Origin of the sequence: Oceanobacillus profundus (genome assembly GCF_003515705.1) — a bacterium.
Classification (GTDB): Bacteria; Bacillota; Bacilli; order Bacillales; family Amphibacillaceae; genus Oceanobacillus; species Oceanobacillus profundus.
In genome coordinates this window covers 1-115,343 of record NZ_QWEH01000003.1, presented here as the reverse complement: position 1 = coordinate 115,343, position 115,343 = coordinate 1, and the positions used below count along the sequence as shown (strand labels likewise).

At 37.2% G+C, this 115,343-nt stretch carries 125 protein-coding genes (1 of these 125 running past the window's edge); 117 read left to right on the top strand and 8 right to left on the bottom strand.

The genetic code is table 11. The features are described from left to right. The 61 genes from rpsB to glnA form a co-directional block, all read left to right on the top strand. A protein-coding gene (gene rpsB, locus D1B32_RS06125) for a 30S ribosomal protein S2 (RefSeq protein WP_095308679.1) crosses the window boundary here: on the top strand, nucleotides 1-67 show its 3' portion. Its footprint begins 710 nt before the window's first position; the window shows 67 of its 777 coding nt (coding positions 711-777); its start codon lies beyond the left edge, outside the window; the stop codon is at nucleotides 65-67. 97 nt (nucleotides 68-164) lie between these two features. Beyond that, nucleotides 165-1,049, top strand: a complete 885-nt coding sequence (gene tsf / locus D1B32_RS06120; protein WP_095308681.1) for a translation elongation factor Ts — start codon at nucleotides 165-167, stop codon at nucleotides 1,047-1,049. 306 nt (nucleotides 1,050-1,355) lie between these two features. Next, the gene (pyrH, locus tag D1B32_RS06115) at nucleotides 1,356-2,078 is read left to right on the top strand and encodes a UMP kinase (protein ID WP_095308683.1); all 723 of its coding nucleotides are present in this window, start codon (nucleotides 1,356-1,358) and stop codon (nucleotides 2,076-2,078) included. Nucleotides 2,079-2,081: 3 nt separating this feature from the next. Then, on the top strand, nucleotides 2,082-2,639 hold the full coding sequence (gene frr, locus D1B32_RS06110; protein WP_095308685.1) for a ribosome recycling factor: 558 nt from the start codon (nucleotides 2,082-2,084) through the stop codon (nucleotides 2,637-2,639). A gap of 245 nt (nucleotides 2,640-2,884) precedes the next feature. Beyond that, the gene (locus D1B32_RS06105; RefSeq protein WP_095308687.1) at nucleotides 2,885-3,643 is read left to right on the top strand and encodes an undecaprenyl pyrophosphate synthase; all 759 of its coding nucleotides are present in this window, start codon (nucleotides 2,885-2,887) and stop codon (nucleotides 3,641-3,643) included. A 15-nt stretch (nucleotides 3,644-3,658) separates the two neighbouring features. After that, nucleotides 3,659-4,450, top strand: coding sequence for a phosphatidate cytidylyltransferase (locus tag D1B32_RS06100; protein ID WP_095308689.1), 792 nt, complete (start codon nucleotides 3,659-3,661; stop codon nucleotides 4,448-4,450). A 288-nt stretch (nucleotides 4,451-4,738) separates the two neighbouring features. Continuing rightward, nucleotides 4,739-6,013, top strand: a complete 1,275-nt coding sequence (rseP, locus tag D1B32_RS06095) for an RIP metalloprotease RseP (protein WP_118888914.1) — start codon at nucleotides 4,739-4,741, stop codon at nucleotides 6,011-6,013. 171 nt (nucleotides 6,014-6,184) lie between these two features. Beyond that, the gene (locus D1B32_RS06090) at nucleotides 6,185-10,474 is read left to right on the top strand and encodes a PolC-type DNA polymerase III (protein WP_095308693.1); all 4,290 of its coding nucleotides are present in this window, start codon (nucleotides 6,185-6,187) and stop codon (nucleotides 10,472-10,474) included. A gap of 254 nt (nucleotides 10,475-10,728) precedes the next feature. Continuing rightward, entirely contained in the window at nucleotides 10,729-11,199 is a 471-nt protein-coding gene (rimP, locus tag D1B32_RS06085) for a ribosome maturation factor RimP (RefSeq protein ID WP_095308696.1), read from the top strand. A 109-nt stretch (nucleotides 11,200-11,308) separates the two neighbouring features. Continuing rightward, the gene (gene nusA, locus D1B32_RS06080; RefSeq protein ID WP_095308698.1) at nucleotides 11,309-12,409 is read left to right on the top strand and encodes a transcription termination factor NusA; all 1,101 of its coding nucleotides are present in this window, start codon (nucleotides 11,309-11,311) and stop codon (nucleotides 12,407-12,409) included. Between the two features lie 13 nt (nucleotides 12,410-12,422). Continuing rightward, nucleotides 12,423-12,704, top strand: a complete 282-nt coding sequence (rnpM, locus tag D1B32_RS06075; RefSeq protein ID WP_095308700.1) for an RNase P modulator RnpM — start codon at nucleotides 12,423-12,425, stop codon at nucleotides 12,702-12,704. Beyond that, nucleotides 12,694-12,993 (top strand): L7Ae/L30e/S12e/Gadd45 family ribosomal protein, encoded by a 300-nt coding sequence (locus D1B32_RS06070; RefSeq protein ID WP_095308702.1) that lies wholly within the window; start codon nucleotides 12,694-12,696, stop codon nucleotides 12,991-12,993. The genes rnpM and D1B32_RS06070 overlap by 11 nt, the downstream gene beginning before the upstream one ends. 20 nt (nucleotides 12,994-13,013) lie before the next feature. Then, the gene (gene infB, locus D1B32_RS06065) at nucleotides 13,014-15,146 is read left to right on the top strand and encodes a translation initiation factor IF-2 (RefSeq protein ID WP_095308704.1); all 2,133 of its coding nucleotides are present in this window, start codon (nucleotides 13,014-13,016) and stop codon (nucleotides 15,144-15,146) included. Next, complete coding sequence (locus D1B32_RS06060; protein ID WP_095308706.1) at nucleotides 15,143-15,421, top strand: DUF503 domain-containing protein; 279 nt, start codon at nucleotides 15,143-15,145, stop codon at nucleotides 15,419-15,421. The genes infB and D1B32_RS06060 overlap by 4 nt, the downstream gene beginning before the upstream one ends. 47 nt (nucleotides 15,422-15,468) lie before the next feature. Beyond that, nucleotides 15,469-15,813: a 30S ribosome-binding factor RbfA gene (gene rbfA / locus D1B32_RS06055; RefSeq protein ID WP_095308708.1), complete on the top strand. Its 345-nt coding sequence runs from the start codon at nucleotides 15,469-15,471 to the stop codon at nucleotides 15,811-15,813. Between the two features lie 87 nt (nucleotides 15,814-15,900). Further along, nucleotides 15,901-16,800, top strand: coding sequence for a tRNA pseudouridine(55) synthase TruB (truB, locus tag D1B32_RS06050; RefSeq protein ID WP_095308710.1), 900 nt, complete (start codon nucleotides 15,901-15,903; stop codon nucleotides 16,798-16,800). Nucleotides 16,801-16,817: 17 nt separating this feature from the next. After that, a complete protein-coding gene (locus D1B32_RS06045; protein ID WP_095308712.1) occupies nucleotides 16,818-17,756 on the top strand; it encodes a bifunctional riboflavin kinase/FAD synthetase in 939 nt (312 codons plus the stop codon). 146 nt (nucleotides 17,757-17,902) lie between these two features. Further along, nucleotides 17,903-18,172, top strand: coding sequence for a 30S ribosomal protein S15 (rpsO, locus tag D1B32_RS06040; RefSeq protein ID WP_067730023.1), 270 nt, complete (start codon nucleotides 17,903-17,905; stop codon nucleotides 18,170-18,172). Nucleotides 18,173-18,485: 313 nt separating this feature from the next. Continuing rightward, nucleotides 18,486-20,597, top strand: coding sequence for a polyribonucleotide nucleotidyltransferase (locus tag D1B32_RS06035; protein ID WP_095308744.1), 2,112 nt, complete (start codon nucleotides 18,486-18,488; stop codon nucleotides 20,595-20,597). Between the two features lie 221 nt (nucleotides 20,598-20,818). Next, the gene (locus D1B32_RS06030) at nucleotides 20,819-21,763 is read left to right on the top strand and encodes a polysaccharide deacetylase family protein (RefSeq protein ID WP_095308714.1); all 945 of its coding nucleotides are present in this window, start codon (nucleotides 20,819-20,821) and stop codon (nucleotides 21,761-21,763) included. Nucleotides 21,764-21,881: 118 nt separating this feature from the next. Continuing rightward, nucleotides 21,882-23,105, top strand: coding sequence for a M16 family metallopeptidase (locus D1B32_RS06025; RefSeq protein ID WP_118888913.1), 1,224 nt, complete (start codon nucleotides 21,882-21,884; stop codon nucleotides 23,103-23,105). A gap of 386 nt (nucleotides 23,106-23,491) precedes the next feature. Next, nucleotides 23,492-23,734 carry a YlmC/YmxH family sporulation protein gene (locus tag D1B32_RS06020; RefSeq protein WP_095308718.1) on the top strand — a complete coding sequence of 81 codons (243 nt, stop codon included), beginning with the start codon at nucleotides 23,492-23,494 and terminating at the stop codon, nucleotides 23,732-23,734. A 327-nt stretch (nucleotides 23,735-24,061) separates the two neighbouring features. Then, nucleotides 24,062-24,901, top strand: a complete 840-nt coding sequence (locus D1B32_RS06015; protein WP_118888912.1) for a 3D domain-containing protein — start codon at nucleotides 24,062-24,064, stop codon at nucleotides 24,899-24,901. Nucleotides 24,902-25,113: 212 nt separating this feature from the next. Then, the gene (gene dpaA, locus D1B32_RS06010) at nucleotides 25,114-25,998 is read left to right on the top strand and encodes a dipicolinic acid synthetase subunit A (protein ID WP_095308722.1); all 885 of its coding nucleotides are present in this window, start codon (nucleotides 25,114-25,116) and stop codon (nucleotides 25,996-25,998) included. Further along, nucleotides 25,995-26,600, top strand: coding sequence for a dipicolinate synthase subunit B (dpaB, locus tag D1B32_RS06005; RefSeq protein ID WP_095308724.1), 606 nt, complete (start codon nucleotides 25,995-25,997; stop codon nucleotides 26,598-26,600). The genes dpaA and dpaB overlap by 4 nt, the downstream gene beginning before the upstream one ends. 51 nt (nucleotides 26,601-26,651) lie before the next feature. Further along, the gene (locus tag D1B32_RS06000; RefSeq protein WP_095308726.1) at nucleotides 26,652-27,698 is read left to right on the top strand and encodes an aspartate-semialdehyde dehydrogenase; all 1,047 of its coding nucleotides are present in this window, start codon (nucleotides 26,652-26,654) and stop codon (nucleotides 27,696-27,698) included. Nucleotides 27,699-27,816: 118 nt separating this feature from the next. Further along, the gene (gene dapG, locus D1B32_RS05995) at nucleotides 27,817-29,049 is read left to right on the top strand and encodes an aspartate kinase (RefSeq protein WP_118888911.1); all 1,233 of its coding nucleotides are present in this window, start codon (nucleotides 27,817-27,819) and stop codon (nucleotides 29,047-29,049) included. Nucleotides 29,050-29,090: 41 nt separating this feature from the next. Beyond that, complete coding sequence (gene dapA, locus D1B32_RS05990) at nucleotides 29,091-29,957, top strand: 4-hydroxy-tetrahydrodipicolinate synthase (protein ID WP_118888910.1); 867 nt, start codon at nucleotides 29,091-29,093, stop codon at nucleotides 29,955-29,957. A gap of 90 nt (nucleotides 29,958-30,047) precedes the next feature. Further along, complete coding sequence (locus tag D1B32_RS05985) at nucleotides 30,048-30,776, top strand: ClpP family protease (RefSeq protein WP_118888909.1); 729 nt, start codon at nucleotides 30,048-30,050, stop codon at nucleotides 30,774-30,776. Further along, nucleotides 30,773-30,979, top strand: a complete 207-nt coding sequence (locus D1B32_RS05980; protein WP_095308734.1) for a YlzJ-like family protein — start codon at nucleotides 30,773-30,775, stop codon at nucleotides 30,977-30,979. Before D1B32_RS05985 ends, D1B32_RS05980 begins: the two co-directional genes overlap by 4 nt. Nucleotides 30,980-31,178: 199 nt before the next feature. Beyond that, entirely contained in the window at nucleotides 31,179-33,455 is a 2,277-nt protein-coding gene (locus D1B32_RS05975; protein ID WP_118888908.1) for a DNA translocase FtsK, read from the top strand. Nucleotides 33,456-33,816: 361 nt separating this feature from the next. Beyond that, nucleotides 33,817-34,542, top strand: a complete 726-nt coding sequence (locus D1B32_RS05970; RefSeq protein WP_095308738.1) for a GntR family transcriptional regulator — start codon at nucleotides 33,817-33,819, stop codon at nucleotides 34,540-34,542. 111 nt (nucleotides 34,543-34,653) lie between these two features. After that, nucleotides 34,654-35,769: a BMP family lipoprotein gene (locus D1B32_RS05965; RefSeq protein ID WP_095308739.1), complete on the top strand. Its 1,116-nt coding sequence runs from the start codon at nucleotides 34,654-34,656 to the stop codon at nucleotides 35,767-35,769. Nucleotides 35,770-36,108: 339 nt separating this feature from the next. Next, on the top strand, nucleotides 36,109-37,647 hold the full coding sequence (locus tag D1B32_RS05960) for an ABC transporter ATP-binding protein (RefSeq protein ID WP_118888907.1): 1,539 nt from the start codon (nucleotides 36,109-36,111) through the stop codon (nucleotides 37,645-37,647). Beyond that, nucleotides 37,634-38,680, top strand: coding sequence for an ABC transporter permease (locus D1B32_RS05955; protein ID WP_095308748.1), 1,047 nt, complete (start codon nucleotides 37,634-37,636; stop codon nucleotides 38,678-38,680). The genes D1B32_RS05960 and D1B32_RS05955 overlap by 14 nt, the downstream gene beginning before the upstream one ends. Further along, nucleotides 38,681-39,634 (top strand): ABC transporter permease, encoded by a 954-nt coding sequence (locus D1B32_RS05950; protein WP_118888906.1) that lies wholly within the window; start codon nucleotides 38,681-38,683, stop codon nucleotides 39,632-39,634. Between the two features lie 135 nt (nucleotides 39,635-39,769). Then, complete coding sequence (gene yfmF, locus D1B32_RS05945; protein WP_095308752.1) at nucleotides 39,770-41,059, top strand: EF-P 5-aminopentanol modification-associated protein YfmF; 1,290 nt, start codon at nucleotides 39,770-39,772, stop codon at nucleotides 41,057-41,059. Further along, a complete protein-coding gene (gene yfmH, locus D1B32_RS05940; RefSeq protein ID WP_118888905.1) occupies nucleotides 41,052-42,335 on the top strand; it encodes an EF-P 5-aminopentanol modification-associated protein YfmH in 1,284 nt (427 codons plus the stop codon). Before yfmF ends, yfmH begins: the two co-directional genes overlap by 8 nt. Nucleotides 42,336-42,350: 15 nt before the next feature. Beyond that, nucleotides 42,351-43,067 (top strand): elongation factor P 5-aminopentanone reductase, encoded by a 717-nt coding sequence (gene ymfI, locus D1B32_RS05935; RefSeq protein ID WP_118888904.1) that lies wholly within the window; start codon nucleotides 42,351-42,353, stop codon nucleotides 43,065-43,067. A gap of 136 nt (nucleotides 43,068-43,203) precedes the next feature. Further along, on the top strand, nucleotides 43,204-43,452 hold the full coding sequence (locus D1B32_RS05930; RefSeq protein WP_095308758.1) for a DUF3243 domain-containing protein: 249 nt from the start codon (nucleotides 43,204-43,206) through the stop codon (nucleotides 43,450-43,452). Nucleotides 43,453-43,734: 282 nt separating this feature from the next. Further along, nucleotides 43,735-44,526, top strand: a complete 792-nt coding sequence (locus D1B32_RS05925; RefSeq protein ID WP_095308760.1) for a DUF3388 domain-containing protein — start codon at nucleotides 43,735-43,737, stop codon at nucleotides 44,524-44,526. Nucleotides 44,527-44,692: 166 nt separating this feature from the next. Next, complete coding sequence (locus tag D1B32_RS05920; protein WP_118888903.1) at nucleotides 44,693-45,607, top strand: helix-turn-helix domain-containing protein; 915 nt, start codon at nucleotides 44,693-44,695, stop codon at nucleotides 45,605-45,607. A 372-nt stretch (nucleotides 45,608-45,979) separates the two neighbouring features. Next, nucleotides 45,980-46,561, top strand: coding sequence for a CDP-diacylglycerol--glycerol-3-phosphate 3-phosphatidyltransferase (gene pgsA, locus D1B32_RS05915; RefSeq protein ID WP_095308764.1), 582 nt, complete (start codon nucleotides 45,980-45,982; stop codon nucleotides 46,559-46,561). Continuing rightward, on the top strand, nucleotides 46,558-47,805 hold the full coding sequence (locus D1B32_RS05910) for a competence/damage-inducible protein A (RefSeq protein WP_095308766.1): 1,248 nt from the start codon (nucleotides 46,558-46,560) through the stop codon (nucleotides 47,803-47,805). Before pgsA ends, D1B32_RS05910 begins: the two co-directional genes overlap by 4 nt. A gap of 173 nt (nucleotides 47,806-47,978) precedes the next feature. Continuing rightward, nucleotides 47,979-49,037, top strand: a complete 1,059-nt coding sequence (recA, locus tag D1B32_RS05905) for a recombinase RecA (RefSeq protein WP_095308768.1) — start codon at nucleotides 47,979-47,981, stop codon at nucleotides 49,035-49,037. Nucleotides 49,038-49,464: 427 nt separating this feature from the next. Next, a complete protein-coding gene (rny, locus tag D1B32_RS05900) occupies nucleotides 49,465-51,027 on the top strand; it encodes a ribonuclease Y (RefSeq protein ID WP_095308769.1) in 1,563 nt (520 codons plus the stop codon). Nucleotides 51,028-51,254: 227 nt separating this feature from the next. Next, nucleotides 51,255-52,052 (top strand): 2',3'-cyclic-nucleotide 2'-phosphodiesterase, encoded by a 798-nt coding sequence (locus tag D1B32_RS05895; protein WP_118888902.1) that lies wholly within the window; start codon nucleotides 51,255-51,257, stop codon nucleotides 52,050-52,052. Between the two features lie 104 nt (nucleotides 52,053-52,156). After that, nucleotides 52,157-52,417, top strand: a complete 261-nt coding sequence (locus tag D1B32_RS05890) for a stage V sporulation protein S (protein WP_011066027.1) — start codon at nucleotides 52,157-52,159, stop codon at nucleotides 52,415-52,417. Between the two features lie 148 nt (nucleotides 52,418-52,565). After that, nucleotides 52,566-54,125, top strand: coding sequence for a tRNA (N6-isopentenyl adenosine(37)-C2)-methylthiotransferase MiaB (gene miaB, locus D1B32_RS05885; protein WP_118888901.1), 1,560 nt, complete (start codon nucleotides 52,566-52,568; stop codon nucleotides 54,123-54,125). Between the two features lies 1 nt (nucleotide 54,126). Further along, nucleotides 54,127-54,555 (top strand): YlbF/YmcA family competence regulator, encoded by a 429-nt coding sequence (locus tag D1B32_RS05880; protein WP_095308774.1) that lies wholly within the window; start codon nucleotides 54,127-54,129, stop codon nucleotides 54,553-54,555. A 264-nt stretch (nucleotides 54,556-54,819) separates the two neighbouring features. Beyond that, nucleotides 54,820-55,386 carry an outer spore coat protein CotE gene (locus tag D1B32_RS05875; RefSeq protein ID WP_095308776.1) on the top strand — a complete coding sequence of 189 codons (567 nt, stop codon included), beginning with the start codon at nucleotides 54,820-54,822 and terminating at the stop codon, nucleotides 55,384-55,386. Between the two features lie 160 nt (nucleotides 55,387-55,546). Further along, on the top strand, nucleotides 55,547-58,126 hold the full coding sequence (mutS, locus tag D1B32_RS05870) for a DNA mismatch repair protein MutS (protein ID WP_095308778.1): 2,580 nt from the start codon (nucleotides 55,547-55,549) through the stop codon (nucleotides 58,124-58,126). A 160-nt stretch (nucleotides 58,127-58,286) separates the two neighbouring features. Continuing rightward, nucleotides 58,287-60,152 (top strand): DNA mismatch repair endonuclease MutL, encoded by a 1,866-nt coding sequence (gene mutL / locus D1B32_RS05865; RefSeq protein WP_095308779.1) that lies wholly within the window; start codon nucleotides 58,287-58,289, stop codon nucleotides 60,150-60,152. A gap of 555 nt (nucleotides 60,153-60,707) precedes the next feature. Further along, nucleotides 60,708-61,157, top strand: coding sequence for a Dps family protein (locus D1B32_RS05860; RefSeq protein ID WP_095308781.1), 450 nt, complete (start codon nucleotides 60,708-60,710; stop codon nucleotides 61,155-61,157). Between the two features lie 22 nt (nucleotides 61,158-61,179). Then, nucleotides 61,180-62,112 carry a tRNA (adenosine(37)-N6)-dimethylallyltransferase MiaA gene (gene miaA, locus D1B32_RS05855; RefSeq protein WP_118888900.1) on the top strand — a complete coding sequence of 311 codons (933 nt, stop codon included), beginning with the start codon at nucleotides 61,180-61,182 and terminating at the stop codon, nucleotides 62,110-62,112. A gap of 40 nt (nucleotides 62,113-62,152) precedes the next feature. Further along, nucleotides 62,153-62,377: an RNA chaperone Hfq gene (gene hfq, locus D1B32_RS05850; protein WP_095308785.1), complete on the top strand. Its 225-nt coding sequence runs from the start codon at nucleotides 62,153-62,155 to the stop codon at nucleotides 62,375-62,377. Between the two features lie 292 nt (nucleotides 62,378-62,669). Next, nucleotides 62,670-63,587 (top strand): stage V sporulation protein K, encoded by a 918-nt coding sequence (spoVK, locus tag D1B32_RS05845; protein WP_379601280.1) that lies wholly within the window; start codon nucleotides 62,670-62,672, stop codon nucleotides 63,585-63,587. Between the two features lie 55 nt (nucleotides 63,588-63,642). Then, on the top strand, nucleotides 63,643-64,875 hold the full coding sequence (gene hflX, locus D1B32_RS05840; protein ID WP_118888898.1) for a GTPase HflX: 1,233 nt from the start codon (nucleotides 63,643-63,645) through the stop codon (nucleotides 64,873-64,875). A gap of 69 nt (nucleotides 64,876-64,944) precedes the next feature. Then, a complete protein-coding gene (locus D1B32_RS05835) occupies nucleotides 64,945-66,201 on the top strand; it encodes a methionine gamma-lyase family protein (protein ID WP_118889012.1) in 1,257 nt (418 codons plus the stop codon). 130 nt (nucleotides 66,202-66,331) lie between these two features. Further along, nucleotides 66,332-66,694: a MerR family transcriptional regulator gene (locus D1B32_RS05830; RefSeq protein ID WP_118889011.1), complete on the top strand. Its 363-nt coding sequence runs from the start codon at nucleotides 66,332-66,334 to the stop codon at nucleotides 66,692-66,694. A gap of 214 nt (nucleotides 66,695-66,908) precedes the next feature. After that, nucleotides 66,909-68,246, top strand: a complete 1,338-nt coding sequence (glnA, locus tag D1B32_RS05825) for a type I glutamate--ammonia ligase (RefSeq protein ID WP_118888897.1) — start codon at nucleotides 66,909-66,911, stop codon at nucleotides 68,244-68,246. Nucleotides 68,247-68,435: 189 nt separating this feature from the next. Here the strand turns inward: glnA and D1B32_RS05820 are convergent, their stop codons facing one another. The 6 genes from D1B32_RS05820 to D1B32_RS05795 form a co-directional block, all read right to left on the bottom strand. Then, the gene (locus tag D1B32_RS05820; protein WP_118889010.1) at nucleotides 68,436-69,581 is read right to left on the bottom strand and encodes a site-specific integrase; all 1,146 of its coding nucleotides are present in this window, start codon (nucleotides 69,579-69,581) and stop codon (nucleotides 68,436-68,438) included. A 178-nt stretch (nucleotides 69,582-69,759) separates the two neighbouring features. Next, entirely contained in the window at nucleotides 69,760-69,960 is a 201-nt protein-coding gene (locus D1B32_RS05815) for a hypothetical protein (RefSeq protein ID WP_168927285.1), read from the bottom strand. A gap of 88 nt (nucleotides 69,961-70,048) precedes the next feature. Next, nucleotides 70,049-70,759 carry an excalibur calcium-binding domain-containing protein gene (locus D1B32_RS05810; protein WP_118888895.1) on the bottom strand — a complete coding sequence of 237 codons (711 nt, stop codon included), beginning with the start codon at nucleotides 70,757-70,759 and terminating at the stop codon, nucleotides 70,049-70,051. Between the two features lie 64 nt (nucleotides 70,760-70,823). Continuing rightward, a complete protein-coding gene (locus D1B32_RS05805) occupies nucleotides 70,824-71,528 on the bottom strand; it encodes a hypothetical protein (RefSeq protein WP_118888894.1) in 705 nt (234 codons plus the stop codon). A gap of 72 nt (nucleotides 71,529-71,600) precedes the next feature. Beyond that, nucleotides 71,601-72,032, bottom strand: coding sequence for an ImmA/IrrE family metallo-endopeptidase (locus D1B32_RS05800; protein WP_118888893.1), 432 nt, complete (start codon nucleotides 72,030-72,032; stop codon nucleotides 71,601-71,603). Between the two features lie 17 nt (nucleotides 72,033-72,049). Then, a complete protein-coding gene (locus D1B32_RS05795) occupies nucleotides 72,050-72,475 on the bottom strand; it encodes a helix-turn-helix domain-containing protein (protein WP_118888892.1) in 426 nt (141 codons plus the stop codon). Nucleotides 72,476-72,651: 176 nt separating this feature from the next. Between D1B32_RS05795 and D1B32_RS05790 the strand changes: the two genes are divergently transcribed. The 48 genes from D1B32_RS05790 to D1B32_RS23665 all read left to right on the top strand — a co-directional run bounded on the left by D1B32_RS05790 (nucleotide 72,652) and on the right by D1B32_RS23665 (nucleotide 106,500). After that, nucleotides 72,652-72,897, top strand: coding sequence for a helix-turn-helix domain-containing protein (locus tag D1B32_RS05790; protein WP_118888891.1), 246 nt, complete (start codon nucleotides 72,652-72,654; stop codon nucleotides 72,895-72,897). A gap of 160 nt (nucleotides 72,898-73,057) precedes the next feature. Further along, nucleotides 73,058-73,825: a phage antirepressor gene (locus D1B32_RS05785; RefSeq protein ID WP_118888890.1), complete on the top strand. Its 768-nt coding sequence runs from the start codon at nucleotides 73,058-73,060 to the stop codon at nucleotides 73,823-73,825. Continuing rightward, nucleotides 73,825-74,127, top strand: a complete 303-nt coding sequence (locus tag D1B32_RS05780; protein WP_118888889.1) for a group-specific protein — start codon at nucleotides 73,825-73,827, stop codon at nucleotides 74,125-74,127. The genes D1B32_RS05785 and D1B32_RS05780 overlap by 1 nt, the downstream gene beginning before the upstream one ends. A gap of 120 nt (nucleotides 74,128-74,247) precedes the next feature. Next, on the top strand, nucleotides 74,248-74,526 hold the full coding sequence (locus D1B32_RS05775) for a helix-turn-helix domain-containing protein (protein ID WP_118888888.1): 279 nt from the start codon (nucleotides 74,248-74,250) through the stop codon (nucleotides 74,524-74,526). Continuing rightward, on the top strand, nucleotides 74,514-74,759 hold the full coding sequence (locus D1B32_RS05770) for a hypothetical protein (RefSeq protein WP_118888887.1): 246 nt from the start codon (nucleotides 74,514-74,516) through the stop codon (nucleotides 74,757-74,759). The genes D1B32_RS05775 and D1B32_RS05770 overlap by 13 nt, the downstream gene beginning before the upstream one ends. Then, nucleotides 74,756-74,887: a hypothetical protein gene (locus D1B32_RS24425; RefSeq protein ID WP_262366387.1), complete on the top strand. Its 132-nt coding sequence runs from the start codon at nucleotides 74,756-74,758 to the stop codon at nucleotides 74,885-74,887. Before D1B32_RS05770 ends, D1B32_RS24425 begins: the two co-directional genes overlap by 4 nt. 10 nt (nucleotides 74,888-74,897) lie before the next feature. Beyond that, the gene (locus D1B32_RS05765; protein WP_118888886.1) at nucleotides 74,898-75,149 is read left to right on the top strand and encodes a hypothetical protein; all 252 of its coding nucleotides are present in this window, start codon (nucleotides 74,898-74,900) and stop codon (nucleotides 75,147-75,149) included. A gap of 258 nt (nucleotides 75,150-75,407) precedes the next feature. Next, entirely contained in the window at nucleotides 75,408-75,599 is a 192-nt protein-coding gene (locus D1B32_RS05760; protein WP_118888885.1) for a hypothetical protein, read from the top strand. Continuing rightward, nucleotides 75,577-77,541: a hypothetical protein gene (locus tag D1B32_RS05755; RefSeq protein WP_118888884.1), complete on the top strand. Its 1,965-nt coding sequence runs from the start codon at nucleotides 75,577-75,579 to the stop codon at nucleotides 77,539-77,541. Before D1B32_RS05760 ends, D1B32_RS05755 begins: the two co-directional genes overlap by 23 nt. Then, the gene (locus D1B32_RS05750; protein ID WP_118888883.1) at nucleotides 77,541-77,822 is read left to right on the top strand and encodes an XkdD/Y8K6 family phage-associated protein; all 282 of its coding nucleotides are present in this window, start codon (nucleotides 77,541-77,543) and stop codon (nucleotides 77,820-77,822) included. Before D1B32_RS05755 ends, D1B32_RS05750 begins: the two co-directional genes overlap by 1 nt. Continuing rightward, complete coding sequence (locus tag D1B32_RS05745; protein ID WP_118888882.1) at nucleotides 77,819-78,712, top strand: recombinase RecT; 894 nt, start codon at nucleotides 77,819-77,821, stop codon at nucleotides 78,710-78,712. The genes D1B32_RS05750 and D1B32_RS05745 overlap by 4 nt, the downstream gene beginning before the upstream one ends. Then, on the top strand, nucleotides 78,712-79,413 hold the full coding sequence (locus tag D1B32_RS05740) for an MBL fold metallo-hydrolase (protein ID WP_118888881.1): 702 nt from the start codon (nucleotides 78,712-78,714) through the stop codon (nucleotides 79,411-79,413). Before D1B32_RS05745 ends, D1B32_RS05740 begins: the two co-directional genes overlap by 1 nt. 34 nt (nucleotides 79,414-79,447) lie before the next feature. Next, entirely contained in the window at nucleotides 79,448-80,395 is a 948-nt protein-coding gene (locus tag D1B32_RS05735; RefSeq protein ID WP_118888880.1) for a Lin1244/Lin1753 domain-containing protein, read from the top strand. Nucleotides 80,396-80,408: 13 nt separating this feature from the next. Further along, nucleotides 80,409-80,867: a single-stranded DNA-binding protein gene (gene ssb, locus D1B32_RS05730; protein ID WP_275669468.1), complete on the top strand. Its 459-nt coding sequence runs from the start codon at nucleotides 80,409-80,411 to the stop codon at nucleotides 80,865-80,867. A 34-nt stretch (nucleotides 80,868-80,901) separates the two neighbouring features. Further along, nucleotides 80,902-81,075, top strand: coding sequence for a hypothetical protein (locus D1B32_RS23680; RefSeq protein ID WP_158586214.1), 174 nt, complete (start codon nucleotides 80,902-80,904; stop codon nucleotides 81,073-81,075). Further along, complete coding sequence (locus tag D1B32_RS23675; protein ID WP_158586213.1) at nucleotides 81,075-81,239, top strand: hypothetical protein; 165 nt, start codon at nucleotides 81,075-81,077, stop codon at nucleotides 81,237-81,239. Before D1B32_RS23680 ends, D1B32_RS23675 begins: the two co-directional genes overlap by 1 nt. Beyond that, nucleotides 81,202-81,726 carry a Holliday junction resolvase RecU gene (locus tag D1B32_RS05725; RefSeq protein WP_187393138.1) on the top strand — a complete coding sequence of 175 codons (525 nt, stop codon included), beginning with the start codon at nucleotides 81,202-81,204 and terminating at the stop codon, nucleotides 81,724-81,726. The genes D1B32_RS23675 and D1B32_RS05725 overlap by 38 nt, the downstream gene beginning before the upstream one ends. 21 nt (nucleotides 81,727-81,747) lie before the next feature. Then, nucleotides 81,748-82,170, top strand: a complete 423-nt coding sequence (locus tag D1B32_RS05720; RefSeq protein WP_118888879.1) for a replication terminator protein — start codon at nucleotides 81,748-81,750, stop codon at nucleotides 82,168-82,170. A gap of 18 nt (nucleotides 82,171-82,188) precedes the next feature. After that, entirely contained in the window at nucleotides 82,189-82,896 is a 708-nt protein-coding gene (locus tag D1B32_RS05715; protein ID WP_118888878.1) for a hypothetical protein, read from the top strand. Between the two features lie 200 nt (nucleotides 82,897-83,096). Continuing rightward, nucleotides 83,097-83,468, top strand: a complete 372-nt coding sequence (locus tag D1B32_RS05710) for a hypothetical protein (RefSeq protein ID WP_118888877.1) — start codon at nucleotides 83,097-83,099, stop codon at nucleotides 83,466-83,468. Next, entirely contained in the window at nucleotides 83,434-83,613 is a 180-nt protein-coding gene (locus tag D1B32_RS24225; protein WP_118888876.1) for a DUF6877 family protein, read from the top strand. The genes D1B32_RS05710 and D1B32_RS24225 overlap by 35 nt, the downstream gene beginning before the upstream one ends. 80 nt (nucleotides 83,614-83,693) lie before the next feature. Further along, nucleotides 83,694-83,900, top strand: coding sequence for an XtrA/YqaO family protein (locus tag D1B32_RS05700; protein ID WP_118888875.1), 207 nt, complete (start codon nucleotides 83,694-83,696; stop codon nucleotides 83,898-83,900). Further along, nucleotides 83,897-84,823, top strand: coding sequence for a hypothetical protein (locus D1B32_RS05695; RefSeq protein ID WP_118888874.1), 927 nt, complete (start codon nucleotides 83,897-83,899; stop codon nucleotides 84,821-84,823). The genes D1B32_RS05700 and D1B32_RS05695 overlap by 4 nt, the downstream gene beginning before the upstream one ends. A gap of 97 nt (nucleotides 84,824-84,920) precedes the next feature. After that, a complete protein-coding gene (locus tag D1B32_RS05690; protein WP_118888873.1) occupies nucleotides 84,921-85,676 on the top strand; it encodes a putative phage abortive infection protein in 756 nt (251 codons plus the stop codon). Between the two features lie 97 nt (nucleotides 85,677-85,773). Continuing rightward, nucleotides 85,774-86,229, top strand: coding sequence for a sigma-70 RNA polymerase sigma factor region 4 domain-containing protein (locus tag D1B32_RS05685; RefSeq protein ID WP_118888872.1), 456 nt, complete (start codon nucleotides 85,774-85,776; stop codon nucleotides 86,227-86,229). A 165-nt stretch (nucleotides 86,230-86,394) separates the two neighbouring features. Continuing rightward, nucleotides 86,395-87,195, top strand: a complete 801-nt coding sequence (locus tag D1B32_RS05680; protein WP_118888871.1) for a TVP38/TMEM64 family protein — start codon at nucleotides 86,395-86,397, stop codon at nucleotides 87,193-87,195. A gap of 84 nt (nucleotides 87,196-87,279) precedes the next feature. Continuing rightward, entirely contained in the window at nucleotides 87,280-88,560 is a 1,281-nt protein-coding gene (locus D1B32_RS05675) for a site-specific DNA-methyltransferase (protein ID WP_118888870.1), read from the top strand. A gap of 131 nt (nucleotides 88,561-88,691) precedes the next feature. Beyond that, nucleotides 88,692-88,916, top strand: a complete 225-nt coding sequence (locus D1B32_RS05670) for a hypothetical protein (RefSeq protein ID WP_118888869.1) — start codon at nucleotides 88,692-88,694, stop codon at nucleotides 88,914-88,916. A gap of 45 nt (nucleotides 88,917-88,961) precedes the next feature. After that, complete coding sequence (gene terS, locus D1B32_RS05665) at nucleotides 88,962-89,885, top strand: phage terminase small subunit (protein ID WP_118888868.1); 924 nt, start codon at nucleotides 88,962-88,964, stop codon at nucleotides 89,883-89,885. Continuing rightward, nucleotides 89,845-91,149 (top strand): PBSX family phage terminase large subunit, encoded by a 1,305-nt coding sequence (locus D1B32_RS05660; RefSeq protein ID WP_240033745.1) that lies wholly within the window; start codon nucleotides 89,845-89,847, stop codon nucleotides 91,147-91,149. Before terS ends, D1B32_RS05660 begins: the two co-directional genes overlap by 41 nt. A 19-nt stretch (nucleotides 91,150-91,168) precedes the next feature. Next, the gene (locus D1B32_RS05655; RefSeq protein WP_118888867.1) at nucleotides 91,169-92,770 is read left to right on the top strand and encodes a hypothetical protein; all 1,602 of its coding nucleotides are present in this window, start codon (nucleotides 91,169-91,171) and stop codon (nucleotides 92,768-92,770) included. Next, entirely contained in the window at nucleotides 92,770-93,861 is a 1,092-nt protein-coding gene (locus D1B32_RS05650; protein ID WP_118888866.1) for a phage minor capsid protein, read from the top strand. Before D1B32_RS05655 ends, D1B32_RS05650 begins: the two co-directional genes overlap by 1 nt. A 10-nt stretch (nucleotides 93,862-93,871) precedes the next feature. Further along, nucleotides 93,872-94,024 carry a hypothetical protein gene (locus D1B32_RS23670; protein ID WP_158586212.1) on the top strand — a complete coding sequence of 51 codons (153 nt, stop codon included), beginning with the start codon at nucleotides 93,872-93,874 and terminating at the stop codon, nucleotides 94,022-94,024. Nucleotides 94,025-94,137: 113 nt separating this feature from the next. Further along, nucleotides 94,138-94,896 (top strand): hypothetical protein, encoded by a 759-nt coding sequence (locus D1B32_RS05645; protein WP_118888865.1) that lies wholly within the window; start codon nucleotides 94,138-94,140, stop codon nucleotides 94,894-94,896. Nucleotides 94,897-94,898: 2 nt separating this feature from the next. After that, nucleotides 94,899-95,264, top strand: coding sequence for a hypothetical protein (locus D1B32_RS05640; protein ID WP_118888864.1), 366 nt, complete (start codon nucleotides 94,899-94,901; stop codon nucleotides 95,262-95,264). 16 nt (nucleotides 95,265-95,280) lie between these two features. After that, nucleotides 95,281-96,273, top strand: coding sequence for a major capsid protein (locus D1B32_RS05635; protein ID WP_118888863.1), 993 nt, complete (start codon nucleotides 95,281-95,283; stop codon nucleotides 96,271-96,273). Nucleotides 96,274-96,316: 43 nt separating this feature from the next. Then, nucleotides 96,317-96,586 (top strand): Rho termination factor N-terminal domain-containing protein, encoded by a 270-nt coding sequence (locus D1B32_RS05630; RefSeq protein WP_118888862.1) that lies wholly within the window; start codon nucleotides 96,317-96,319, stop codon nucleotides 96,584-96,586. A gap of 5 nt (nucleotides 96,587-96,591) precedes the next feature. Next, nucleotides 96,592-96,933 (top strand): hypothetical protein, encoded by a 342-nt coding sequence (locus D1B32_RS05625; protein ID WP_240033744.1) that lies wholly within the window; start codon nucleotides 96,592-96,594, stop codon nucleotides 96,931-96,933. Then, entirely contained in the window at nucleotides 96,930-97,271 is a 342-nt protein-coding gene (locus D1B32_RS05620; RefSeq protein ID WP_118888861.1) for a hypothetical protein, read from the top strand. Before D1B32_RS05625 ends, D1B32_RS05620 begins: the two co-directional genes overlap by 4 nt. Then, complete coding sequence (locus D1B32_RS05615) at nucleotides 97,264-97,752, top strand: HK97-gp10 family putative phage morphogenesis protein (protein ID WP_118888860.1); 489 nt, start codon at nucleotides 97,264-97,266, stop codon at nucleotides 97,750-97,752. Before D1B32_RS05620 ends, D1B32_RS05615 begins: the two co-directional genes overlap by 8 nt. After that, on the top strand, nucleotides 97,749-98,156 hold the full coding sequence (locus D1B32_RS05610) for a minor capsid protein (RefSeq protein ID WP_118888859.1): 408 nt from the start codon (nucleotides 97,749-97,751) through the stop codon (nucleotides 98,154-98,156). Before D1B32_RS05615 ends, D1B32_RS05610 begins: the two co-directional genes overlap by 4 nt. Continuing rightward, nucleotides 98,157-98,729, top strand: a complete 573-nt coding sequence (locus D1B32_RS05605) for a hypothetical protein (protein WP_118888858.1) — start codon at nucleotides 98,157-98,159, stop codon at nucleotides 98,727-98,729. It abuts the gene before it with no gap. 68 nt (nucleotides 98,730-98,797) lie between these two features. Next, complete coding sequence (locus D1B32_RS24130; RefSeq protein WP_205126977.1) at nucleotides 98,798-99,163, top strand: hypothetical protein; 366 nt, start codon at nucleotides 98,798-98,800, stop codon at nucleotides 99,161-99,163. Nucleotides 99,164-99,213: 50 nt separating this feature from the next. Further along, on the top strand, nucleotides 99,214-99,702 hold the full coding sequence (locus D1B32_RS05595; protein WP_118888857.1) for a hypothetical protein: 489 nt from the start codon (nucleotides 99,214-99,216) through the stop codon (nucleotides 99,700-99,702). Nucleotides 99,703-99,788: 86 nt separating this feature from the next. Further along, nucleotides 99,789-100,025 carry a hypothetical protein gene (locus D1B32_RS05590; protein ID WP_118888856.1) on the top strand — a complete coding sequence of 79 codons (237 nt, stop codon included), beginning with the start codon at nucleotides 99,789-99,791 and terminating at the stop codon, nucleotides 100,023-100,025. Nucleotides 100,026-100,039: 14 nt separating this feature from the next. After that, nucleotides 100,040-105,649 (top strand): tape measure protein, encoded by a 5,610-nt coding sequence (locus D1B32_RS05585; RefSeq protein ID WP_118888855.1) that lies wholly within the window; start codon nucleotides 100,040-100,042, stop codon nucleotides 105,647-105,649. Next, nucleotides 105,646-106,347 (top strand): distal tail protein Dit, encoded by a 702-nt coding sequence (locus D1B32_RS05580; protein WP_118888854.1) that lies wholly within the window; start codon nucleotides 105,646-105,648, stop codon nucleotides 106,345-106,347. The genes D1B32_RS05585 and D1B32_RS05580 overlap by 4 nt, the downstream gene beginning before the upstream one ends. A 12-nt stretch (nucleotides 106,348-106,359) precedes the next feature. Then, nucleotides 106,360-106,500 carry a hypothetical protein gene (locus tag D1B32_RS23665; protein ID WP_158586210.1) on the top strand — a complete coding sequence of 47 codons (141 nt, stop codon included), beginning with the start codon at nucleotides 106,360-106,362 and terminating at the stop codon, nucleotides 106,498-106,500. Nucleotides 106,501-106,523: 23 nt separating this feature from the next. Here D1B32_RS23665 and D1B32_RS05575 read toward each other — a convergent pair whose 3' ends face one another. Further along, nucleotides 106,524-106,727: a hypothetical protein gene (locus D1B32_RS05575; protein WP_118888853.1), complete on the bottom strand. Its 204-nt coding sequence runs from the start codon at nucleotides 106,725-106,727 to the stop codon at nucleotides 106,524-106,526. A gap of 70 nt (nucleotides 106,728-106,797) precedes the next feature. Here D1B32_RS05575 and D1B32_RS05570 point away from each other — a divergent pair, with 70 nt between their 5' ends. The 8 genes from D1B32_RS05570 to D1B32_RS05535 all read left to right on the top strand — a co-directional run bounded on the left by D1B32_RS05570 (nucleotide 106,798) and on the right by D1B32_RS05535 (nucleotide 114,717). Continuing rightward, the gene (locus tag D1B32_RS05570; RefSeq protein WP_118888852.1) at nucleotides 106,798-111,315 is read left to right on the top strand and encodes a phage tail spike protein; all 4,518 of its coding nucleotides are present in this window, start codon (nucleotides 106,798-106,800) and stop codon (nucleotides 111,313-111,315) included. Further along, complete coding sequence (locus tag D1B32_RS05565; RefSeq protein WP_118888851.1) at nucleotides 111,312-111,707, top strand: hypothetical protein; 396 nt, start codon at nucleotides 111,312-111,314, stop codon at nucleotides 111,705-111,707. Before D1B32_RS05570 ends, D1B32_RS05565 begins: the two co-directional genes overlap by 4 nt. Continuing rightward, nucleotides 111,707-112,144, top strand: coding sequence for a DUF1617 family protein (locus tag D1B32_RS05560; RefSeq protein WP_118888850.1), 438 nt, complete (start codon nucleotides 111,707-111,709; stop codon nucleotides 112,142-112,144). Before D1B32_RS05565 ends, D1B32_RS05560 begins: the two co-directional genes overlap by 1 nt. Next, nucleotides 112,141-112,386, top strand: a complete 246-nt coding sequence (locus D1B32_RS05555) for a hypothetical protein (protein ID WP_118888849.1) — start codon at nucleotides 112,141-112,143, stop codon at nucleotides 112,384-112,386. The genes D1B32_RS05560 and D1B32_RS05555 overlap by 4 nt, the downstream gene beginning before the upstream one ends. Before the next feature lie 67 nt (nucleotides 112,387-112,453). Beyond that, the gene (locus D1B32_RS05550; RefSeq protein WP_118888848.1) at nucleotides 112,454-113,158 is read left to right on the top strand and encodes a hypothetical protein; all 705 of its coding nucleotides are present in this window, start codon (nucleotides 112,454-112,456) and stop codon (nucleotides 113,156-113,158) included. Nucleotides 113,159-113,217: 59 nt separating this feature from the next. Then, complete coding sequence (locus tag D1B32_RS05545; protein WP_118888847.1) at nucleotides 113,218-113,556, top strand: hypothetical protein; 339 nt, start codon at nucleotides 113,218-113,220, stop codon at nucleotides 113,554-113,556. A 14-nt stretch (nucleotides 113,557-113,570) separates the two neighbouring features. Next, nucleotides 113,571-113,804 carry a phage holin gene (locus D1B32_RS05540; protein WP_118888846.1) on the top strand — a complete coding sequence of 78 codons (234 nt, stop codon included), beginning with the start codon at nucleotides 113,571-113,573 and terminating at the stop codon, nucleotides 113,802-113,804. 61 nt (nucleotides 113,805-113,865) lie between these two features. Further along, nucleotides 113,866-114,717 (top strand): N-acetylmuramoyl-L-alanine amidase family protein, encoded by an 852-nt coding sequence (locus tag D1B32_RS05535; protein ID WP_118888845.1) that lies wholly within the window; start codon nucleotides 113,866-113,868, stop codon nucleotides 114,715-114,717. 30 nt (nucleotides 114,718-114,747) lie between these two features. Here D1B32_RS05535 and D1B32_RS05530 read toward each other — a convergent pair whose 3' ends face one another. Next, on the bottom strand, nucleotides 114,748-115,023 hold the full coding sequence (locus D1B32_RS05530) for a YrhK family protein (RefSeq protein WP_118888844.1): 276 nt from the start codon (nucleotides 115,021-115,023) through the stop codon (nucleotides 114,748-114,750). Between the last annotated feature and the right edge of the window lie 320 nt (nucleotides 115,024-115,343).

Genomic DNA, 115,343 nt, shown 5'->3' with positions numbered 1-115,343 from the left:
AGAAGATGCTACAGAAGAAGTTGTAGAAGAAGCTGCTCAAGCTGCTGCAGATTCAACTCAAGAGTAATCTTAGAAAAGGTGGGGTGATAAGAGGATGGAAACCTTTTATCACCTTTTTTAAAGACTGAAATCAAAAGGGTTAATATTCAAAGGAGGACAATGCAATGGCTATTACTGCTCAAATGGTTAAAGAATTACGTGAAAAAACTGGTGCTGGAATGATGGATTGTAAAAAGGCACTACAAGAAACTGACGGTAACATGGATAAAGCAATTGACTACCTACGTGAAAAAGGTATTGCAAAAGCTGCTAAAAAAGCAGATCGTATTGCTGCTGAGGGACTTACACATATTGAAATTGATAACAATACAGCTGCAATTCTTGAAGTGAACTGTGAAACAGATTTTGTTACAAAAAATGATCAATTTAAAACGCTACTTACTCAATTAGCACAACATATTGTGAAGCAAAAACCTGCAACTGTTGAAGAAGCACTTGGACAAGAGCTAAACGGTGAAGGTGAGTCATTAGAAACGATTATTAACAGAGCCGTTTCAACAATTGGTGAAAAAATCTCTTTACGTCGTTTTGCAGTTGTAGAAAAAACAGATAGTGATGCATTTGGTGCGTACCTTCATATGGGTGGCCGTATTGGTGTTCTATCTTTAATTGAAGGAACAACAGATGAGCAAGTTGGAAAAGATGTTTCCATGCATGTTGCAGCTGTAAACCCTCGTTATGTTTCACGTGATGCAGTTTCTGAAGAAGAAGTAAATCGTGAGCGTGAAGTATTAAAAACACAAGCACTAAATGAAGGAAAACCTGAAAATATCGTTGAAAAGATGGTTGAAGGTCGTTTAGGGAAATTCTTTGAAGAGATCGTCCTTTTAGAACAAAGCTTTGTTAAAGATCCAGACCAAAAAGTGAAAAAATATGTTGCGGATAAAGGTGCAACTGTTAAATCATTCGTTCGCTATGAAGTAGGAGAAGGAATGGAAAAACGCGAAGAAAACTTTGCAGATGAAGTAATGAGCCAAATTAAAAAATAAGACTTAGGGTGCGTGTTCAAAAAGGAGGCTAAAAAGGACCGAGAAGTTCAAGGCGGCGTAGTTTTGAGTACCGGGTTACACAGGATGTGTTGACTTCGACGTTCGATACAGGATGTGTCGGTACTTAGTCAAAGATCTACTGCTCTCGACGTGTCTTTTTTACCGGACTTTTTGACATCCTCTTAAATGATTATGTATACAAGGTTAAAATTGGGAACATGTATGTGTTCCCTATTTTATAACCGTTTTACAAACATTTTTAGACATAATTAGCAAAATAATTATTAATTTTCTATGGAGGTTATTATGACAACAGCACGGTACCGTAGAATTGTGTTAAAATTAAGTGGTGAAGCCTTAAGTGGTGAGCAGGGTTATGGAATTGATCCAAAAACAATCGCGTCCATCGCAGAACAAGTTAAAGAAGTAGCAGAACTAGGTGTTGAGGTTGCTATTGTTGTCGGTGGAGGGAACATTTGGCGTGGTAAAGTAGGAAGCGAAATGGGAATGGATCGTGCTTCAGCTGACTATATGGGAATGTTAGCAACAATAATGAATTCACTCGCATTGCAAGATGGCCTTGAAACGATTGGAATTCAAACAAGAGTGCAAACTTCCATTGAAATGCGCCAAGTTGCGGAACCATACATAAGGAGAAAAGCAATTCGCCATTTAGAGAAAAAGCGTGTTGTCATTTTCGCAGCAGGAACAGGCAATCCTTATTTTTCAACTGATACAACTGCAGCATTAAGAGCTGCTGAAATTGAAGCAGAAGTAATTCTAATGGCTAAAAATAATGTTGACGGTGTGTACACGGATGATCCTAAAACAAATAAGGATGCCAAAAAGTATGAAAGCCTAACATATTTGGAAATGCTTAATGAAGGTCTTGGGGTAATGGACTCCACAGCATCCTCATTATGTATGGATAATGATATCCCATTAATTGTATTCTCTATAACGGAAGAAGGAAATATTAAACGAGTTGTCGAGGGTGAAACCATCGGCACGACAATAAGGGGGAAATAGAATATGTCACAAACAATTCTAAAACAAATGAAAGAAAAGATGGAACAAGCTGTCCAAGCGTTTTCCAAAAATCTAGCATCTGTTCGAGCTGGCAGAGCAAACCCTAGTCTGTTAGACAGTGTTTATGTAGACTATTATGGTGCATCAACTCCATTAAACCAGTTAGCGAATGTCGGAGCTCCGGAAGCAAGACTCTTAACAATCACTCCTTATGACAAAACAGCACTTGCTGATATCGAAAGAGCAATTCAAATTGCCGACCTTGGTTTATCACCATCAAATGATGGAAATATGATTCGTATTAGCATTCCACCACTAACAGAAGAGCGAAGAAAAGACTTAGTTAAAGTTGTTGGGAAATATGCGGAAGAATCACGAGTTCAGATTCGTAACATAAGACGTGATACGAATGATAGCTTGAAAAAAACTGAGAAAAATGGTGAAATCACAGAAGACGATCTACGCGGTCTGCAGGATGATGTTCAAAAATCAACCGATGATCATATTAAACAAATTGATCAGCTTGCAAAAAACAAAGAAAAAGAAATTATGGAAGTTTAACGGTTGTCTGTTAAACGTTTATATCCATTCTTTTCATGGATGTATTATTAAATTTCAGAGTAAGTTGTAAAAGCTCTCTTATTTAAGAGAGCTTTTGTATTCTATCCAAATTATCGGTATAATAAAAAAGTATGATCAAGTTATAATGTAGATTCATCTTGTTGGCACTATGTAATCATTCCTTTTCGTTCGTAATAATTATGTTAAAAGGATTGTATAGATGAACAACATTCGGGGGACAGACTATGTCGATGAAAATTCCTTTTTTTAATAAACAATCAAAAGAAACAGAAATGGCAAACCTAGAAAGCGCTCCGGATCATGTTGCAATTATTATGGATGGAAATGGACGCTGGGCACAAAAACGCGGGCTTCCACGTATAGCAGGGCACAAAGAAGGCGTTAGTACTGTTAATAAAATTGTGAAAGCTGCAGTGAAAGCTAATATTAAAATCCTTACATTATATACGTTTTCCACAGAAAATTGGAAAAGGCCGAAATCGGAAATTGATTTTATTTTGAGACTCCCGAAAGAGTTTCTGCATATTTATTTACCGGGGCTTATTGAAAATAATGTTCGTATTGAAACAATTGGCGATTTTGATGCACTTCCTAAGCATACAAAGGATGCAGTTCAATATGCAAAGGAAAAAACAAAAAATAATGACGGCCTGCTTTTAAACTTTGCTTTGAATTATGGAAGTAGGCTTGAAATTATGCATGCCGTTAAACGTATAATGAGTGATTTAGATTGCTCGAAAATATCGATTGATTCACTGGATGAAAACCTATTTTCAACGTATTTATATACAAATGGTATTTCTGATCCTGACTTGCTTATTCGTACTGGCGGCGAACAAAGACTGAGTAATTTCCTTCTTTGGCAGCTGGCATATACAGAATTCTGGTTTACAGATGATCTTTGGCCAGATTTTAATGAAACAACCTTCTTAAACGCATTGTATGAATATCAGCAGCGAAAAAGACGATATGGAGGTATTTAAGGTGATGAAAGGTTTATGAAGCAACGAACAATAACCGCGTTAATTGCACTAGCCATATTTTTACCCTTCGTCATTTTTGGCGGACTTCCGTTTACAATATTTGTATATGTATTGGCATCTGTAGGGTTAGTGGAATTGATTAGGATGCGCAACATAGGGAGCTATTTTGTACCTTATCTATTAGCTGTATTATTATTATGGCTAATCTTAATACCTAGCTCATCTATCCTACTTACAATAAGTTGGTTTTCTAAATTTGAAATGATTGCATTAATCATTTTATTGTTACTAGCATATACGGTACTAGTTAAAAATCAATTTACATTTGATCAAGTAGGTTTTATTCTTTTAGCCTGCTTTTATGTAGGTCTTGGTTTCTATTATTTACTGGAGACGAGAGATGGAAATCAAGCATTAAGTAATATTCTTTACGCATTTTTCATAATTTGGTCTACTGACACAGGTGCGTATTTATTTGGCAGAGCTTTTGGAAAGCGTAAATTATGGCCAACGATTAGCCCGAATAAAACAATTGAAGGTGCATTAGGTGGGATTGTGCTCGCTTGTACTGTCGCTATCATTTTTCACCTCGTGGAACCATTCCGCCATTCAATGCTAACAGTAGTTGGTGTCACGATTCTTGCTTCCATATTTGGACAAGTTGGTGATCTAGTTGAATCTGCATTGAAACGCAATTATGGAGTTAAAGATTCCGGTAAAATATTACCTGGACACGGTGGTATTTTAGATCGATTTGACAGCATGCTATTTGTTATTCCATTGCTCCATTTTATTCACTTTGTTTAGAATAATTGATAAGGTGACAAGCTTGTTTCACACAAAAACTTGTACAACTTATGAAAAAGAGGTTAAACTTAACTAAAAGTAAGAATATAATTTTATCGGAGTACTAGTTTCATTTCAAATGTGTTCAAAGAAGAGAGGGTGAAAAGAATCGAGGTTGTCTAACATCTCAACGTACTATTGTATGCTGCTATTGGATGTCTAAGCCAGATCTCGATGTTCATTTTCTTCACATTTTTTGAATTTCATTTACTAAAAACAGATTTGCTCCAATAAAGGAAGGTGCTTCTATTGACCACTGTAATTGCATTTATTTTTATGTTTGGATTACTCGTTTTTATCCACGAATGGGGCCATATGATCTTTGCAAAACGAGCAGGTATGCTTGTTCGGGAATTTGCAATTGGATTTGGGCCGAAAATTTTCTCCTTTGTAAGGAATGAAACGTTATACACAATTCGTCTCATTCCGGCGGGTGGCTATGTACGAGTAGCAGGTGAAGATCCTGAAATCATAGAGTTAAAGCCGGGACACCATATCGGGCTTGAATTTAATGATGAAGGTAAGGTAAATAAAATAATCGTCAACAACAAATCCAAACATCCAAATGCCAGAGTGATTGAAGTAGAGCATGTTGATCTTGATCATCGATTGATTATTCAAGGATATGAGATCGGTGATGAAGATGAGAAGCTACACTTTGAAGTTGACCAAAAAGCATTTTTTATTATGGACGAGCGTGAGACACAAATTGCACCATATGATCGTCAATTTGCATCGAAATCTATTGGTCAGCGAGCAATGCAATTGTTTGCAGGACCTATGATGAACTTTATCTTAGCGATTGTTATTTTTATTATCTTAGGAGTTGCACAAGGTACTCCGGTTAATGAAGCAATAATGGGTGAGATACAAGCTGATTCACCAGCTGCAGAAGCAGGATTTCAAGCAGATGATGAAGTGATTCGAATTGGGGAAACTGCAGTTTCTACATGGGAAGAGTTTACTTCAGTCGTAAGAGAAAATCCAGGACAAGAATTAAGCATGGTTGTCCTGCGAGATGGTGCTGAAGAGCAATTAACTGTTGTTCCCAATACAGCTGAAACAGTGGATCAACAAGGAGAACCAATTTCTATTGGTCAAATAGGAGTCCGTCAAGCATTTGAGAAAACAGTTCTTGGAACATTGACATATGGCTTTGAACAAACCTATGAAATAACAAGATTAATCTTAACGAATTTATTGATGCTTGTAACTGGTCAGGTTTCGCTTGATTTACTGTCAGGTCCCGTTGGAATCTATGATGCAACAGATCAAGTTGTACAGACTGGCTTTATGAACCTCTTGTTGTGGACAGCAATGTTAAGTGTTAATCTCGGAATAGTGAACCTAGTTCCTCTGCCTGCCCTTGATGGTGGAAGACTCTTGTTTGTTGGTTTGGAAGCTTTACGCGGAAAACCAATTGCGCCAGAAAAGGAAGGTATCTTCCATTTCGTCGGATTTGCATTATTAATGCTTTTAATGATTGTTGTAACATGGAACGACATTCAACGGTTATTTTTATAAAAGAAAACTTTCGGTTATTGTAGCCAGTTGATGCATGAGAAAATAAATAGGTACGTTACGAAGTGAAAACCCTTGTCTTATTTCTGACAAGGGTTTACATTGTTCCTGTAAGGGTTGTTCAAGATAAGATAAACAACCTATGTAATTGTTTAGCTGGAGGAGGCATAATAAATGGATATATCGAAAAAAGAAAAAATGAGTTTATTATTGAAGCAGCTGCAATTATCCGATGATTACATAGTAGACTATTTTCAAGATAGCTACCTAGATAAATTAGAAGTTTATAAAAATACAAAGACTTGGCATTTTTATATTTGTGTTGCGCGTATCTTACCAATTGATGTATATCAAGTTTTCTCGGTTAAATTGAAGGAGTCGTTCCAGCAGATAGCAAATGTAGAGCTAACAGTGCTGGCAAATGAACAAGCTTGCGATAGTAATACGATTAGTGGTTATTGGAAACACTTTGTTACTTCAATGACGCAAATATCACCTGCTTATAAGGAGCTTGTACAAACTCAGAATCCAGAAGTTAACAATAATAAGATTATGTTAACTGCGAGAAATGATGCGGAAGCAAGTGCGCTCAAACGAAGATTAGAACCAGAGTTTAAAACATTTTGTTCGCGCGTTGGTGCACTTTCCTATAGTCTTGATATCCATGTAAAAGCAGATGCGATGGATATGCAGAAATTTAGAGAACAAAAAGCACTTGAGGATCAGCAGCTTGTTCAAAAGACCGTACAAGAGAAAGTGAAACGGGACAAGCAAAAAGACAGTGAAGATAATGGACCGTTCATGATTGGATATAATATTAAAGACGATGCGATTACGATGGAACAGATTCTGGAAGAGGAGCGTCGTATAACGGTACAAGGTTATATTTTCTCAGCAGAAGTACGCGAATTACGTTCTGGAAGAAGTCTTTTAATTATAAAGGCAACGGACTATACAGATTCATTACAAATAAAAATGTTCTCTAAAAACGATGAGGACGCAGCTAAATTTGCATCTGTTAAGAAAGGGATGTGGGTTAAAGCAAGAGGTAGTATTCAAACAGATATGTATACCAATGAACTTGCAATGATGGCTAATGATATCCATGAGATTAAGGTCGATGAACGGATGGATAATGCACCTGCTGATGCAAAACGAGTTGAACTGCATGCGCATACGACGATGAGTCAAATGGATGCTGTTATTTCTCCAGAAACATTAGTTACACAGGCTGCAAAATGGGGACATCGTGCGGTTGCAATTACAGATCATGCTGGTGTGCAGGGATTCCCTGAAGCACATGCAGCAGGGAAGAAAAATAATATTAAAGTCCTTTATGGTGTTGAAGTGAACCTTGTTGATGATGGTGTGCCGATAGCATATAACGATTCGGACAGAGACTTGGAAAATGATACATTTGTAGTCTTTGATGTTGAAACAACAGGGCTATCAGCTGTTTACGATACCATAATTGAACTTGCAGCAGTGAAAATCCATAAAGGTGAAATTGTTGACCGATTTGAGGCATTTGCAAACCCACACCATCCGTTATCACAAACGACCATCGAATTAACTGGGATAACGGATGATATGGTCAAAGATGCACCAGAAGTCGAAGAGGTTTTAAAGGATTTCCATGCTTGGATGGGAGAAGATATACTCGTTGCCCATAATGCAAGCTTTGATATGGGGTTCTTAAACCAGGGACTGAAACGAATTAATTATGAAAAAGCGGTAAATCCGGTTATGGATACACTGGAGCTTGCTAGATTCCTTCTGCCCGAATTAAAGAATCACCGATTAAATACATTGTGTAAGCATTTGGATATTGAATTAACACAACATCACCGCGCTATCTACGATGCAGAAGCCACTGGTTACCTGCTCTGGAAGCTTGTTCAAAAATTGTTAGAAAAAGATATTCGAAATCACAATCAATTAAATAACCATATGGGAGAGGGTAATGCTTATCAGCGTTCTCGTCCATTTCACGCTACGCTTCTAGCTAAGACACAAGAGGGCCTGAAAAACTTATATAAACTTGTTTCCTATGCACATATTAATTATTTTTATCGAGTACCACGGATACCAAGATCACTTTTACAAAAGTTTCGCGAAGGGCTTATCGTCGGAACAGCATGTGATAAAGGTGAAGTTTTTGAAACAATGATGCAAAAATCTACGGAGGAAGCAGAAGAGGTTGCTGAGTTTTATGATTACATTGAAGTTCAGCCGCCAGCCAATTATGCTCATCTCGTGGAAAAAGATCTTGTGCAAAACGAGTCGCAGATTATTGATATAATTAAAAAGCTTGTTGATTTAGGAAACAGGATGAACAAAAAAGTTGTTGCAACAGGCAATGTGCATTATAGGGACGATCATGATAAATTATACCGGCAAATCTTAATTGCCTCACAGGCTGGTAATCCATTGAACAGACAAACGTTACCAGACACCCCTTTTCGAACAACAAATGATATGTTAGACTGCTTTAAGTTTCTTGGCGAAGAAGTAGCACGTGAAATTGTTGTGACCAATCCAAATGCATTGGCGGATGAGTTAGAGGACTTATCACCTGTGAAAGATGGTTTATTTACACCAACCATTGAGGGTGCAGAACAAGAAATGCGGGACCTCTGCTATACACGAGCGAAGAAAATATATGGGGAGCCTGCACCACAGATTGTAGTCGATCGACTTGAGAAAGAATTGGAAAGTATCATAGGGAATGGGTTCGCGGTTATTTACCTAATCTCCCATAAGCTAGTTAAGAAGTCTTTAGATGATGGCTATCTTGTTGGTTCGAGGGGATCTGTTGGATCGTCCTTTGTTGCAACAATGACAGAAATTACGGAGGTAAATCCACTTCCTGCCCATTATATTTGCGGAGAATGTCATTACAACGAATTTATTACAGATGGTTCTGTTGCAAGTGGATTCGATTTACCAGATAAGAACTGTCCGAAATGTGATACAGCATTGAAAAAAGATGGTCAGGATATACCGTTTGAAACATTCTTAGGATTTAAAGGTGATAAAGTTCCAGATATCGATTTAAACTTCTCCGGTGCATACCAGCCAAGGGCACATAACTATACGAAGGAACTATTCGGAGTCGATAACGTATATCGTGCTGGTACGATTGGTACAATTGCTGAAAAAACGGCCTATGGATATGTAAAAGGTTATGCTTCTGATAAACAGTTAGTTTATAAAAATGCAGAGGTGGACCGTCTTGTACAAGGATGTACTGGTGTAAAACGGACTACTGGACAGCATCCCGGCGGAATTATTGTAGTGCCAGATGACAAAGAAATTTACGATTTTACACCAATTCAATTTCCAGCAGATGATCGTAACAGTGAATGGCGAACAACGCATTTTGATTTCCATTCTATTCATGATAATTTGTTAAAACTAGATATTCTCGGACATGATGATCCAACAGTTATCCGTATGCTGCAAGATTTGAGCGGCATTGATCCAATGACGATTCCGACAGATGATGCTGAAGTAATGAAAATTTTCTCGGGAACAGAGTCACTTGGAGTCACACCACAACAAATTAATTGTAAGACTGGAACCCTCGGGGTACCTGAGTTTGGGACAAAATTTGTTAGGCAAATGCTTGAGGACACGAAGCCAAGTACTTTTGCCGAGTTGCTTATTATCTCAGGTCTATCACATGGTACGGATGTATGGTTGGGCAATGCTCAAGATCTGATTAATGATGGTATTTGTGAATTACCAGATGTTATTGGTTGCCGAGATGATATTATGGTTTATTTAATGCATAAAGGCTTGGAACCATCACTTGCATTTAATATTATGGAGTTTGTTCGTAAAGGAAAGGGACTCAAAGACGAATGGATTACCGAAATGAAGAAGCATAGTGTTCCGGACTGGTATATCGAGTCATGTAAAAAGATTAAATATATGTTCCCGAAAGCTCACGCAGCTGCATATGTACTAATGGCAGTTCGTATCGCGTATTTCAAAGTACACCATCCCATTCTGTTTTATGCTGCTTATTTTACAGTTCGTGCAGATGATTTTGAATTGGATACAATGATTAAAGGGTCTGAAGCAATTCGGAATCGGGTCGATGAGATTGTTGCTAAGGGGAATGATGCTGCACCAAAAGAAAAAAGTTTACTTACTGTATTAGAAATCTCTCTTGAGATGTGTGAGCGTGGTTTCTCATTCCAAAAAGTAGACCTTTATAAATCGAGTGCAACTGACTTTATTGTAGATGGGAACTCTTTACTTCCACCATTTAATGCAGTGGATGGACTAGGAACAAACGCTGCCTTAAATATAGTGAAAGCACGTGAAGAAGGGGAGTTTTTGTCAAAAGAGGATTTAAGAGAAAGAAGTAAAATCTCTAAAACAGTATTAGAATACCTTGATAATCATGGATGTCTTGAAGGAATGGAAGAAAAAAATCAGCTTTCTTTATTTTAGTCGTAAAGCAATGTAGTTATTCTTGCACAAGCTAAGACTTTATGCTATACTATTTTTTGGAAAGTAAGGATACGAACGGTCTAAAGAGTGGGTGCACACCCACTCTTTCTTCATATCTGATTATCCACCTGGACAATTCCCCTCGCCCCAATTTTAGGCAGGGGTTTTATATTGATTTGGATGTACACAGATGAATTTGGGGAAGATAGTTCATAATAAGTAATATAGTTACAGTTAATAAAGGAGGATGGAAATTGAGCTCCCAAGTAATTAAAACGACAGAAGAATTGGTACTCCCTATTGTTGAGGAAAAGGACCTTGAACTAGTAGATATCGAATATGTAAAAGAGGGTAAAAATTGGTTCCTTCGTGTATATATCGATAAAGCTGGCGGTGTTGATATTGCTGAATGCGGAGAAGTCTCTGAACAGTTAAGTGAAAAATTGGATGAAACAGACCCGATTAAAGAAGCATATTTCCTGGAAGTTTCCTCGCCTGGAGTGGAACGTCCGCTTAAAACGACAGAAGACTTTGAAAAAAATATCGGAAAGAATGTATTCGTCAAGTTATACGAGCCTATTGATGGGGAAAAACAATTTGAAGGTATTCTAAAAACCTTCCATGACAATATAGCTACGATTGAATACAAAGTAAAAACGCGTACAAAGCAGGTAGAAATATCATTTGACAAAATAGCAAAAGCTAGATTAGCGGTAACGTTCTAGTAAATGTTAAATAGCTTGTCAGGAAATCATTTACGTACAACGAAGGCTTTCGTTATCAGGCTTGGTAATCGGCCAAGTTTTCAACTAATTTAAAAGGGGGAAAAAACAGGTGAGCAATCAGTTGTTTGATGCGATTGATAATTTAGCAAAGGAAAAAGGAATTGAAAAGGAAATTTTAATGGAAGCATTGGAAGCCGCTTTGATTTCTGCATATAAGAAAAACTTTAAATCTGCTACAAATGTTCGAGTTGAACTTAATGAAGTATCAGGTAAAATGAGTGTTTACGCTAGAAAGACAGTCGTAGAAGAAGTGGAAGATACTCAGCTGGAAATTTCAGTTGACGAAGCAAGAAAAATTGACCCAAATTACGAGGTTGAAGATATTATTGAAGTAGAAGTAACACCGAAGGATTTCGGACGTATTGCTGCCCAAGCTGCAAAGCAAGTTGTTACACAACGAGTTAGGGAAGCAGAGAGAGGCGTCATCTTCTCTGAATATATTGACCGTGAAGAGGATGTTATGACGGGTATTATTCAACGGAAAGACGCACGATTTGTCTATGTTAATCTTGGCAAAATTGAAGCAAAGCTAGCAGAGGCTGAACAAATGCCAACAGAAGAATATCATGTACACGATCGTTTAAAAGTATTCGTTACGAAAGTAGAGAATACAAGCAAGGGACCACAAATTTATATTTCAAGATCACATCCTGGTCTTCTAACACGTTTGTTTGAAATGGAAGTACCAGAGATATTTGATGGAACAGTCGAAGTTAAATCGGTAGCCAGAGAAGCCGGTGACCGCTCTAAAATCTCCGTATATGCCGGTGACCCGGAAGTAGATCCGGTTGGTTCCTGTGTCGGCCAGCGCGGCCAGCGTGTGCAAGCAATTGTTGATGAATTAAAAGGAGAAAAAATCGATATTGTGGAGTGGTCAGAAGATCCAGTTGTCTATGTTTCGAACGCGCTTAGTCCTTCTAAGGTTATTAAAGTATTAGTTAATGAAGAAGAAAAATCTACAACTGTTATTGTACCTGATTACCAACTATCCCTGGCAATTGGGAAACGTGGTCAAAATGCGAGACTCGCTGCTAAGTTGACAGGCTGGAAAATCGACATTAAAAGTGAAACAGAAGCACGAGAAGAAGGTCTATTAAAAACGGAAACAGAAGAATCCTATTCTGACAATAATGAGGATTTGTTTGAATAAGGGGGACTCCAATATGGTGAAGAAAAGAAAAGCACCTGAAAGAAAATGTGTTGTCACTAATGAAACGAAACCGAAAAAGGATCTTATTCGGATTGTCCGAAACAAAGAAGGAGAGGTCTTTGTGGATCCCACTGGAAAGAAAAATGGTCGTGGCGCATACCTTTCGCGTAATTTGGATGTTGTTTTAAAAGCAGAGAAATCAAATATACTGAATCGAACGTTAAATACAGAAGTAAATCCGGCTATTTTCGAAGAACTGAAACAATTAATTGATGGTAAACCCAATGAAAAATAACTATTTAAATATGATTGGTCTTGCTTATCGTGCTGGAAAATGTTCTCTTGGAGAAGAAACGATTCTGAAAGATATTCGCTCCAATCGTGCAAAGCTTGTTATCATAGCTTCGGATATTGGGCCACAGACGAAAAAAAAGCTAACAGACAAATGTAATTACTATGAAGTACCTTATAGAATAGCAGATGATCGAGAAACATTGTCAAATGCTATTGGAAAATCCCACAGAGTGGCGATTGCAATCTTAGATACGGGATTTGCTGCGAAAATAAAATCGTTACTCGGGTAATCAAATTCGGGGGTGAACGTATGAGTAAAATACGTGTATATGAATATGCTAAACAAAATAATACGTCAAGCAAGGAAATAATCAACTATTTAACGAACTTAAATATAGAAGTGTCAAATCACATGTCAACGATTTCAGATGATACAGTTCGAAAATTAGATGAAAAATTCAATGCTAGTAAATCGAAGCAAGCTCAACCAGATGTGAAAAATTCGAAAAACAATCCAGGAAGTAATCAAGCGAAAAAGCACTCTAATCCATCGGCTAAACAAGGGAAAAATCATTCCCAGCCTAAAGGCCAGCAACAAAAGCAACAGCAAACGAATAAAAAGAAACAAAAAGGTCCAAGAAGAGGTAATCAGCCGGTTCAAAATGAACAAAAAGTTGTCATCAAAGAAACACCATCAAAAATTGTCTATAACGATACGCTGACAGTAAGTGAACTTGCATCTAAATTAAATAAAGAAGCTGCAGAAATTATTAAAAAGTTAATGTTTCTTGGCGTCATGGCAACAAAGAACCAGGACTTAGATGATGATGCAATCGAATTAATCTGTGGTGAATATAATGTAGAAGTAGAAAAAGAAATTATTTTAGAAGATACTGATTTTGATAAATATGTTGTGGAAGAAAAAGAAGAGGATCTAATTGAAAGACCAGCCGTTGTAACGATAATGGGTCACGTTGACCATGGAAAAACGACAACACTTGATTCAATCCGCCACACAAAAGTTACAGCAGGAGAAGCTGGTGGGATTACACAGCACATCGGTGCATACCAAGTTGAAACGAATGGGAAGAAAATCACATTCCTTGATACACCAGGTCACGCAGCGTTTACAAGCATGCGTTCCCGTGGAGCACAGGTTACAGATATTGCTATTCTTGTAGTAGCAGCAGATGATGGTGTTATGCCTCAAACTGTAGAAGCAATTAATCACGCAAAAGCTGCAGAGGTTCCAATTATTATTGCGGTAAATAAAATTGATAAAGAAGCGGCTAACCCGGATCGCGTGATGCAAGAGCTAACGGAATATGAATTGGTTCCTGAGGCTTGGGGCGGAGATACAATATTTGTTAATATTTCTGCAAAAAATAATCAAGGTATCGATGATTTACTAGAGATGATTCTACTCGTTGCCGAAGTAGAAGAGTTAAAAGCAAATCCAAAAGCAAATGCCTTTGGTACCGTTATTGATGCGCAATTAGATAAAGGTAGAGGATCTGTATCGACATTACTTGTTCAAAACGGAACTTTACGAGTAGGAGATGCAATTGTTGTTGGAAATACGTATGGACGTGTACGTGCAATGGTAAATGATATCGGTAAGCGTGTGAATGAAGTTGGTCCATCTACACCGGTTGAAATTACGGGACTGCATGATGTGCCACAGGCTGGAGATCAATTCCTTGTGTTTGACGATGAAAAGAAAGCACGTCAAATTGGGGAAGCTCGCCAGCAGCAACATTTGATTGCTAGCCGCGGCGAACAGTCAAAAGTTAGCTTGGATGATTTATTCGAACAAATTAAGCAAGGTGAAATGAAAGACTTGAATATTATTGTAAAAGCAGATGTACAAGGATCTGTTGAAGCACTAGCTTCCTCATTACGTAAAATTGAAGTCGAGGGTGTAAAAATTAAAATCATTCACACAGGTGTAGGGGCTATAACGGAATCCGATATTATTCTTGCATCTGCATCCAATGCAATTGTAATTGGGTTTAATGTTCGACCAGATGTTAATGCGAAAAAAGCAGCAGAATCAGAGAAAGTAGATATCCGTCTGCACCGTGTTATTTATAGTGCGATTGAAGAAATTGAAGCAGCGATGAAAGGTCTACTGGATCCTGAATTCGAAGAAAAAGTTATCGGACAGGCAGAAGTCCGAGAAACGTTTAAGGTTTCTAAAATTGGTACCATTGCAGGAAGCTATGTTACAGACGGTAAAATCACACGAGATGCAAGTGTAAGGATAATCCGTAATGGTGTTGTCCTCTATGAAGGAGAACTACTTGCGTTAAAACGTTTTAAAGACGATGTAAAAGAAGTTGCACAAAACTATGAGTGTGGAATTACAATTAAGAATTTCAATGATATTAAAGAAGGCGATATTATTGAAGCTTTCGTTATGGAGGAAATTGAGCGCAAATGATTGTCTATGCTGAAGTAGAGTGTATCATGTATGATGGGCATTCTCTAAAGGCTAAACGAACGATTATCAAAAAAGTGCTTGCAAAACTACAGAACAATTTTAATGTCGCTGTTACAGAATTGGATTACCATGACCTGTGGCAGCGAACAAAAATTGGTATTGTAACAATTTCTACAGATTATGTTCATGCAGAAAAAGTAATCCACGCTGCTCTTGGGACGATTGATGGATTTACCGAACTTGAACGTACGATTACCAATGTGGAAAGACTTTAAGAGTGAAACCCACTTTAAAGTCTCACGTTATTCTAGAGGTGAATAAAATGGCTGAATTAAGAGCAAACAGAATAGCTGAACAAATGAAAAAAGAATTAAGTGACATTCTAGCAAGAAAGATTAAAGATCCTAGAGTTGGTTTTGTTACAGTAACAGACGTAGAAGTAACGGGTGATCTCCAACAAGCAAAGGCTTTTATTTCTGTATTAGGTGATGAGAAACAAAAACAGGATACTTTGCTTGGTTTAGCAAAAGCAAAGGGATTTATCCGTTCTGAAATTGGTAGTCGCATTCGTCTACGTAAAACACCAGAACTTACATTTGAATTTGATGAAGCATTCGAGTATGGAAATCGAATTGATTCCATTTTAAAAGACTTAAATAAAGAATAATTCTCGAAATCTGACCTGTCCACTTAGAAACAGGTCAGATTTTCCCATATTCGAATACATACAAAGAAGTTAGTGGAGGCTAGTGCAGTGGAAGGCATTTTACCATTATGGAAGCCAAAAGGGTATACATCTCATGATTGTGTTATGAAATGTAGAAGGTATTTTAAAACAAAGAAAGTGGGTCACACAGGTACACTTGATCCAGAAGTGGAAGGCATATTACCAATTTGTATAGGACAAGCTACGAAAATTGTTCCCTTCCTTACGGATACAAAAAAAACGTATATTGCTGAAGTGAAGCTTGGGTTTGCAACAGACACAGAAGATGCGCACGGAAGCATCGTTGATCAAAAAGAAGTAATGGAATTTCCAGCTGAATCGATAATTAATCAGACACTTAAAGATTTTTCAGGTGAAATTACGCAAATCCCACCGATGTATTCTGCTGTAAAAGTGAATGGAAGAAAGCTATACGAGTATGCTCGAGCAAATGAAACAGTAGAACGTCCAAAGCGCAAAGTTACAATTTACGAAATTGAAAGACTGTCAATTGATCCGATAGCTCATACAATTCGTTTAAAAGTAGTTTGTTCTAAAGGAACGTACATTAGAACGCTTTGTGTTGATATTGGGGCAAAGCTTGGATATCCTGCACATATGTCTGCACTTGTCCGAACTAAAACTGGGACATTTTCCGAGAAAAATGCAATTTCATTTGCTATGATAGAAGAGGCGGTTGAACAGAACGAACAGAATCGTTTGTTACACCCAATTATAGACGGACTTTCTCATTTGAATCGGCTATATGTTAATGAGGAGACGAAACGGAAAGTAATGAATGGACAAAAACTAGCTAAACCAAAGGATACTGAGCTCGAAGATCCTTTCGTCGTAATGCATCACAATGAATTATTAGCAATCTATCAACATCATCCTGATAAAGCTGAACAAATAAAACCTGTTCGCGTTTTCAGTGAAAGATCATAAAGTGCAGGTGAAAAAGTATGAGAACAATTGAATTAACCTACCCGCATACATTAGCGTTAGGGGAATTGCCGGAGACAGTTTGTGCAATTGGCTTTTTTGATGGTATTCACCGAGGACATCAACAAGTGATTCAAACAGCTGTCGATGAAGCGAAAGCTAGAAATATGGAAAGTGCTGTTATTACATTTCATCCACATCCGTCAGTCGTTTTAAAAAAGGGGACAGAGCGTGTACAATATATTACCCCGATGAAGGAAAAGCAGGAGTTATTGCAAAAGCTTCAGGTGGATCGGGTATATATTATTCAATTTAATCAAGAGCTATCAAAATTATCACCACAAGCTTTTATTGACCATTTTATTATAGGACTTAATATAAAACACCTAGTAGGTGGTTTTGATTATTCATTTGGTCATAAAGGGCAAGGTAATATGGAAAATATTGAAGAGTTTACTCGTGGACAATTCAGTTATACAATAATTGATAAAATAATATCCAATGATGAAAAGGTAAGCTCTACAAGAATCCGTAAATTACTGCAAAATGGGTTAGTAGATGAGGCAAATCATTTACTAGGCCACCCGCTGAAATTTAGTGGAATTGTGATTAAAGGGGCCCAAAGAGGACGAGAGCTAGGTTATCCTACAGCCAATTTGGAACTGCACGCAGAAGTGTTGCTGCCAAAACCCGGAATCTATGCTGTTTGTGTCATGTATAAGAATGAAGTATATGAAGGCATGGCGAGTATTGGTACGAACCCGACTTTTACAGCTGACAGGAAAGATTTATCAGTCGAGGTTAATATTTTCGATTATAGCAATGATCTATATGGCGAAGAATTACAGGTTGAATGGCATAAATATATTCGAGAAGAAGTGAAATTTGATAATGCTGAAGCATTAATTGCGCAGATAGAGCTAGACGAGAAGAATATTCGTGACTATTTTTCGGACTAATATTTATGAAAGAAACTAGCTTGAACACTTGATTTTTTCTTGCGGAAGCGTTATGCTTAGTAAGGTAAAACCATCCCTTGGCAAATCGTAACTCCGACGTTTGCTAGGAGACTGGGGTTATTATATTTTATTAGGAGGTGCGCCAAATGGCTATCACACAAGAACGTAAGAACGAGATTATTAATGAATACAAAGTTCACGAAACAGATACTGGTTCTCCAGAAGTACAAATTGCTGTACTAACGGAAGATATCAATGCGCTGAACGAACATTTACGTGTTCACAAAAAGGATCATCATTCACGTCGTGGTCTTTTGAAAATGGTTGGTAAACGTCGTAACTTGCTTACTTATCTACGTAACAAAGACGTTACTCGTTACCGTGAATTAATTAAAAAACTTGGCTTACGCCGATAATTTTAAAAAGCAGGAGAAATCCTGCTTTTTCTATTCATTCAAAGTTGTATTTTTACATGTCAAGCTACATGAATAGTAATAGTATATGTATAATAGGGTTTGGTTATATTTCTTAATTTACCTATTATTGACTATTTAGATTACATAAAGCTAAACATAGTATAAATAGGGATTCTTCTAGTATATCAAGTGCTTTCTCGCATTTGATTCCTTAACATCTTTAGTTTATTCTAAAGGAGGAAACCTATTTATAGGATGATATCTATTAATAATGCTTATAAGGAAAGTTGTATTGAAAGGAGCACTACGACTAATGGCTGAAGAAAAACAAGTCTTCTCTACTGAAATTTCTGGTAAGAAATTCACAGTAGAAATTGGAGAACTAGCAAAGCAAGCGAATGGTGCATGTATGGTTCATTATGGCGATACTTCGGTACTAGCTGTTGCCACTGCATCGAAAGAACCTAAGGATTTACCTTTTTTCCCTTTAACCGTTAACTATGAAGAACGATTATATGCGGTAGGTAAAATTCCAGGAGGATTTATTAAACGTGAGGGACGTCCGAGCGAGAAGGCAATCTTAGCATCTCGTTTAATTGACCGTCCAATTCGTCCACTTTTCCCAGATGGCTTCAGAAATGAAGTTCAAGTGATCAGTACAGTTATGAGTGTGGATCAAGATTGTTCATCTGAAATTGCAGCAATGGTTGGATCATCGATTGCACTAAGCGTTTCGAATATCCCGTTTGCTGAACCAATTGCAGGTGTTCATGTAGGTAGAGTAAATGGTGAATTTATTATTAATCCAACTGTTGAGCAAGAAGCGCAGAGCGACATTGAATTAACGGTTGCAGGTACAAAAGATGCGATCAACATGGTAGAGGCTGGGGCAAATGAAGTACCGGAAGAAGTAATGCTAGAGGCGATCATGTTTGGTCATGAGGAGATTAAACGTCTTGTTGCATTTCAAGAGCAAATCGTTAAAGCTGCTGGCGTAGAAAAATCAGAGATTACCTTATTTGAACTAGATGAAGCTCTGCAAGCCAAAATTGAAGCAGATGCAAAGGATAAGCTAATTGCTGCAATTCAAGTACAAGAAAAGCATGCAAGAGAAGATGCCATTAACGAAGTAAAACAAGAGGTGTTAGCGGCATATGAAGAGGCTGAGCCTGAGGAAATTAAACAGGTGAAGAACATTTTAGATAAAATGGTAAAGGAAGAAGTGCGTAGACTGATTACGAAAGAAAAAGTTCGTCCAGACGGTCGTAAGCCAGATGAAATTCGTCCGCTTTCTTCACGTATTCATGTCCTTCCAAGAACGCATGGTTCAGGATTGTTTACACGTGGACAAACCCAAGCGCTTAGTATTTGTACATTAGGAGCTTTAGGTGACGTACAAATCTTAGATGGTTTAGATCTAGAAGAGACGAAACGCTTTATGCATCATTATAACTTCCCACAATACAGCGTTGGAGAAACTGGCCCAATTAGAGGACCTGGTCGTCGTGAAATAGGTCATGGTGCATTAGGTGAACGAGCACTTGAAAAAGTTGTTCCTTCAGATAAAGATTTCCCTTATACGATTCGTCTCGTATCCGAGGTTTTAGAATCGAATGGTTCTACTTCCCAAGCAAGTATTTGTGCTAGTACGTTAGCGATGATGGATGCCGGTGTACCAATTAAGGCACCAGTTGCTGGAATTGCAATGGGACTTGTTAAATCAGGAGAAGACTACACAATTTTGACAGATATCCAAGGAATGGAAGACGCTTTGGGGGATATGGACTTTAAAGTTGCCGGAACAGCAGAAGGAATTACAGCATTGCAAATGGATATTAAAATTGAAGGCTTATCTAGAGAAATTTTAGAAGAAGCATTAACCCAAGCTAAAAAAGGACGTCTGCAAATTTTAGATTCCATGCTTGCTACAATCGGTGAACCAAAAACAGAGCTCTCTGAATTCGCGCCGAAAATTTTAACCATGTCTATTAACCCGAATAAAATCCGTGATGTTATTGGACCAAGCGGTAAGCAGATTAATCAAATTATTGATGAAACTGGTGTTAAAATTGATATCGAGCAAGACGGTAGTGTATTCATTTCATCTATAGATGCTTCTATGAATGAAAAAGCGAAAAAAATCATTGAAGATCTTGTTCGTGAGGTAGAAGTAGGTCAAATGTATTTAGGTACAGTTAAACGTATTGAAAAATTTGGTGCCTTTGTAGAGCTATTTAAAGGTAAAGATGGATTAGTCCATATATCTGAACTAGCGGAAGAACGTACCAATAAAGTCGAAGACGCCGTATCGATTGGTGATCAGATTATGGTAAAAGTAAAAGAAATTGATCGCCAAGGTCGAGTAAATCTTTCCCGTAAAGCTGTACTGCTAGAAGAAAAGGAAAGAGCAGAAAAAGCAAAATAAAGATAATTGTAAAAGAAGGAAGCTGAGATTTCAGTTTCTTTTTTTATATTCTAGCATTATTATTTGATGGATAGTGGTTAAACTAATAAGTACCTCACCACGTTAAGTGTACGCAAAAATAATGGCGATATGCTTCTTTCTATTTAAGAGTTCGCTTTTTCGAGATTTATTTTTTCATACTTGTCCCACTTTTGCATAGAAATGTAAGGGGAGGGGTGTCTATGAGAAGCTATCGTAAATATGTAAATCTTTGTGTCTTTTTATTAATTTTAGCGACAGCATTTCAAGTCGATTATAATCCATTTACTATAAATTTAGCTGCAATGGGATCTCAAGTGATTAACCAAAAAGATGCTTTATACCAGGAAATACAAGAAAAGAAAGAATTATATTCAGTGAAGCCACAAGATGCTTATATTGATCGAGTTTGGAAAAAAACTGCAGGTCGAAATGGTTTAGAAGTAAACATCGAAAAATCTTATGAAAAGATGAAAGAAACTGGAATATTCGATGAGTCAAAGCTCGTATTTGATCAAATATCTCCAGAAGTTAGCCTTATGGATCTCGATGGCTCGCCTATATATCGTGGTCATCCAGAGAAGGATATGGTGGCCTTTTTCATAAATGTGTCTTGGGGTGAAGAGCATATACCGGAAATGCTTCGCATATTGAAGGAAAATCAAGTTAAGGCTACTTTTTTTATTGAAGGTAAATGGGCACAACAGAATTCAGAAATCGTAAAGATGATAGATGAACAAGGTCATGTCATTGGTAACCATGCTTATAATCATCCTGATATGGCTAGACTTTCTAATCAAGCGATGATTGATCAAATAAGTCAAACAAACCAGATTCTAACTGCTATTACTGGTAAGAAGGCAAAATGGTTTGCCCCGCCTAGTGGAAGTTATAATGACCAAGTTGTCTATTCTGCAGAAGATTTAAATATGGAAACGATTCTCTGGACAGTGGATACGATTGATTGGAAGAATCCGTCAGTTTCTGTTATGATTAACCGGGTGAAGGATAAAATTCACCCTGGTGCTACAATATTGATGCACCCTACACCTGCCACAGCAAATGGATTAGAACAGCTAATTCAATTAGTAAGAGAAAGTGGTTACAGATTAGGAACAATTGACATGCTGCTTAGTGAAGAAAGGTAAGGCGTTGGTTTTCACGTTTTGGTGCTTAAACAGGGAAATGCCAAAGCGATAAATTAGTCCTGGAGTGTTATGATGTTTCGCTCCTTTGATAGATCTCGTTACTTTAGGAGGAAGAATATTGATAGATAAACACATTAGTAAAAATGGTGTGCGAATTGTGTTAGAAAAAATACCAGCAGTTCGTTCAGTTACGATTGGTATTTGGGTATTAACTGGTTCTAGAAATGAATCAGTTGAAAATAATGGGATATCCCATTTTTTAGAGCATATGTTTTTTAAAGGTACAATAACAAGAACTGCTCAAGACATCGCAGAAGCGTTTGATTCCATCGGCGGGCAAATAAATGCATTCACATCCAAAGAATATACGTGTTTTTATGCAAAAGTATTGGATACACATAAGGATTATGCGTTAGAAATTCTTGCAGATATGTTCTTCAATTCAACATTTGATGAAGCGGAAATGGAACGCGAGAAAAAAGTTGTATTTGAAGAAATCAAAATGTATGAAGATACGCCAGATGATATTGTCCATGATTTGTTGGCAAAGGCTTCTTATGGAGATCATCCATTAGGGTATTCCATTCTTGGGACAGAAGCACATTTAAAATCATTTAAGCCAGAAACATTAAGAGAGTATGTAAAACAACGCTACACTCCTGAAAATGTGGTGGTTTCCGTAGCGGGTAATGTGGATGATTCCTTCATTTATAAGATTGAGGATTACTTTGGTGCATATGAATCACCAGCAGAGAAAACAAAAATTTTAAAACCAGCTTTCTATGCAAATTCTATTGAGCGCAATAAGGACACGGAGCAAGCACATCTTTGTTTCGGTTTTGAAGGGCTTCCATTAGGGGACGAACATATTTATAGCCTTATTATAATGAATAATGTACTTGGTGGAAGTATGAGCTCCAGATTATTCCAGGATGTCCGTGAAAAACAAGGATTAGCGTACTCTGTATTCTCTTATCATTCCACTTTCCTTGATAATGGTTTGCTTACAATTTATGCGGGTACTGGCAAGGAACAGCTTTCTTTATTAAAGGATACAATTAATCAAACAATGGAGATATTGATAAATAAAGGTTTAACCGATAAGGAACTACGAAACAGCAAAGAGCAATTAAAAGGCAGTTTAATGCTTGGTTTAGAGAGCACCAATAGTAGAATGTCAAGAAATGGCAGAAATGAATTGTTATTACAACGTCATCGCACACTAGATGAAATTATTCGTGAAATTGACGCAGTGAATCACGATTCTATTGGGAAAGTTATCAAAAAAATATTTAATAAACCAGCTTCAACTGCATTAATCGCACCTGCCAGTGTTCTTTAAGCTATTCGAACATGTGAGAATTTTTCTAAGCTATACATGAGACATAGTAAGCTACTATGAAACGTAAGATGTATTTACTTATTGAGCGAGAATTTTTGTGAATTTACGTCTTTCAAACGAGCATTTCCCCCGTGAGAGGAGGAATGCTCGTTTTTATTATAAACATACTGTGTAATGACAATAGAGTCATTAAAACTTTTTCTGTCCAATCCAGATTCTACTCACATTTTTCTTCCGTTATATTCTTTTATTATTAGTTGCCGTTTTCCACTAGATCGCCTAATCCCAGATAGAAAGAATGATGTTTTAAACATCTACATGATCATACATAGCTTGCTTCAAACAACATATATATGAAGTATAAAGGAAAAGGAGAAGGTGATTAGATGCGGTTTCGTGATATGGGTGATAAAGAAATAATCAATGTCAATGAGGGTACAAGATTAGGCATGCTTGGGCAGACAGATTTGGAAATCGATGAATCAACTGGACAGATAGAAGCATTTATTATTCCAAATTATAAGTGGTTTGGACTTGTAAAAGAAGGGGAAGAAACGAAGATCCGCTGGAACTCAATTAAGAAAATCGGAGAAGATATGATTATGATTGAAACAGATAAGCTAGAATAGTTAGTTGTGTTGCAAGAGCAGGTATCAAATAGATGATGCCTGTTTTTGTTTAGCGTACTGAGCAGCCGAAACAGCCACAAGGCACTAAAAGACGTAAAGAGACTTCTAATTATAACTTCTCTAAAACTGAGTGCTTGTGTTTCTATTCTTCTATCCATAGCTACCCTTACTCTATTGTATGCACGTGATAGAGCAAATAGAACCGATTAATCGAAAAAACTTGTATTTGTAATTTAAGACATATACTCTTAAACAAGCCGTAACCGCACATAATCCGTCCCCGTGGTACGATTACGTTACAGTAATTAAAACGAGGGGGACTACATAATGAAAAAGATAGTAGCTCTAATTATTGGTTTAATTATTACAGGTGTAACTGCGACAACAGTGTCGGCAGCAACTGATTATGAAGTTAAAAAAGGAGATAACCTTTGGACAATAGCACATCATAACAATACGACTGTAGAAAAATTAAAGGATATTAATGAATTGGATTCTTCGCTGATTCATCCAAAGCAAATGTTAAAGTTGGATGAGGCAGAACCAGAATATTACATCGTAGAAAAAGGAGATAGTTTGGGTGAAATTAGTAGAGGTTATGGTGATGATGTTACAGTTGAAAATTTGAAGGCATGGAATAATCTTAATTCAGATTTAATCATCATTGGGCAGCAGTTGGTTGTTAATGATGCTAGTGAGTTGAACACGGAACAAGTGGCAGCCGAACAAGCAAATGCCGATTCAACAATTGAAATGAAAGAGGCAGAATCAGTGCCAGAGAATGAAACAGAAGAGGCAACGGAAGATGAAGTTGTAACGCTGGAAGCAGAAGAAGAGGTCAATTCTACCGCTGAATCCGAATCAACACAGCCGAATGGCAAAACAATTTCAGTTGAAGCAACTGCTTACACTGCATATTGCTCTGGATGCTCAGGAATTACAGCTACAGGTATTGATTTAAAAGCAAATCCTTATGAGAAGGTGATTGCGGTTGATCCAAATGTTATTCCACTCGGTACGAAGGTTTTCGTAGAAGGTTATGGTCATGCAGTAGCTGCTGACACTGGAGGAGCAATAAAAGGTAATAAAATAGATATTCATGTACCTACAAAGGATCAAGCGTATAACTGGGGAAGAAAAGTAGTGGAAGTAACGATTTTGGAATGATTAGAGAATAACATACAAAAGAAAGCTTTCCATAACATAGAAGGAAATTAAGCTGTTAGAAAAGGTTTGAAATAAAGGTGTAGACAGATATCGTATAAGGATATCTGTCTTTTTGCTTTCTTTTTTTATTCAGACAATCACTCTCACTGCGAGTTCACATAAGCTATAAAGAAAATGAAAACAGGAAGTATGTCTGGAGGGTCTATATAATAATGAGTCAATTTATAGCTGTAATTGGCGGAGACGCACGCTATTTAGAATTAATCAGGCAACTAAAGACATTACCTGATACCACTTTGATGTTAGTTGGCTTTGATAAACTGGAACAGGGATTTACAGGATCAAATCAAATGGACTTTGAAGAACTCGAACCGTCTAAGTTAGATGCAATTATATTACCAATAACTGGTACAGATATGTCCGGAAATATCGAAACTGTATTTTCAGATAAACAGATCCAAATAGAAAAGTCGTGGTTTAAGAAATTAAAAAGCAATACCCTGGTTTTTACCGGAATAACAAATGAGTATTTAACTTCAGCTACAACGGCGGCAAATATTGATTTGGTACCGTTACTGGATAGGGATGACGTAGCAATTTATAATTCAATACCTACAGCAGAAGGTGCAATAATGATGGCCTTTGAAGAAACAGATTATACAATCCACTCGTCACGTGTTGTTGTAGTCGGGTTCGGCAGGGTTGGGAATACAGTGGCAAATAAGTTTTCAGCTTTGGGAGCGAAGGTTTCGGTATGTGCAAGAAGTATTAGAGATTTAGCTAGAATCACCGAAATGGGATTACATGCGATTCCGTTGGAAAAGCTTTCTGATCATACCCATGACTGTGATTTACTTATTAATACAATTCCAGCCCCGATTGTAACGAAGGATGTAATCCAAAATTTGCCGCCAAATGGAATTATCATCGATTTAGCATCCAAACCTGGTGGAACGGATTTTGATTTTGCAGAAAAACGTGGAATCAAAGCAATTCTAGCGAGAAGCTTACCTGGAATTGTTGCCCCAAGAACAGCTGGGAAAATACTTGCGGATGTTATAACACAGATTCTTGATGAAACGAGGGAGTCCGAATGAGTTTAGCAGGGAAACGAATTGGATTCGGTTTAACTGGATCCCATCATACACATAGTCAGGTTTTCCCGCAGATTGAGAAGCTCATCGAGGAGCAGGCAGAAGTTATTCCAATTGTATCCTACACGGTTCAAACCACCGATACGAAATTTGGTAAAGCAACAGAGCATATTGAAAGACTTGAGGCTATCACAGGGAAAAAAGTAGTCAAAACAATTCCGGAAGCTGAGCCGTTTGGACCGAAAAATCCGCTTGATTGTATGGTAATCGCACCACTTACAGGAAATTCGTTAAGTAAGCTTTCGAATGCATTAACTGATAACCCAGTTTTAATGGCAGCTAAGTCAACAATGAGAAATCAAAATCCGGTTTTACTCGGTGTAACGACCAATGATGCACTTGGGTTAAATGGGATAAACTTAATGCGGCTATTAAACAGTAAATATATTTATTTTATTCCCTTTGGTCAAGATGACCCGTTTAAAAAACCAAACTCATTAGCAGCTAAATTAGATTACCTTGTAGATAGTGTGAAATACGCATTAAACGGAAAACAACTTCAACCACTTATTATTCCTTATATGGATGAAAATATGGTAAAATAAAATGCTATAAGATAAAAAAGATATATTCGATTTTGGAGGGAGTTATTGTAAATGGTACAGAAAACAGCATTTAATGTCGCAGTAGTAGGAGCAACAGGGGCAGTAGGACAGAAAATCATGCAATTATTAGAGGAGAAAAATTTCCCAATCAATAGAATTAAATTGCTCTCATCTAAAAGGTCTGCAGGTAAAAAGGTAGTATTTAACAATAATGAGGTTACAATTGAAGAAGCGAAGCCGGAAAGTTTTGAAGATGTGGATATTGCTTTATTCTCAGCTGGAGGCTCAATATCCAAGGCGCTTGCACCAGAAGCAGTTAAGCGTGGGGCAGTTGTAATTGATAATACAAGTGCATTTCGAATGGAAGAAAATGTGCCACTTGTTGTGCCGGAAGTAAACAATGAAGATATAGCGAAGCATAACGGAATTATTGCTAATCCGAATTGTTCAACTATTCAAATGGTTGCTGCATTAAAGCCGATAAAGGATGCTTATGGAATTAATCGTATTATTGTTTCTACGTATCAAGCAGTATCGGGTGCAGGAGCGCAAGCGGTTGAAGAGCTAAAGACTCAATCGGCACAATACCTGAATGATGAAAAAATGGAAGCAAACTTACTTCCTGTTTCAGGTGATGAGAGACATTATCCAATTGCATTTAATGCTCTGCCTCAAATCGATATATTCGAAGAGAATGGGTATACGTTTGAAGAAATGAAGATGATTAATGAAACAAAAAAAATTCTGCATGATACGGAACTATCTGTAGCTGCTACATGTGTAAGGCTTCCATTCTTTACCTCCCATGCAGAAAGTATTTATATAGAAATCGAGCAAGAGAATGTTCGTGTTGAGGATATTTGGAAACAACTTGAGAATGCTGATGGAGTGGAACTTGAAGACAATCCCAAAACACAGACATATCCAACACCGTTAAGTGCTGCAGATAAAGAAGAGGTCTTTGTTGGCCGCGTTCGTAAAGATATCGATAATGCCAAAGGATTCCATCTTTGGGTCGTATCTGACAATCTTCTTAAAGGCGCTGCTCTTAACACGGTTCAAATTGCCCAATCTTTAATAAAAAATAATTGGCTTTAAGAGGTCATAATTTCAATGTTTAAATCGAAACCAATTGAGGGAATCTGTATGTAAATACAGTTCCTTCTGTTTATGACCTCCTAAGTATCCGGTATTTAGTAATAATAGAGGTGTGATCATGCAAATATTGGTTCAAAAATTTGGCGGAACTTCTGTTCAATCAGAAGAAAATAGAGAGTATGTAATGAAACATATTAAAGAGGCTTTAATAAAAGGTTATAAATTAGTTGTTGTTGTTTCCGCTTTAGGAAGAAAGCCGGATCCATATGCTACAGATACGCTATTAGGGCTAGTTGATTACCCGCGTAATCAAAACTCCGCCCGAGAATTGGATCTCCTAATGTCTTGTGGAGAAATAATTTCTGCTGTTGTACTTTCAAATGAGCTTCAAAAATTCAGCATATCAGCAACTGCATTAACTGGATCACAAGCAGGCTTTTTAACGTCAGAGGATTTCAATAAAGCACGTATTAAAGAAGTAAATCCAACACGTATTTTAAAAGAATTTGAAACGCATGATGTTGTTGTTGTTGCAGGCTTTCAAGGTCAAAGCTATGCTGGTGAGATTACAACGATTGGTCGTGGGGGCAGCGATACAACTGCAGCTGCACTAGGAGTCGCACTTGATGCAGAGCGAATTGAGATTTTTACTGACGTAAATGGCATTATGACTGCAGATCCCCGTGTAGTTAAGAGCGCACGTCAACTTAAAATCGTCACATATACGGAGATATGTAATTTAGCATATCAAGGTGCAAAGGTTATTCATCCCCGCGCGGTGGAAATCGCGATGCAAGGGAAAATTCCGATGCGAATAAGATCAACGTACTCTGAAGATCTAGGCACGTTGGTTACTTCACCAAGAGTACTTGAAATGGGTGTAGATATACCAGATCGAATGATTACTGGAATTGCTCATATGTCCTCCATTACTCAAATCAAAGTAAAAACAAAGGAATCAGCCTATCGATTACAGTCTGAAGTCTTTAAGTCAATGGCTGAAGCAGGTATTTCAGTTGATTTTATCAATATATCTCCAACAGGTGTTGTTTACACGGTTCCTGAATCACTAACTGAGAAAGCTGTTCATATCTTGGAAGTATTAGGATTCTACCCAGAAGTAACAGAGGGTTGTGCGAAAGTCTCGGCTGTTGGGGCAGGAATGACGGGTGTTCCAGGAGTAGCTTCTAAAATCGTTCAGGCTTTAACGAATTCAGGTGTTCAAATATTACAGTCCGCCGATAGCCATACAACCATTTGGGTTCTTGTGCATCAAGTTGATTTAATTACAGCTGTAAATGCACTACATGATGTATTTGAGCTAAGTCATATAAATGAACTCCAAAGATAGAGAAGATACCAAATTTAGATAAGAAAGGTGATCGATCATTCATGAATTTTGGCGAAGTATTGACGGCGATGGTCACTCCGTTTGATAAAAATGGGCAAATTGATTTTGCGCAGACGAACGTATTGATTGATTATTTAATCGATAATGGGACTGATGCACTTGTAATAGCAGGAACGACTGGAGAATCACCCACACTGCGTACAGAAGAAAAAATTAATCTGTTTAAGTATGTCGTGAAGAAGGTGGATAGGCGAGTACCTGTTATTGCTGGAACAGGGAGCAATAGCACAGAGGCATCCATTGATTTGACAAAAAAGGCAGATGAATGTGGTGTTGACGGGATCATGCTTGTTACACCTTATTATAATAAGCCTGATCAACGCGGAATGTATACACATTTCTCTGCAATTGCCCAGGAAACGAATTTGCCTATAATGCTTTATAATATACCAGGACGTTCAGTGGTAAATTTAACTGCAGAAACTGTTATTAATTTAAGTCAAATTGACAATATCGTATCCATGAAAGAAGCAAGTGGAGATCTTGATCAAGTTGCGGAAATTATTGAACATACACCGAATGATTTCACTGTGTACAGTGGAGACGACGGATTAACGATACCAATGTTGGCAATTGGTGCTGATGGAGTCGTTTCAGTTGCTTCCCATGTTATTGGTAATGAAATGCAGACAATGGTTCAGCAATTTAAAAATGGTCAGGTTCAGGAAGCGGCAGCGCTACATCGTGAATTGCTCCCGATTATGAACGGGCTTTTTACAGCGCCAAGCCCCAGCCCTGTTAAAGCAGCACTGCAATTGAAAGGAATCGAAACTGGCGGTGTACGTATGCCACTAGTTCCTTTAACAGATGAAGAGATAAGTAAGTTGAAGCTTCTATTAGATAAATAACAATACCGGCTATGGTTTTAGCCGGTATTTTTTGTATGTTTACGTTCATACTACCTTTATAGGTGAGTTTTTAAAAAGGAGTGTTCGTAAATGAATAACAATCCAGAAGAAAATGAAAATCAAGAGGACAAGCCCAATGCATCGTCGATTGTTGAGAAAATCCAACAGTTAGGTCAATCTAATATTCCACAAGCACCTGATTCAAATATTCACGTTCTGTCAATCATTGGTCAAGTAGAAGGACATATCCAGCTGCCGCCGCAAAATAAGACAACTAAATATGAACATTTATTACCACAGCTTATTGCTATTGAACAAAATCCAAAAATTGAAGGATTAATTATTTTGCTGAATACAGTAGGGGGAGATGTTGAGGCAGGGCTTGCTCTCGCTGAAATGATTGCTTCGATTTCAAAACCAACGGTATCAATTGTACTTGGCGGTGGCCATTCGATTGGCGTACCGATAGCAGTAGCCACAGACTATTCCTTCATTGTTCCAACGGCTACGATGACGATTCATCCAGTTCGGTTAACTGGCTTAGTTATTGGAGTACCACAAACCTTCGAATATCTAGATAAAATGCAAGAAAGGGTCATCCAATTTGTCGTCCAGCATTCAAACATAAAGGAAGAGAAATTTAAAGATCTTATGTTTGCAAAAGGTAATTTAACGAGAGATATTGGTACAAATGTAGTTGGAAAAGACGCTGTAGAATACGGATTAATTGATCAGGTCGGTGGTGTAAAAGATGCCATGAGTAAATTAACAGCGTTTATTGGAACTAATAATGGTGCAGAAGGCGGTGTCATACAATGATATTGTATACGCCATTAGCTCAACATGATATCTTTCCAGTAGAACAAGGAGGATTTTCAAATGTGGAGCATATCGCTTACGATGGAAGAATGATATATGCTATAAAAACGAAGGATGGCTCTTATCAAATTCAGCAGCTTGTTTCAACTGATCCACAAGATTATTTGCGGAAAGAATTTTCTCCTGGCAGTATTCTTTCATAAACATGCTATTGAAATTTAAACCCTAATATGCGAAGTAGGACTTAGCCTATCTTCTAGAGCGAATATTATATGATAGGAAATAGTCTCCACTGAATGAGGCTCTACTTTTATGGTATAATTAAGTTATTCAGTAAACCCTTGCCATTTTGTTGGTGAGGGTTTACTATTCATATATGTTGGAGTAGATAGAGGTGAAAAAATGGCGAAAAAAAGAAAGCGAAAAAGCACTAAAAAAACGAGGTCTATGCGGTTGGAACTTTTAGGTCTGCTGTTTATCTTTTTATCCATCTTCGGGAGTGGAGCAAGTGCAATAAGCGATGGTGCAATACCTGGATGGATGGAGCATTTCTTCCAATTCTTTCTTGGAATTTGGTATTTTGTTGCATCTGTTTTTCTGTTTATTACTGGTGTTCTGCTACTAGTTAAACGAAAATACCCGAATTTCTGGAGTAGGAAAATGGTAGGTTTTTATATTCTGTTTGCTGGTATTCTACTATTGTCACATATACAAACGGTTGAGAGTTTACTAGTAACAGCTGGAAATGTGTCCATTATCGGAACAACTTGGAATAATTTCTTAGACTATGTTAGTGGTGCTGGTACTGTGGTGCAAACGGGCGGAGGAATGATAGGAGCAGTCATTTTTACATTTTGTAATTTTTTATTTTCATTAGCTGGCTCAAAAATCGTTGCTGTTTTTTCTATATTAATTGGTCTTATATTTATTACCGATATATCCGTTGGCGACTTATTTTCTAAACTCTTTTCGAGAATGAAAAAGAGTGCTGAGAACCAGTTTGTCAAATGGAAGGATGTTCGAGCAGCGAAAAAGCAGCAGAAGGAAGAACGGAAACTACAGGACGAAGCGGTTATAGAAACAATACAACACGAAGAACCAGTAATTAATGATTTTACAGATATTGCCTATGCCGCAGACAATACGGAAAAAGAGCCTGCTCATGAAGCACCAGTAGCAGAAGAAAAAGCGAAAAAGAAAGAAGTGGACGAAGCGGACGACGTTCCGGAAATGGCACTGACAGAAACAGAAAACCCAGAATATATATTGCCATCTCCTAATTTACTGGCTGATCCAGCTCATAATTCACAGCAAAAGGAAAAGTCACAAATACAAGCTACTGTTCGAAAGCTGGAACAAACATTTAAAAGTTTTGGTGTTAAGGCTAGAATTACAAAAGTTCATGTAGGTCCAGCTGTCACAAAATATGAGGTATATCCAGAAGCTGGTGTTAAGGTAAGTAAAATTGTTAGTCTTCATGATGACCTAGCACTAGCACTGGCAGCGAAGGATATACGGATTGAAGCACCAATTCCCGGAAAATCCGCAGTTGGAATCGAAGTGCCAAACCAAGAGATTGCCATGGTATCATTACGAGAAGTGCTCGATAAAACGTGGAATAATAAATCTTCCAAACTGCTTTATGCATTAGGTAGAGACATATCTGGTGAGGCTGTAGTAGGGGAATTAAACAAGATGCCCCATCTGTTAATTGCAGGTGCAACTGGTAGCGGAAAAAGTGTTTGCGTTAACGGAATTATTACGAGTATCCTGATGCGTACAAAACCACATGAAGTTAAAATGATGATGATTGATCCAAAGAAAGTAGAATTGAATGTTTATAATGGTATTCCGCATCTATTGGCTCCAGTAGTAACAGATCCTAAAAAGGCATCAAGAGCATTAAAAAAGGTCGTTTCTGAAATGGAAAGAAGATATGATTTATTTTCTGACACCGGGACACGTAATATTGAAGGATATAACGAATATATTCGCAAATATAATGTAGGATCAGATGAAACACAGCCACAACTTCCTTACATTGTAGTTCTCGTAGATGAGCTTGCCGATTTAATGATGGTCGCTTCAAATGATGTGGAAGATTCGATTACCCGATTGGCTCAAATGGCTCGTGCGGCAGGTATTCATTTAATAATTGCCACACAGCGTCCATCGGTTGATGTCATTACTGGTGTGATTAAAGCGAATATCCCGTCACGGATTGCATTTAGTGTTTCTTCTCAAACGGATTCAAGGACGATCCTTGACTCGGGGGGAGCCGAGAAACTGCTTGGTAGGGGGGACATGTTGTTTATGCCCGTAGGCTCCTCTAAACCAACCCGTGTACAGGGTGCATTTTTGTCCGACGAAGAAGTAGAAAGAGTTGTGGACCATTGTATTGAACAGCAAAAAGCTTCTTATCAAGAAGAGATGATTCCAGAGGATACAAATGATGCAGTAGAAGAAGTAGATGATGAATTATATGATGATGCGGTACAAATGATTATTGAAATGCAAAGTGCTAGTGTCTCTATGCTGCAACGAAGGTTCCGAATTGGATATACCCGTGCAGCACGATTGATTGATGCGATGGAAGCACGCGGTATTGTTGGACCGTACGAAGGAAGTAAGCCTAGAACTGTGTTAGTTTCGCAGGTAACGGAGGAAAAAACGATGTAGCGTTCTATTAGTATCAATCCGAACGTCGCTAATCGAGCACTTCTGCTATTGTGTTAGCTTCTAGCAAAAAACCAAAATTGTATAAATAAGTAACCACGTATTTTTTATTAATAAGACAGGTGAAGAGTAAACTCACCTGTCTTATTTTAATAGTGACGAAGAAAACTCTTACCTGCGCGGACTTCGTTAAAAAACTTGTTGAAAACTAAGTTCCCTTGTCACAATTTGTTGATTTTTTTAAGGAATTTATCCTATTTCTATTTATTTATTTAATTAATAGTGGTAAGATAAATGACGGACAAATAGTCATACGTCAGAGGTCAGATCTCTTGGATTGCAGTTAGAGGAAAGAGGGGATTTTGTGTCGATTAAAACGGATTCAAGGCACCTATATTTACAAGTCATCGACGAAATTACAAAAGATATTGAGAATGGCAAGTATAGAGAAAAAGAAAAGCTGCCATCAGAATATCAATTGTCAAAACAATTAGGCGTTTCAAGAGCTACGTTAAGAGAGGCTCTTCGCATTCTTGAAGAAGACAATGTGGTAACGCGGAGACATGGAGTGGGTACCTTTGTAAATTCGAAACCAATTTTTTCATCAGGTATTGAGGAGCTAAGTAGTGTTACTCAAATGATTGAGCAATCCGGTAAAATTGCTGGTTCACAATATTTGTCTACAGAATTAATTGAAGCAACAGATGAAGATAAAGCAAAATTTTCCCCAGGAAAAGTGAATACTCTGGCTAAAATTGAAAGAGTCCGTACAGCTGATAATAAGCCCGTCGTTTTTTGTATTGATAAGGTACCGGAAAACTTAATACCGTTGGATCGAGTGCATGAAGTAGATTCTATCTTTGAACTTTTAGAAAATTATGCAAGTAAACGAATTGCATACGCAGTTACATACATCGAACCAATCAGCTATCATGACCGAATATACAGTATTTTAGACTGTGTACCAGATCAATCACTTCTATTGCTGAGACAGATTCACTATACAAGCAAAGATGAAGCCATCCTATATTCAGCCAATTATTTTCGTTCAGATGTTTTTAGTTTTCATGTCCTTAGAAAAAGGGTGTGACTTAAAAAACTGAATTTTTAGGAGGTGATGGGTGAAAATAGGAAAGGGTTTGCAGTGATTTTTTGTTCAACTTTAGTTTTACCTATCTCAACTAATTTAGGGGGCATTAAAATGAAGAATCGTAAGTTTATTCTATTGTTTGCTTTATTGCTTAGTTTTGGAATCGTTTTAGCAGCATGTGGAAGCGGTTCAAACGAGGACGATACAACCGCTTCAGACGATAACAATGATAATGCAGATAATACAGCAACTGAAGAAGATTACAGTATCGCAATGGTAACAGACCAGGGTGGAGTAGATGATAAATCATTTAACCAATCTGCATGGGAAGGTATCCAGGCATGGGGAGAAGAGAATGGTCTATCGCAAGGTAACGGATTTGACTATGCACAATCCGCTTCAAAAGCAGATTTTATGCCGAACATTACTCGTCTGGTTCGTGATGAGTACAACTTAATATTTGGTACAGGTTTCCTTTTGAAAGAGGATATTCAAAAAGCAGCAGAACAATTTCCAGAAACGTATTTTGCAATCGTAGATGATATGGTAGAAGCTCCAAATGCAGTAAGTGTTACATTTAAAGAGCATGAAGGTTCTTTCTTAGCTGGTGTTGCAGCTGCTAATAAAACAAATACAAATAAACTAGGATTTGTTGGTGGAATTGATTCACCTCTAATCAAAAAATTTGAAACAGGCTTTATTGCAGGTGTAAAATCTGTAAACCCTGATATTGAAGTTGATGTTCAATATGCTGAAACATTTGACGATGCTGCAAAAGGGAAATTAATTGCATCCAATATGTACAGCAACGATGTTGACGTAATTTATCATGCATCTGGTGGAACTGGAAACGGTGTGTTTAACCAGGCAAAAGATATTAAACAAAATGACCCGGACCGTGAAATATGGGTGATCGGTGTTGATGCTGACCAGCATGAAGAAGGTAAAATTGGCGACCATAATGTAACATTAACTTCCATGGTTAAACGTGTTGATGTTGCTGTTCAAGATGTTGCTAAAATGCTGCAAGCAGGTGAATTCCCTGGTGGGGAACACTTAGAATTTGGAATTGAAGAAGATGGAATTTCCATTGCTGAAACAAATACAGATGCATATACAGAAGATATCAAAAATGCTGTTAACGAATGGCAAGAAAAGATTCTTAGTGGGGATATAAAAGTACCACAAACGAGTGAAGAATTGGATTCATTCATTGAAGCACTTTAAGTTTCTGTTCAAAAGGGAGGATAAAAAGGACCGAGAAGTTAGAGGAGGCGTGGTTTTGAGTACCGGGCTTCCGCAGGATGTGGTGACTTCGATGTTCGACACAGGACGTGTCGGTATTTAATCGATGGTCTACTGTTCTCGACGTGTCATTTTTACCGGACTTTTTGAACCTCTTTTAATAAATAGTGAAGAAGGCTAATCGCTTTTAGCCTTCTTCAATCATGTTAAGTAAGATCTTCAACTAAAGAGGATTAGAAACAGTAGTCCTTTTTATTTGATGATTTTATAACAACTAACTATGCAGTCAAGATGATGTGGTTAATAAAGGGGTGAAGACCAGTGGAATATGTAATTGAAATGTTGAATATACGTAAGGAGTTTCCTGGAATCGTAGCAAATGATAATATTACAATTCAGCTTAAGCCAGGTGAAATTCATGCACTGTTAGGAGAAAATGGAGCTGGAAAATCCACGTTGATGAATGTTTTATTTGGTTTGTACCAACCAGAGCAAGGAGAAATTCGGGTCAAAGGAAAGAAGGCAAATATTACAAATCCGAATATTGCAAATGATCTTGGTATTGGAATGGTCCATCAGCATTTTATGCTAGTTGAACCGTTTACCGTTACACAAAACATTGTTCTTGGTAATGAGCCAACCAAAAAAACAGGTGTTATTAATGTCGAGAAAGCAAGAAAGGACATTAAAGAAATTTCTGACCGGTATGGTCTAAAGGTCGATCCAGATGCAAAGATAAGTGATATTTCAGTCGGAATGCAACAGCGCGTGGAAATTTTAAAGACACTGTATCGTGGTGCAGACGTACTCATCTTTGATGAACCAACTGCAGTATTAACACCTCAAGAAATTAATGAATTAATGGAAATTATGCGTTCACTTATTAAGGAAGGTAAATCTATTATTCTCATAACACACAAACTCAAAGAAATAATGGAAGTCTGTGATAGATGTACAGTTATTCGTAAAGGAAAAGGGATTGGCACTGTTAATGTTGCCCAGACAAATACGAATGAATTAGCATCCCTCATGGTTGGTAGAGAGGTACATTTTAAGACGGAGAAGCAGCAGGCGGAACCGAAAGATACCGTTTTAACAATCGAAAATCTAGTTGTAAAAGATTCAAGAAAAGTAGATTTAGTAAAAGGACTAAACCTTGAATTACGTGGTGGAGAAATAGTCGGGATTGCCGGAGTTGATGGCAATGGGCAGTCAGAACTGATTGAGGCAATAACAGGATTGCGTCAAGCAGTTTCAGGGAGAATTAAGCTTAAAAATAAAAATATTACGAATAAGAGTCCAAGAAAGGTAACAGAAAGTGGAGTTGGTCACATTCCGCAGGACAGACATCGCTTTGGACTTGTATTGGATTATTCCATTGGTGAGAATATCGTTTTGCAAACATACTATAAGAAGCCTTATTCCAAAGCAAAAGTATTGAATTATAAAGCGATCTATGAGAAAGCAGAAAGTATTATTAAAGAATACGATGTTCGTACGCCAAGTGTCTACACAAAGGCCCGAGCGCTGTCTGGAGGGAATCAGCAAAAAGCAATTATTGGCCGAGAAGTGGATCGGTCACCAGATTTATTAATTGCTGCACAGCCAACAAGAGGTCTAGATGTAGGTGCTATTGAGTTTATTCATAAAAAATTGATTGAAGAACGTGACAAAGGAAAAGCAGTTTTATTAATTTCGTTTGAACTAGATGAAATTTTGAATGTTAGTGACCGAATTGCTGTTATGTTTGATGGAAAAATAGTTGCTGAAGTGACGCCAGAAGAAACGACTGAACAAGAGCTTGGTTTGTTGATGGCAGGAAGTCAGGTTAAGGAAGGTGATTCAAATGCCATCCAATAAATTATTTGCGCTGCTCGTCCCAATAGTTTCCGTTTTAATGGGTTTGATTGCTGGTGCAATCATTATGCTAGTATCTGGATTTAGTCCAATTGATGGCTATACTGCATTATGGAATGGTGCATTTGGAGATTCATATACAATCGGTGAAACAATTAGAAGGTCAGCTCCGTACATCCTTACAGGATTATCGATTGCATTCGCATTTCGCACTGGGTTGTTTAATATAGGTGCAGAGGGTCAGGTACTTGTAGGCTGGTTAGCAGCAGTATGGGTAGGTATAACAATTGATGCACCAATGTATATTCATTTGCCGCTTGCTGTTCTTGCTGCAGCTGTTGCTGGTGGATTATGGGCATTTGTCCCAGGTATTTTAAAAGCAAAACTTGGTGTTCATGAAGTAATCGTAACAATCATGATGAATTATATTGCTTTATTTACGACGAATGAAATTATAAGAAAAGTATTAACAAGTGGACAAACAACAACAGATTCGATTGCACCGTCAGCATCGCTCGCTTCCGAGTGGATGCAAAGTATTACGTTTTATTCCCGTCTTCATTATGGAATTTTAATTGCATTATTTGCGGCAGCTATTATGTGGTTTATTATTCAACGAACAACAATTGGTTATGAACTGAAATCGGTTGGATTTAATCAGCACGCATCACGGTACGCTGGTATGAATGTAAGTAAAAATATTGTATTATCGATGGTTATTGCAGGTATGTTTGCAGGCTTAGCAGGTGCAATGGAGGGACTAGGTACTTACGGAAACATGTCCGTAACGGCAGGATTTTCTAATTTAGGTTTTGATGGAATCGCTGTTGCACTTCTAGGGGCTAACACTGCGATTGGGGTTGTTTTTGCAGCATTTTTGTTTGGTGCACTAAAAGAGGGTGCAGGGGAAATGCCAACAGGAGCTGGAATTCCAACAGAGCTTGTAGATATTATTATCGCACTAATCATCTTCTTTGTGGCATCAAGTTACATTATTAGATGGGTAATCGTTCGCTTTAAAAAGGAGGGGAAATAAATGATTGAAATATTGCAATCTGTTATCCCTACAGCGTTATTTTATTCAGCTCCTTTAATTTTAACGGCATTAGGCGGCGTTTTTAGTGAACGTTCTGGTGTTGTAAATATTGGTCTTGAAGGTTTAATGGTGATGGGTGCATTTGTAGGAATTGTTTTTAATTTAACTTTTTCGGATGTACTGGGAGCCTGGACACCATGGGTTTCCATCCTTGTAGCAATGGTTGTTTCAGCTATATTCTCGATTATTCACGCGGTAGCTTCCGTTTCTTTCCATGCTAGCCAAGTAGTAAGTGGTGTAGCAATTAATATGCTCGCACTAGGTATAGGGGTATATTTAACAAAACAATGGTATGGTAAAGGGCAAACAGATATGGTTGCTCAACCATTTTATACTACAGATATCCCATTACTATCAAAGATTCCAGTTATTGGGTCAATCTTTTTCCAAGGAATTTATATTACATCGTATTTGGCTATTATCTTAGCTTTCGTTGCTTGGTTTGTGCTGTACAAAACACCATTTGGTTTGAGACTGCGTGCAGTGGGAGAACATCCAATGGCAGCTGATACAAATGGAATTAATGTAAGCAGAATGCGTTATATCGCTGTTATTCTTTCTGGGGCGCTTGGAGGATTAGGTGGTTCTGTATTTGCACTAACAATTGCATCCAATTTCTCACATTCTACAATTGTTGGCCAAGGATTTATGGCACTTGCAGCTGTTATATTCGGTAAATGGCACCCTCTTGGAGCCATGGGTGCAGCGTTATTCTTTGGTTTTGCCCAAAGCTTGAGTGTTATCGGATCAAATATTCCGCTTCTGCAGGACGTACCACAAATATTCCTGTTAATCGCTCCATATGTGTTAACAATTCTTGCTTTAGCAGGATTTATTGGGCGAGCAGATGCACCTCGAGCAAATGGAGAGCCATACATTAAAGGTAGCAGATAATTATAGATGGACAATCCTGGACTGACTTGCTTATAATAGCAAGTCAGTTTTTTTTGCCGTATAATGGATGACAAATGGTAAATTTGTGCAAGATATTTGTGGTGATATAAGAATAAGTACTATCGGAGGTTGCCTATGGATACAATTCAAGAAAAGCGCTTGGACGAACAAGGTCTTAAGCTTCATTTTATTCAAACGAAGAAGTTTAAAACGATTAATATCATAGTAAAATTAAAATCAAAATTGGATAAGGAGACGATTACAAAGCGAGCGTTGCTTCCTTATATTCTGAAGCAAGGAACAAAGACTTATCCAGATAGAAGTGCTTTGCAGTTAAAGCTGGATGATTTATATGGTGCAGTATTAACTGCTGATGGTGGTAAAAAGGGAGAAAATCATATTATCTCCGTTCGCCTTGAGTTTGCAAACGAAAAATTTATTCCGGATGCATCAAACGTAATGGATGAAGCAGTTCAATTACTTAGTGAAGTGCTATTTCATCCGAATACAGGTGCAACTGGATTTGATGATGCCGTTTTCAAACGAGAAGTCGGTACATTAAAGCAAAAAATAAGTGCAATACAAGATGATAAAATGAGTTACGCTAATATGCGACTTATTGATGAGATGTGTAAGGAAGAAGCGTATCAATTACACGTACATGGTTATGAAGAAGATTTAAACAACCTAACCAATGATGATTTGTTCAACTATTATCAGCACATGCTTGAACAAGATGAGATGGATATTTATGTTCTTGGAGATTTTGTTGAGGAAAAAGTAAAGCATTTAATCATGGATACGATGCAAAGGACGGAGCAGCAGGGTACAAAAGAAGCTGATCCAGCAGCTAAAAATTCGGTGATTGAGCAGAATGAAATAATCGAAAAGCAAAAAGTTCAACAAGCAAAATTGCATATTGGTTTTCGTACGAATACGACATACCAAGATGAAGCTTATTTTGCCTTGCAGGTTTTTAATGGATTGTTCGGCGGTTTTCCGAGCTCAAAATTATTTATTAATGTTAGAGAAAAAAATAGTCTTGCCTACTATGCATCATCAAGATTAGAAAGTCATAAAGGACTGTTGTTTGTTTTTAGTGGCATTGCGCCAGACGACTTTGAAAAAGCAAGGGATATTATTCGTTTGCAAGTGCAAGCAATGAAGGACGGCGACTTTACAGAGCAAGAACTAAATGAGACAAAAGATTTAATTGTTAATCAGTTAAAGGAAACAATGGATCATCCACAAGGTTTAATCGAAATACTGTACCAGCAAGTTATTGGAAATCGCCAAATGACACCAACAGAATTGCTTGAAGGCATTCAGAATGTCACGAAAGACGAGGTCGTTCATGTGGCCAGCAAAATAGAAGAGGATACTGTGTACCTATTAACGAGTGAAGGAGGAGAACAAGGTGAATAAAGAAACCTATGAAAGTATTGGAGAGACACTTTATTCAGAAAAACTGGATAATGGCTTGACCGTGTTCTTATTACCTAAACCAGAAATGACAAAATCATTTGGCATTTTTTCCACGAATTATGGATCGATTGACCAAACCTTTGTCCCTTTAGGAGAATCTGCTGAAGTTACCGTACCAGAGGGGGTAGCACATTTTTTAGAGCATAAGCTTTTTGAAAAAGAAGACAGAGATGTTTTTGCTGATTTTGGAAAACAAGGAGCATCGCCAAATGCCTATACATCATTCACAAAGACTGCTTATTTATTTTCAGCTACAAGCCAAATCGAGAAAAATGTAGAAACATTAATCGACTTTGTTCAGGATCCATACTTTTCTGATCAATCAGTGGAAAAGGAAAAGGGGATTATCGCACAGGAGATTAAAATGTATGATGATCAACCAGATTGGCAGGCATTTATGGGAACAATTAAAAGTATGTTTCAGAATCATCCCGTAAAAATTGATATTGCAGGAACGGTAGATTCCATTACTTCTATTACAAAAGATGATCTATATACGTGCTACCATACGTTTTATCATCCGGAAAATATGACATTATTTGTTGTAGGTAATTTTGAAGTAGAGCGGATGATGGAAATGATTACATCAAATCAAAAGAATAAATCTTTTGAGAAGATGGCTGAGTTGAAGCGCGATTTTCCTGAGGAGCCCCAGGAAGTTGCGATGAAAGAAAATACGATTCATATGCCTGTATCCATTCCAAAGTGTACAATTGGGATAAAAGACTCTAATTCCGAATTGGAAAAAGAGGAATTTTTAAGAAAAGATCTATTAAGCGGTATGATTTTAAGTCATTTCTTTTCTACTGGTGGAGACTTTTATCAGGAATTGTATAAAGCAGATCTGATCGATGACAGCTTTTATTTTGAAACAAATCTTGAGAGGAATTTTGGGTATTCAATGATTGGTGGTAATACAGCTAAGCCAGAAGAATTTGCTGCTAAAATAAAAGAGCAATTATTATCAACAAAAAATTATGCGTTAACGGTTGAAGTGTTTGAACGAATGAAGAAGAAAAAAATCGGTCAATTGCTGCGTGCAATGAATTCTCTTGAGTTTATTGCAAATAAATATATCCAATACCATACAATGGGAATTAATTTGTTTGAAATTATTCCTGCAATTCAGGCGCTATCATTGGATGATGCACAGGCCTTTTTAAATGAGTGGATTGCTGAGGAACGTTTAGCCGTTTGTACGATAAGTGCATCATAAGGACAAGGAGAGACAATGGGGAAAAATATATTAATTATCGGAGCAAGCGGTGATATTGGCTACGCAATTGCAGAACGTCTAGCTCAAGATGGGTATCAATTATTGTTACATTATCATAAAAATAGATCTGGCATTGATCTGCTACGGAAACGATTAGCTAATGAGTCAGTGCTTGCTGTGATCCAAGCTGATTTAAGTAATCAAGATGAAATTAAGCATTTCCTAACGAAGCTAGTACTCCCGGTTGATGGAATTATCTTTGCAGGTGGTATTGCCTATTACGGATTATTGCAACATACTTCTGAAGAGGCTATGGATGCGATGTTAGCATTACATGTGAAAGCACCTTGGATGATTACCAAACATCTCTTGCCTCCAATGATAACGAGCAGAAAAGGGAATATCATCATGATTACATCGATATGGGGGAATGTTGGTGCTAGTTACGAAGTCATCTATTCGTCTGTTAAAGGTGCACAAAATAGCTTTGTAAAAGCCTTGGCGAAGGAAGTAGCGCCTTCTGGTATTTCTGTTAATGGGATAAGTCCAGGTTATATTGAAACGAAAATGAATAGTCATTTATCGGAGGAAGAAAGGCAAGCTATTATTGATGAAATTCCGATGAGCCGAGCCGGGCTGCCCAGTGAGATAGCTCATACTGTTAGTTTTTTGCTGGATGATCGATCAACTTATATTCAGGGAGAAATTATTAATATGAACGGAGGCTGGTAGAGCTGTTTTTATATGATGCTCAAATATCAACCGACAGAATGTTATACTTTTGATCTTATTGTTTGTGCTTTGCTTGTATAAATTATGCCAACCTTCATATACTATGCAAGATATTATGAATGGAGGAGGCTCATCAATGTCAGTATTAGATAATTTTGATACATGGAAAGGTTTTTTAGCTAATCGAATTCAGCAAGCGCAGCAGCAAGGAATGGATCAGCAAACGATGTCAACGGTTGCTGCTGAGGTAGGCGATTATCTAGCCCAAAGTGTTGAAGCTAAAAACAGCGAAGAAGCAGTTCTAAAAGAACTATGGAACGCTGCATCTGAGCAAGAACAGCAAGCCATTGCAAATATAATGATTAAGCTTGTCCAAAAACAGTAATAGTAAGAGTTGCAAACGTTATATTATAAAAAGCTATATAGACTTCTATATGGCTTTTTTGTGTATAAGCTAAAAATTATATGAAAACTATGGTAATTGCTATTTAGAAAAAATGAAAATAATGTTATATTACTTATAGAGGTTGGAAAGTTTAAACCACTGTGGTATATCATGCTAAAAAGTTTTAACAGTGTCATTATTGTGGAATATAAGTAATAAACTATTAAAGCGAGCTATCAATTGCTTAATATAAATAAAGTATGTAAAATAAAGGGGCTTATGATGGATAGAACAGAATGGTACCTTGAATATGAAATTCAAATTAACCGTCCTGGTTTACTGGGTGATATTTCTTCTTTATTAGGAATGCTTTCGATTAATATTATTACAATAAATGGTGTGGAGAACGCTCGCAGAGGAATGCTGCTCTTATCGAAGCATGATGAAAATATAATGCGGTTAAAGTCCATTCTGCAAACAATGGATACGATTAAATTATTTAAATTACGGAAACCTAAGCTTAAAGATAAAATGGCAGTTCGTCATGGGAAATATATACACACAGATAACGATGATAGAAAAACGATTCGCTTTGTCCGAGATGAGCTGGGACTTCTTGTTGATTTTATGGCTGAGCTCTATAAGCAAGATGGTCATAAACTAATCGGAATTCGCGGTATGCCTCGGGTTGGCAAGACGGAATCGATTGTGGCTGCAAGTGTTTGTGCAAGTAAACGCTGGTTGTTTGTATCAAGTACAATGATTAAACAGACGGTTCGTAATCAATTAATTGAAGGAGAGTATAATCAAGATAATATTTATATTATTGACGGTGTTCTCTCCAAAAGAATGGCAAATGAGAAGCATTGGCAATTAATTCGCGAAATCATGCAGTTACCATCGGTTAAAGTAGTAGAACATCCAGATGTATTTGTGCAGTCTACCGAGTATAGTATGGATGATTTTGATTATATTATTGAGTTACGCACAGATGTAGATGAAGAAATTACATATGAACCGGTAGAACAAGATCGGTTCAGCAGTAATAATGGCTTTTCGATGTTTGATTTCTAAAAGTTCATGTTTAAAAAAGAGGATTATAAGGATCGAGAGGTTTGTGGGTCATAGTTTTTTGCCAGGCTTCCACAGGACTTGTCGGTACCTAGTCGAATTCCTCTGCTCTCGATGAGTCATTTTTACCGGACTTTTTGAACTACCTATAAAATGGAAGGTGTTATATATGGATGTAGGGGCGAAGCTGAAAGAGGCGCGTCTTGCTAGTGGATTATCTCTGGATAGTTTACAGGAAACGACAAAAATTCAAAAAAGATATTTAGTGGCAATCGAGGAAGGGAATCTGCATATTTTACCTGGTAAGTTCTATGCAAGAGCATTTATTAAGGAATATGCAAATGCAGTCGGACTGAATCCGAACGAATTAGTAGAAGAACATAAAGAAGAAATTCCTAGTACAGAAGAAGAAAACGTACAATATACAAGAATGCAGCGGACAAGGAAAGAAAATCAGACGGAGAAATCATCCGGTGGCATATCTTCATTAATTCCAACTATAATAGTGGTCTTATTAATTGTCGGTATTGTCTTTGTTGCTTGGTGGTTTATTCGAGAAAACATGGCTGGGGATTCAACGAATCCTGTAGAGGAACCGGATGATAATGTTATTATTACGAATCCAAATGATACTGGAACAGGCAATGACGGTGCTGAAGATGAAGCAGATGGTTCAGATGAAAATACAAACGATGAAGAAAATGAAGATGAAACGCAAGAAGAATCAAATGAACAATCAGACCCTGAGTTTACGGTTACAGAGGAAGGAACTGGTTCTCAACCTGTTTCTACAATTGAAATGGCGAATGCTGGCGAAAAGGTAATCATTACATTGGAGTCTGCTGACCCTGAACATCATACATGGTTAGAAATCAGAGAAGAAGGTGGGGAAGCTTTCTATAATAGTAGTTTTTCTGCTGATGAATCACCGGTAGAAATTGATATCAGTGATGCTGAGACAATCTCATTTAATGTTGGGTATGCTCCTGCTTTAAAAATTTCTATTAATGGTGTTGAGCTGGAGTATCCTGTTGATGCTGGGCAGTATGTACACCAACGCTTGAATTTAAGTATTACGCGTTAACTATAGCATTTATGTTTTATATGGTGGATCGTTGTAGAAACTGAATACCATAGATAAAGTGAAACTTCATAAGGTAGGTTGTCTACTGCATGTAAGTTGAACAGATTCAGGAATTTATGGGCTGTCTATACCACAAGGGTATTACAGCCCGTTAATGTGTGATAAAACCCTTCCCTTTACCTATGTGGAAGGGTTTTTATATCATTTTTGAGTTAGGAAGTCCATAAGTGCAACTGAGACATTGGCCTAAAAATCCTGTACTCAAAAGTATAAGGGCTGCTAAGAAAGCAAAGATTGCTTACGTAAGAATCCCTTTAACGAATGCCAAGTTTTCAATCAATCAATTTTAAAAAATTAGGAGGAAACAAACAAATGAATTTACCAAATCGACTCACATTATCACGTATTATGATGATACCCATTTTTATACTTTTACTCAGCTTACCTTTGGATTGGGGTACTTGGGACATCGGTGCGGCAGACTTACCTATAGCACATTTTATTGCTGCATTGATTTTTATTATCGCAGCAGGAACCGATTGGATAGATGGTTATTATGCTAGAAAATTTAATTTAGTTACCAATCTAGGTAAGTTTATGGATCCCTTAGCAGACAAATTACTTGTTTCAGCTGCGCTTATTTTGTTAATTGAAATGGGATTAGCTCCTGCATGGGTTGTTATCATTATTATAAGCAGGGAATTTGCAGTAACTGGACTACGCCTTGTAGCTGCAGGTGAAGGAATTGTACTTGCTGCAGGAAAAATGGGTAAATTGAAGACAGCTACACAAATGATTGCAATCGCAGTTTTATTGCTGCATAACTTCCCGTTTGCTTATATTGATTTTCCGTTTGGTATAATTATGTTATATATCGCATTGTTCTTTACAGTAGTTTCTGGTATTGATTATTTCGTCAAAAATTGGCATGTGATGAAGGAGTCGAACAAATGAAACAATTGAAAGCTGAAATTGTAGCAGTTGGGACAGAGTTGTTGCTTGGGCAGATCGCGAATACGAATGCACAATGGTTATCTCAGCAACTGGCACAGTATGGGATTAATGTCTATAATCATGCTGTCGTGGGTGATAATTTAAACCGTGTTGAAGAGGCTTTTTTGCAAGCGCAAAATAGATCCGATATTATTATCGTTACTGGTGGGCTCGGTCCAACTGATGATGATTTAACAAGAGAGGCATTCCAGCAAATAAGTAAGCTGGAAATGGTGGAGCATAAAGCAACACTTGATAAAATTGAAAGGTATTTTAAAAATCATACTTCAAAGATGACTCCAAACAATCGCAAGCAAGCACGAATTTTTAAGGGGTGCACTGTATTGGAAAATAATGCAGGAATGGCACCGGGCATGAAAGTAGAACTGGAAGGAAGGGTATGGTTTTTCCTTCCTGGAGTTCCAAGGGAAATGAAACGGATTACAACGGACGAAATTGTGCCGTTTTTACGTGATTTGACTGGTGATGAGCAGATGATAAAATCATTAGTGCTGAAATTTATAGGTATTGGTGAGTCAACACTGGAACATGAATTAAAAGATCTAATTATTGCCCAGAGTAATCCAACTATCGCTCCCCTTGCTCAGGATGATGGCGTCGTTATTCGATTAACCGCAAAAGGGGCATCAGAGAAGCAGCTTGATGAACTGCTCGGAAAAACAAAAGAGCAGATTTTAGCAAGGGTTGGAGGTCACTACTTTGGAGAAAATGATCAAACAATCGAGCAAGTCATTGTAGAGTTACTTCTGAAACAAAATAAAAAAATGGCAGCTGCTGAAAGTTTAACTGGAGGGATGTTTACAGAAAAAATCATATCTGTTAGCGGCGCTTCTCGTGTGTGTTCAGGTGGACTTGTTTGCTATGATACAGCAATCAAACGAAATATACTTGGTGTCACTGAGCAAACCATTCAGGAAAAAGGGACTGTAAGCGAAGCGTGTGCCTATGAGATGGCAGAACAGATCCGAATCAAGTTTGCTTCCCAGATTGGCATTGGTTTTACAGGAGTAGCCGGACCAGATGAAATGGAAGGTCAGCCAGTAGGAAAAGTGTATATTGCTATTTCTGATAAAAATGGCTACAAAAAAGTAGAGTCATTTTTATTCAATGGCGCACGTTCTGCAGTCCGCAAAAGGGCTTGTTTAAAGGGGTTAGAACTTTTGTTTAATTACTTAAAATCATAATTTAGACCAGCCTATACAATAAAAAATAATATTTAAGCGATTCAATACTATTAAAAGTAAGAATCTTGGATAACTTTTACTTCGAAAATATAAGAACATCTATTCGTTTTTTACTTGGCAAATACCGAAAAAACATGTATGATGAATATAGATAAATCAAGGAGGTAGTTTCGTTGAGTGATAGAAAACAAGCTTTAGATATGGCTTTGAGACAAATAGAGAAACAATTTGGTAAAGGCTCCATTATGAAACTAGGTGAAAATGAAGCTCAGAAAATAGCAACGATACCTAGTGGATCGTTGGCATTGGATGTTGCACTAGGTATTGGTGGATATCCTAGAGGAAGAGTTATTGAAATATATGGTCCGGAGTCATCAGGTAAAACAACTGTGGCACTGCATGCAATCGCTGAGGCGCAAAAGCAGGGTGGACAAGCTGCGTTTATTGATGCCGAGCATGCATTAGATCCCATTTATGCGAGAGCCTTAGGTGTAAATATTGATGAGTTGCTTTTATCACAGCCTGACACGGGTGAGCAAGCACTAGAAATTGCTGAAGCACTTGTACGAAGTGGTGCTGTAGATATTATCGTTGTTGACTCGGTAGCGGCCCTCGTACCAAAAGCAGAAATCGAAGGAGACATGGGAGACGCACATGTTGGATTACAGGCGCGACTAATGTCACAAGCATTAAGAAAGCTTTCTGGAGCAATTAATAAATCAAAAACAACAGCTATTTTCATTAACCAAATTCGTGAAAAAGTTGGGGTTATGTTCGGAAACCCAGAGACAACACCAGGTGGACGTGCACTTAAATTCTATTCTTCTGTTCGTTTAGAAGTACGTCGTGCAGAAACGCTAAAAGCTGGAAATGATGCGGTTGGGAATAGAGCTAGAATTAAAGTTGTTAAAAATAAAGTCGCTCCGCCATTCAAACAAGCCGAAGTCGACATTATGTATGGTAAGGGAATTTCGAAAGAAGGAGAAATTCTTGATATCGGTTCTGAGTTGGATGTTGTGCTTAAGAGTGGTGCATGGTATTCCTACAAGGGCGAAAGACTAGGTCAGGGCCGTGAAAACTCGAAGCAATTCCTATTAGAAAACGAACCAATCATGAATGAAATTCATGGTGAAATTCGTAAGCACTATAACCTGGATGATGACGGTACAGAAGCAGAAGGAAAAGCAAGTGACAGCAAGGAAACAACTGAGCAGGAAACTTTGGATATGTAAGCATATAAAACCTTGATCGGTTGCTTATCGCATGATCAAGGTTTTTCAATTTGTAAATTATAAATGTTGAATGTTGTGGACAGCATAGCTACTGCAACAGCTATGTCCAGCGCCTAGCGAGACTTCTCTAACCTTGGTACGTCCCTATTCGAGCGCTTCCGCTTTTATTCTTTTGTAGGTTCAAGCGAAAAATAGTACAGCTTAAATATACTGATTTATTCATAATTTCAAAGACTAAAACCACAATCTGGAAAGTTTTTATACATATAGTTGTGGGTTTTCTTGACATTAGCTGTTTTCACAATTAAAATTAAAGATGTATAATTTTATAATTCTATTATAAAGTTACTTTAATGTTTAATGCATTCAGAATGTTACATGCCGACAATATGAATTGTACAATTTTATAGCAATAGGAGGTGAAATCATGGACATTATTCTTTTAATCATCTCCATTTTGCTTGCTCTGATCGTCGGTATTGTTGTTGGTTATCTGATACGTAAATCTATTGCAGAAGCTAAAATTTCCAGTGCGGAAACCTTCGCAAAACAAAAGATGGAAGAAGCTCGCAGAAATGCAGATGCGATTAAAAAAGAAGCGCTTCTTGAAGCAAAGGATGAAAATCACAAGCTTCGTCAGCAGACAGAAGAAGAGTTACGTGAGCGACGTTCCGAAGCTCAAAAACAGGAAAACCGTCTGATGCAAAAAGAAGAAAACCTGGACAGAAAAAGTGAAACATTAGACAAGCGTGAATTAATGTTAGAGAAGAAAGAACAATCTTTAACAGACAGACAACAACAAATTGAAGAAATGGAAAGCAAAGTGGAAGCTATGAAACAAGAGCAGCAAACTGAGCTTGAGCGCATTTCAGGATATACAACTGACCAGGCTAGGCAGATTATTTTAGAACGAATCGAAAAAGAAACGAAACACGAAGCTGCTGTAATGATTAAGGAAGCTGAAAATCGAGCGAAAGAAGAGTCGGATAAGAAGGCGAAAAGTCTCCTATCTTTAGCTTTACAGCGCTGTGCTGCTGATCATGTTGCAGAGACAACCGTTTCTGTCGTAAACCTTCCGAATGATGAAATGAAAGGTCGTATTATTGGACGAGAAGGTCGTAACATACGGACTTTAGAAACGTTAACAGGTATTGATTTGATTATTGATGATACACCTGAAGCGGTTATATTATCTGGTTTCGATCCAATCAGGCGAGAAACTGCTCGAATGGCACTAGAAAAGCTGGTGCAGGATGGTCGAATTCATCCTGCGAGAATCGAAGAGATGGTGGAGAAGGCCAGACGGGAAGTTGACGAATATATACGCGAAGTTGGAGAAGAGACAACGTTTGAAGTTGGAATACATGGGTTACATCCAGATCTAGTTAAAATACTCGGTCGTCTAAAATATCGTACAAGCTATGGGCAAAATGTGCTGAAACACTCAACAGAGGTTGCTTACTTATCTGGATTGCTTGCTGCAGAACTTGGCGAGGACGTGACGTTAGCAAAAAGGGCTGGATTACTTCATGATATTGGAAAGGCAATTGATCATGAGGTGGAAGGCAGTCATGTTGAGATAGGAAAAGAGCTAGCAATCAAGTACAAAGAGCACGAGGTTGTCATTAATTCGATTGCATCCCATCATGGAGATGAAGAAGCTACTTCAGTTATTGCGGTCCTGGTAGCCGCAGCCGATGCATTATCTGCTGCAAGACCAGGTGCAAGAAGTGAGACACTTGAAAATTATATCAAGCGTTTAGAAAAGCTTGAGGAAATTTCGGAGTCCTTTGAAGGAGTAGAGAAATCATTCGCTATCCAGGCTGGTAGAGAAATTCGAATTATGGTAAGACCTGATGAAATTGATGATATTGAATCTGTTCGCGTAGCACGTGATATACGAAAACGGATAGAATCAGAACTCGATTATCCTGGTCACATTAAAGTGACTGTTATTCGGGAAACAAGAGCAGTTGAATATGCGAAGTAAGAAGAGCACAGACATCCTAAATGGTGTCTGTGCTCTTTTGCATGTTAGGTGCTATATATCTTTATTAACAGCCAACTGGAATGAATTTGGAATCTGGCTCGTGAAACTCATGCTTATCGTTGATGGAAAATAAACTTATTAGACGATTGCCCCTTCGTGCTATCTTTTGACAATCAGCTTGCAATATGAAAAACTTATACTATTATAAACGATAGGATGATAGAACGATGAGAATACTATTTATTGGTGATGTTGTTGGTTCACCAGGGCGTGATATGGTGCAAGAATATTTACCTCGATTGAAGGAAAAATATCGCCCAAATATGACAATTATCAACGGCGAAAATGCTGCTTCTGGTAAGGGGATAACAGAAAAGATTTATAAACAATTCTTAGAATGGGGAGCTCAAGTAATTACGCTGGGTAACCATACGTGGGACAAAAAAGAAATCTTTGAATTTATTGATGATGCGAAAAATATGATTCGTCCAGCTAACTTTCCAGAAAATAATCCAGGAAAAGGGATTGTGTATATTAATCTAAATGGAAAAGAAGTAGCTGTTATTAATCTTCAAGGACGGACCTTTCTTCCGGCAATTGATGATCCATTTCAAAAAGCAGATCTATTAATCGAAGAAGCTAAAAAAAGAACGAATCTTATTTTTGTTGATTTTCATGGAGAGGCAACAAGTGAAAAACAAGCAATGGGCTGGTATTTAGACGGAAGAGTAAGCGCAGTAGTTGGAACACACACACATACGCAAACTGCGGACGAACGTATTTTACTAGGTGGAACAGCATATATATCAGATGTCGGGATGACGGGTCCTTATGATGGAATTTTAGGGGTGGATCGTGAAGCTGTGTTGAAACGGTTTTTAACATCACTTCCAGTGCGTTTTGAAATTACAAAGTCGGGTAGAACACAATTAAATGGAATTGTGGTTACAATTGATGATAATTCGGGTAAAGCAACTAAGATAGAACGAATTATCATCAATGACGATCACCCATTTTTCGGTTGATCCATTGAATTCTTCTAACTTAGATACATTATAGGGAATAAGCTAACATCTCCACGAATATAGTAGCAATATAACTACAATAGCGCATGAAGGAGGTACTAGTAATGGAAGTATTAAAAGTTTCAGCTAAATCAAATCCAAATTCAGTAGCAGGCGCACTTGCGAATGTCTTAAGGGAGCGTGGCACAGCGGAAATTCAGGCGATAGGTGCGGGAGCACTTAATCAATCTGTGAAAGCAGTAGCCATTGCAAGAGGGTTTGTAGCACCAAGCGGAGTGGATTTAATTTGTATTCCTGCATTTACGGATATTTTAATTGACAATGAAGAACGCACGGCCATTAAGTTAATTGTTGAACCAAGATAATGTGACGAATTTGGCAACCTTCCTATTATTGTAGGAAGGTTTTTATTTGCTCTCTAGTTAGAAGTATTGTTAAATTTAGTTAGAAGCTTTATACTTTACTATTGTATACCTATACATAATGTGAAATTGACCTGAAAGGAGTTTCTTGATGAACGAAGAACAACGAAAACAACAAGCTCAAATTATACCAATAGATAATAACATAGAACGAATTAAAAATACGTCAAGTGATGAAATGATCTCAAAATATTTCCAGACAAGTTATGAACCACAATCTCCGGATATTAAAAAGGCAAGAAAGCGTCGGAATGAAGACGTTCAAATTCATTATGATTTTGCTATTCCAGAAGATGTAGCTACTATTGGAAAAGGTAAGAAGTTTTTAATTCGCACCTATGGTTGTCAAATGAATGAACATGATACAGAAGTGATGGCTGGTATTTTAACTGAAATGGGTTATGAACCTACGTCCGATACAAACGATGCTGACATTATTTTGTTAAACACATGTGCCATTCGTGAAAATGCAGAGAATAAAGTATTTGGTGAAATCGGACATTTAAAACCGCTTAAATTAGAAAAACCTGATCTCATCATAGGGGTCTGTGGTTGTATGTCTCAGGAAGAATCTGTAGTAGATCGAATCTTAAAGAAACATCAACATATTGACCTTATTTTTGGAACGCATAATATCCACCGTTTACCACAGCTAGTGAAAGAAGCGCTCTTTGGAAAAGAAATGATTGTTGAAGTGTGGTCCAAAGAGGGAGATGTCATTGAAAACCTTCCAAAGGTTCGTAAAGGTAAGATCAAAGCGTGGGTAAACATTATGTATGGCTGTGATAAGTTCTGTACCTATTGTATTGTGCCAATGACACGTGGTAAAGAAAGAAGTCGCCGCCCACAAGATATTATCCAGGAGGTGCGTCATTTAGTCGCACAAGGCTATCAAGAAGTAACATTACTAGGTCAAAACGTAAATGCATATGGAAAAGATTTCGAGGACATTGAATATGGACTTGGAGATTTAATGAATGCTATTCATAAGATTGATATTCCACGTGTGCGTTTTACAACTTCTCATCCAAGAGACTTCGATGATCGTTTAATTGAAGTATTAGCACAAGGTGGAAATTTACTGGATCATATTCATCTTCCTGTACAGTCTGGAAGCAGTGAAATCCTTAAGAAAATGAATCGTAAATATACGAGAGAAGATTATTTGGAATTAGTTCGTAAAATACGTAAAGCTATACCTAACGTAACACTGACAACTGATATTATTGTTGGCTTCCCAAATGAAACAGAAGAGCAATTTGAAGAGACAATGACCTTAATGGAAGAGGTTGGCTTTGAAGCTGCTTACACCTATATTTACTCTCCACGTGAAGGTACACCAGCAGCAAGGAAAAAAGATGATGTGCCAGAATCAGTGAAAAAGCAACGTCTTTATCGGTTAAATGAGCTTGTTAATAAACAATCGGCTGAGTCTATGAAAACATACAAAGGGAAAACGGTTAAAGTGCTTGTAGAAGGCGAGAGTAAGAAAGACCCAGATGTACTTGCAGGTTATACAGAAAAAAATAAGCTTGTTAACTTTAAAGGACCAAGATCATCCATTGGGAAAATTGTAGAAGTTGAAATAACCGAAGCAAAAACATGGTCATTAGATGGTGTAATGGTTGAAAACACAGTTGAGGTGAATTAAAATGGCTGAATATACTCGCAAAGAAGTACTAGATGAAGCAAAAAAGCTGGCAACAATGTTGGCAAATACGGAAGAAATTGATCGTTTTAAGCAGGTGGAAGCTAAACTTAATGAGAATCAAAAGGTTCAAAAGCTGATTCAAAAAATTAAAACGCTGCAAAAACAGGCTGTTAATTTTCAAGCGTATGAAAAAAGAGAAGCTTTAAAGCGAATTGAATCTGAGATTGATCGACTGCAAGAAGAGATTGACAGTATTCCAGTTGTTCAGGAATTTAAAGAGACGCAAATTGTTGTAAATGATGTTTTACAACTCGTTTCAAAAACAATCTCACGTGAAGTGACGAATAACGTCATTGAATCCACTGGGGGAGATTTACTAGCGGGTGAAACTGGATCCAAAACAAATGATAAATCTGGCTGTAGCCATTAAGCAAAAAAGCGGAAGTCTCGCTACTGCTTTAACAGAAAAGTCAGGCAATTTTATTTAAATTGCCTGGCTTTTTTCTATTGTGTAGATCAAAAGTTCACAAAGTATATGTAATTGGAATAAGCTACTGAGACAATCCAAAACGCCTAGAAGTAATAATTAAAGTACTTAAAAAACCTACTATTCCTGGTTTTAATGAAATGCTATGCACTTTAGGTATTTGTCTTGCATAAAATGACTATGAAAAAAGAGGAGGTAAAAGTAATCATGACTTTTCTAGATAAAGAATATAGAGAAATCATAACAAAAGCAGTCTGTGGAAAAGGACGTAAGTTCACGCAGGATTCCCATGCCATCTCACCATCGCATAGACCTTCCAGTATATTAGGTTGCTGGGTAATCAATCATTTATATAATGCCAAGAAAAAATCAGAGGACACGGTAGAAATAAACGGCAGCTACGATATAAATGTCTGGTACTCGTACAATGACAACACGAAAACAGAAGTAGTTACAGAAAGAGTAACTTATAGTGATATCATCCCCCTATCCATTAAAGATGAAAAATCAATTAATAACGAATACGATGTCATTGCTAAAGTCATTCAACAACCGAATTGTTTGGAATGCAAGATTGCTAGTAATGGAAATAAAGTCACAATCGAAATTGAACGTGAATTTATTGTCCAAATAATTGGTGATACAAAAGTGTTTGTAAGAGTAAATCCGAATTGGGAGAAAACGGAAGAAGACGATGATGAAGCGTGGGATTTCGAAATGACAGAAGATGAAGCAAAGGATGTTAAGCCAGATTTTTTCCAAAAGAAAGACTAAAAAATGCGAGGGATAATACTCTCGCTTTTTTATTTTTTCAGCTTAAGTAAAGCGTTCGATTGTGTTGCATCATTTTCAGTGTAATTTTTCGTTTCTACTATTGAGGCTGTTTTATGCTATAATTGCAGAAGAATATTTTTGGGCAGTTGGAGGATTTACGATGGCTAAGCTTACACCAATGATGGAACAATATATGAAAATAAAAGCAGAATATAAAGATGCATTCCTTTTTTACAGATTGGGTGATTTTTATGAAATGTTTTATGAAGATGCAATTGATGCTGCTAGGGAGTTAGAAATTACCCTTACAAAAAGAGGTGGGGGAAAGAGTGAAGCAGAAATTCCGATGTGTGGAATCCCGCACCATTCTGCTGAAAATTACATAAAAACATTAATTGAAAAAGGATATAAAGTTGCGATTTGCGAACAAGTAGAGGATCCGAAAACAGCAAAAGGAGTAGTAAAAAGGGAAGTTGTTCAGCTGATTACACCGGGAACAGTAATGGAAAGCAATATGCTAAAAGAAGGAGAAAACAACTATATAGCAAGTCTCTCCCATTTTAAGGATGGTTCCTATGTAGTTGCTTATAATGATCTATCTACGGGGGAGAATAACCTTGCATTAATTACCGGTGGGTGGGATTCGGTTCTTCATGAACTGTTTAATCAGCCGATTCGAGAGATTGTTATTTCTTCCAATTTACCGGAAGAAATGCAGCTGCAACTGAAAGAAAGATTGAATATTACACTGTCATATCAAAATGAAGTAGCGTTCAGTGCGGAATATCGTAATCTAAGTGAGAACTTAAATGATGAACGTTTAATGAAAGCATTTAGTCGTCTATTGAATTATATTCAAGATACACAAAAGAGATCCCTCGACCATCTGCAGCCTGCAGAAGTTATTAGGTTAAAGGATCATCTCTCACTTGATATGTATTCCAAACGAAATTTAGAATTGACAGAAACGATTATGAAAAAGGGAAAACACGGTAGTCTGCTTTGGGTACTAGATAAAACTGCTACTGCAATGGGATCACGAATGCTCAAAAAATGGTTAGAACGACCATTGCTTGATCAGAATCAAATTGAAGCGCGTCTCGAAGCGGTTGAAGGATTTTATCGTGGTTTTATGGAGCGCGATACATTGCGTGAGGTTTTGAAATCCGTTTATGACCTCGAACGTTTAGCTGGAAGAATCGCATTCGGTAATGTGAACGCTAGAGACCTAATTCAGTTAAAAGTATCGCTGCAAAAGATTCCGGAATTGAAGAATACATTAGAGCAGTTTCAGGTAAAGGAACTTAGCAAACTTGCCGAACAACTTGTCTATCCTGAATATCTTGTTACATTATTAGATGATAGTCTTGTAGAAAACCCACCAATATCGATTAAAGAAGGATCGATTATTAAGAATGGCTATAATGAAACATTGGATACCTATCGGGATGCTTCTAAGAATGGGAAAACCTGGATTGCAGAACTTGAGAAAAAAGAAAGAGAAGAAACCAACATTAAATCCTTAAAAGTGGGCTATAATCGGGTATTCGGCTATTATATCGAAGTGACAAAAGCTAATATTCACCTTTTGCCTGAAGGTAGATATGAGCGAAAACAAACATTAACAAATGCAGAACGTTATATTACTCCTGAGCTGAAAGAAAAAGAAGTTCTCATCCTAGAAGCAGAAGAAAAAAGTGTTGATTTAGAATATACATTGTTTATCGAAATCAGAGAGAAAATAAAAACGCATATTCCTGAACTTCAGCAACTTGCAGAGGTTGTAAGTAAAATTGATGTATTACAAGGATTTGCAACAGTTAGTGAGGAAAATAATTACCAGCGTCCAACATTTGAAGGTACCAAATTAATGATTAAAAATGGTCGCCATCCGGTTGTAGAGCAAGTTATGAAAGAGGGCTTATTTGTACCGAATGATATTACATTGGATGAGGACAAGCGTATCTTGTTAATTACTGGTCCGAATATGTCAGGCAAGAGTACATATATGCGGCAACTAGCATTAACAGCTATTATGGGACAGATTGGTTGTTTTGTCCCTTGTGAAGAGGCTGAATTAATTATTTTTGATCAAATATTTACTCGTATAGGAGCAGCAGATGATTTGGTTTCAGGACAAAGTACATTCATGGTTGAGATGCTGGAAGCGAAGCATGCAATTGCAAATGCAACCGATCGAAGTTTGATTCTCTTGGATGAAATCGGACGAGGAACAAGCACATACGATGGAATGGCCTTAGCACAAGCTATTGTTGAATATATTCATAATAATATTCATGCTAAGACATTATTTTCTACCCATTATCATGAGCTGACGGCACTGGAGAATTCATTGTCAAATCTTAAAAATATCCATGTTCGTGCAGAAGAAAATGAAGGAACAGTTGTGTTTTTACACCAAATTAAAGAAGGTGCAGCAGATCAAAGCTATGGCATTCATGTTGCAAAGCTTGCTGAGCTGCCGGATGCTTTAATTGAACGAGCTACCGTCATTTTAGAGGAATTAGAAAGTGATGATAAACCAACACCGAGGACAGAAAAAATAGAAGATGGTCAATTAAGTTTCTTCGTTGAGGAAAAGCTTCCTGCAAAAAAAGAAAAGCAGTCTGCTAAGCAGCATATTGTTGTAACGGAATTAAAAGATTTAAATCTATTTGAACTGACACCATTGGAAGCAATGAATGAATTGTACAGATTACAGAAAATGGTGAAGCAATAAAATATGTGTTCAAAAGGAGCATAAAAAGGAACGAGATTGGCTAGTAGGTTAGAGGCGGCGAAGTTTTTGCGTGCGATACGGACTTGCACAGGATGTGATGTTCTCCACGTTCCTTTTTACCGGACTTATGAACTGTTTCAAAAAAGAAAGGATTTTTTGCATGCCTATTATACAAATGTCTGAGAGTCTCGCAAACAAAATAGCAGCAGGAGAAGTTGTTGAACGACCGGCTTCTGTCGTAAAAGAGCTCGTGGAAAATAGCATCGATGCAAACAGTACTTGGATTAAGGTAGATATCGTTGAAGCCGGCTTACAGCAGATTAAGATTACTGATAATGGTGACGGAATGTCCGAGCAAGATGCAACGAAAGCGTTCCTCCGGCATGCTACAAGTAAAATAAAAAACGAAACGGATTTATTCCATGTGAAAACCCTTGGATTTCGTGGAGAGGCTTTAGCTAGTATAGCTTCTGTTAGTAAACTAATTGTTAAAACCTCACAGGGTGATTCGGCAAGTACTTTTCTAGCTTTAGAAGGCGGAAAGGTATTAGAAAAAAAGAAGTCCGATGCACGTAAAGGAACGGAAATCATCGTAGAGAATCTTTTTTTTAATACGCCAGCTCGATTAAAGTATATGAAAAGTTTGCACACGGAATTAGGTCACATTACAGACCTGCTAAATCGATTAGCCCTATCCCATCCAGAAATACGCTTTGAGGCGACACATAATGGGAAAGGTTTATTCAAAACAGCTGGAACTGGTGACGTGCTTCAAGTTATTTCACAAATTTATGGAATGAATATTGCTAAAAAAATGCTCCCAATTAAGCATGAGACCCTTGATTTTTCAATTGGAGGCTATATTGCCAAGCCTGAAGTAACAAGGGCTTCACGAGCCTATATCTCTACTATTATAAATGGACGCTATATACGAAGTGTAGCATTGAACCAAGCAATTATTCGTGCTTACCATACGCTTTTGCCAATTGGGCGGTCACCCATTGTTGTGTTATCAATCAAAATGGATCCAATTCTGGTCGATGTGAACGTCCATCCAACGAAGCTTGAGGTTCGATTTAGTAAAGATAGGGAATTGTTTACAGCAATTGAAGAAACGATTAAACAAAAATTTCGAGAAATAACATTAATACCAGAAATGGAAAGAAAAGTGACACCGAAAGAGAAATCGGTCCAGCATACGATGAATTTTGATAGTCCTGTAGTGGAGAGAGAGCGTGAGAACGGAGGATTGCAGTCGAAAGAACAGCTGGTAAAATACAATCCACCAGTCAATGAGGTCCGAGAGCCTGATGCTTCTTCCGTTGAATACGAAGAAAAATATACAGCAACGAAAGATGAAGCGGATACTGAAGAGAGTTTTCCTGCCGCATCCTATATAGAGACACCAGTGGTAGAGCAACAGCCTATAGAAGTTGATCAACAGCGTGTGCCGACTATGTATCCTATTGGTCAGTTACAAGGAACTTATATCCTGGCTCAAAATGAAAATGGACTTTATATGATTGATCAGCATGCTGCGCAGGAACGAATCAAATACGAATTCTTTAAAGAGAAATTAGGTAAGCCTATGAATGAATCACAGGAATTGCTTTTACCGATGACCTTTGAATTCTCAAAACGAGAAGCAATATTTATTGAGCAATATAAAGAAAGTTTTGAGAAAGTGGGTTTGTTTTTCGAAGCTTTTGGGAATCAAACCTATGTAATTCGCTCACACCCAAATTGGTTTCCGATAGGGTTTGAGGAAGAAGTTATACGTGAGATGGTCGAGCAAATTATGAATGAAGAGAAAGTGAATGTGGAATTGATTCGTGAAGAAGCAGCAATTCTAATGTCCTGTAAACGTTCCATCAAAGCAAACCATTATTTAAAGCAGGAAGAAATGTTTCGACTCCTGGAAGACTTGCGAACGACAACCGATCCATTCACATGCCCACATGGCAGGCCAATTATTGTTCACTTTTCGACGTATGAACTGGAAAAAATGTTCAAGCGCGTTATGTAACCAACCATTGTCCGTAAAGTAAAGTTTGTAAGTTTGGTGTTTTGATTAGTTTAGAATCCACTATAGGCCCAAGGTTCTTTTGGTAACCTAGTTAAGTAGTATTTGAAAGAAACTCCGAACTAACTTCTCGGCTGTTTTCTTCAAGTATGTGCAACAATCGCCGTCCGGGATCGCTCCGGGCGGATGCTTTCCGTGGGCACGGGGCTTCAGCCTCTCCGGAAGAAACCCGCTTCCGGTGAGTCTTCAGACACGCGCTGTTCCCACTGGAGTCACCGCCCTGCGCTCACCCGGACTGGTAGCACATCGATATCGTGTTTATTAATTCCACAAGGAATAATTGGTGAGCATATACTAGCGAAGTATATTTCCGGAGCGGGCAGACGCACAATCCATTTAAATACACTAATCCACAGTTTATATATTATAAGAATCATTCGGATTACAGTTGGAACTTCTTAATCTGTACGGGAGTTAAATTCGATATGTATAAATTGTTCACACCATGCCAAAGCTAACACTATGCATTATTGCAAATACATTTTAGGTGTGTGTAAAGTGGAAAATCAAAAGCTAGTTAATTTCTTAAATCAATTACTGTCAAACTACTTTATTATGTATGTAAAATTACACCGCTACCATTGGTTTGTTCAAGGTAGACATTTCTTTCAGTTACATGAAAAGATGGAGGAATTATATACACGATTTGCGACAGATATTGATGAAATCGCAGAACGGGTTTTAATGATTGATGGAAAGCCACTTGCTACTATGAGCAAATATTTAAAAGAAGCAACATTGGATGAAGCTAACGCAGATGATAAAGAGGAAGAGATCATCCAACAATTAATTCACGATTTCGCTCAAATCATATCGGAAATGAAACAGACAGGCATTCCGCTTGCTGGGGAATTAAATGATGAACCAACATCAGATTTGTTAATAACATTACAAGGCCAGCTAGAGAAAGATGTCTGGATGTTAAAGGCTTATATAGCTTATGAATAAAAACGTAATTTAGGGGAATACTATGAAAAAAAATGTAGTCGCAATTATGGGACCGACCGCTGTTGGCAAAACAAAATTAAGCATTGAGCTTGCAAAACGATTTAATGGTGAAATTATCAGCGGAGACTCCATGCAAGTATACAAAGGACTAGATATTGGTACAGCAAAAATTAAGCAGGCGGAAATGCAAGGTATTCCGCATCATATGCTTGATATAAGAGAGCCAGATGAGGACTTCTCTGCTGCTGATTTTAAGGAGCTGGTACAGCAATACATTGCTGAAATTACAGCACGAGGAAAGTTGCCGATTATTGTTGGTGGGAGTGGATTGTATATACAGGCCGCCCTTTATGATTATAATTTTTCAGATCGTAAAAGGGACCCTCTACTTACTAAAGAGATGGAGGAAATAGTTAAGTTAGAAGGAATTATGCCGTTATATCAGCGGCTAGAGCAAATTGATCCAGAGCAAGCTAAGAAAATTCATCCAAATAACCACCGACGGGTTATTCGTGCATTGGAAATCTATGAAACAACTGGAATGACAATGAGTGAATACGAAAAAAACCAAGTGATGGAATCACCTTATAACCCGATATTGCTTGGATTAGAAATGCCAAGAGCGCTATTATATGAGCGAATCAACGATCGAGTAGATCAAATGATTGAGAAAGGTTTAAAAACAGAAGTAAAAAAAGTGTATGATGAAGGATATGCCAGCTGTCAATCGATGAAAGCGATTGGTTATAAGGAATGGATCAGCTACTTTAAAGGTGAACAAAGTTTAGAGGGAACGGTTGAATTGCTGAAACGAAATTCAAGAAGATATGCAAAAAGACAATATACATGGTTCAAAAACAAAATGGATGTTACATGGTATTCTGTAACTCCTTCCACAATTGATGAAAATTTTACATTAATTTTCGAGGAATTAGCAGGAATTTTGAAAAAATGATAGAATTAATACATACAGATAGAAAAGAGGAGGAAGTTTGATGGCGCAATCAGTCAATATTCAGGATCAATACTTAAACCAATTGAGAAAGAATCATATTTCAGTTACTGTGATTTTAACAAATGGCTTTCAATTGAGGGGTATTGTTAAAGCATTTGACAATTTTACAGTTTTAGTAGAAACGGATGGTAAACAGCAGCTTATTTTTAAACATGCTATCTCAACCTTTGCTCCAGTTAAAAATGTAACTTTGGATAAAGAATAGCTATTGTAACGGACGCTAATTGAAGCGTCCGTTTTCCTGCTTTTAGAGGTGGAAATATTTAGAGACACACCTCATGTAATCAATTGATGGGGTTGTACTGGTACATAAATGATATAAATGGCGACATATTAAGAAGCGTAACTGTTCGATTGGATTGCGATTAAAATGACTTTAGTGGTTACATGACTTCATTTTTTATAAAATCATGTTGCATTTGAAATACCATATGCTGGGCTATTGTCACGCATATCTTCCTGTTTGCGTATAATGGGATGGAATAAGGGGTGATTTCATAGTGACACAGATGCAAGGATATAAAAATGGAAAGATTAATATAATTTTACAGGAACGAAAAGATACTATACCAAACGCAAAACCACTATCAATCGAAAACAGTCCGTTCAACAAGGTTGATGCTGCTTTTTCTTCATTTGTTGGAATGAATAATTTGAAGCAGACGATAAAGGAAATTTATGCAACTATCTTAATGAATGAAAAACGGAAAGAAATGGGATTAAAAAGCTCGAAGCAAGTATTGCATATGCTTTTTAAAGGTAACCCTGGCACAGGTAAAACGACGGTAGCTAGAAAACTGGCTAAAATGTATTATGATATGAATATTCTTTCCAAAGGGCATTTTATAGAGGCTGAAAGAGCTGATCTTGTAGGGGAATATATTGGTCAAACAGCGCAAAAAACGCGAGCAATTATTCAGAAAGCGATGGGTGGCATACTATTTATTGATGAAGCATATTCCTTAGCGCGTGGTGGAGAAAAGGATTTCGGTAAAGAAGCGATTGACACCTTAGTAAAGCATATGGAGGATAATCATGATGACTTTGTCCTTATTTTGGCTGGCTATCCGTATGAGATGGACCGCTTTTTAACATTTAATCCTGGTTTGGAGTCCAGATTTCCTTTTATCCTTGAGTTTGCAAACTATGAGGTAAATCAATTGATGGAGATCGCGAAGCAGATGGCATCGCTTCGGGAATATAACCTAACAAAAGAAGCAGAAAGGGAGCTGCGAAATCATCTATATAAAAAGCTCTATGAGAAAAACAGAAATTTTTCCAATGCAAGGTATGTACGAAATGTGATTGAGCGTGCAATTCGATTACATGCAGTGCGTGTTTTAGAGCAAGCGACTTATACAACGAAAGATTTGATTCAACTTACTGGAAATGACCTACAATTAGACCCTGATTAACGTTCTTTGTTATGATGGAAATACAAAAGCAAGACATAAAAGAAAGAGGTTACAAATGTCTAAAGAAAAAATACTAATTATCGCAGTAAAACAAAAGACACAAAGTGATGAACTTTTTTCTTCCTCATTAGAAGAATTAATCTCATTAAGCAAAACTGCAGGTGGAACGGTAGAAAAGGTTATGACTCAAAATAGAAATCGTATCCACCCTGCTACATATATTGGTGAGGGAAAAGTGCACGAAATGATTGCGTTTATGGAAGAAGTGGAAATCGATCTCGTCCTGTCGAATGATGAGCTTTCGGCAGGACAATTAAGAAACTTGACAGACCTTCTTGGAGTAAGGATTATTGATCGCAGTCAGCTTATCCTTGATATATTTGCAATGCGTGCGAGAACGAAGGAAGGGAAACTGCAGGTTGAGCTCGCTCAGCTAGAATATATGCTGCCGAGGTTACATGGTCAAGGAGTGGCAATGTCAAGACTTAGGGGCGGAATCGGGACAAGAGGTCCAGGGGAAACAAAACTGGAAACGGACCGAAGACATATAAATAAGCGTATCGATGATATTAAGAGCAGATTAAAGCAAGTTGTTAACCAAAGAACACAGTACCGTAAAAGAAGAAAAAATAATGCTACTTTCCAAATAGCGATTGTAGGCTATACCAACGCAGGAAAATCAACATTATTTAACCGATTAACGATGAGTGACTCACTTGAGGAAGATCTCTTATTTGCAACATTAGATCCATTAACGAGAAAGGTTCGTTTGCCTTCAGGGTTTGAACTGCTTATGACAGATACAGTTGGATTCCTTCAGGAGCTTCCAACAGCATTAATTGCTTCCTTCAGGTCAACATTAGAAGAAGTCGTTGAGTCAGATTTTTTATTACATGTAGTAGACGCATCCCATCCGGACCAAGTGCAGCAGCAGGATACTGTAAATCGTTTGCTTGAAGAGCTTGAGGCAAATCATTTACCGATGCTGACACTGTATAATAAAAGAGATATGGTGGAAGGGGACTTTATACCAGAGAATCATCCATACCTGTTAGTAAGTGCATACGATAAAAAGGACAATGAGTTGGTTTTGCAAAAGGTGGAAGACATGCTTAAAGAACAGTGGCAACCTTATTCGGTTGAATTAAATCCCGATCAAGGCAATTTAATCAATAAACTTACGAAAGAGACAATTATTACTTATAAACAGTTTGATGAAGATAAAAATAAATATTTGATTGAAGGGTCTATAAGAAAAGACCATGCATTGAATCATTTCTTATTATAGAAAATGAATTAAATGTATTCGACATTACTTTTTACAAATGAACAGCTAGAAGAGGAGAAACAAAAACAGATGATAGAAAATTGGATAACACAAGCAGAAGAAAATTGTGGAGAGCGATTTAAAGAAATTAATAAGATTGTAGAAATGAATCAAAAGAAAGTACTCGATGCTTTTATAAAAAATCGGATTAGCGATAGTCATTTTAATTCGACGACTGGTTATGGATATGATGATTTAGGGCGAGAGGGGATAGAAGCTGTTTATGCGGATGTCTTTGGCGGAGAAGATGCACTCGTTCGTCCGCAAATCGTCTCCGGGACACATGCGATTTCCACAGCTTTATTCGGGTTGTTGCGACCGAATGATGAATTAATCTATATAACTGGAAAACCTTATGATACGTTGGAAGAAGTAATCGGTAAACGAGGAAATAATGCGGGCTCCTTAATGGATTTTCATATTAATTATAATGAAGTTTCACTGACGGCGGATGGTTCAATTGATTATAGAAAGGTAAAACATGCAATCAATGAGAAAACAAAGGTTATTGGTATCCAGCGTTCGAAAGGATATGATGAAAGACCATCTTTTACAATTGACCAAATTGGTGAAATGGTTCGTTTTGTAAAGGAAATCAATCAAGACATTATTGTTTTTGTTGATAATTGCTATGGTGAATTTGTGGAAGATAAGGAACCACTTCAGGTTGGGGCAGACATTATGGCTGGTTCTTTAATTAAAAATCCAGGTGGTGGAATTGTACGAGCTGGTGGATATATTGTTGGGAGAGCGGATTTAATACACCAATGCGGGAATCGTTTAACAGCTCCAGGACTTGGTAAAGAGACCGGTGCTACGATGAACATGCTTCAAGAAATGTATCAAGGGTTCTTCCTTGCACCACATATTGTTGGAGAAGCGTTAAAGGGAGCAGTGTTAACCGCGCGTTTTCTGGAGTTGGTCGGGTTTCAAACATCACCAGGTTATAAGGAGAAACGAACAGACTTAATTCAATCGGTAACCTTTAAAGAAGCGGATCAAATGATAGCTTTTTGTCAGGCCATCCAGCAATATTCTCCAGTAAATTCCTTTGTTACACCGTACCCTAGCGAAATGCCGGGATATGAGGATGAGGTCATTATGGCCGCTGGTACATTTATTCAAGGTGCAAGCATTGAACTATCAGCAGATGGCCCAATAAGAGAGCCCTTTACAGCATTTGTTCAAGGAGGATTAACCTATTCTCATGTGAAAATCGCTTTAAAAGAATCCGTAAAAGCATTATTGGATAAAGGTTTTTTACCGGTTAAAAAGGGAATAGAATGACTATAAAGAGTTTCTATGAAAAACAATGTTAGGATTCCTGACATATAATTGACAGGATATCTTACATAATTTATAATGTTGTTATAAAAGCTTAGGGGGTTATCTTTTGAATGATCAAGATCGTCGTTCGATGCCCTTGTTCTCAATTGGTATAGTTATGAAACTAACTGAACTAACAGCGAGACAAATCAGATATTATGAAGAAAATGAATTAATCACACCGGAACGAACCTCGGGCAATCAACGTTTGTTTTCCTTCAATGATGTTGACAAACTTTTAGAAATTAAGGACCTTTTAGATAAAGGCTTGAATCTAGCCGGGATAAAGCTTTTGCTTAAGGGGGAAGTAATCGTTGAGGAGAAGGTTGAGCAGAAATCGGATATATCTGATAAAGAACTTCGAAAAATTTTAAAACATGAGTTAAGTGAAGCTGGTAGACTGGGAAGAACAAGCTTGCGACAAGGCGAACTTTCAAGATTTTTTCGCAGTTAGGTAAGCTTAAAATTTCCTAACTGTACAGTTGTTCTCAAGAAGTGTTGGGTTTTCTTAGAATTTGATGAATTAGTTTCTAAGAATAGCCTTTACGAATACCAAGCATCTAATGAAAAAGGTGTTAAGTATGTGAGGGAAGCAATGATATTTAACGACGTTTTTCAGGAGCTTCCCGCAGCATATTTATAATATATTTTTAGGAGGAGAAGCAAGTATGGGAGAGAGATTTACAAAGGAATCAATCAAGAAGCAAATTAAAGAGGAAAACGTTAAGTTTATCCGTTTGCAATTTACGGATATGCTTGGAACTATCAAAAACGTCGAAATCCCGCTAAGTCAACTAGATAAAGCTTTGGATAATAAAATGATGTTTGATGGTTCATCGATTGAAGGCTTTGTTCGTATTGAAGAATCGGATATGCAATTACATCCAGACTTGGATACGTTTGTAGTGTTCCCATGGACTTCAGAAAAAGGAAAGGTAGCTCGTTTTATTTGTGATATTTATAATCCTGATGGAACACCGTTTTCTGGATGTCCGAGATACAACTTGAAGCGTAACCTAAAGAAAATGGAAGAGTTAGGATTCACTGCATTTAATATTGGGACTGAACCTGAATTCTTTTTGTTCAAACTGGATGAAAATGGTGAGCCAACACTTGAATTAAATGATCATGGTGGATATTTTGACTTAGCACCAACAGATTTAGGGGAAAATTGCCGTCGGGATATCGTTTTGGAGTTGGAAGAAATGGGCTTTGAGATTGAAGCTTCTCACCATGAGGTAGCTCCAGGGCAACATGAAATTGACTTTAAATACTCTGATGCGATCAAGCATGCAGATGATATTCAAACTTTTAAATTAGTTGTTAAAACAATTGCAAGAAAGCATAATCTGCATGCAACTTTTATGCCAAAACCATTATTCGGAGTAAATGGCTCTGGAATGCATGTGAATATGTCATTGTTTTCCGGTAAAGAGAATGCCTTTTTTGATAAAAGTGGTGATATGGAATTAAGTAAAACTGCATTTCAATTCCTTGCTGGAATATTAGAACATGCAACGCATTTTACAGCTGTTACAAATCCAACAGTAAATTCCTATAAGCGATTAGTTCCTGGATACGAAGCACCTTGTTATGTTGCTTGGTCTGGATCAAACCGTAGTCCATTAATTCGAATTCCAACATCTAGAGGGTTAAGCACTCGTATTGAGGTTCGCAGTGTAGATCCAGCCGCAAACCCATATCTGGCACTTTCTGTATTGTTAGCTGCTGGCTTAGATGGAGTGGAAAATAAAATGGAGCCGCCAGTTTCGATTGATCGTAACATCTATGTAATGGATAAAGCAGAACGCGAAGCAAATGGTATTAAAGATTTACCTGCTACGTTAATGGATGCACTAACTGAACTTAAGAAAGATGAAGTACTTGTTGAAGCACTAGGTGAGCATTTATTTGAACACTTTATTGAAGCGAAGGAAATTGAATGGGATATGTTCAGAACAACTGTTCACCCATGGGAGAGAGAGCAGTATCTAACAAATTATTAAGCGTGTTTATTTGGTGAGTGCGGTTAAATATTTAGTGAAGTTCAATGCTTGATATTTGGCATGTACCCACGAAATAATCACCAAATTATCGGTTGAGAAAAAGTAAAAATTCTTGGGGTTTACGCTTGGGGCACGGATCATAAATAGAGAACTGAAAACACCTGTGCCCCAGATATGCCCCAAAACTTTTCATTTCAGTATTTTATTCATGTAATCATCATATTGGATTGTGTTGCTTTTCTCCATTTTTTGAGATACGTGAGAATATACGTCAGCGGTTATTTGATAGCTCCCGTGACCAAGGCGTTCTTGTAAATACTTCATATCTGCCCCAGCTTCCAACATTAAAACTGCGTGCGTGTGACGTAAAGAATGAATAGGTAAAGGGTTTATGTTTGCTAGTTTCAAGATACGAGAAAAGGCGTTAAATAAACTAGACTTTGGCATAAAGTTTCCGTCTTGCCTACATAATACAAGATTCAGGTCGTGATGATATAGGTCATTGACCTGTTTTTTGTTTTGATTTTGCCAGTTTAAATGAAACCGCAACTCTTCGACAACAGATTTTCTAATGGTAATTATGCGTTCTGAGCTTATGGTTTTTGTATCTCCAAACATTTCATCTTTATTTCTAGGTTGAAAGTCAAGGCTTTTATTTATATTGATAGTACCATTTTTAAAATCAATGTCCGTCCACTGCAAAGCAGCAGCTTCCCCTTTACGCATGCCGGTTTCAATAAGTAACTTGAAAAATATCCAGTAAATATATCCATACTGATAGGCGTTAGACAAAAAAGCATCCACCTGATCAGAATCAATATATTTTATATCCTTATTATTTTCTTTTCCAGGTATTAATGCATCCTGGCATGGATTATCAGTTATAAGTTTATTAACTTTCGCTCTTTTCATAGCGCTATAAATTGCGTTGTGTACCTTTAATATTGTATTTCTAGCAAGTTTCTTATCTTTGTACAAGTAGTTTAAAAAAGATTGATAGAGGGAAGGGGTTACCTCTTTTAATTCAATATTTTTGAAGTATGGATTAATGTGATTATCAATACTTCCCATTAAGGTCCATAGTGTGTTCTTACGTACGTTTTCAACTTTATATTCCTCAATCCAAAATTTTAGATAGTCTTTTAACATAATATAACTTTGATCATAGCCATCTTGTAATTTACGTTGTACATCTTCGGCAGCGAGTTTCGCTTCTGGTTTCGTGCGAAATCCCATTTTTGATTTTTCTTTGCTTTTTTTAGTAATCGCATCGACGTATCGGATGCGGTATTCCCACCCGTTCCCACGTTTGCGATAGGTGATATTTGCATTCATCATTGAATCTTTCCTTTCTATGTTAGTGGCAGCATACAACTTTTTCTTATACATTTCATAACATCATTGACTGTCACCTCCTTAAATGAGTTAATTACCACACAACTGAACATACGTTCTGTTTCAGTGCGTAAGAGAGGGTGTACAGACGTTTGTACACCGTTATAATTAATTTATCTTATTTAAACAATGAAAAGAATCCTTTTTTCTTCTTTTTTGTAAGAGGTTGTCCTGTCGCTTTTTTCTTGATGTATTTTTTCGGGTTGCTTAGAGCTGTTGCTCCACCTTTGCCGTATCCTGGTGTAACGGATTTTTTAACACTTCTTTTCACACTAGATTTCGCTTTTGAAATAGGGGACCTTGGTTTTCTTATCTTCACTTTTATCACCTACTTGTATTTAAAGATTTTCAATCCATTAGTTCGTCCCTTAAAGAGGGGGCATACAAGTTAATTTACACTTTTATTGTTATTCGCAGCCTACTCCGTCACCGTCTCTATCCAAATGAGATGCGTAACCAGGGTCACCTTTATATACAGGTGCGGCGCCAGCATTTCTTGCTTCGGTACAGTTTTTATAGTAAACATCTGTACTTGCTGTTGTAGAACCACTCGAACTAGATGACCCAGAAGAGCCTGAACTACCACCTGTTGATGCAGATGCTGTTGAAGTAGGGGGAGCAGCTTTAGCACTTGCTAATTGCGATTCTAAACTACTCACTTCGCTATCTAGTTCTTTATTTTCTGCTGTAAGTTCACTAACTTTCTTCTCTAACTCCTCAATTTCTGCATCTTGGCTTTCAAGTGATGCGATTTGTTTCTTGTAATCATCATTTTCAGACGATAATTTCTTAACCTCATCTTCAAGTCCTGAAACATCTTCCTCGTGTTCAGTTTCTAATTCCAATAACGCTGTTTCTAGTTCATCTTTCTCTGATTCTAAAGATTTGTTTTCAGTTGTTAGAACTTCGACATCTTCTAATGCTTCATTTAATCTTGCTTGGGTTCCGATTTCCGCAGATCCAATAATTATTAGAACAAACCCGCCGATTAAGAAAGGATAGAAGATTTTCTTAGATAATACTCTTTCTTTGTCTTTTAACTTTTTAATAAAGTGAAAAACAAGGTAAATTAATGCGGAAATAATAGCAAAAACACCTAAAATCGAAATGGCAATCATATATGTCGCTCCTTTGTCTCTTTATTTTTATATAGAAATATCCCTTTAGCTCATCCAATAACTTTTACTCTATTTCGTCCTTAGAAATAAAGTCGAATTCTATTCGCTGTTCTTCTCCTAATTGTCCATTCACCGGATCGACAGCACCATCTTCCACTATGTATGGCCCATCCATTATTAATTCGATTCTTTCAGGCAAAGAATCGTGGCTTCCCATAACAATGGTAAATGCACCTATTTCTTTTACTTTTCCGTAATACGTTTGTACAGCAGGATTCTCAGACATGATACCGGAGTCACTATTTAATTGCTCGCCATCACTAGTAACCACTGTTATATTACCATTGTAATCAACATCAAAGTCATTAGTATTCTCAACATCTGTTGTTATCTGAATGGCTTTGATGTTTTCTTGTCCATCATACATATATTGATATTCTTCATTTACATCGATGTCCACCAGTGCAACAGACAGATCAACCTTAAAACCGTCAAAGTCTACTTCATACATTCCGGTTTCTTCATTAATCCCATCATTTAGGTACATACCAAGCATATAAAATTTACCAACATCCGTTTCGAATTCCCAAAAGTCATCTTCTATTTCTTCAGGTTCTTGTTCACTTTCTTGCTCTTCCATCCATTCAGCTTGTTTCTCAGCAGAACTTCTATTATCCTCAGTTTCTTCAACAGGGGGGGGATCGCTCTCATTGCAAGCTGCCATAAATAATATTAAAGTTATAAATACAAAAAATAGATGTCTTTTCAATTTAAATCACCATCACCTTTCTTAAATATATAAAAGAATATTTGTTCTTGAATCAATGTACCCATATAAATGTTAAAATTTTTTTAAATGACTGACTTCTTTAGGTACACAATATATTTCGGCAATCTCGTGCAATGTCAATCTGTCATCCAGATGTTCGTAAATCAATTTATCTGGAAGAAGAAGTTCAACTGCGAATCTATTAGCTTCATTTTCTATCTTATCAATAGAAAAAAGAGTTTTTCTTTTAAGAGAAGGGGCGTTAATTCTTGGATGAACTTCTGAATGTCCTAACTCGTGGGCTAAAGTAAATATCTTTTCTCTCTCATTCAAGTTAGAATTTAAAAAAATAAATTGATTTCTTCTTATATATTTATAAAATCCTAATATTTCTTCGTGCATATTTTTTTCGAATACAAATATTTTCTTTGCTGATGCAATTTCATACGGATCATTGGTTCCGTATTTTTCTACAAGGTTTTCAACGATTTCTTTAATCCACATAAAATGCCCCCTCAGAATTATTCTTTATCTCTAAATTTTTTTGGGGTATATTTTTTGTTTGCTAAAGTAGCTATACGTTCAGCATGTTCTAAAGCTTCCAGTAAGGACTCAATAGCTTCTTCACTCATTGGCTCTCCCATGAAGTTCAAACCTTCACCATCAGCATTGCCTTCTATTAAATCTTTTTTTATTTTTTTCATTCGTTTAGCTATATCTTTTTCGTCTTTCTCTGTTAATCCAGATTCTTCACTGTAACCAAGTAAATAATCAGTTTTTGTATTTAGAGCTTTAGCTAACCTTACTACGTCATCATGACTTAATGAGGTATATCCTCTTTCCCAATTAGAAATTACTTGGGCGGATGAATTAATTTTACTTCCTAATTCTACTTGTGTTAAACGCATTTCTTTTCTTAATTTTTTTATTCTATCCCCAGTATTCATGGGTGTTCCCCCTGTTCAATTCTATCGATCATCATTACATACATATTACCAAAAGTAACGCAATATGTTATATAACTAACGGTATTTGAGAAAAAGTTTAAAATAACTGTTGACAATAACCGAATCCGTTAGTATTATTAAATTAACGGAAAACGTTAGTTGGAGGTGAGAGAAAAATGATACACGAAAATGTAGAAAAAATAAGAATGTCAAAAGGCGTTACTAAAACGCACTTAGCAAATAAATTAAATTTATCTTTACAAGGTTACATTCATATAACCTCTGGTAAAACAAGATTAGACGTAGAACGCCTAAAAGTTATAGCGAAAACATTAAATGTAAACCCGGCTGTTTTTTTTGATAATAAACTAACGGAATCCGTTATAAAAAGTCTGGAAACAAACAATAAATCAGCTATCTAACCACATCACTATCACATCCAAGATTATATATCTAATCGAGCGGAGCATGCGACGATCTATCAATTGCGGTAGGGAGCAGGACTAATAGGTAACGCCATGATATTAGATGCTTAATCTTGGGTGTGAAAATCAAAGGTGATCAAATTAAGGAGGTAAGTAAATGAATCAATTAACAAAAATGTTTGACGGTCAGCAACTAAGAATTATCGAGCAAAACAATGAACCTTGGTTTGTGGCTAAAGATGTTTGCGACATTTTAGAAATTAACAACAGCAGACAAGCTCTAACTCGTTTAGATAGCGATGAAAAAGCTAGTGTCACTTTAAATGACGGGAGTCAAAAAAGACAGATGCAGGCGATAAACGAATTTGGTTTATACAGTTTGGTTTTATCAAGTCGAAAACCAGAAGCTAAACAATTCAAACGATGGATAACACATGAAGTCATTCCATCTATCAGAAAACATGGAGCATACATGACACCAGAAACAATCGAACAGGCTTTATTAAATCCAGATACTCTTATCAAGCTAGCAACAAACTTAAAAGAAGAGCAAACCAAGCGTATCCAAGCAGAGCAAACCATTGAATTACAAAAACCAAAAGTTGTTTATGCGGATGCAGTAAGTGTTTCGAAAGACACTGTATTAATAAAAGACTTAGCAACTGTATTAAAGCAAAAAGGTATAGATATTGGAACAAATAGACTTTTCAGTTGGTTACGAGTCAATGGTTATCTTTGTAGGCAAAAAGGTGAAATGTGGAACACTCCAACTCAAAGAAGTCTTGATTTAGGAATCATGGTTACAAAGCACGGGTTAAGAAGTGGCTCTGACGGCGAAATGAGAAAAACTCGCACTCCAAAGATAACTGGGAAAGGTCAGATTTACTTCGTCAACAAATTATTAAATATACAGGAGGTCATCTAATGTTCCAAATCCAAGTCAATCAAGACGAACTAAAACAAATATATTTGGAAGAAGTATGGAAACGACTGAACAAGATTGAATTAGAAACTACCTACTGGGATACGAAAGAGCTAAAACGACAAACCAATATGTCTTGGAACACAATGCAAGAAAAATTCTTTAACGATCCAAATTTCCCGAAATTTAACACAGGTGGAAAATGGTATTTTCCTGCGAAAGAATGTCGCTCATTTTTAGAGCAGTGGGCGAAAGACAATCAATATCAATCGCTTCTATCGCAGGAAATTAATCAAGCAATCTAACAATCTAGCAAAACCAACTTGAGGGAGTCGGTAATTACATTATAAGTCAGTCAGCATCCCAGGTCTTTGCCATAGTGGCAAATTTGCTTATAGAGCAAATTCGAGGGAGGTGAGTAGCGAATGCAATTTGGTGCGATCTTACGAAAAATGCGGAAAGGAGCTGGTATGAGCCAAGAAAGCATGGCTAATGCGCTCTATATGTCAATCAGCAATGTATCTAGGTTGGAAACAGATCTATATGAACTTAAAGCGGAAATTTTAATAAAGTGGTGCAAAATCACAAACAACCCAGACGTGCTTATGTCTCTATATGCATCTGCACAAGTGGTCGATCAACTACAACCATACGCATCAATAATCACAGGCACAATACTAGGAGGGTTTACATGGATTTTTTAGATGAAGATCTACCAAAAGCCGAAAAAGAATCTAAGGATTTTTCTAACAGTATGTTTATGGCAACTTATCACGGTTATCAAAAAGATTATTATCAGATTGCAAACTACTTAGAATCAGCAGCTAAATCAGCTCGTCGATTAGCCGAAATGCAAAAACAAAAGAAACTATATGACCAAGCGAGAAATTTGTTGTACCTGATTGAACAAGAAGAGATTCGGAGGTTTTATCCATGAGAAATCGAATCATTGAATACTTTATCGCTGACGATGCTAGCGATGTAACACTATCACAGGAATTACTGTTTTACGGAATTATGGGGAGCCCAATTTTAATATTTATCATCACTATGATTTTAGTTTAGGAGGGTTTAAATGAGAGCTTATATCAGATTATGGGGCAATGATTATCTTTTAACACAAGTTGATTGGCATGGAAACGGAGAATTATCGTCTGTTGCTTTCCGTGATGAAAACAATAAGTTTTACGTAATTCTAAATATGCATTCTGTGCTTACGAGTGATGCTGAAACGAATAGATATTCAGACTACCCAATCCATGCAGACCTAGAAGAAGTCGTATTTTGGACAGAAAAAAAGCCCACTGTGTCAAGTGAGCAGGATTAAATAGATTAATTATATTTTACCACAAACTAAATAGATTTGGAAGGCTTAGTCCTTCCTTTAGCGGATAGAAATATCGATTCATCCCCCCTGATAACCTCCTAGGTGTTTCTGTCTGCTAAAGGGGAGATTAACCCTAATAAATTGAAAGGAGAATAAAATAAAAACGCCCGTTGCACCGGACGTTTTGAAAATCACCAAATTAATCAAATATAACCCTATTATACATCGGATTAGAAATAGGGACAAGGAGAGGTTAATGTGAATAATTTTGTCCAGTATTACATGGATGCCCGAAAAAAGGACTCTAAACCAGAAAACAGGCAGTTAATTTTTACTGCAGTTGCTAGGTCTATTGCTGAAATGGGAACAATTGAGGATTTGAAATCTTTAGTTTCATACTACGAAAGTGAATGGGGGAAGAATTTCGATGAAGAAAATAATATTGCTTAAGCTGGAGCTCACCAATTTTAAAGGGATTAAGCATCAAGAATTTACGTTTAACGGAATGAATGCAGGTATTTTTGGAGAAAACGGAACCGGTAAAACGACTGCAAAGGATGGATTCATATGGTTGCTGTTCGATAAAGACAGTCAGAATCAAAAGGAATTTGGAATTAAGACCTTGCGCGATGGGAAAGTCATTCACAAACTTAATCACGAAGTGGAAGCTGTTTTCCTAATAGATGACAGAAAGCTTTCATTAAAAAAAGTGTTCACAGAGAAATGGACTAAAAAACGTGGATCCATTACAGCTAATTTTACTGGCCATACTACAGATTATTACGTAGACGACGTCCCAAGTAAGAAAAAAGAATATGAAGAAATTATAAAATCCATCGTAGAAGAGGATGTATTTAAACTCCTAACCAGTCCAGGATTTTTCAACGAAAATGTCCACTGGAAAGACCGTCGTGATTTGCTTCTTGAAATTGCGGGAGATATTACCGACGAAGATGTCATTAGAACTAATTCAGACTTATCCAAACTAATCGATGTTTTGAGCGGTAGAAGCATCGAGGACCATAAAAAAGTAATTACTGCTAAACGTAAAGAAATAAATCAAGAGCTGGATCGCATTCCAATAAGAATTGACGAATTATACCGAGGAATGCCAGATACCGGAGGATTAAGTAAAGAAAATATCCTTTCTGAACTTGATAATCTGGCAGATGAAATAGACTCGAAACTATCAAATATAAATAACCTACGTAGTGGTAGTGAGGTTAACAATCTCAAAATGAAAATCAGTGAGATTGACATGGAACTAGCTAACGTCAAAAAAGAACATGCTCAACAGGGTCAACAAGAGTTGTACAGCTTAAAAGCTAAACTTCAAGAGGAGCAATCTAATGTAGGCATTCTACAGTCAAGAGTTTCCTCGTTTGAACAACGTAAGAGCATTAATTCAAGTAATATCAAAGATTTAGAAGAGCGCATGGGAGAACTGCGTAATCAGTGGATTGAAAGAAATACTCAGGAGTTCGATCATGAAAATAGTTGTAGCTGCCCGACCTGCGGTCAAGACCTTCCAGAGGAACAAAAGGAAGAAGCGTTAGCTAACTTCAATCGCAATAAGGCGCAATTGCTTGAAACTATAAATAAAAAGGGCGTTGAACTAAAAGAAAAATTGCAAATTCTTATTGAAGAAAATGAACGTGCTGATACCGAGATAAACAAACTTAATCAGCAAGTATCTAATAAACAATCTGAGATTATCAAGCTCGAAACCAAAATTAAAGAATCAGAAAGCAATATTAAACCTATCTCTGAAAATCCTTTATATCAAAAGCTTATGAACGATAGACAAGTTTCTGAACAAGAAATTGAAACTTTGAAAACGTCAGTTGAAGCCTCTGTTCAAGAAGTTCAGATTGAGATTCAAACATTAAAAGAAAAGCAGAACGCTCTAACATCAGATTTAAGCTCTCTAAATGAGTCAGGAAGAGTTAAGTCTAGAATTGCAGAGCTTGAGGAGCAACAACAGAATTTAGCTGCAGAATTTGAGCGACTCGAGCATGAATTATTCCTTGCTGAAGAATTCGTAAAAACAAAGGTAAATCTACTTACCGAGAAAATAAACAGCAAATTTAAATACGCTAGGTTCAATCTGTTTAAGGAACATATTAACGGTGGATTAGAGGAAACGTGTGAAACAACGTATGAAGGAGTTCCTTATTCAAGCGGTTTGAACAATGCTGCAAGGATAAATGTTGGCTTGGATATTATCAATACTCTATCAGAGCATTACGGTGTACAAGCTCCAATATTCGTTGATAACGCAGAGAGTGTTACAAAATTGATTGATATTGATGCGCAGGTTATTAGCTTGATTGTTTCCGAAGAAGATAAGGAATTGAGAATTGAAGTTAAAGAAGAGCGGGAGGCAGCTTAATGGGTAGAACTCCTGGTAAATGGCAGTTAGGTAGGAACTCAGACTCAGTAATAACAGATCGCATTGAAAACACTGATGATAAACATGTTGCGTACTATGGCGGCCGAGTAGTCGCTGAAAGCATATCAAGCGATTCCGATAGACATTTAATAAGCGCTGCACCGGAATTACTCGAAGCGCTACAGGAAGTTCTTAAGTATTGTAACGATGAAGTCCATAGTATCGACGTATGGGAAAGGGCAGAGCATGCAATTAGAAAAGCGGGAGGAGAAAGAGAATGAGCAATAATCAAGTAGCAATTATTCAAAAAGATATTACAGACGATGTAAATAAAAGCTTAACTAGGTTGCAGGATGATGGGTTGCAACTCCCATCCAACTATAATGCTAGCAACGCGTTAAAAAGTGCCTTTTTTAAACTAAGAGAAGTGAAAGATAAGAGCGGCCGACCGGCATTAGAGGTTTGTACCAGGGAATCAGTAGCGAATTCATTGTTAGACATGGTTGTACAAGGTTTAAGCCCAGCTAAAACTCAATGTTATTTCATCGTTTACGGTGATCAACTGCAACTTAATCGTTCTTATTTTGGTACGCAATCAGTTCTTAAACGATTAACAAACGTAAAAGACATTTGGGCAAACGTAATTTTTGAAGGAGATGTTTTTGATTATGAAATCGTTGGCGGGCGCGAGAAATTGTTGAAGCATGAAACAAACTTCTTGAATAGAGATAACGATATTTTAGGAGCCTATGCTGTAGTTAAAACAAGTGATGATGAGGAATTGTTGACGCCTATGACTAGAAAAGAAATCGATACAGCTTGGGCACAATCTAAAACAAAGCAATCGGTACACCAAAAATTCCCGCAAGAGATGGCCAAACGTACAGTTATCAATAGAGCAGCAAAAGCTTTTATCAATACCAGTGATGACAGTGATTTACTTGTCCAAGCAATCAATAATTCAACTGAAAATGAATATGACAATGACCGAGTAGATATTACTCCAGAAAAGTCAGCTCAAAAACAAATTGCAGAAAATGCAAATAGCGAAGAAATAGACGTTGAAGATGTAGAGTTTACGGAAGTTGACCAGAGTGATGATCGTCAAGATACTACAGAATCAGTGCCTGAACCGAAGCAAAATCACCAAGATCAAGGTCCTGCATTCTGATGATTGAAATAAAGACACTAGCATCCGGATCAAAGGGAAATTGCTACCATATTACAGATGGTAGCACTCCCTTGCTTCTGGAGTGTGGAATACCATTCAAATCAATCAGAAGAGCGCTGAATTTTGAAACTAGTAACTTAGCAGGGTGTTTGGTCACACATGAGCATAAAGATCACTGCGCCGGTTTAAAAGACGTCACAAGGTCAGGAATTGACTGTTACATGTCACCAGGAACCGCAGAAGCGGTCGGGGTTAGTAATCATAGAATCAAAAAGGTTAAATCTAAGCAGCAATTTGAAATTGGAACATGGACAGTACTTCCATTTGATGTTCAGCACGATGTATCGGAACCATACGGATTCCTGCTAGTAAATAAGGTTGGTGAGAAGCTTTTGTTTGCTACTGATACTTATTACATTCGATACAAGTTCAAGGGGCTAACACATCTTTTAATTGAGTGCAATTATAGCATGGATATTTTGAATAATAACATCGAGAACGGACACACCCATATAGGTATGAAAAATCGTCTTATTAAGTCTCATTTTAGCTTAGAAAACGTTAAGGAGTTTTTGTTGGCCAATGATCTATCAAAAGTTCAAGAGATACACTTACTACACTTGTCAGATGCAAATAGCAATGAAGCATTTTTTAAAAGAGAAATACAAGAGCTGACAGGAAAAGTAGTTTACATCGCATGAATTAACAAAATAAAACGGGTTGGAGGTGAGGTGAGTGGCCAGACCAATAAAAGAAGGCTTAGACTACTTCCCATTAGATGTTGACATAGATCAAGATGACAAAATCGCATTAATTGAAGCAACACATGGACTCGAAGGTTTCGGTGTAATTATAAAAATGTTAATGAAAATCTATGACAACAGTTATTACTATCAATGGGAAGAAAAAGAACAGTTATTATTCTCACGTAGAGTTAATGTAGACATTAATAAAGTTAATGAGGTCATTAATGATTGCTTAAAGTGGGGTATTTTTTCAAAACAACTATATGACAACCATAAAATCCTTAGTTCTACTGGGATTCAAAAGCGATATTTAGAAGCATCCTCCAGAAGAAAACGTGTCAACATCGACACTGAATACCTGTTATTGGACGAAAAGGACATTAAAGCGTACAGAAACTTAGTTATTGTAGACATTAACTCGATAGATGATGACATTAGTACACAAAGTAAAGTAAAGGAAAGTAAAGTAAAGGAAAGTAAAGAGAAAGTAGAGGAAATAACTCCACCTTCTCCAACTACTGACGATGCAATTGTTTATTATCAAAACAATATTGGAATGATTAGACCTGGTATCACAGAAGAAATGCTTGATTGGATAAATGACATGGGTGATGAAATGGTCACTGAAGCATTAAAAAGATCGCTTTATAGAAATAAACCTAGCTGGGGATATGCGAAAAGTATTTTGAAATCATGGCATGAAAAAGGGGTTAAAACCATCGAGCAGGCAAATGCAGAAGAGGTTGAGTTCAAAAATAAACAGACGTCTGGAAAACCTTTTTATCCTAGACAACAACAAGCAGAAGTTGTTCCAGACTGGTTTAAAAATAAAAAACACAAACAAGCTGCAAGTGCTGAACAAACTTCAGAAGAAAATAATGATATAGCCGAACAACAGAGAAGGCTAGCAGAACGATTAAAGCAATTTGCTAAATGAAGGAGGAATTAAATTGAGCATAAACAGAGTGATTTTAGTTGGTAGGTTAACAAGAGATCCAGATTTACGATACACACCAAACGGCGTCGCAGTAGCTAATTTCAACATAGCGGTAAATCGCCCATTCAAAAAAGAGGGTGAGCAACAACAGGCTGACTTTATCAATGGGGTTGTTTGGAGAAAACCAGCTGAAAATCTAGCAAACTACATGAAAAAAGGTAGTCAAATCGGCGTCGATGGAAGAGTACAAACGCGGATATATGAAGGACAAGACGGTAAAACGGTCTATGTTACCGAAGTTGTTGCCGATAGTATTCAGTTTTTAGAGTCTAAGGGTAATCAAGGCTCTGATAACCATGGAAGTTACGGTCAAAGTAATAGCGGTAGTCAACCAAATGTGCAACCAAGTCAAAATAATTCATTTGAAGGCGGAGACCCAATTGATATATCAGATGATGATCTCCCATTTTGACCAGAATCAAAAATAAACCTTAGGAAGTGATCTCATGAAATTAGCTTATACACAAGAACAGCTCATGATTAATCACATCAAAGATCAACTACACGAATTGGGTTATCTCGACACAGAGGGTAAAACCAAGAGAGAACTAAAACTAGCATTAGCAAGGGAACGAGCGATTAGAGTTGAAGCTGGAAACCCTGAAAGTGGGTGGTTCTGATGGCAGTAAAGAAGCGTAGAGGTCCGGATCCAATAGTTATTCCAAAAAAGCTGTCAGAGTGGATTAACGGTAACGGAACAAATGCTTATGTAAATAACTACAAAAAGGGTGGAGGTAAAATACAAAATGAGCATTTATACAGGCAAAAGAGGGCAAGCCTTTGAAATTGAATTGAATTACACCAATCAACTTTATAAAAACAAGGGACGAGCATTAATCAACAAGCGACCTACACCAGTAAAGGTTCTGAAATCAAAAGGAACCAGAGTATTGAGTGGGTTCTTTGAAGAGAAGAGTACCGTTGATTACGACGGAGTTTATCAAGGTAGATCAATCGTTTTTGAAGCAAAGTCAACAAATGAAAAGAGACTCCCATTCAGCATCATTCAAGATCATCAGGTCAGATATTTGGACCATGCAGAAAAGCAAGGAGCGGTTTCCTTCCTAATCGTCGAAATGAGTGCTGTTAGAGAGGTTTATCTTATTCCAAATAACATGCTTCAAAAATATATTAAAAACGCTAAAGAAGGAGGGAGAAAATCTATTCCAATGTATGATATAGAGGTTTATGCATTTATGGTTGAATCGAAAAACGGGGTGCCACTCGATTACCTGTCAGTCGTTGATAGTTTGATAGAATCAGCAGCTTAATAAAAATTGGAGGTATTACCAATGGAATTTGATTACATGGTCGATTTAAATGAATTCGCAGATGGAGCATTAGCAGCTCGTTTTAACGAGGAACTTCAGAAAGTGCTTGATAACATCGCAGATCCTAACACGGATCCAAAGAAAGCAAGAACAGTAACTATTCAAGTTAAATTTTATGGTGATGAAAGACGGGACGTTATCAACGCTTCAGTAGTAGCAAAATCGAAACTGTTGCCAGCTAAAGAAGCTGATACCAAGTTGTTAATGGGCGCTGATACCAATGGAAATATCATCGGAAAAGAGCTTCGTTCTGGCGTAAAGGGTCAAATGTTTGTCGATGATGATGGAGATGTAGCGATTGATACGGGTGAAAAAGTAAACGAAGTAGTCAAAGGAGAAGGTCCAGATAAAGTAATCAGTTTTAGAAATCAATCAACTAATTAAAAATTGGAGGAATGAAAAATGATTAAAGAAGCATTGCAGTACATCGTAGGTATGGGTAAAGCGGAAATTCACAAGGAAAATGGCCAAAGTTATTCGGATAAAAAATTACATTTAATTGAGGAGCCAACTGCAGGACCATTTATTGTTCACACATTAAGCGGATTAGTAGATTATGTTAGTTCAGGCGTAGATAAATCGGATAAAATGATTGTCCATGTAGTAAGTCCGACAGAAGTTAGAGTGGAATCCCCTCTTAACAGAGATAGAGTAAGAGATTACTATGTAAACGCCGAGGCGCTTATCCCAGAATTTCGATTTGATCGCTGGTACGACACGGAGGATTTTAACATTAAGCTTCAATCATGCTTTGTAAAAAGTGAAGATCGTGACATTATGTTGAAAGTGGTGGGAAATATCACGGAAGACCAGGTTAAAACAGTTAGTGATGATGGGGTATCCCAAGCTGTAGTTGCAAAAGTAGGGGTTGCTTCAGTTGGAAACGTGGAAGTACCAAATCCTGTATCGCTTGCTCCGTATCGTACATTTGTTGAGGTTGAACAACCACAGAGTGATTTCATATTCCGGATGCAATCTGGTCCACGTTGTGCTCTATTCGAGGCAGACGGAGGGGCTTGGAAGAATGAAGCAATTGATAACATAAAAAATTATCTTGAAGCAGCTTTAGCAAAAGAAATAAATTCCAAGCATATCACGATCATTGCATAAATAATAACGGCCCGTTTCGGCGGGCCTAACATTCGCACAGAAAAGAGGAATAAAATGCAGCTAGATTTGTTAAAGGAAATTATAGTTGTTAGATGATTTAGTCAAACAATAAAAATGTTAGATGGTTTCATCGAAAAGTTTAATTATCTTATTTTGCTCGGTGAGAACAATGAAAAATATTTGGTGAGGAGGACTATTTGATGAGTGGACGGTCGAAAGAGATAAAAGAAAAATTACACCATATCAGATGTGTTTTAGGGATTGTAGGTGACCAAGAAACAGTTAATATGGCTGCTGATTTAGAAGATTTGATAATTCAGGAATCTGAACGTGTAGAGGAATTGGAAGATGCAAGAAATGATGAATATGAAACATATACTAACAATCTGAAAATACTCAAAAAAGAAAACCAACGCTACAAACAGGCATTACTAGTAATAGAATCTGGAGAATCAGTTTTATTCACACCCTACAACGAGAAGTTATGGAAGGTTTTAAACATTGCTAGAGAAGCTTTGAAAGGAGAAACAGAAAAACATGACACCATTACAAGAGATAACAAATATATCTGATAAGCTTCCCCTGTCAGTGTTGAAAGATATAAAACAGAGAATTGGAGACTGGTTGGCATCCGGAGGAAACGAAGATGATCCATACATTGAGCAACAGTTACGTTTTGCGAGGAGATTTGTTTCATTAGAAAAATTAAACAAATAAAAAAGACCAACCCTCCTCCAGTCAACCCAGTGCAATTACCACTTTCAAGAAATTAATAACAACAGGGAGTGATCTAGCAAATGCAGCAAAACAAAGAAGATTTTCAACTAGTAGAGGGAGCAAGTAAGCTAGAATTTGATATAATGGATATGCCTTCCAGTTGTGTGATAGTTATTTGTGATGGTGTAGTGAAGATGAGGGAGCTCCCACCATTCGGTGAATACAAAATCGTTACACATCAAGGGAAGGTGAAACGAATGCGGCGGGAAGAGGGGGAGGAGTTTTGAAAGGTTTTTTAAAAGGGAAAACGACTTTTTTAGGGATAATTGTAATTCTGTTAATGTTAGTAATACCCTTGATTATTGCAATTCTATTAAACTTAGATATTTTTAGTTTTGCCTTAGGTTCTACTGATAGTTGGATTAGTTTCTGGGGGAGTTATATTGGTGGCGGTATAGGTATGATAGCAGTAATTCTTACAACTTTATATATCGTAAAGAAAGATTCTCAAGCGAATAAAGAAAGTTTAGATCTACAACATGAGCAATTTGATAAGCAAATATCACAGCAAAGAGAGCAGTTCGATAAGCAATTTTCACAACAAAAAGAGCAATTTGAAAAACAACTTTCACTACAGAAAGATCATTTCGAGAAACAACTTAAAAATCAAACGGAGTCATTAAGAATAACAGATGCTAACGAACGAAATAGAATATACCTAGAAATAATGATTAATGAGACAAACAGGATACTCGAACTTCTTAACAGAATTGCTTTATTGACTAGTGATTACTTTATTATGATAAAAGATCTTTACTTAGCGTGTTACAAAGGACAATATGAGGACCATATAAATAGACAATTACCAGAAGTGTCCCAAAGGGAGTATGAGTTATTTTTAAATTTAAATGAAATGCTATCATTGTTCTTTTCTAAAGTAACTTTTATTGAAGACACAAGTAATATAGAAGATATTGAATTTATGTATGATGATAGTAAAATTTTTAAGAATCGAATTAATGACCATATTATTAATTCACATCACGAGATTAAGAAATTTGATGGTTTAAAAGTTAAAGATGAAGAAACAACGAAGAGGAAAATGAAAGAAACTGATGAGCTAGCTCATCAGATAATAAGAGAAATTAATCAAGAGTCTGTTAACTATAAAGACTATTTAGTTGAATTTATTCTCAAATTGCAAAAATAAATAGTTCTTCCAGCCATCTGGGGAACACTGAGTGACTGTTTGATGATTCTCCATTATGGTAAAGTGAAGCGGATGCGGAAGGAAAGGGGGAAGAGTTTTGAAAGAAAAGATGAATTTACAAAATACTTTTATGATTTTGGGATCTATTTTATTAATTGCAGCATTTATTATTCCTTTGTTTATTGAACAAAAGTTTGCCATGTATCTAGGAGAGGCAGCTACCCCATTTTTATCTGCTGCAGCATTTCTATTATTAGTATCTGCTAATATTATGCAACAGAAAGAATTGTCTTTACAGAGAGAAGAATTAATAGCCACGAGAGATGTTTTTACAGAACAAAGTAAAACAATGGCTTTGCAACAATTTGAAAATACATTTTTTAACATAGTAAATAACCATAATGAAATTATTAAAGGGATGGGATTTACTAATAATCACCCCGGCGATGGTAAAACTTATGAAGGTAGAAAGGTTTTTAGATTCTATAAATATTTAATAATAAAGAAGATTGAAGAGAGCAAGGATAACAAAGATTCCTTTAAGGTTACTTTTCAGGAAAGTCTATCAGAAGTATTTTCGGAATTTGATTACCTTCTAGATCATTATTTCAAGAACGTTTTAACCATAATCAAACTAATTGATATAAATGAGGGATTAACATTTGAAGAAAAGAGATTTTATTTAAATATGTTTTTTTCATTATTAAGCAGTGATGAAAAATACGTTTTATATTGTTTCTTAAATTCAAATAACGGTAGAGAAATTAAAGATTTATTTCAGAGCTACAATCCTTCCCTAGAATGGTTTCTTGATTATGAAGACATCAATGCTTTAAGTAAAAGAATTCAATAATAAGTTCTACCAGCCAACTGGAGGACACTGAATGACGCAATAAGCGTTGTTTAGTGTCCTTTTTTATTTGCAAAAACACTTGAGGGAGTGGGATTTGATGAAAAAACAGGTTGAGGATCTAATCTATCAGTATTACTGGAGAAAGAAGGAAGTATCGAGAATTTGCTCCATACTTTGGAGACGTTACAGTTTGACACCTTCTGCAGGGATGGTATCAAAATACGGGATTGAGGCTACGTTACCTAAAGCGAATACATCTTTAAAAAGCTATGCTGAAATGGATGCCCTTGATGCCAGAGACAAACGTTTGTACGACAGATATAAAGATTATGAAGAAATCGTTAAAGCTATCGAAAGTATTGCTAATTATTTGGAAGACGAACAACAGAAAATTATCCTGGATTGTATGATGGAGGGAATGAGCTATCGATCTATAGCTGATCATTTAGGAATTAATCGTAATAAGATTCGTCTAATGAAAGAGAAAATGTTATGCCAAATATGCCAAAAATGCCACTTCTTGCATGATTTGATTGATAAAAAAACAGCATGATAGACTGGAAGGGAGGTCGGCGAGGTTAAAAACCTTGGCCGTTTTGCCCTTTCGGGCATAAAATTAAATTCGTATGTAAAACAGATGAATACTCCCTTGAAAAGATGTATATTGAAATAGGTAGATATTGTCAGTATAAGATAGTTAGAAAAGGAGATATGTCATTTGGTTAAAAAAATACTTATGCTTCTGTTTGTGATACTTGTTATTTTGGGAGCACCATTCGCATTAGTAGCTTTACTTGATACTGGAATATTAACCTTCCAATTGGGTGAAGATGATACATGGATTGCGTTCTGGGGGACGTATATTGGTGCTATCGTTAGTGCGAGTGTAGTATACTTTGTGGCACGGTTTCAAATTAAAAAACAATATGAGCAGCAAATGTATTTATTCCAATTACAAAACGAGCAGCAAATAAAATCAATAGAAATGGAAAATAAACATTCTACAAAGAGAGAAATGGAAAAATTTCATCTAATTAATAAGCTAGAAAAAATCGAAGAAATGCAAGCTTTACTTGAAAAAATATCATCAATAAATATCGATTTAAATAATGATTTAGTTACATTTTCTGTTATCAAACATGCGCAGGTTAAAAGCATTGAAGGGAATAGTAGTGTAGATAAAGAAGATCAAATATATCAATTAAGAACTAATTATAGAAAATATCATTTTGAGATAACTAAAGATATTATGAGGTTAATAGTTTTATCAAACTATGTTAAACCTACAGAGGTAAAGCTTTTAGAGTTGCAACAGAAATTTATGGGTTTATTTCAAGAAGTGAAAGATTGTTATTTCTCTGAGGAATTGTATAAAAAATATCTTATAAAAAGAGAAACAAGTGTGTACGCAATGGAAAATTCTGAACTAATAGCACAGAAAATTATTGAAATGAACATCTATATACTGCAAAAAGAATTGGATAATACCTTAAACAAAATAGAGAAATATGTAGAATGATTGGCACCCTAACGGGTGCTTTTTTAATATTATCGAAACACTCAAATATAAATGAATTGAGTGTTCTTTATGGAGGAATATACTATGAAAATCGAAACTATTGAAATTAATAAATTGATTCCAGCAGATTATAATCCAAGGATTGATCTTAAACCAGGGGATCCTGAATATGAAAAACTAAAGAATTCTATACATGAGTTTGGCTATGTTGAACCACTTGTCTGGAATAAACGTACTGGTAATCTTGTCGGTGGGCATCAGCGGTTAAAAGTATTGATAGAAGAAGGAATGACAGAAGTTGAAGTCTCCGTTGTAGATATGGATAATACCAAGGAACAAGCCTTAAATATTGCCCTAAACAAAATTAGCGGTGATTGGGATGAAGGAAAACTGGCGGTGTTACTGCAAGAGTTATCCGATAGTCCAATAGACATTGAATTATCCGGTTTTGACCAAGACGAATTTAAAGAGCTGATTGAAGGTCTTCCATCAGATACAGAAGTGGATGAGCCTATTAAAGAGGACAATTTTGACGTTGAAGGAGCAATAAAAAATATAAAAGAACCCGAAACAAATTATGGTGATGTATGGAAATTAGGACGTCATCTTTTGGTATGTGGCGATGCAACAAATTTCAAAGACATTGAAAAGTTAATGGGTCATGATAAAGCTGATCTTGTTATAACGGATCCACCATACAATGTTGCAGTAACAAGTGATTCTAAGGAATTAAGTAAATCCGGTAGAGACAAAATAATGAATGACAATATGTCTGCAGAGGAATTTGATGTTTTCCTAGATGGTGTATTTAAAAGTTATTCTCATTTGATGAAAGAAAATGCAGCTATTTATGTTTTTCATGGTTCATCCTATCAGCGTGAATTTGAAAACTCTATGAATAAACACAGAATTTCAGTTCGTGCTCAGTGTATATGGGTGAAGAATTACCCTTCTTTTGGTTGGTCTCAATATAAATGGCAACATGAACCAGTATTCTACGCTTACAAAAAAGGAAAATCACCTGCATGGTACGGAGACAGAAAACAAACGACCACCTGGAGATCTAGTTTACTAGGTGAAGAACTAGAACCATCAACTGTTTGGGAAGTTGGCCGAGGCAACGTTAATGATTATGTTCATCCTACACAAAAACCATTAGAATTAATTGCAATTCCTTTGAAAAATAGCAGTAAAAAGAAAGACATTGCTGTTGATTTGTTTGGTGGGAGTGGTTCTACCCTTATGACATGCGAGCAGCTAGATAGAGAATGCCGGACTATGGAATTGGATCCGGTTTTTTGTGATGTTATTAAAAATCGATTCTATGAAAGCACAGGAATCGAACCTGTTTTATTAAATAAATAAAAGAGAAGGTGCTGGTAACACCTTCTCCCTATTAGTGCCGAAACACGGCAGAGATAGTGGAAAGCTGTGGCCACAGTTGAGTAATAGCCACTATCTCACTTTCATTATATTTGAAAGGTCGGTGTTAGGCAATGGAAAAAGCAAACAAACGTTCTAATGAAGAGCTTTTAATAGAGCATGAAGCAATGACTGTTACTGGTGTCTTAGAATCAAAGGAGAAGTACAGGAAGATTATTCAGGCCAGTATAGCTCGTTGGGTGAAGGACTTTCAAGAGGGAAGAATTGAAATCAAATCAGTTGATGATCTAAAGAAACTAATTGAAATAGACCTAGAGTTACAAAAAGATGATTTTTAAAAACGAACTCAAACTTAAAGAGTCGGAGGTGGGCGGTGATGTAGGTTGGCTAGACCACGTGACCCTAAAAGGGATGAAGCAAAACGGATTTGGCTAGAAAGCGGAAAAGAAATGAAGCTTGTAGACATTGCCAAAAAGTTAGAAGTGTCTGCAAGTACTATCCGAAAATGGAAATCACAAGATAAATGGGATAGAGATTTAAAAGAGAGCGTTCCTAAATCGAAAAGGAGCGCTCCTAAACGTTTTGGAGCACCAAAAGGAAATCAGAACGCCAAAGGAAACAAAGGTGGCGGAGCTCCTGTTGGTAATCGAAACGCAAAAGGTAACAGCGGAGGTTCACCACCACCTGGGAATCGGAACGCAGTAACAACCGGAGAATATGAAACTATCATGTGGGACTATCTGGATGATGATGAAAAGGAATTATTCGAATCAATCGAGACTGACCCACTTTATCAAATTGATATAACTATTAGGGAGCTATCTATTAGGCAGCGTAGAATGATGAAGCGGATTAAACAGTTAGAGAATGGATTAAATGAATCAGAAAGAAGAGTGCTACAACAGTTAAAAGATTCGAAGGATATTCATGTTATTGAAAAGGATGGAGTCCAACACAAGGTTCCTGTTAAAACTTCTGCGTTAGTGGTTACGGAAATTGAAGAAACTCATTACCGTAAAATCGATGACATTATGAATATTGAGGAAGCGTTGACCAGAATAACTAATCAATTGGTTAAGGCCGTTAAACAAAAATATGATATCGAGAAATCATACGGAGAGCAACCATTGAAAGAACAGTTGCTACAAATCCAGATTAATAAAATGAAGGCTGAGATTGCCAAAATAAATGGAGAAGATGGAATCGAGTATGAGGATGATGGATTTATTGAAGCTTTAGGTAATGCTGCGGTGGAGGTGTGGGACGATGACGGCGACGATGGAAGCTCCGAAACCGAAGAAGCTTAAACCTGCATTATTTAAGTTTAGTCCATTCTCTAAGAAACAGAAAAAGGTATTGACCTGGTGGCATCCTAAATCCCCAATGAAAGATAAAGATGGCATTATTTGCGACGGATCCGTTCGTGCTGGTAAAACGGTTGTTATGTCACTTTCTTACGTAATGTGGGCTATGGAAACCTTTAACGAAGAAAACCTAGGAATGGCAGGAAAAACTATTGGAGCATTTAGACGTAACGTTATTACTCCATTAAAGCGAATGCTTAAGTCCAGAGGATATCTAGTTAAAGATCATAGGGCAGATAATTTCTTAACCATATCTAAAAACGGGGTGACCAATTACTTTTATGTTTTTGGTGGAAAAGATGAAAGGTCACAGGACTTGATACAGGGGATAACACTGGCTGGAATGTTCTTCGATGAAGCTGCACTGATGCCTGAATCATTTGTTAGCCAAGCGGAAGCCCGTTGTTCAGTAGATGGCTCAAAGTATTGGTATAACTGTAACCCAGCAAGTCCATATCATTGGTTTAAAGAAAAATACATCGACAAGCTGAAAGAGAAGAATCTTATTCGTCTGCATTTTACCATGGATGATAACCCTTCTTTATCTGCTAGAGTAATAAATCGTTATAAACGAATGTTCACAGGAGTATTTTATCAGCGATTCATTCTTGGGTTATGGGTGCTTGCTGAAGGTGTTATATATGACATGTTCGACAAGGACAAGCATTCTGTTCAAACAAAAGATAGAAGATACACAGAATACTATGTATCAATCGACTATGGAACTCAGAACCCCTCTACATTTGGTTTGTGGGGTAAGTTCGAAGGCAAATGGTACAAGATCAAAGAGTATTATTATGATGGTCGTAACTCTTCCAGACAGAAAACGGATGTTGAATACAGCAAGGATTTAAAAGCATTCGTCAAAGGTATTCGCACAAAAGGAATTATTGTGGATCCATCTGCAACAAGTTTTATCGCCCAACTGAGGAAAGATGGATTTTACGTTATTGAAGCTAAGAATGCTGTTCTCGATGGAATAAGAAACGTGCAAACGGCCTTGATGGATGAAATGATTCTCTTTAATGACTGTTGTAAAGAGACTTTTAGAGAGTTCTCATCTTATGTTTGGGACAAAAAGGCAGCTGATAGAGGGGAAGACAAACCAATTAAACAGTTTGACCACGCAATGGATGCAGACAGATATTTTGTAAATACAATCTTATTTGCTCCAAAAGCTAAAGTGAGTAGCGTAAACGCATGGTAAACAGAAAGAAGGTGATCATATGCCAAGCTGGACAAAATTTGATGCTTCTGTAATTGAGAAAACACACGGTAACATATTTTATTATCGTAGTCTGTACGAAGGGAAGCATTCTGAGATTTTTCCGCGCGCTAAGGAGTTAATAGCCAAAGGAGAGATTATAGACAACATTATGTATGGTACAGAACGGGCCAAAAACGTTCAAACACCATACCTAGTAGCGAATATATGTAAGTTGATACCTGAGATACCCGCAATGCTAGTAAGTCGCTCTATCGGCAATATACAGTCCTCTTTATCGCCGGATGATTTTCAAACTGAAAACATTAACCAAGAAACAGACGAGTTAGTGGATGAACCACGAGACGAAGTAAGTAGAATCATCCATGTACAGCAGGAAATTATTAATCAGATTCAAAAGAATAGCAATCTAGCATTTGAGCATTGGGGAAATATCTTGCAGCAACAAGTTGATGGAGGTCTAGTGGGTGTACCTTGGAATGACGAATTAGGGCTACGTTTAGAATTTAAAGCTAGAGACGTGTATTACCCTCATGATAATGGATTAGGAGTGGATTTAGCCTATGAAATTGAAATAGACGATGAAGAGTATTTGCATGTGTACCGTGAGGAAGTAAAAGATGGTGATCTACACACCAAGCACATGCTTTATATACTTAATGAACAACGTAAAACGGAAGAAGTTCCCGAGGATGAAGCAAAAAAGCTTCTAGATATGAAAGAGTTGGAAAAGGTTTATCTAGGTAGAGGTAGACCTTTTGTTATTTATTGGCCGAATGAAAAAACATTCATGAATCCATTAGGTACTTCATGCTTAAAAGGGCAAGATGGTAAACAGGATGAAATCAATTGGACGCTCACAAGGAACGCTATCACATTTGAGCGTAATGGAAAGCCACGTATTGCTGTTTCTAAAGAAGTTATGCAAGCACTAATGGAAAAGGCGCATGAAAGATACGGTGATGAATCAAAAATAGATCATCGTGATCTAGAAGTTACCACGTTCGATGACCAGGGAAAAGCATTGGAAGTAATTCAGATTGATATTACTAAAATTGGCGATATTCAGTGGGTAAAAGACCTCATGAAACTCATGCTTATGGAAACTAAGACATCTGAAAAAGTCGTGGATTTTTACATGGACAAGACTACTGCAACAGGTGCTCAATCTGGTGTGGCTAAATTTTATGATTTGTTCACATCGTTAATTAAGGCCGAACAAATTCAATCTGAATATATTTACTTCTTGCAGCAGTTGATTGAAAGTGCGTTGTGGCTTGCTAACTATAATGACGATGCTGTTGTGATAGAGGAACCAGAAATCATGCTTAAATCGATGATTCCAATTAGTCGTAAGGAATTGATTGAAGAAAACAAAATGGCATTTGAGGGTGCGAATGACATACCGACACAATCACTTGAAACAACGCTTAGAAGAAATAACCCTAATGCATCCGAAGAATGGATACGTGAAGAGATTGCTCGTATTGAAGCTGAGAAATCTGGTGATGATAGTTTTTCATTAATGAATGGTAGACAGACATTACAGCAGTTTATGGGAAATAGGGATGCTGATGGTAATCCGGTACAGGATGATGAGTAATGAACAGTGAAGAACTATTAGAAATTATCCGTGCTATGAAGCTAGAAATATTAGAATTGCTTCATGTTGCAAACCTAGCAAATGACAGGGAAGCGAAAAGAGCATTAGAGATCATAGACAGCATGTTTGCTCGAATTGATGCAGCTATCGAAGAAGTTATTCCTTCTGAATCTCTCAAGGAATACTTTTCTGGCTTAGATGAAGCAACTAGAGCATTGAATAGCACAGGGATAAACCCTATAAATGGATTAGCTGGAAGTATATCGAGTAGTGGCCAAGTTGCAACAGCATTTGCAAATCGTGTCCATATGGAGGCAGTTTCAGAAATAACAGATAACACCATGCTAGATTTGAAAGCAGCTATTCGCACGGCAAGAAGAAACACTCTTGGAAGTATTGAAAATGCTCTCAGCTCCGTTAAAAACGAATTACAGCGTGGAATTATTCATGGTAAGCCTAGAAGAGTAATAACTCAAAGGGTTGCTGATTCGTTCGCTAAAGAAGGTATGACAAGCTTCATGACCATTGATGGTAGAAAGTTGCCACTTGATTTTTATTCAGAAGTAACAGTACGAACTAACTTAAAAACGGCAAATGTACAGGGTGCTAAAAATCGCTATTTAGAAAATGATGTAGGATTGGTAGAAATATTTGAGCGTGGTGATGGATGTGCCGAATGTGCCAAATATAACGGTATTGTGGTTAGTTTAACTGGTGAACATGAGGGATTCCCGACTACAGATGAAGCCCCACTACCACCAAGGCATGCGAACTGCAGGGGATCTACTCGGCCGTTTGTACTTGAATTTAAGTCTGCTAAAGAAATTGAAGAGGTTAAGCGCAAATGGAAGAATTTCAATCCTAACAAAGACACCAGGACAGCATCCAAAAAGAAAGCATATGAAGAACAACAGCGCCTCAATCGCATTAATAATTATGAAAAGAAGCGATATGCAGATATTAAAGGGCTATTAGGTGATGATGCTCCAGCAAATTTAGGTGCATTTAAACGTATGAAGAGAGCTAATTCAGAAAACTACCAGAAATTAATGCAAGATTATCAAGATGCTTTGAAATCAATTAAGGAATGAGTTGATAAATATGGCAAAGAAAAACAATCCAAATCAAATGCTTGGTGCCGTAGCAGGTATGATTACTCTTATCCATCAAATAACCGAGGATAAGCGCATACCGGAAAAGGTCAGAAAAGAGTATTTAGAGAAATTCAATAATATTGTTGACGGTAGTAAGTAAACACCTGGCAGACAAGCGCTAGGTGTTTTTATTATGCCTTTTTCCATGATTGCAGGCTTTAAAGAACAACTTGAGTAATGGCTCCTGCACCTAAGCAGAGGAAGGAAATTGAAATGTTAAAACGATTACTTACATGGTTTATCTCATTATTTGAGCGTCACCTTTCTACGATAACGAAAGAGGAAACAAAGCCGTTAAAAATGCAACTGCAATTTTTTGCTGATGGGGATGACGATGACCCAGAGGACGATTCTGAAGACGATCTCGATGATGAAGATCCAGAGGATGATGTTCCGGACTTGGATGAATTACTTAAGGACCCTAAATTCAAAAAACAATACAATGCTAAATTTAAAGGTCAATTAAGTAAACGAATGAAGAAGTATGAAGGTATTGATCCAGAAGAGTATCGCCGACTCAAAGAACAGGCTGGAAAGAAAAAACAAAATCAAGATGATGATGAAGACGAAGAACTTGAAACACTTAAATCAGAACTGACTGATAAAGAAAAACGCCTCCTGCGGGCGGAACGTAGAGAAAAGAGAGCTCTCGTCAAAGAATATGCTGTCGATAATGATGTAAGTCCAAAACTGTTAGCACGTCTGATCAACGTGGATGACATTCATTTGGATGAAGATGGGGAAGCAGAAAATCTTGAAGAATTATTCGAGGAATTGGAAGAGGAATTCCCAGAGTATTTCGGTGCCGCAGATGATGAAGAGGAGGATGAGGAAGAAGAGCCAGCGAAAAAGAAAAGAAAGACTACTTTTGTTCCTGGATCCCGTCAAAAAGGTAACAAGAAAAAGAAAGTGAACCCGAAAGAAGCTGGTCGCCAAAAAGCATTAGAAAGACATAAAAAGGAGGACGAATAACAATGAATTTACAGCCTACAAAGATTGATATTGTTTCTGGTAAAAACTTTTTACGTAATAACGTAGGAACTGAATATAAAACAGGTGGAGCAACTTTAGACGCTTCTAAATTTACTACAGGCGAGTATGTTAAAGCTGGTACAGCAGTTTATATAGGTGATGATGGTTTTTATGTTCCGTGGACAGATGCAGAAGAGGGAGAAACACGTGAAGGTGCTGGACTAACTTCTCACGATGTAAAAGTTGTGAATGGTTCCAATCCAATTGTAGGTGTGCTTATCGCAGGACATCCATTAGAAAGCAAATGCACTGGTGTTACTGAAGGGTTTAAGGCAGAAGTAAAAGGGTATTTACGCTTCGATGCGTAAGAAGGAGGAATAATTAATGCCACTACATTTACAAGAATTTCAAGGGGAACAATTTCAAGGTTACGTAGAAAACGTACCTGTAGCTAAAGAATATAAACTTAGAAACGTACTACCGAACAAAACGATAAAAGATATTAACTTCTCGTACAATGTGATTAACGGTAAGTATGGTCAAGCAGCAAGCATAACTGGATTTAATGCATCTGCACCCTTACGTGATAAGAAAGATTTACAAAAAGCGTTTGGTTCTGTAGCGAAAGTACAGCATGGAACACGTTTGGATGAGGAAGAGTTGCTACGGTTTAATCGTCCGAGAGATGATGAAGAAAAGAATCAAGCCATCGATTACGTATATGATACAACAGACGATCTTATCCAAGGTGTTTATGATGTTGAAGAATATATGCGTGCTCAAGCAGTATACAATGGTGTACTTGAATATGACGATGACGAAAACGATATTCATTTGAATGTTAACTTCGGAATTCCAGAGGGTAACAAAATCAGTGTTACTACTGCATGGTCAAATTCTGCATCTACACCATTAGAAGATATTCGGGCAGCAGTTAAACAGTATCAAAAGGAAAATAAGCGACAAAAGCCACGTGTTATGCATATGACTAGCGCTACCGAAGCGCACCTATTAAATAATGATCAGATTCGTGTTCAAGTATATGGTACCAACAACGGGCAACGTTTATTAACTAGAAATGATATTTCAAATGTATTAACTGCACTAGGTTTACCACCATATGAAATTAACGACGATGTGATTGATGTTTATGGTAACGGAGAAGTACCATTGCTTGAAGACAATAAAGTAGTATTTCTTGGCGATGAACTAGGTAACACATACTTAGGACCAACAGTTGAGAAAAACTACCAAAGCGGAATTTATTCCGTTACTGAAATCAAGGAAACTAATCCGCCAAGTCAAGCTATTTTTATTGGGGAAACAGTATTCCCAGCTATAAAACGTCCACAATCTATTGTAATTATGAGCGTCTAATTTGGCGCTCTATTTCATTTTCAAAGATTAAGGAGGAAATCAAATGCCAAAATATATTGCTAAAGCATATTTAGTCCATAAAGGAAAAATTATTCCTACAGATGGGGAAGTAGAACTGACAAAAGAACAAGGTGATCGTCTAGGTGACAAGGTAGAACTAATTAACCTTGAAGAACAAAAAGGTGAAAAGTCACTTCAAGAACATACAGTTGATGAACTTAAGATAATTGCTGAAGAACGTGGTATTGAGGATTACACCAAGCTCAAAAAAGAAGATTTAATTAAGACTATCGAAGCATCTGAACAGGAGTGATCAATTTGATCACCAATGAATCTATTAAAGAATATCTCGATAAAATGTATGGAAATCACCTGTATGAAGAATTAGAAAGTACAGACCAAGATAAAATCATTTTCGATGCATATGAGTTGTTAAAAGATAACTTCAAGGTAGAAATTATCACAGATCGTGCGGTTGCTTTACAAGTCCTTTACATGCTTGAAGGGGAGGAAGAGGAATTCTCTAAATTGAAACGCCATGGTGTGAAATCTTATAGCGTTAAGGGTGTATCTGTAGCATTCGATGGAACAGAGATTTCTCCGACGGTTATTCAATTGCTAGAGCCTGCTCCTAGAGCAAAGGTAGGTCGTTTAATATGATTCCTCCTATGAGACAAAAAGTCATCGCAAATGTACCTATTTTGGACGAAAACGGCAGGCTAATTAACGACAAGTATGGGAGGCCGCAAACAGAACCAATCGAATCAAAAGCACGTGTTCAATTCAAGTCACAATTAGTACGGGATGCAAACGGAAGAGAACGCCGTGTTAATCTCGAAATTGATTTACCGCGTGACTTTAATCCGGATAGCGGAACCGAACTAGATTATGTGACAATTGATGGAAAAGAAGGTACTGGTACAATTGTTGCAAAAGATGAAGCTACTAATCTATCAGGCATCAAAGTCTATTACAGGACGGTGTTTGTTGATGGCTAGGAAAAATGCTTTTAATGTTGAATTTATCGGCATTGACAAATATATCAAAGTCCTTAAAAAAATGGAACGCAATGTTGAACCAGTGCTGTTAGAAGAATATACAAAATACGGCATGCTAGTAGAAGAAGGAGCAAAAGCACTTGTTCATCATAATCATGGTGATTTGGAGGATTCAATTAATTTTCAAAAGGCGCAAAAAAGCGGTGCTAGTGTCATCGTAGAAGGTGGTTCTAATAGTGACTATGCTCTAAGACGTCACGAAGAGCCTTATCGCCCAGGTGTTTATGACAAATATGAAAGAGGTAGACATTCTCCGGGATATTATATTGATGGTCTAGGTGCTGGAACGAGAGGAAAATCGATGTGGCGAGGATATCGTCCTGGTCGCAAGTATCTTGAAAATGCGATTAAAGCTACCGAACCAGATTATAAGAAAATGAATGAAAAGGCGATAGACCGCATCTTAAGGAGTAAATCATGATACAAGAAGCGTTAATGAATGAACTCGAAGCTGTTATCCCTGGTTTAACCTGGACAGTTGACTATTATTCTGCGGAGGATAGTACTGGTACTGTTTATTCGACTTCAAGCGGCCAGCCTGATAGGTACGATACCGAATACCGCTATCCTGGCTATCAAGTATGGATACGGTCGAGTGATTGGGATTATGCAAAACTAGCAGCTGAATTAACCTATAAACAACTGCATAAGAAGAGTAACTTTAGAGTTGCTGTAGATTACGAGAAAGATGGACAAGTAGTGTTGAAGAAACATTATCTTGTCCTTTTTGTTATGGCTGCAAGTGACCCGTTACGTATTGGAGATAACAACGGAATTATGGAATACAGCGTCAATTTTGACGTGACTTTAAAGGAGGAAAAATAGATGGCTGAAGAAAAACAATATATTTATGGTGTAGCTGACATTACCATCGGCGAAGGGGCTAATCAAATTAAATTTGATGGTAAAGACTACTTGCAAGCAGAAGGCGGGTCTTTAAACTTAACGCCTCAATACACCGAGTTTACATTTGTAGACTTTGGCGAAACGGTTGTAGAACGTCGCCTATCTGGTTGGGAAGGTGAAGTAGTGATTGTTGCCGGACAAGAGGATGCAGAGATTTTAGAACTTGCTCTCGCTTCCACCGAGCCTATTACAGAAACGGAAGGTGGAACTGAGGTTGGGGCGATGGATGCTAAAATCGGTACGAAAGTTCAAGGCCGCAAAGTACGTATCCATCCACGAATTTTACCTGACTCCATTAAAGACAGGGACTGGAATATCTATAACATGGCTTCTATCGGTGGGTTTGAACGTGAATATAACGCAGAACAAGGTAATTTTACGATTACCCTAACAATGATGCCACGTGAAGGATTTGACGCTTCTAAGCCGGGTAACTTCTTCTATCGTGGTGGTGTGGACCCAAACGCGGAAGATACGTCCCCAAACGAATAAACGCCATTCAACAGCCTTCGTTGGCTTTTTTTATTGATTGAATGGCGATAAATTAAAGGAGGAACACGATGCCTAAGACAGATAAAGATATTTTATTTACCGAGATTTTTGGTACGAAAGTAGGTTTACCACAGTTTTACGATGCTAATGATAACCCGGTTGCTATTTCAGAGAACAATCCACTTCCAGTAACTTTACAGGGCGGCTCTGATGGGAAATCAGCTTATGATATTGCAGTCGATAACGGTTTTGAAGGTACGGAACGAGAATGGTTAGAATCACTGAAAGGACATAAAGGGGACCCGGGTTCACCAGGAACAGATGGCGTAAGTGTTGTTGGAGCAACATCCGACGGAACCAACATTATATTTGAATTATCGAATGGAAATACAATTGAACTTCCTTGGCCAAGCCAAGAAGTACCTGAAGAGTAGGTCATCTCCCTGCTCTTCTTTTTTATTTACAACAAATTAGGAGGATTCAAATGAAAGTAAATCTAAAAATCAAGGAAGAAAACACAGTGGAAACAATTCAACATGAAGTTGAGGAGCTTAACTTATTTCAAATTACACGTGCAATTAAGGTAGTCAAAGATGTCATGAAGTTAGCTCAAAATGATCCACATTTGAAATCGCTATTCGAAGAAATTTTTGCTGAACAAGGAGCAGAAATTAATGCTGATGATTTAGATCAAGGCTTTGTCCAAAAGTTATTGGGTGCTATGGATGTTCTGCTAGCAGAAATTCCAGAAAAGGCATTCGAACTGTTATCTGTCTTATCGGATGTTGAATATGACGTATTCATGCAGCAAAAGCCTGAAGACGTGTTTGATATTTATGATGCAGTAATTCAAGTAAATGACATTGATAAATTAATCAATCGTGCAAAAAAGTCTTTGGCATTGACGAAGTCACAAGTGAAAGTTATGAATCTTTTTCCGAAGAGGACACAACTGGAAGAGAAGCAAGCATAGAAGAAGCCTTTATATTCAAGCTATCTAAGAAACTCGGAGGTCGGAAAGAAGTTGTAACAAGCCCTGCAGTAGAGTTATTCAAATATATGGATATGGAGCTCGATGAAGAGAGAAATCTAGCTGAGCAAGAAAAAGCAAGAATGTATATCCAGTATCTATCTAATATATTTTCGCAACCACAGATGGGTAAGCCGGACCCTAAGTTTCAGCAAGCTAAGAAAGAGTTTGAAAGCTTGTTAATGCCGAGAAGTAAGGAAAAAGAGAAAAAGAAATTATATGAATGGGATTTTGATCCCAATGAATTAATTGAAAATAACGGATAGAAAGGAGGTAACCTATGACAGTTATTAAGGAACTGCGAACAAGGTTTACAGCAGAGGCAAAAGCACTCAAGAAAGCCTTTCAGTCTATCCAGAAAGACGCTAATGCTTTAGCGAAAAGTAACAAGGCGTTAAACGATGCTTTTAAAAAGACGAATAAACAGACAGACGTTACTACGAAACGTTTTAAAACGGCAAGTGGACAAGTATATGCTTTAAATAAAAGTTTAGATCAGACTCCTAAAATAGCAAAAAGGGTCGATAAGAGCATTAATACCATCAACAAAGGCGTTTACAATTTAAATAAGAGTTTTTCTGAAACTCCAGTAGTAGCAAAGCGTGTGGTTAAAAGTGTCGGGGATATAGGTAAAACGGTAACTGATGTAAATAAGGTAGTTGCAAAGACTCCAAATGCTGTTAAAAAGGCATCTGACAGTATGGATGCTATGAATAAAACGGTTTACACGTTAAATAAAAACTTTTCTGACACCCCTAAAATGGCAAAAAGAGCCGTTACAGGGGTTAGTTCTGTTCGACAAGGTTTAGGGGAAGCAACTACCCAAACAGGCAAATTCAATCAAGCTATACGTGGAATTAGAACGTATATGACCACATCTGGTAAGAATGTTATATCGACAGTTAATAACATGAAAAACTCTTTATCTAGTATTCCCCCTGTCGTTTCACAAGGATCTATTACAACTAGAAAAAGTATCATGAGTGGTATTGTAGCTCCATTTCGTGAAGCAACGAACGTTGTTAAGGGATACGCTGCTGTTCTTGGTCTGTTGAGCGCAGGAAGTTTAGCGGCTACAGGTATGGGGCGTTTATCTGCTATTGAAAATGCACAAGTATCACTGGAAGTTATGATGGGTGATGCAGAGCGGGCGAAGGGCTTTTTGGATGATGTTTTAAGCTTTGCTAAAACAACTCCTTTCGCATTCCCGGATTTAGCGGAAACTGCAAGGAATCTAGTCGCTTTTGGTATGGATGAAGCGAAAGTAATCCCAACCATGAAAGCGATTGGTGATGCAGCAGCGGGTTCTGGTAAAGGTGCTGAAGGACTGAATCAAATAGCTGGTGCATTCGGTGATATGCAGGTATCCGGAACATTATCCATGGATCAGATTAATAGGCTTGCATCTGCCGGTGTTCCAGCTTTAAAGATTCTCGCTAACCAAGCAAATAAGTCAGTGGATGAGATGAAGAAGGAAATTTCTAGCGGTACAATGTCATCTGCCAAAGCCATTGATGACTTGGTAAAGGGGATGCAAGAAGGAACAGATGGAGTTGCCGGCGCCACTGCAAGTATGGGCGGTCTAATGGAAAAGATGAAGGATACTTGGGTTGGATCCGTAGACAGTATGAAATCATCTATATCATCCGGAATGGCTAACCTAATGGAACCGATAAAAGTCCCACTGCAAGATTTCATGAAATGGTTTGGCAATTCATTTGGAATTATGGTTTCTGGAATTCTAAACTTTTTCGGAATGATGAAACCTGCAGTAGAACCTTTAAAGGTCGCATTATCTGATTTAAGAAGTTTTATGCAAAGTTTAGGTAGAACTGTCAAGAATTTATTCCAAGCACTCCAACCTGTTGCATCCTTGGTAGGGATGACACTTGTAGGTGTCTTTACTGTATTAGCTCAGGTACTTAAAAGCGTGATTGCTCCGACATTAGAGTATATATCCGGAATGAAGATATTTGCTCCAATTATTGCGGGTGTAGTAACGTATATTCTTGCTTATCGTTCGGCGTTAATTGCAGCTATCGCTATTCAGAAAACAGGAAACGTGTTAACAAAGGTATCAATTGCATTAGCAAAAGCACAAAGAGCGGCACATCTGGCGATGGTAGTAAGTGGGGGCGGAGTTAGAGGGATGCTGTTAGCATTGAATGCAGCAATGCGAGCATTAAACCTTACTATGCTTAAGAATCCGTTTGTTTTAGTAGCAGCAATATTAATTGGCTTAGGTGCTGCACTATACACAGCTTACAAACGTTCAGAAACTTTCCAAAAGGCAGTTAGCAAAGCTTTTGAAGTCGTAAAAGATGCTGCAGTTGCTGTTGGCGATGTAGTAGTCAATACAGCTAAAGTTGTTGGTTCATTTTTCAGCAGTGTTGGCAAAAATATTGCTGATTGGTTTAGTGCTAGTTTTATGCCTGTTTTAAACAATATAGCTTCATCAATTAGTCAGTTTGGTGGGAAAATCGCTGACTGGTTTATGAATAGCTTTATTGTTGGGATGAATAACATGCTATCCCAAGTTAAGAAATCCGGGCAGAAAGTAGCTAGTTATCTAGGAGAAGGCATTTCAACTGGATTAGAGAGTGCTTCATTATTTGCTGGCGGTGTAGGTGGTAAGATTTCAGATGCAATTAATGCATCGATTGATAGTACTGTACAAGCATTCGAGAGCGTTGGTCAACGAATATCAGATTCGATAGCGAACGGATTAATCGGTAGAGCTGGGGATATCGTAAAGAGGTATTTCGAATCTCTAATTGAATCTTTCCAGAGTTTCAGTGGTGTTGCAACACTAGTAGCTCCATCCCTAATCGGAATGGGTGCAAGAATGTTAGGTGTAACTGGTCCAATTGGATTGATTATCAGTTCAATCATGACCTTGATAAACATTTTTACAGAGCTATATCGAACAAATGAAAATTTCCGTAACTTCATTGATAACACTTGGAGAGCTATCCAGAGTGTTTTTTCTAATGTTTTAAAAGCTTTACAACCTATACTGGATGAGTTTAATAAGGCTTTTGGCGAAATTGTGGCAGAACTCGGACCCGAATTTGCCAAGACAAAAGAAGTGATTGCAGATAGTATCAACGAATTAAAGCCAACGTTCCAAGAACTAGGAGAAACCTTTGTGGAATTAGGCGTAACCTTTGCTGATCTATTCAAAGAAATTGGTCAAGTTGTAGGAGATGTAGTAAAGGAAATAGTTCCGTTATGGATTGAGTTTCAACTAACAATCGTAACAACAATCGGTGAAATAGTTAAGGTTGTTATTCCTTCATTACTAGAAGTCTTTAAATCTGTATTCCCACTGATATTGGACATTGTTAAAAGCGTTATATCAGTGGCTGTAGAAGTCTTTACGATGCTTATTGATGTTGTTTTAGAAATAGTGGAAGCCGTATTCCCGATGTTGCTATCTGTAGTCCAGTCCGTATTACCTGTCATTTTAAATCTCGTTAAAACAGTTTTACCGTTAGTCATGAATTTGTTTACAGCACTGATAGACGTTGTGCTAGAACTTGTAAAAGCTGTTGTACCAATGATTTTATCGGCGGTAAAAGCTGTTTTACCTATGGTTTTGAAGATTATTAAGTCAGTACTGCCTATGGTGATTTCGATATTCACATCATTGATCGATGTCGTAATGGAATTAGTCAAAGCAGTGCTTCCGATGGTCCTATCTATAGTAAAGTCAGTATTCCCGATGATTTTGAACATAATCAAAACTGTACTTCCCATTGTCATAGACCTTATAACATCAGTTGTAAATATTATTTTGGAGTTAGCTAAAGCAGTAATACCACTGGTGTTACGAATAGTGCGGATGGCTTTTCCTATTATCCAAAAGATCATTGAAACAGCAATGAAAGTCGCAATGGCTATATTAGAGGCATTGGTAACGGTAATTCAAAAAGTTGTAGTGCCAGGAATTGAGTTTATTCTAAAAGTTGTACAAACCGTCTTCCCAGTCATTACTAAAGTAATTGAAGGCGCACTAAATATCGTAATCGGCATTTTAGAGTTTTTCATCTCCTTGTTTACTGGTAACTGGTCTGGGATGTGGGATGCGATTAAGAAGATTTTAAGTAGCGCTACATCAATTATATGGTCAATTATTAAAGGCGTATTTGATTTAATCGCATTATTTATTAAAACAGTTTTCAATGCGATTGCTAGCTTTTTCAGCATTATTTGGTCAACTATTACCAATTTATTTAAGACGGTATTATTAGCAATTTATAATTTCGTAAAAGATCGTTTTACATCAATAAAAAATACCACAACCAATATTTTTAGTGCGATTTGGAACTTTATAAAAGATATTTGGAATAAAGTAAAAAACTTTATCTTTGATACTGTTTCTAATATCTTTACAAAAGTTAGAGATACCTGGAACAACTTGAAGACACGCACATCAGAAATATTTAGTGGTATCTATGATGGTATAAAGAGTAAATTTGACGACATTGTTGATGCTGCTAAAAAATTACCTGGTCGAATTAGCGATGGACTTAAGAGTATGGCAGACAAAGTAAAAGAAGGCGCTAAGTCAGTCGTAAACAAAATGGGAGGGCTACTTGAAGACGGCTTGAATGGTGTTATTGGTGGTATAAACTGGGTTCTAGACAAAATTGGTGTCAGTGAAAGCAATCAGATAAACGAAGTAACTATCCCAAAGTTTGCTAAAGGCGGTAAACATAAGGGTGGACTTATGATTGTCGGTGATGGTGGAAAAGAAGAGTTGATTCAAACTCCTGATGGAAGAACAATGTTGTCACCAGACACTGATACCTTAATGAACGCTCCTAAAGGAACAAAAATCTTATCTGGCGAGGATACTGAAACATTGCTTAGTAGTATCCCTGCATATAAGAGTGGTAACAGTTCTATTGGTGATATTGCTAAAAGCGCATGGGGAGCAACTAAACGAGGTGCTACTAAAGTAAAAGAGGTAGCTGTTGACGCAGGTAAAGCAGTAGGGCGCGGTGCTAAGATAGCGGGAGAAAAAGTTGTCGAATGGACTGGAAATGTGTGGGATTATGTTAAGGAACCAGGAAAGCTACTCAACATCGCGTTAAAAACACTAGGTATTGAAACGCCAAGAGGTGGTAGCTTTACTGGCGATATAGCTAAGGCTGGATTCACCATGATTAAAGACAAAGCCGTCGATTTTATCAAAGAAAAGCTAGATGTCTTTTCAAGCAGTGTACCATCAACCGGTAGCGGTGTCCAACGGTGGTCAGGCGTAGCAACCAATGCGTTACAAATGACTGGGCAATATACACCTGCTAATCTACAACGCCTGCTTTATCAAATGCAAACTGAATCTGGTGGGGATCCTAACGCTATTAATTTATGGGATAGTAATGCCAAACGAGGTACTCCATCTAAAGGACTTATGCAAGTCATCGATCCAACTTTTAGAGCGCACGCAATGCCAGGATTTAATCAAAATATTTGGGATCCACTTTCTAATATGCTTGCATCCATCCGTTATGCAGTATCACGCTATGGTAATCTTGCCAATGCCTATCGAGGTGTAGGCTATGCAGATGGTGGAATTGTAAACACGAAACAACTCGCTTGGATTGCAGAAGGCGGTTGGGCTGAATCGATTATAAGTCATGATCCATCTAAACGAGTAAGACAGCAGCGTATCTGGCAAGATACAGGCGATAGATTAGGTTTTACAGATGATAAGAGCAACAAGGAAATTTTATTCGAATTAAAAAGAATTGCTAAAGCTGTTGAAGAAGGAAAGGATTTATCTGTTGTTATGGATAGTCGTACAGTTGGTGAACTAGTAGAACCGCATGTAACGAACAAACAGCACCGTAAGCAAAATAGAAAAAGGAGGATGCCGAAATGACCAATAGTATGACATTTAATGGTGTCCGAAAACCTTTTATAAAATTAGTTGAAAGAGGGCGTCCGTATTGGGCGCCAAGAAATAATGAAATAGTTTCAAACAGAGGTAGGCATCGAGTTAGAAAAGTTGATACAGAACCCGTTCCTATTCCTGTCACGTTACGTATTGAAGCAGATAGTAAAGAGGATTTATTAAATAAAGCCGAGGAAGTAGCTGAATGGTTAAATACTGACAAGGAAGCTCCATTAATATTTGATGATAGGCCGAGTCGAACGCATTGGGCGATATTAAATGGAGCGGTTGAGGAAGAGGAAATAGTTTCTTTTTCAACTGCTTCTTTGGAGTTTATTAGCCTTTATAAGACAGGGGAAACTCAAATAATAAACGTCAATACAACATCAGAACAGCATGAAATAAAGGGGCAACTCAAAACACCCTGGACAATCGATGTTACATTCACCAAAAACACTAACCGATTTGAGCTTTGGGCAGGGGATATTTATCTGCAGCTTAATTATGAGTTTGTCGAAGGTGACAAGCTGATTGTTGAATATACAGGCAGGAAAGTAACTTTAAACGGAAATGATCTAAGAAAATCTGTGAGCATGAGTAGTAATTTTGATGAATTGAATCCCGGGAGAGTAAGTTTCCGATCTAGTCATGCAGCTAAAATAATTTATGATGAAAGATATTACTAGGAGGCGGTATTGATGAGTAAACTTGTGAGTAAGGATGGGAATACTATATTAAATACAAAAACAGGGAAACTAGTTATGAATAATTCGGATGTTAAAAGGGATTTTGCATTTGGCACTGATGAGACAGAGATAAAATTTAATAAAGGGGAATAATCCCCTTTATTAAATGGTGCTAGTTAACCTTTTATAACAAATTCGATAGAGTGAACAGTTCTTGCTTTTCTAACGATTTGACCGTTTGTACCATAAACTATTATATCGGAATCAGTTGATATTGCAGTTTCTAGTTTTTTGAACATATTGCCATCAAATTCATTTGGTAATATAGGCATACTTGCTGTAGATCCATCTTTGAAGTGAACCTTTGTTTCGTATTCCATATTTTCACCTCCCTTCCTATTTAGTAATTCGACATGAAATAGGAAAATCCTACTAGAAAGGAGGAAACCCATGACAGAATTATACATTTTCAGCCAAAACGATGAACCACTAACTATAATCACAGGAGACACAGGGCTTGTCGATACGCATTACCGCTTAGAGGTAAACAGCGTACCAGACACGCCTTTTTCTTTTACTGTTGAAGCTGACAGCGAGAATGCTAAATATGTAAAAGATGAAAACAAAGTCGTTTATCGAGATCATGAAGGCGACTTACGGTTAGCTGTTATAAAAGAGCTTGACGATAGCGACAGCATCGATGGTCCATTAACAACGGCAATTTGTGAACCGGAGTTTATGGAGCTTGCTGAAGCATTCGTATTGGATAGACGTTTTACCGACCGAACTGCACAATTTGCATTAGATGCTGCACTCGAAAATACTGGTTGGATTGGTGAAGTTGAAATAGATTCGGGCCTAGCATCCACTAACTTTTATCGATTGCGTGTTGTAGATGCGATTATAGATATTATCAAAACGTGGGGTGGTGAGTTTAAAGACGTAGTTGAGTTTGATGAAGAAAATAACATCGTCGCTCGTAAAGTTAAACTGTTACAACGTTTAGGAGCCGATACTGGACAACGCCTTGAGGTAGACCGCAACATCACAGAGATTGGTCGAACAGTGCTATCTTATCCCAAAACTGCAATGTATGGTTATGGGGTATCGTTAGAGACTGAGGGCGGTGGTCATACACGTTACATTGATTTTGCAGATGTTGTTTGGTCAAAAGCAAACGGTGATCCAGTTGATAAACCAAAAGGTCAGATGTGGGTAGGAGACCCGGAAGCGTTTGATAAGTATAAGCGTTTTAGAGCAGGTGCTTGGCGCCATCGTTATGGGGAATTCAGAAACCAGGACTACGAGGATCCAGAAGAACTATTATGGGCTACCTGGAACAACCTACAAGAAAACAAGCATCCAGAAGTCAATTATCGTTTATCTCTTGACCTGTTTGACGACAAAGTTTCTTTAGGTGATACAGCTATAGCTATAGACAGGTATTTTAGTAGACCAATAGAAATACAAGCCCGTGTTATTGCTATGGAATACGATTTGCTAGATATTGAAGGTACGATGGTTGTTGAGATGGGGCAGTTTTTAAATCTTGATGATGACCGATTAGACGAGGTTATTAATGAGGTTGAAAAAATAAGAAATAGACCATCAAAAGTAACCGAAGACAGCTTTCCTAACCGCAAACCATCAAGACCAGTTAACGTAGAAGCGCATGGGGGCTTTGAAGTCATCCAGCTTTATTGGGATTATGCTGACGAGTTATTTATCAAGCATTACGAAGTATATGGCTCACAAGTAGCAGATTTTGTTCCTGATAGTCAGCACTTATTATGGAGAGGTCAAGTAAGTGCTTTTGCTCATGCAGTAAATACAGATGAAACCTGGTACTACTACGTTAGAGCAGTCAACTATCACGGCACATCGTCTGATTGGTCTGCAAGAGTTTCTGCAAGCACTACACGTATTATCAGTGATGACATTCTGTTTGGATCCATCATTGCCGACCACTTAGCGGATAATCTTGACATTGCAGATAAATTAGCGCAAAACACCATTGATCGTATTAATGCAGGCCCAATGGAGGCTATCAATTATACGCAAGAAGAAATAGAAGCGACTGAAACTCGTATCCTTGCAGATTTAGATAACCGTATAGGCGATGTTAATGCCAATATTAGTGATTTAATCAATCGTGCTGACAGTATTGACGGGACTATTACAACAATCAATCAAGAGGTTGATGATCTCGAAGGAAGACTTAATATAACTATTAATCAGTTAACAAATATTGATGGAGTGGTCAGTGATCATACATTAACACTTAATGCTTTGCCTGGTCAGTTAAATGCAAAAGCTGAAAAAACCGAAGTATATACAAAAAATGAAGTAGATACCGCCATTGATAATATCAATATAGCAGATAGAAACTTAGTTTTAAATAGTGATGAATTTATCAGTAACGCATCTTATCAAATAGCAGAATACTCATTATCAGAGAGAATGGTAGAAGGAGTTACTTATTCAATTTCTCTAAAAGGCAACCTTCCATCTGCTCAAGATAGATGGGGAATTTATTTAATGAGTGGTGCTGGAACAAACTTGCTCATTAATTTAAGTCGAGATACCGAAAACAACGGAGTGTACCGTGGTACTTTTGTCGGCAAAGAGTATAATAGCAGCGACAGTTTACGTGTTTATAATATGCCTCAAAGCACTATAACAGAAACTGCTTCTATTGAATGGATTAAACTTGTTAAAGGAAATAAACCATCTTTAGATTGGACGCCAGCTCCAGAAGATACATTTGAACTGATAAACGACAAAGTAGATTTGACTGTATATAACAATAAAGTTAGTGAATTAGTGGTATCTATTGATGGTATATCTGGAAGAGTAAAAAATACCGAAACTAGTATTGATAGGATTACTGGTGACGTTGATAGCGCTCTAAGTCAAATTGGACAATTAGATGTAAAAGCAGATGGAATTATTGCAGATGTCAGTGAAATTAGTAGTGATCTAGGAGGTACGCAAAGTAAATTAGCCCAATTAGAAATTAAGGCTGATGAAATAGTTACTACAGTTAATAATATTCAAATTGGTGGAAGAAATATTGTATCTAATGATAGTCTTTCAATGAGTCTTGCTACACAGAATGGCTATGTTTATAGACTTACTAAAACGGGTTCAAGCAATCCTTACTTAAGGGTTTCAAGAAACTACTTTGATACCAATTCAAATTATATAGCAACATTTAAAGTAAAGAAAATTAGTGGTACCGTAACTGGAATGGCGGGACATACTAATAGTTTCGATAATATTGCCACCTACAGGGATGGAATTAAACTCCCACCATCTAGTTGGTCGACCGGAGATCAAAACTACCCAGATGATACTAATACTCACTTTTATGAGGTACATTTTAGTACACCTGCAAGTTTTCCGTCTGATTCAGCACCCTATTGGTACATTCAACCCAATCGTCCTAATTATGGACCAAATTTTGTTATTGATATATGGGATTTTCAAATAGAAAAAGGCACAAAGGCAACGGGCTGGAATCCAGCACCGGAAGATGGAATTGAATCAATGTCACAGGCGGAAAGCAGAATATCACAATTAGCTGATGAGATTGATTTAAAAGTTGATGTTGATGGAGTAATCGCATCTATCAATCTATCGTCAGAAGGCTTAAGAATTGCAGGTAATAAACATCACATTACAGGTCAGACGCTTATTGATGATGCAGTTATTGGAACATCAGCAATTGCTGATGCAGCTATCACTCGTTTAAAACTAGGAACAGGTGTAGTTGGTACATTACAGATTGAAGATGCTGCTATCACGGATGCTAAGATTAAGAGTGTTGCTGCCGATAAAATTAGTGCTGCAAGTTTAGATGCAATTAGCGGTAATATGGGTACTTTAAGGTCAGGTCGATTATTATCCAATAATAACAACATGGATTTAAACTTAAACACTGGCACGCTCCATATGCAAAATGCTGATTTTAGTTTAGGTGGAGGAGCACGTATCCGATTCCTGGACACTGCAAATAGAATTTTATATACAGTTAATGACCCTGAGGGAGTCCAGATAAGATCTGCGGGCGTAGGTATCGGTAATAATATTAACGCTCGATTTCCATATGCTTTTCTCGGCACCTCTTTAGGAACCAGCGTATTTGCCAGGGACGAGGATAATTTCACTGGATTTATTGCTAATACAAACGCCCGTATGAATGTGGATGGTATAGGGAACTCGGTTGTCGGTAATATTTTTCAGATTAGAAATTCTGCTATTGGATTTGACAAAGGTTACACGTTTAACCTTATGGGCAGCACGATAACAATGAATCCTATGACAACTGGTGTTTATAATTACGACATTGGCGCAAACGGAGCAAGATTACGTGATGTTTATCTCGATAGACTTCGTACAGGCGGTGACGGAGCTTTAATAATTGAGGACGGAGGAAGCGGGAACGGCGGCTATCGTTTCGACACGCGTCCACAAAACGACGGATTTAATACTACCTTTCGAGGTATTAATAGATTTAGTCACTCGTACAATATCGGTAATAGTGACAATAGATTTAGCTACATTTACCTTAGTAATGCGCCTCTCGTTTCGTCTGATGAAAGACTGAAAGAAGACATTCAAGACAATGTTTTGGGATTAGACTTTATAAACGACCTCAAGACTCACCAGTACAGGCTAAAACCGACAGGCGCAGAAGTAGGAAAGCAAAACGTGCAGCTCGGCCTCATCGCTCAACAACTCATAGAGGCTTTGAATCGACACAACGTGAATGCGGATGATTATGGTTTGGTGACAAGCGGCGGCGAGGAGCGCATGTACTCAATGCAATATGAACAACTGATTGCACCTACAATAAAAGCTGTGCAGGATCTCGACATTAAATTAGAAAATGAAATTACTTGGTTAAAAACAGAAAATCAATTCCTCAAAAATGAAATTAAAAAGTTAAAGGAGAAGGTAGCATGAATTTTATCCATGAGGTAGATTACATTTTTAATTTTGAAGTAGATGGTGAAATGGTATCCCATAAGGAATCGCATTTTGTGAATGATGTTGACAGAAGAAGATATAGATGGCAAGAACCAATAAACATTGGTACTCCGATGCCTTTTAATTTCAAGGGTACAGGTAATGATTATCAGGAAATTGAAGCGAATCTAATAGGCACCAAATTATTATTTACTAATCCTACAAACACTCTTTGGCATGTAGAATACGAACTTCCTGATATTGATTATGTTGTTATCGCGACAGTAACCAAGCGAGTTCAATGGTACCCGGATGGCGAAAGAGTATTCTATAACTTTAACATTGGAAATGTGAATGCTTATAAGAAAAAACTTGGAGGGAATGCATAATGATTAAATTACAAAACAAATATTTGAAAAACGTAGCAGACTTTTTACAAAACACGGTGTCAGCAAAAGGTAAGAAAAACGTCCACAGAATGCGGATTGTTAAAGCATTGACAGATAAAAACAAGGAGGTGGGAGATGAAGAACTAGCACTCCTAAAAGAGTATGCTAAGACAGACAGTGAGGGTGAACTGGTTGTTAACGAAGCTGGGGGTTTTGACTTTAAAGATAGGAAAACTAGAAAAGAGTTTAACGAACAGCAAAAAGACTTGTATGACGAGGATTTCGTAATTGATGATAAAAATTTAGAGTCTGCCTTAAAAACTGTAGAAAAATTAGTAAACGACTATGATAAAGAGCTTTCCGGGAAACATGCGGAAGCTCATTTTATTTTGGTAGAAGCATTTGACGAAAATAACACAGAGGAGGATGCAGAATGATGGCAAACTACGAATTTACGGAAACGAGCTCACGAAATATAACGGAAAACGATGTGGAGTTACGAGTAGTCAGCTTTAGAGGAACAGATCAAACGTCAATCCCTGATGAACAATTAAACGTAAATGGCAGCTTTAAAATGCCACTCATGGAGTACTTTATGGCAGGTGCGGAAGGTAGACTGTCAGAAGTGATTAAGGAGTATGTGGTAAAGAGGTTGACATCAACAGAAGGCGCTGAATAAGCGTTATTTTTATATCTAAACATTCCCCTCCTGATGTCCGATATAGGTATTTAGGAGGGGATTAAAATTGGAGATTATAGAAAAGTTATTTTTATTAGTTCCAGTTACTGTGATAATAACGATTATTACGTACTCGGTAAACTATTGGGATGCCACTAAACTAGAAAAAAGGCTTATGACAAATATCCAAAGGTTAAAAGTATATTTATCTATAATTTTTACAGCAACCTTATTATATACACTTTTACTAGCATTAATAAGCTTATTTAATGAGTCATCCACAGAAGAAAACATAAATGATTTATTTTTAATTTCCGGTTTTATAATGTTCATGGTATTACTGATTATTACTTCTACGATTTTATCGTTAGCAAATTTTATATTTAGTATAAAGCCAAGATATGTAATATTCTTAGAGAATGACTCAAAGCCATGGGATATTTTTAAGCCAATTGGTAAGAAAGGATTACTATTAAATCGTGATAATGAATTTAAATTTATTAATGATTATTATAACCTACCTATTAAAAAAGTAGCTTTAGAAAATGATTGGAGAAAATCCTTTTATAGCCCGAATAAACAGTTCTCTATTACTACTTTGGCTCTACTTTTCGTATTTATCTTATGTATTGTTGTACTAAATTTCAATTTATTTAACAGTATTTGGATAGTTTTTTGTTTAATATTAATTTCAATTATTTCGTCTATAATTTTTTTATTAATAATAATAAATTTTTATATGTACAATAAATTTCCAAACTTAATAGATTAAAAAAGACGCTAATATGAGCGTCTTTTTTAATTACACAAATAAGAAATAGGGGGTCGAGCATGTCACAAGACAAGGAGCTGGAGGACATGAAAGAGTTCATGACTGTACTCATGGAAGTAAAAGTATCGTTAGCAGAACAAAACGGGAAACTCGATAATTTGCTAGATATGAAGGATAAAATTAACGAGACCTACGATATAGCTAAAGGTGCTAACAATAGGTCTAAAGCAAATGAGAAGGACATTGAAAGCATGAAAGTTAATATCGATTCGAAAGCGAGCAAGGATGACGTAGAACGAATAGTTAAACAACGAGAAAATACATTTAAGAATTTACCGTCATGGATTGCATTAGGCATATCCATTGCAGTTTTTTTATTGACTTATTTAGTTAATTGAAGGGAGGTGAGAAGATGGATAAAGGAACGTTAATACGTACTGTCGTACTGGTAATCGCATTGATTAACCAGTTTTTAGTGACTGCAGATTTAAATCCAATCCCCGGTTCTGAAACGTTATGGGGCGAGATAGTCAGCATGATTTTTACAGGTATTGCTGCAGCAACTGCTTGGTTTAAAAACAACTATGTTACTTGGAAAGGGAAACGTCAGAAAGAAGTCTTACAACGAAATCAACTGATTAAATAGGTGGCTAGTCCAAACGGGCAAGCCACTTTTTTAATACAAAAATATTAGGAGGAGATTTATTATGGCTAAAATCGCATTAGGTGCAGGACATGGAATTAATACACCGGGGAAAAGAACACCAGCAGGTGAAAGAGAATGGTCTTTTAATAACAAAGTAGTGGTGGCAGCAATTAAGTATTTAAATGAGTATGAAAATGCAACAGTGATTCGTTTGGATGATTCTACAGGGAATACGGATGTATCGCTAACTGCACGTACAAATAAAGCTAACAGTCAAGGTGCTGACATTTTAGTTTCTTATCACCACAACGCAAATACAGGTCAATGGGGATCTTGGACAGGAACAGAGACATATCACTACCCTGGTTCGTCCTCTGGACTAGCACTAGCTAGAAAGATTCATCCAGCTATTGTGGGAGCAATGGAACTACGCGATCGTGGTATTAAGTCAGCAAATTTCCACATGCTGCGAGAGTCACGTATGCCAGCAATTCTTGTTGAGGGTGGGTTTATGGACTCGACTATCGATATTGTAAAAATGCGTAATAATACTGTGATGGACCTTACAGGTAAGGCTTTAGCAGAGTCAATAGCTTCACATTTTGGACTAAGAAAGAAAAGCAGTGGTGGCCCTGGAACATACACAGTTAAGTCCGGTGATACGCTATGGAGCATTGCGCAAGCTCACGATATGACTGTTAGCGAGCTAAAAGCTCTTAACAACCTAACTAGTGATGATATTTATCCTGGTCAAGTCTTAAAAGTAACGGGTGTGGTTTATCACACTGTAAAAAGTGGAGAGACGTTGTGGGGTATTGCACAACAGTATAATACAACTGTTAATGCTATTAAGAGTCTTAATGGCTTGACTGGTGATGTTATTCAGCCGGGACAACGATTAAGAGTTAAGTAAATAAAGCTAGCCTCCAATTAATCGTGGGGGCTAGTTTTTATAAATCCACATATTCCTTATTATTTTCAATAAAGGACGTATAGTGAGTGAAAGACTTCCTAATAAATAAGCTATACGTCCAAGTAACTCAGTAGAAGGAAAAAAATTTAATATACTTCCAGTTACAAAGAAAATTCCCACTAAAACGTCTCCGACTAATTGGAAAAAAGTATATTTCCTTTTAAAGTAAACCTCTAAGGATTGACCGTGTATACTTATATCCGTTGTATCCCCATTTGTATAAGTTTTTGTTTTCGGAAAACGCATATACTAATCCCCTCCTTGTTAAATTCACAGTTTATATACCCTATTGATAGTAAACTACACGTCATATTTCTTTATTGATTTTAATATTTACGTTTATACATATACCCTATAAATAGGAGTTTACATTCCCGATCTTTTATCTTTTTTTTCATGCGGCGTTTGCTTTATCTCCATAAAGATAGTCTCCTTATAAAGTATTATTTTGTAAAAATTACACATAATACAACAGAATTAGTGTGCGTAAAAGAAAGGTGGCACATAAGTGAATTTACTAAGGAGGATATCAATGGGCATATTAAGTGGAAATCCACAAGACGAGC

Coding starts and splice junctions, on each gene's coding strand:
- D1B32_RS05755 (WP_118888884.1), top strand. CDS start 75,577: ATGAAGAAAATAATATTGCTTAAGCTGGAGCTCACCAATTTTAAAGGG.
- D1B32_RS05700 (WP_118888875.1), top strand. CDS start 83,694: ATGCAGCAAAACAAAGAAGATTTTCAACTAGTAGAGGGAGCAAGTAAG.
- D1B32_RS23665 (WP_158586210.1), top strand. CDS start 106,360: ATGAGTAAACTTGTGAGTAAGGATGGGAATACTATATTAAATACAAAA.
- D1B32_RS05890 (WP_011066027.1), top strand. CDS start 52,157: ATGGAAGTATTAAAAGTTTCAGCTAAATCAAATCCAAATTCAGTAGCA.
- D1B32_RS05530 (WP_118888844.1), bottom strand. CDS start 115,023: ATGCGTTTTCCGAAAACAAAAACTTATACAAATGGGGATACAACGGAT.
- D1B32_RS06000 (WP_095308726.1), top strand. CDS start 26,652: ATGGTACAGAAAACAGCATTTAATGTCGCAGTAGTAGGAGCAACAGGG.
- D1B32_RS06070 (WP_095308702.1), top strand. CDS start 12,694: ATGAAAAATAACTATTTAAATATGATTGGTCTTGCTTATCGTGCTGGA.
- D1B32_RS24425 (WP_262366387.1), top strand. CDS start 74,756: ATGAGAAATCGAATCATTGAATACTTTATCGCTGACGATGCTAGCGAT.
- hfq (WP_095308785.1), top strand. CDS start 62,153: ATGGCGCAATCAGTCAATATTCAGGATCAATACTTAAACCAATTGAGA.
- D1B32_RS05725 (WP_187393138.1), top strand. CDS start 81,202: ATGAGCATTTATACAGGCAAAAGAGGGCAAGCCTTTGAAATTGAATTG.
- D1B32_RS05745 (WP_118888882.1), top strand. CDS start 77,819: ATGAGCAATAATCAAGTAGCAATTATTCAAAAAGATATTACAGACGAT.
- pyrH (WP_095308683.1), top strand. CDS start 1,356: ATGACAACAGCACGGTACCGTAGAATTGTGTTAAAATTAAGTGGTGAA.
- D1B32_RS05775 (WP_118888888.1), top strand. CDS start 74,248: ATGCAATTTGGTGCGATCTTACGAAAAATGCGGAAAGGAGCTGGTATG.
- D1B32_RS05685 (WP_118888872.1), top strand. CDS start 85,774: ATGAAAAAACAGGTTGAGGATCTAATCTATCAGTATTACTGGAGAAAG.
- D1B32_RS06090 (WP_095308693.1), top strand. CDS start 6,185: ATGGATATATCGAAAAAAGAAAAAATGAGTTTATTATTGAAGCAGCTG.
- D1B32_RS05790 (WP_118888891.1), top strand. CDS start 72,652: ATGATACACGAAAATGTAGAAAAAATAAGAATGTCAAAAGGCGTTACT.
- D1B32_RS05950 (WP_118888906.1), top strand. CDS start 38,681: ATGATTGAAATATTGCAATCTGTTATCCCTACAGCGTTATTTTATTCA.
- D1B32_RS05895 (WP_118888902.1), top strand. CDS start 51,255: ATGAGAATACTATTTATTGGTGATGTTGTTGGTTCACCAGGGCGTGAT.
- yfmF (WP_095308752.1), top strand. CDS start 39,770: ATGGATACAATTCAAGAAAAGCGCTTGGACGAACAAGGTCTTAAGCTT.
- D1B32_RS24225 (WP_118888876.1), top strand. CDS start 83,434: ATGACACCATTACAAGAGATAACAAATATATCTGATAAGCTTCCCCTG.
- D1B32_RS05810 (WP_118888895.1), bottom strand. CDS start 70,759: ATGATTGCCATTTCGATTTTAGGTGTTTTTGCTATTATTTCCGCATTA.
- D1B32_RS05555 (WP_118888849.1), top strand. CDS start 112,141: ATGATGGCAAACTACGAATTTACGGAAACGAGCTCACGAAATATAACG.
- D1B32_RS05610 (WP_118888859.1), top strand. CDS start 97,749: ATGATACAAGAAGCGTTAATGAATGAACTCGAAGCTGTTATCCCTGGT.
- D1B32_RS05965 (WP_095308739.1), top strand. CDS start 34,654: ATGAAGAATCGTAAGTTTATTCTATTGTTTGCTTTATTGCTTAGTTTT.
- D1B32_RS06035 (WP_095308744.1), top strand. CDS start 18,486: ATGGCTGAAGAAAAACAAGTCTTCTCTACTGAAATTTCTGGTAAGAAA.
- D1B32_RS05800 (WP_118888893.1), bottom strand. CDS start 72,032: ATGTGGATTAAAGAAATCGTTGAAAACCTTGTAGAAAAATACGGAACC.
- hflX (WP_118888898.1), top strand. CDS start 63,643: ATGTCTAAAGAAAAAATACTAATTATCGCAGTAAAACAAAAGACACAA.
- D1B32_RS05925 (WP_095308760.1), top strand. CDS start 43,735: ATGGATAGAACAGAATGGTACCTTGAATATGAAATTCAAATTAACCGT.
- tsf (WP_095308681.1), top strand. CDS start 165: ATGGCTATTACTGCTCAAATGGTTAAAGAATTACGTGAAAAAACTGGT.
- D1B32_RS05955 (WP_095308748.1), top strand. CDS start 37,634: ATGCCATCCAATAAATTATTTGCGCTGCTCGTCCCAATAGTTTCCGTT.
- D1B32_RS05650 (WP_118888866.1), top strand. CDS start 92,770: ATGAACAGTGAAGAACTATTAGAAATTATCCGTGCTATGAAGCTAGAA.
- D1B32_RS05675 (WP_118888870.1), top strand. CDS start 87,280: ATGAAAATCGAAACTATTGAAATTAATAAATTGATTCCAGCAGATTAT.
- miaA (WP_118888900.1), top strand. CDS start 61,180: ATGAAAAAAAATGTAGTCGCAATTATGGGACCGACCGCTGTTGGCAAA.
- D1B32_RS05535 (WP_118888845.1), top strand. CDS start 113,866: ATGGCTAAAATCGCATTAGGTGCAGGACATGGAATTAATACACCGGGG.
- ymfI (WP_118888904.1), top strand. CDS start 42,351: ATGGGGAAAAATATATTAATTATCGGAGCAAGCGGTGATATTGGCTAC.
- D1B32_RS05880 (WP_095308774.1), top strand. CDS start 54,127: ATGGCTGAATATACTCGCAAAGAAGTACTAGATGAAGCAAAAAAGCTG.
- dapA (WP_118888910.1), top strand. CDS start 29,091: ATGAATTTTGGCGAAGTATTGACGGCGATGGTCACTCCGTTTGATAAA.
- D1B32_RS06015 (WP_118888912.1), top strand. CDS start 24,062: ATGAAAAAGATAGTAGCTCTAATTATTGGTTTAATTATTACAGGTGTA.
- D1B32_RS05920 (WP_118888903.1), top strand. CDS start 44,693: ATGGATGTAGGGGCGAAGCTGAAAGAGGCGCGTCTTGCTAGTGGATTA.
- D1B32_RS05770 (WP_118888887.1), top strand. CDS start 74,514: ATGGATTTTTTAGATGAAGATCTACCAAAAGCCGAAAAAGAATCTAAG.
- D1B32_RS05715 (WP_118888878.1), top strand. CDS start 82,189: ATGATTAAAGAAGCATTGCAGTACATCGTAGGTATGGGTAAAGCGGAA.
- D1B32_RS23670 (WP_158586212.1), top strand. CDS start 93,872: ATGGCAAAGAAAAACAATCCAAATCAAATGCTTGGTGCCGTAGCAGGT.
- frr (WP_095308685.1), top strand. CDS start 2,082: ATGTCACAAACAATTCTAAAACAAATGAAAGAAAAGATGGAACAAGCT.
- D1B32_RS05820 (WP_118889010.1), bottom strand. CDS start 69,581: ATGAATGCAAATATCACCTATCGCAAACGTGGGAACGGGTGGGAATAC.
- D1B32_RS05740 (WP_118888881.1), top strand. CDS start 78,712: ATGATTGAAATAAAGACACTAGCATCCGGATCAAAGGGAAATTGCTAC.
- D1B32_RS05975 (WP_118888908.1), top strand. CDS start 31,179: ATGGCGAAAAAAAGAAAGCGAAAAAGCACTAAAAAAACGAGGTCTATG.
- D1B32_RS05635 (WP_118888863.1), top strand. CDS start 95,281: ATGCCACTACATTTACAAGAATTTCAAGGGGAACAATTTCAAGGTTAC.
- mutS (WP_095308778.1), top strand. CDS start 55,547: ATGGCTAAGCTTACACCAATGATGGAACAATATATGAAAATAAAAGCA.
- D1B32_RS24130 (WP_205126977.1), top strand. CDS start 98,798: ATGCCTAAGACAGATAAAGATATTTTATTTACCGAGATTTTTGGTACG.
- infB (WP_095308704.1), top strand. CDS start 13,014: ATGAGTAAAATACGTGTATATGAATATGCTAAACAAAATAATACGTCA.
- rbfA (WP_095308708.1), top strand. CDS start 15,469: ATGGCTGAATTAAGAGCAAACAGAATAGCTGAACAAATGAAAAAAGAA.
- D1B32_RS05785 (WP_118888890.1), top strand. CDS start 73,058: ATGAATCAATTAACAAAAATGTTTGACGGTCAGCAACTAAGAATTATC.
- D1B32_RS06105 (WP_095308687.1), top strand. CDS start 2,885: ATGTCGATGAAAATTCCTTTTTTTAATAAACAATCAAAAGAAACAGAA.
- mutL (WP_095308779.1), top strand. CDS start 58,287: ATGCCTATTATACAAATGTCTGAGAGTCTCGCAAACAAAATAGCAGCA.
- rny (WP_095308769.1), top strand. CDS start 49,465: ATGGACATTATTCTTTTAATCATCTCCATTTTGCTTGCTCTGATCGTC.
- D1B32_RS05660 (WP_240033745.1), top strand. CDS start 89,845: ATGACGGCGACGATGGAAGCTCCGAAACCGAAGAAGCTTAAACCTGCA.
- D1B32_RS06060 (WP_095308706.1), top strand. CDS start 15,143: ATGATTGTCTATGCTGAAGTAGAGTGTATCATGTATGATGGGCATTCT.
- D1B32_RS05980 (WP_095308734.1), top strand. CDS start 30,773: ATGATATTGTATACGCCATTAGCTCAACATGATATCTTTCCAGTAGAA.
- rnpM (WP_095308700.1), top strand. CDS start 12,423: ATGGTGAAGAAAAGAAAAGCACCTGAAAGAAAATGTGTTGTCACTAAT.
- D1B32_RS05615 (WP_118888860.1), top strand. CDS start 97,264: ATGGCTAGGAAAAATGCTTTTAATGTTGAATTTATCGGCATTGACAAA.
- D1B32_RS05590 (WP_118888856.1), top strand. CDS start 99,789: ATGGATATGGAGCTCGATGAAGAGAGAAATCTAGCTGAGCAAGAAAAA.
- D1B32_RS05645 (WP_118888865.1), top strand. CDS start 94,138: ATGTTAAAACGATTACTTACATGGTTTATCTCATTATTTGAGCGTCAC.
- D1B32_RS05710 (WP_118888877.1), top strand. CDS start 83,097: ATGAGTGGACGGTCGAAAGAGATAAAAGAAAAATTACACCATATCAGA.
- dpaB (WP_095308724.1), top strand. CDS start 25,995: ATGAGTTTAGCAGGGAAACGAATTGGATTCGGTTTAACTGGATCCCAT.
- D1B32_RS23680 (WP_158586214.1), top strand. CDS start 80,902: ATGAAATTAGCTTATACACAAGAACAGCTCATGATTAATCACATCAAA.
- D1B32_RS05640 (WP_118888864.1), top strand. CDS start 94,899: ATGAATTTACAGCCTACAAAGATTGATATTGTTTCTGGTAAAAACTTT.
- D1B32_RS06020 (WP_095308718.1), top strand. CDS start 23,492: ATGCGGTTTCGTGATATGGGTGATAAAGAAATAATCAATGTCAATGAG.
- D1B32_RS23675 (WP_158586213.1), top strand. CDS start 81,075: ATGGCAGTAAAGAAGCGTAGAGGTCCGGATCCAATAGTTATTCCAAAA.
- D1B32_RS05985 (WP_118888909.1), top strand. CDS start 30,048: ATGAATAACAATCCAGAAGAAAATGAAAATCAAGAGGACAAGCCCAAT.
- D1B32_RS05565 (WP_118888851.1), top strand. CDS start 111,312: ATGAATTTTATCCATGAGGTAGATTACATTTTTAATTTTGAAGTAGAT.
- D1B32_RS05545 (WP_118888847.1), top strand. CDS start 113,218: ATGTCACAAGACAAGGAGCTGGAGGACATGAAAGAGTTCATGACTGTA.
- D1B32_RS05560 (WP_118888850.1), top strand. CDS start 111,707: ATGATTAAATTACAAAACAAATATTTGAAAAACGTAGCAGACTTTTTA.
- D1B32_RS05580 (WP_118888854.1), top strand. CDS start 105,646: ATGACCAATAGTATGACATTTAATGGTGTCCGAAAACCTTTTATAAAA.
- D1B32_RS06030 (WP_095308714.1), top strand. CDS start 20,819: ATGAGAAGCTATCGTAAATATGTAAATCTTTGTGTCTTTTTATTAATT.
- dapG (WP_118888911.1), top strand. CDS start 27,817: ATGCAAATATTGGTTCAAAAATTTGGCGGAACTTCTGTTCAATCAGAA.
- D1B32_RS05720 (WP_118888879.1), top strand. CDS start 81,748: ATGGAATTTGATTACATGGTCGATTTAAATGAATTCGCAGATGGAGCA.
- rpsO (WP_067730023.1), top strand. CDS start 17,903: ATGGCTATCACACAAGAACGTAAGAACGAGATTATTAATGAATACAAA.
- glnA (WP_118888897.1), top strand. CDS start 66,909: ATGGGAGAGAGATTTACAAAGGAATCAATCAAGAAGCAAATTAAAGAG.
- D1B32_RS06100 (WP_095308689.1), top strand. CDS start 3,659: ATGAAGCAACGAACAATAACCGCGTTAATTGCACTAGCCATATTTTTA.
- D1B32_RS05630 (WP_118888862.1), top strand. CDS start 96,317: ATGCCAAAATATATTGCTAAAGCATATTTAGTCCATAAAGGAAAAATT.
- D1B32_RS05765 (WP_118888886.1), top strand. CDS start 74,898: ATGAGAGCTTATATCAGATTATGGGGCAATGATTATCTTTTAACACAA.
- D1B32_RS06045 (WP_095308712.1), top strand. CDS start 16,818: ATGAGAACAATTGAATTAACCTACCCGCATACATTAGCGTTAGGGGAA.
- D1B32_RS05930 (WP_095308758.1), top strand. CDS start 43,204: ATGTCAGTATTAGATAATTTTGATACATGGAAAGGTTTTTTAGCTAAT.
- D1B32_RS05585 (WP_118888855.1), top strand. CDS start 100,040: ATGACAGTTATTAAGGAACTGCGAACAAGGTTTACAGCAGAGGCAAAA.
- D1B32_RS05875 (WP_095308776.1), top strand. CDS start 54,820: ATGACTTTTCTAGATAAAGAATATAGAGAAATCATAACAAAAGCAGTC.
- D1B32_RS05670 (WP_118888869.1), top strand. CDS start 88,692: ATGGAAAAAGCAAACAAACGTTCTAATGAAGAGCTTTTAATAGAGCAT.
- D1B32_RS05835 (WP_118889012.1), top strand. CDS start 64,945: ATGATAGAAAATTGGATAACACAAGCAGAAGAAAATTGTGGAGAGCGA.
- D1B32_RS05570 (WP_118888852.1), top strand. CDS start 106,798: ATGACAGAATTATACATTTTCAGCCAAAACGATGAACCACTAACTATA.
- D1B32_RS05910 (WP_095308766.1), top strand. CDS start 46,558: ATGAAACAATTGAAAGCTGAAATTGTAGCAGTTGGGACAGAGTTGTTG.
- D1B32_RS05750 (WP_118888883.1), top strand. CDS start 77,541: ATGGGTAGAACTCCTGGTAAATGGCAGTTAGGTAGGAACTCAGACTCA.
- D1B32_RS05540 (WP_118888846.1), top strand. CDS start 113,571: ATGGATAAAGGAACGTTAATACGTACTGTCGTACTGGTAATCGCATTG.
- D1B32_RS05655 (WP_118888867.1), top strand. CDS start 91,169: ATGCCAAGCTGGACAAAATTTGATGCTTCTGTAATTGAGAAAACACAC.
- D1B32_RS05830 (WP_118889011.1), top strand. CDS start 66,332: ATGCCCTTGTTCTCAATTGGTATAGTTATGAAACTAACTGAACTAACA.
- D1B32_RS05595 (WP_118888857.1), top strand. CDS start 99,214: ATGAAAGTAAATCTAAAAATCAAGGAAGAAAACACAGTGGAAACAATT.
- pgsA (WP_095308764.1), top strand. CDS start 45,980: ATGAATTTACCAAATCGACTCACATTATCACGTATTATGATGATACCC.
- D1B32_RS05780 (WP_118888889.1), top strand. CDS start 73,825: ATGTTCCAAATCCAAGTCAATCAAGACGAACTAAAACAAATATATTTG.
- dpaA (WP_095308722.1), top strand. CDS start 25,114: ATGAGTCAATTTATAGCTGTAATTGGCGGAGACGCACGCTATTTAGAA.
- miaB (WP_118888901.1), top strand. CDS start 52,566: ATGAACGAAGAACAACGAAAACAACAAGCTCAAATTATACCAATAGAT.
- D1B32_RS05620 (WP_118888861.1), top strand. CDS start 96,930: ATGATTCCTCCTATGAGACAAAAAGTCATCGCAAATGTACCTATTTTG.
- D1B32_RS05575 (WP_118888853.1), bottom strand. CDS start 106,727: ATGGAATACGAAACAAAGGTTCACTTCAAAGATGGATCTACAGCAAGT.
- D1B32_RS05795 (WP_118888892.1), bottom strand. CDS start 72,475: ATGAATACTGGGGATAGAATAAAAAAATTAAGAAAAGAAATGCGTTTA.
- D1B32_RS05605 (WP_118888858.1), top strand. CDS start 98,157: ATGGCTGAAGAAAAACAATATATTTATGGTGTAGCTGACATTACCATC.